This is a genomic window from Nocardia wallacei (assembly GCF_014466955.1).
GTDB classification, from domain to species: Bacteria; Actinomycetota; Actinomycetes; order Mycobacteriales; family Mycobacteriaceae; genus Nocardia; species Nocardia wallacei.
Window position 1 is genome coordinate 3052846 of record NZ_AP023396.1, and the last position, 115343, is coordinate 3168188.

Sequence of the window (115343 nt, forward strand, 5' to 3'; positions counted from 1 at the left end):
CGCGAAACATGTTGCGGGGCAAGGTGAGCCTGGCCGACCGCTACCTGTCCGGCGCACCCGACGCCCCGCCCATGCCGAACATCCTCGGCGTGCTCGGACATCACGCCGAACTGGCCGGAGCCTGGCTGGGCTACAACGGAACACTGCTGGAGCGGTCCGCGCTCGACGCCCGAGACCGCGAACTGATCATCCTGCGGGTGGCCTGGCGCACCGACTCGACCTACGAGTGGGCGCAGCACGTGCGCCTGGCGACGCGCGCCGGTGTCACCGAAGCGGAGATCGCCGCGGTGGCCCGCGGGCACGCCGCGCCGGTGTGGACCGCGTCGGACCAAGTGCTGCTGGCGGCCGCCGACCAGCTGCTCGACCGGCACGCCGTCGATGACGCCACGTGGGCGGAACTGGTGCGGCACTTCGACATTCGGCAGGTGCTCGAGGTGCTGTTCGTCGCCGGTTCCTATCTGTGCCTGGCGCTGGTGTGCAACAGCGTCGGCCTGCAACTCGACTCGGATATGGCACCGCCGCCGACTTTCGCACGACCGGAAACGGAGGAACGACCGTGAGCCAATGGCCCAAGCCCGCCGAGGGCAGCTGGACACAGCACTATCCCGACCTCGGCACGTCGATGATCTCGTTCGAGGATTCGGTGTCCCCGGAGTTCTTCGAACTCGAACGCGAGGCGATCTTCAAGCGCGCGTGGCTCAATGTCGGCCGGATCGAACAACTTTCACGCACCGGCAGTTACTTCACCAAGGAGATCGAGGCCGCGCGCACCTCGGTGATCGTGGTGCGCGACCGCGAGGGCGAGATCAATGCCTTCCACAATGTGTGCCGCCACCGCGGCAACAAGCTCATGTGGAACGACTTTCCGCGCGAGGAGGTGTCGGGCACCTGCCGCCAGTTCACCTGCAAGTACCACGGCTGGCGCTACGACCTCGACGGCTCGCTGAATTTCGTGCAGCAGGAGGGCGAGTTCTTCGACCTGGACAAGGGCGAATTGGGCCTGGTGCCCGTGCACTGCGACATCTGGGCGGGCTTCGTCTTCGTCAACCTGGACCCGAATCCGCGGCCGCGCCAGACGCTGCGGGAGTTCCTGGGCCCCATGGTCACCGCCCTCGACGGCTACCCGTTCGAGAAGATGACCGAATGGTATGTCTTCAGCGCCGACAACCAGAGCAACTGGAAGTTGTTCGCCGACGCCTTCCAGGAGTACTACCATGTCCCGGGCCTGCATCCGCAGCAGGTGCCCAATCCGGTCCGCACCGGAAAAGGCTTCGAGTGCGCGCACTTCCAGGTCGACGGCCCGCACCGGATGGTGTCCACGGGCGGCGCGCGGCGGTGGACGCTCCCCGCGGAGTACATGTATCCGATCGAACGCATCACCCGCAGCGGCCTGGTCGGGCCGTGGGAGTCGCCGGATATCGGTGAGCCGCCCGGCCTGAATCCCGGCCGCATCGAACCGTGGGGCATCGACAATTTCCAGATCTTCCCCAATATCGAGATCCTCATCTACCGCGGCTGGTACCTGCTCTACCGGTACTGGCCGACCTCCTACAACACCCACCGCTTCGAATGCGTGCTTGCCTACCAACCGGCGCGCACCGTGCGGGAACGGGTCGAGCACGAGGTGTCCTCGGTGGTGTTCAAGGAATTCGCGCTGCAGGACGCGGGCATGCTGACCGGCACCCAGACCGCGCTGGAATCGGCCTACCGCACCGCCGGGCTCACCCACTTCCCGGTCAACGATCAGGAAATCCTGGTCCGGCATTTCCACAAGGCCGTCGCCGACCGGGTCGACGAGTACCGGCGCGAACTGGCGGGGGTGTGACGCCCATGGCCGCAGACCTGCTACCCCCCGAATTCGCCGAGTTCGAGCCCTTCGCGCACACCTGGTGCCTGGCAACGGAATCCGAACGCTGGGCGCGCCGCATGGCCGCCACCATGCCGGAGCTGGTGGCCTTCCACGACGCCTTCCTGCCGCGGCTGGACGAGGCCATCGCCTACTGTGACAAATTCCCCCTCGACGATCTGCCCGACGACGCGCTGCACCTGCTGCACCTGGTGTATTCGCTGGTGATGGTCGCCATGGCGGTCGAGATCTTCCAGCAGACCAGACCCACCGACAGCGCCGACGCCGAGATCACCCGGATCGCCGAACCGGTGCCGTGAGAAGGACGGACATTATGACGATCACCATCGACAAGCTCGGCCACAACGTCGGCGCGGAGGTCAAGGGTGTCGACCGCGATCGGCTGCTGGCCGACGACACCGTGGCCGACGCGGTGCTGGCGGCCCTCGAGGACAACGGCGTGCTGGTCTTCCGCGATCTGCACCTGGATCCGGAGACGCAGGTGGCATTCTGCCGCAAACTCGGCGAGATCGACACCGAGGCCGGCCACCATCCGGTCGAGGGCATCTACCGGGTCAGCCTCGACACCACCAAGAACTCCTCGGCGAGCTACCTGCGCGCGACGTTCGACTGGCACATCGACGGCTGCACGCCGCAGGACGACGCCTACCCGCAGATGGCCACCATGCTGACCGCCAAGGCCGTGGCCGCCACCGGCGGGGAGACCGAATTCGCCTCCACCTACAAGGCTTACGACAACCTCGCCGACGCCGAGCGGACGCGGCTGGCGTCGCTGCGGGTCGTGCATTCGCTGGAGGCCTCGCAGCGGCTGGTGACCCCCGACCCGACGCCCGAGCAGCTGGCCGTGTGGCGTAGCCGCCCGGTGAAGGAACATCCGCTGGTCTGGACGCACAAGTCCGGGCGCCGCTCGTTGGTGCTGGGCGCCTCGACCGATCACGTCGTCGGCATGGACCCGGTGCGGGGCCGGGCGCTGCTGGACGACCTGCTGCGCCGGTGCACCGCCCCGGACCGGGTGTACCGGCACGAATGGTCGGTCGGCGACACCGTCATCTGGGACAACCGCGGCGTGATCCATCGCGCCGCGCCGTACGAGCCGGATTCGCCGCGAGAGATGTTGCGCACCACCGTGCTCGGTGACGAACCGATCCGATAGCCCCGCCCCACCACGCCAGGAGAACACCATGCCTCGTTGGCCCAAGCCCGCCGAAGGCAGCTGGACCCAGCACTATCCGGAACTCGGCACCGCGCCGATGTCCTACGACGACTCCATCACCCCGGAGTTCTTCGAACTCGAGCGGGAGGCGATCTTCAAACGCGCCTGGCTCAATGTGGGCCGGGTGGAGCAGCTTCCGCGCACGGGCAGTTATTTCACCAAGGAGATCGCGGCCGCGCACACGTCGGTGATCGTGGTGCGCGACCGGGAGGGGAACGTCAACGCCTTCCACAACATCTGTCGCCACCGCGGAAACAAGCTGGTGTGGAATGACTTTCCGCGCGAGGAGGTGTCGGGGACCTGCCGCCAGTTCACCTGCAAGTACCACGGCTGGCGCTACGACCTCGACGGCTCGCTGAATTTCGTGCAGCAGGAAGAGGAGTTCTTCGACCTGGACAAGGACGCGCTCGGCCTGGTGCGCGTGCACTGCGACGTGTGGGCGGGGTTCATCTTCGTCAACCTCGACCGGGAGCCGCGGCAGTCGTTGCGAGAGTTCCTGGGCCCCATGGTGACCGGGCTGGAGGGCTATCCGTTCGACAAGCTCACCCAGCGGTTCACCTACCGGTCCGAGGTCGGCGCCAATTGGAAGCTGTACATGGACGCGTTCCAGGAGTTCTATCACGCGCCCGTGCTGCACGGTAAGCAGACGCCGGACAACTACTCCATGGCCGCGCAGCAGGCCGGTTTCGAGGCGCCGCACTACCGCCTCGACGGACCGCACCGGCTGGTGAGCACCTCGGGCGTGGTCACCTGGGAACTCGACCCTTCGATGCGCAAGCCGATGGAGGACATCACCCGCAGCGGCCTGTTCGGGCCTTGGGACGTGCCGGATCTGGGGGAGATGCCCGCGGGCCTGAATCCGGCCGGTTGCGATCCGTGGGGGCTCGACTCGTTCCAGCTGTGGCCCAATTTCGTGATCCTGATCTGGTCCGGCGGGTGGTATCTGACCTATCACTACTGGCCGACCTCGCACAACACCCACACCTTCGAGGGCAATCTGTACTTCATGCCCGCCCGCACCGCCCGCGACCGGGTCGCGCACGAGATGGCGGCGGTGACGTTCAAGGAGTACGGGTTGCAGGACAGCAGCACGCTGGAGGCGACGCAGCTGATGCTGGAATCCCGTGCGGTGACGACTTTTCCGCTCAACGATCAGGAAATCCTGCTGCGGCACCTGCACAAGGTGGCCGGTGACTGGGTGGACGAGTACCGGCGCGAGCGCGCGGAGGCGGTGCGGTCATGAGCGATCTGTTGCCGGCCGAGTTCGCCGACCTCGAACCGTTCGCCGAAAAATGGTGCCTGGCAAGCGAAACCGAACGTTACGCGCAACGGCTCGCCAGCACCATGGACGAGATGCAGCGGTTCTACGACGCGATCACCCCGCGTGCGGAGGAGGTGATCGGCTACTGCGACAAGTTCGCGCTCGACGATCTGCCCGACGAGGTGCAGAACCTGCTGTACCTGCTGTATTCGATGATCCAGGTGTCGTTCCCGGTGGAGGTCTGGAGCCAGCCCCGCATTCCGGACACCGGCGTGGCCGCGCTGGAATGCGTCCTGGAGCCGCATCCATGAGCGCGAAACACACCGTCCTGCGCGCGGCCCGATGGGTCGACGTCGACACCGGCCGGGTGCACTCGCCCGCGTCGATCCTGGTGGAGGACAACGCCATCGCCGCCGTCGATCCGGCGCAGACGCCCGCCGACGCGCGAGTGGTCGAGCTGGGTGACCTGACGCTGCTGCCGGGGTTGATGGATATGGAGATCAACCTGCTCATCGGCGGCCCGGAGAATCCGTCGGGGCTGCCCCACCCGATGCACGGCGTGCAGGACGACCCGGTCTACCGGACGCTGCGGGCCACGGTCAACGCCCGCACCACCCTGCACGCCGGATTCACCACCGTGCGCAATCTCGGCCTGATGGTGAAGACCGGCGGCTACCTGCTGGACGTCGATCTGGGCCGGGCCATCGAGCAGGGCTGGGTGGAGGGGCCGCGCATCGTCGGGGCCGGGCACGCCATCACCCCGACCGGCGGGCACCTCGATCCCACGATGTTCCAGCGCCTCGCCCCGCACATCATGCCGCTGAGCGTGGAGGAAGGGCGCGCCAACGGGGTGCCGCAGGTGCGGGAATGTGTGCGGTATCAGATCAAATACGGCGCCGAGGTCATCAAGATCTCGGCCTCGGGCGGGGTGATGTCGCACGGCACCGTCGCAGGGGCGCAACAGTATTCCGACGAGGAGTTGGCCGCGATCGTCGACGAGGCGCATCGCGCCGGTGTCCGGGTCGCCGCGCACGCCCACGGCGACGCCGGGATCCGCGCGTGCATCCGGGCGGGCGTGGACTGCATCGAGCACGGGTCGCTGGCCTCCGACGACACCATCGCCATGATGGTCGACCACGGCACGTTCCTGGTGCCCACCAGCTACCTGTCCGAGGGGCTGGATGTCTCCAAAGCCGCTCCCGCACTACAGCAGAAGGCCGCCGAGGTGTTCCCGAGGGCGCGGGAGACGCTGCGCAAGGCCATCGCCGCCGGAGTCAAGATCGCCTGCGGCACCGACGCTCCCGCCGTCCCGCACGGCGACAACGCCAAGGAACTGTGGGCGCTGGTCGACCGGGGTATGACGCCCGCGCAGGCCTTACGCGCCGCCACCGTCACCAGCGCCGAACTCATCGGCGCGGACGACCGCGGACGCCTGGCGGCGGGACTGCTGGCCGATATCATCGCCGTCCCGGGCGATCCCACCGCCGACATCACGGTGCTGCAGGATGTGCGGTTCGTGATGAAGGACGGCCGAATCGCCAAGCAGCCCTGAGCGTCCGAGCACACCGACCAGGAGGTCACATCATGGCCGAGGCCGTGCTGTCACGGCAGCAGCTGTACATCGGCGGTGCGTGGGTCACGCCCGGCACCGCCGACACCATCGAGGTGATCTCGCCGCACACCGAGCAGCCCGTTGCCCGGGTGCCCGCGCCGGGACACGCGGACGTCGATCGTGCGGTCGCGGCGGCGCGTACGGCCTTCGACGCGGGGCCGTGGCCGCGGCTGGATCCGAGTGAACGCATCGCCGTGGTGCGCGAGCTGGCCGAGCGTTTCCGGCCGCGTCAGGAGGAACTCGCGCAGCTGATCACCACCGAGATGGGCGCCCCGATCACCTTCTCCCGCTCGGCGCATGCCCGGCTGCCCGGCGCGATGATCGGCGCCCTCGCCGATGTCGCCGCGAAACACCCGTGGCACGAGACGCGCCGCGGGGCGTTCGGCGGTGCGGTCGAGGTGTATCGAGAGCCGGTCGGGGTGGTCGCCGCGATCATCCCGTGGAACATGCCGATGTTCCTGACCGTGGCGAAGCTGGTGCCCGCCCTGCTCGCCGGGTGCACGATCGTGCTCAAGCCCTCGCCGGAGACGCCGCTGGATGCCTACTTCATGGCCGATCTACTGGACGGGCTGGACGTGCCGCCCGGTGTGGTCAGCATCCTGCCCGGGGATCGTGAGGTCGGCCGGTATCTGGTCGCGCATCCGGGCGTGGACAAGGTGTCGTTCACCGGGTCCACCGCGGCGGGCCGGGAGGTGGCCGCAGCGTGCGGTGCCGCGCTGCGCCGGGTCGGTCTCGAGCTGGGCGGCAAATCCGCCGCGGTCGTGCTCGATGACGCCGATCCGGAGGCCGTCGCCGCGGGCACAGCCGTGGCAGGGCTGATGAACGGCGGCCAGGCTTGCGTCGCGCAGACCCGAATTCTGCTGCCGCGCAGCCGTTATCACGACTATGTTGACGCGCTGGCGAGCATGGTGGAGAACCTTTCCGTCGGTGACCCGTTCGACCCTGCCACTCGGATCGGCCCCCTGGTGACCGAGCGCCAGCAGCTGCGGGTCTCCGGTTACATCGAGCAGGGGCGGCGCGAGGGCGCCCGGCTGCTGGTCGGCGGCCTCGGGTTCCCCGACGGCCTCGACCGCGGCTGGTATGTGCGGCCCACACTGTTCGTCGATGTCGACAACGGTATGCGGATCGCCCAGGAGGAGATCTTCGGGCCGGTGCTCGGGGCGATCGCCTACGACGACGAGGACGACGCCGTGCGGCTCGCCGACGCGACCGAGTACGGGCTGTCCGGCTCGATCTGGACCTCCGACATCGAGCGCGGCCGCGCCGTGGCGCGCCGAATTCGCAGCGGCACACTGGGAATCAACCAGGCATACAGCATGGACCCGGCCGCGCCGTTCGGCGGCGTCAAGGCCAGCGGCATCGGCCGCGAGTTCGGGCCCGAAGGTTTGGACGGGTTCCTCGACACCAAATCCGTCTCCGTCGCCGGGGCGGACGGCCGGAGCGGAGGATAGCCGTGCGACTGACCTTCGACGAGGATGTGGAGCGCTTCCGCGCCGAGTTCGTGGCCTTTCTGGACGAGCATTTGCCCGCAGAGGCCGAAGCGGTCGAGCGGGCGCGTTCCACCGCGCACATTCCCGAGTGGGCCCGCCGCTGGCAGCGCGTGCAGTTCGAGCACGGCTGGCTGATCCCGGGGTATCCGCCGCGCTTCGGTGGCCGGGACGCCGGGGTGCTGCAGCAGTATGTGCATCAGGAAGAACTGGCCGAGCGCCGGATCTATCAGACCTTCAATCCGCAGGGGCTGGGGATCGTCGCCGCCTCCCTGATCACCTTCGGCACGCCCGAACAGCAACAGCGCTGGGCGATCCCGATCCTGCGTGGTGAGCGCACCGCGTCGCTCGGGATGAGTGAACCCGGCGCGGGGTCGGATCTGGCGAGCCTGCGCACCCGGGCGGTGCTCGACGGCGATCACTTCGTGGTCGACGGCCACAAGATCTGGACGTCGGGCGCGCACGACGCGGATGTGCTGCTCGCCTTCGTCCGGACCGATCCCGGCGCGGCGAAGCATCGTGGCATCTCGGCGCTGCTGATCCCGACCGATCTCCCGGGCGTGGAGCGCCGGCCGTTCGCCTCGGTCACCGCCCGGCACGACGTGGACCTGAACGAGGTGTTCTTCCGCGATGTCGTGGTACCCGCCGAGAACCTGGTCGGCGAGTTGCACCGCGGCTGGGCCGTGGCCAACGGGTCGCTCGGCCACGAACGCACTCTGCTGTGGCTCAGCTACGCCGACCGGTTGGACCATCTGCTCGAGCAGTTTCATCCGGCGACCGAGTTGGATGCCGACCGCTACGCCGGCTTGGTTCTCGACAGCTACGCCCTGCGCCTGCTCGGCTCGGCCGCCTTGGCCCGCGCGGCCCGCGGCGAGGTCGACGTCGCCGCCCTCTCGGTGCTGAAGCTGCTCGGCTCCGAGGCCATCCAGCACGCCACCGAAAGTGCCCTCGCCGCAACGGGTTCCGATGGACTGGATCAGGATGCCGTCACCGGCCGGTTCAGCCCGCTCAACCCCGAGGCCACCGCGCCCGGCTGGTTCGAGCGCTACGCCCGCAGCTTCGCCCACACCATCGCGGGCGGCACCTCCGAAATCCAGCGCAATATCATCGCCCAACGCGTGCTCGGCCTGCCACGGTGACGGATTACTCCGCCGCGTAGCCCAGGATGGCCTTGGTCTCCAGGTACTCCTCGAAGCCGTCCTGGCCCCACTCCCGGCCGTTGCCGCTCTTGCGGTAGCCGCCGAAGGGGGCGCGGAAGTCGAAGGCGTCGTTGACGGTCACCCATCCGGCGCTGATGCGGCGGGCGACGGCGCGGGCCTGATCGAGGTCGGCGCCCGCGACATTGGCGGCGAGGCCGTACTCGGTGTCATTGGCGATCTCCACGGCCTGGTCGAGGTCGTCGTAGCCGAGGATGGTCAGCACCGGGCCGAAGATCTCCTCGCGGGCGATGGTCATGTCGTTGGTGACGTTCGCGAACACGGTCGGTTTGACGTAATAGCCCTTGGTCAGGCCCTCGGGACGGCCGGTGCCGCCGGTCACCAGCGTGGCGCCCTCGTCGATGCCCTTCTGGATCAGCGCCTGGATCTTGTCGAACTGGGCACCCGACACCACGGGCCCCAGCGCGACGTCTCCGGTCGGATCACCCACGGACAGTTGCGAAGCCGCGTCCCGGGCCGCCGCGACGGCGTCGTCCATGCGGGTGCGCGGCACCAGCATCCGCGACAGTGCGCTGCAGGTCTGGCCGGAGTTGTTCATCAGGGTCGCGACCGCGCTGCCGACATTGGCCGCCAACCGCGCGTCGTCGAGGACGATGTTCGGGCTCTTGCCGCCCAGCTCCTGGGTGACCCGCTTGACGGTGGGCGCGGCGCTCCTGGCGATCTCGATGCCCGCGCGGGTGGAACCGGTGAAAGAGATCAGGTCCACGCCGGGATGCGCGGACAGCGGCGCGCCCACGCTCGGCCCGTCGCCCTGCACCAGATTGAAGACCCCGGCGGGAACGCCTGCGGCATCGAGGATCTCGGCGAAGATCTGCCCGCTGAACGGCGACTGTTCCGACGGCTTGAGCACCACCGCGCACCCGGCGGCCAGGGCCGGGAAGACCTTCACCGCGATCTGGTTCAGCGGCCAGTTCCACGGCGTGATCAGTCCGCACACCCCGATGGGCTCCTTGACGATCAGGGTGGCCCCGCGCGGCTGCTCGAACGAGTAGTTCTCCAGTACCTCGAGCACCGTGGCCAGATGCCCGGCGCCGAGGTCGACCTGGAAGCCGCCCGCCAGCGCGGCCGGGGCGCCCATCTCCTCGGTCAGCGCGGCGGCGAGATCCCCGCGGCGCCGGTCGTATTCGGCGCCGATCGCGCGCAATACCGCCAGCCGATCCACGACGGGGGTGGCCGCCCAGGCCGGGAACGCCTGCCGGGCGGCCGCGACCGCCAGGTCGACATCGGCGGCCGACCCGCGCGCGACCCGTCCGGCGATCTCCTCGGTGGCCGGGTTCACCACGTCGAACGTCTGTGCCGCGGCCGGATCGGTCCACTTGCCGCCGATGTAGAACTTCGAATACTCGCGCATCACTGCTGTCCTTCCGCGTACCAGGTGCGGAACTCGTCGTAGCTCGGCATTTCCTCCGAGTTCGCCTTCGGGTCGACGGCGACGTGGACGACGCCGGGCTTCCCGCTGGCGTAGGCCCGTTTGATCGCGGGTGCGATGTCCTCGTCGCGTTCGACGTATTCGCCGTAGCAGCCGAAGCCTTCGGCCACCTTGTCCAGCCGCACGTCCTTGCTCCAGTGCACGCCGGTCTCCAGCGACCCGTGCCCGAAGGTGCGCTTGTAGACACCGACCTCCAGCCCCCACGCGTAGTCCACGCCGACCACGCACACGAGCGGAAGATTAAGTCGCGCAGCGGTTTCCAGCTCGGCGATCTGGAACTGGAACGACGAGTCGCCGGTGACCAGCATGACCGGCCGCTTGCCGCCGTCGGCCACCGAGGCGCCCACGGCGTAGGGCAGGCCCGTGCCCAGATGGCCGAAGTTCTGGTTCCAGATCACGTCGTGGGGCTTGGCCTGCGAGTAGGTCCAGCCGAAGATCGTGGTGGCGCCGCCGTCGCGGACCATGATGCCGTCCGGCGGGAACGCCTTGGTGGCCTCCACGATCATCCGCGCGGGATGCACCGGGCTCGCGCCGGCGGGCGCGGTCTCGGCCAGCTCCGCCAGCTGCGCGGCGTCCTGCTCGATCCAGCGCCGCAGCTCCGGCGTCGGCGTGCGCGGGGTGTCCCGCAACGCCTCCACCAGCTGCGGCACGATGGCCCGCAGGTCGCCGACGAGCGGCACGTCGATCGGGCGGTTCACGCCGATGGCCGCTGGATCCTGTTCGATCAGAATCCATTTCCGGTTCGCCTCGTTGGCCACCCAGTGCCGTCCGCGCCCGAAGTGCACCGGTTCGCCGAGTTCGGTGCCGATGGCCAGCACCAGATCCGACTGCACCACCGCCTCCAGCCCGGCCTTGGAGAAGCCGTACGCGAAGGTGCGATCCTCCAGCCCCTTGATGTAGGAGGTGCCGCCGGAGGTCTGCAGCACCGGGCCCGCGACCAGATCGGCCAGCGCTTTCACCGACTCCCCGGCCCGCGCGGTGTGCACGCCGTGCCCGACCAGCAGGATGGGCTGCTTCGCCGCCTGGATGTATGCCACCGCCTCGGCCACCTTGTCGGGACCGGCGGTCTGGCCGACGAGCCGATAAGCCCTGGGCGGCAACACCGGTGGCGCGTCGAGTTCGGCGGTGATCACGTGCGACGGATACTCGATGTACACCGGTCCCGGCGTGCCCGACAGCGCCTTGCGCAGGCCCTCGCGGATGATCTCGTCGGTCTGGTCCGCGTATTCGATACTGGCGCTGTATTTCACCGAGTTCTCGATCAGCGGCGCCTGCTGCACGAACTGGATCCGGCCGCGGCGTACCCGTTGCTCGGTGATCCGGGCGCGCTGCCCGCCGAGGAATACGATGGGGGAGTTCTCCACCTTGGCGCACATCACCGAACCGGCCAGGTTCGCGATGCCCGGGCCGAGCGTGGCGATGGCCAGCGCGGCCTTGCCGGTCATCCGCGACACCGCCTCCGCCATGAAACCGGCGGACTCCTCGTGGTGCGGCGCGACCACATTCCAGCCGCGCTCCTCGGCGAGATGGAACAGGTGCACGAAGTTCGGATCGGGGATACCGAAGATCGTGCTGATGCCCTCGGCCTCGAAGAGGTCGAGAATGCGTTCGTAGACCTTGACTGCCATGCCTGTCCTCACTTCCCTGCCCTGGCCATCGCGAAGCTTCTGCCGATGTGGTCGGCATGGGCCGACGCGGGCGGCAGGATCCAGGAGTTGTCGGTATTGCGAATCTCGTCGATGCGCGCGGCGACCTCGCCGACGGTCCACGAGGGCTGATACACGCCCGGCGTCTCGGCGATATAGGCCCGCGCCAGCCGGCCCGCGATCGACACCAGCAATTCGCCACTGAGCGTGCAGGTTTCGTGCGCCAGGTAGCCGACGGCGGGTGCCACGAGTTCCGGCCGCATGTCCGGATAGGCCGAGGTGTCGATGCCCGCGGCCATCCGGGTGAGCGCCGAGGGCACGATGACGTTGGATTTGACGCCCACGTCGGCGCCCTCCAGCGCGACCACGCTGGACAGTCCGATCACCCCGGCCTTGGCGACGGCGTAGTTGGCCACCGCCTTGTTGCCGTAGAGGCCGCCGATGGAGGAGGTCAGCACCACCCGCCCGTACCCGGCCTTGCTCATCACCGGGAAACCGGCGCGCACCACGTGGAAGGCGCCGCGCAGATGCACGTCCACGACGGCCTCGAAATCCTCGTAGCTCAGCTCGGTCAGCGATCCGTAGCGGACGTTGCCCGCGTTGTGGATCAGGATGTCGAGGCGGCCGAAATGGTCCAGGGCCGATTCGACGATCGCCCGCCCGCCCGCCGCCGTGGCCACCGAGTCGGTGTTGGCCACCGCCTCGCCCCCGGCGTCCTTGATCGCCCGGGCCGCCGCCGCGGCCACATCGGCCTCGAAGACGTCGCCGCGGGTGGTGCCGCCGACGTCGTTGACGACCACCTTCGCGCCCAGGGCGGCAAGGAGTTCGGCGTAGGCGCGGCCCAATCCCCGTCCGGCGCCGGTGATCACGGCGACGCGATCGTCGAATCTCAGTTCAGGCACGGTGTTCGGTCCTCTCCGGCTGGACGTATCACTTTTTCAAGGTCAAGCCCGCCAGGTCGCCCGCGTCTCGCCAGCCCTGCAACATTTCCTCGAGCACGTAGAAGCCGCCCCAGAACGGGTCGCCGAGGAACGAGCGCCCGTTCGGCTCGCCCTCGCTGTTGTAGTAGCCGGGCGTGCACTCCGAGACGAAGGTGCTGTTGTCGACGGTGTTCGCGCGGATGGTCTGTACCCAGCCGGCCTCGGCGTCGGCGGTGGGTTCCACCACGGTGGCGCCGCGCTGCTGGGCCTGCTCGACGATGTAGGCGATGTGGTCGGCCTGCTGCTCGAACATCAGGGTGGTGGCCGCGGTGACGCCGCCCTGGATGAACCCGGTGAAGTAGATGTTCGGGAACCCGTGCGTGGTGATGCCGTGCAGCGTCCGGAAACCCTTGCCCCAGTGTTCGTAGAGCGAGCGGCCGCCGCGGCCGGTGAACGGCTCGATGTCGTACTGGCGGTCCAGGGAGGTGGTGATCTCGAAGCCGCTGGCGAAGATGATGCAGTCGACCTCGTGCTCGACGCCGTGGGCGAGGATGCCCTGCGCGGTGATGCGCTCGACGCCCTTGGTGTCGGAGACGTCGACCAGCGTCACGTTGGGGCGGTTGAAGGTCGGCAGGTACTCGTCGTTGAAGACCGGCCGCTTGCACATGTTGCGGTAGTAGGGCTTGAGCTTCTCGGCCGTCTCCGGATCCTCGACGATCTCCTCGACCCGCCGCCGCAGCCGCTCCATCGCCCGGTAGTCCTCGATCTCCTTGAGCTCCAGGAACTTCGCCGGATCGGCGAGCGCGGCCCAGCCGCCCGTCGCGTTCAGCTTCGCGGCCAGGTTGCGCGCGACCTCGGTCCAGCCGTCGCAGATGAGGTCCGGCTCGCCGGGGCTGTAGAACGCGAAGGCGGCGTTGTGGAAGTTGCGCTGCCGCTCCGCCCGCCAGCCCGGCCGCAGCGACTTCACCCATTCCGGGTCGGTGGGGTAGTTGTCGCGTTCGAAGATGTAGGACGGGGTGCGCTGGAAGACGGTGAGATGCTTCGCATCCCGGGCCAGATGCGGAATCGCCTGCACGGCAGTCGATCCCGTGCCTATGATGGCGACCTTCTTGTCGGCGAGGCGGTCCAGGCCGCCGTGCAGGTTCCCGCCGGTGTACTCGTAGTCCCAGCGTGCGGTGTGGAAGGTGTGGCCCCGGAAGTCCTTGATGCCGGGGATACCGGGCAATTTCGGCCGGTTGTAGGGACCTTGGCACATCACCACGAAGCGGGCGCGGATATCGTCGCCCCGGTTGGTGCCGATCCGCCAGCGCTCGATCTCCTCGTCCCATTCCAGCGAACGGGTCAGGGTATGGAAGATCGCCTTGTCGTAGAGGCCGAAATGCTTCCCGATGCGCTGGGCGTGTTCGTAGTTCTCGTCGCCGTGGGTGAACTTCTCGGTCGGCATGTAGCCGGTTTCCTCGAGCAACGGCAGATAGGTGTACGCGTCCGAGTCGACCTGGATCCCCGGATAGCGATTCCAGTACCAGACCCCGCCGAAATCGCCGCCCAGCTCCACGATCCGGAAATCCGTGACACCCGCACGCAGCAGCCGGTGGGCGGTGATGAGCCCCGCGAAACCGCCGCCCAGAACGACGACCTCGATATCGGCCGAGATCGGGGCGCGCGGCACCACGGGCAGATGCGGATCGCGTTCGTAGAATTCCGCGAACTCGTCCTCGGCCTCGAGGTACTGCTGCTGGCCGTCGGGCCGGAGCCGCTTGTCCCGCTCCGCCAGGTATTTGCGGCGCAACGCCTCCCTGTCGACGTCGGGCGTTACCGTGGGCTCGCAGTGTCGCATTCGGATGTCCTAGATCTCTTGCTCGAAATTCGTGGGTGGGATGCCACGGTCAGGTCAGCTCGCGGGGCTCGCCGGCGCCCATGTACGAGGCGAGGTTGTGATGCAGGTTGACGATGCTGCGTTCGCGGTACGGGTTGGGCTTGGCGCCGCTGAAGCCGCGCGACTTCAAACCCTTCTGCACCGCGGCCATGTTCGAGAAGTCCTGCGGCAGCACGGTTCTCCAGTTCGGATCGCCCTCGGGCGTGTACTCCCACGCGGTCTCCGGTTCCTCGCCGGGCGGGAACAGCTCGAACACCGCCGCCTCGAAGATGCACTTGTCCGGGTCGTAGCCGTAGGGCCGGAACCGATAGCACAGCATGTTGTTGAGCGCGTGGCCGATCTGGAAGTTGGGGAAGATCTGCCAGGCGGTGCCGGCCCGGGCGACGATATCGGGATCGACCTTCGGCCAGACCACTCCGCGCGCCTCGTCCTCGGCGCGGGCGGTGTCGAGCCAGTAGCGCAGCACCTCGTTGGCGGGGGTGCCCTCGGGCAGCTCGTCGACCAGCCGGTTCGCGACGTCGACCAGGGTGCGGGTGGTGTTGGTGTTGGCGTTCTCCCAGGTGAAGTTCTGCAGCGTGGCCGTCGACACCCGGGCGTCGGGCCCGGCGCCGAGGCGCACCTTGGCCTGGTTCTCCTCCATGCCCTTCGGCGCGTCGTAACCGATGTTGCTGTGCTTGCCCTGCGCCCGCGCCCAGCCCAGGAACTGGCCGAAGTTCATGAACTCCGGGTGGGTGTATGGCACGTGGTAGGTCTCCATGAATGCCTCGAAGGCGACCTTCCAGTTGCAGTCGAAGGTCAGCCACCGGCGCCACCGGTAGCGCATCTTCTCCAGTTCGAAATGCTCGAGCAGGCTGGCGGCGGGTTCCAGATAGTCGCGCAGCGGTCCGGCGTCGGGATCCAGATTGATCCAGATCCAGCCGCCCCAGGTGTCCACCTGCACTCGATTCAGCCCGTCGTTGCCGGTCAGGCCGCACGGCCAGTCCTCGCGTTCGGCCACGAAGGTGTTGTTGCCCTCCAGGTCGTAGCGCCAGCCGTGGAAGCCGCAGACGAACTGCTTGCGGCTGCCGCGGGCGTCGTGCGCGCCCGGCGGGGTATCGATGAGGCGGCGGCCGCGGTGCGCGCACACGTTGTGGTAGGCGCGGATGGTGTCCGGGGCGGTGCGCACCACGATGATCGAATCGTCCTGGATCTCATAGGTCAGGAAGTCACCGACACGGGGAATCTCCTCCACCCGGTCGACCTGCTGCCACACCTTGGCCCAGAGTCTGTCGCGTTCGGCGCGCGCGTATTCCTCGGAGATGTACGCGTCCACGCCGATGACCAGCGGGGTCGACAGCGGTTCCGATCGCAGATCGGTTTCGGTCATCACATCCTCCTCATGGGCACCGCGGTGTCAGCGGGTGATGGCGGCGCGGAACGATTCGTCCTTCAGGAACAGCGAGGTGTTGTCGGCGCCGAGGTGGGTCCATTTGAGATTCAGCCCGCCGTCGACCAGCAGCGTCTGCCCGGTGATGTAGGTCGACAGGTCCGACAGCAGGAACAGGATCGGCCCGGCCTGCTCGTCCGGGGTGCCGCGGCGGCCCATGGCGATGGCGAGGCGGTCGCGCCCGGGGTCCTCGTCGACGTAGGCGCCCGAGGCCGGGGTCTGCGTGACGCCGGGGGCCACGGCGTTCACCCGGATGCCGTCGAGGGCCAGCTCGACGGCCATGGTGCGGGTCACCGACACCAGCGCGGCCTTGGCGGTGCCGTAGGCGATATGGAAAGGGGCGGTGTTCATTCCGCTGATGGAGGAGATCGACACGATCGACCCGCCGCGGCCTCGCGACTGCAGTTCGGCGGCGACCGCCTGGCTCATGAAGAACATCGTTTCGAGGTTCTGGGTGAACAGCGCGCGCCAGTCCGCCCGGGTCACCCGGGTGGACGGCATCCAGGTCGACGGTGCGGCGCCGCCCGCGACATTGACCAGCCCGTGCAACTCGCCGTCGGCCCGGCGGGCGTGCTCGAGGACCGTCGCGATGCCCTCGTCGGTGGCCGCGTCGGCGGCGACCGGCAGCACCGAAAGCCCTTCGGCCGCCAGCGGTTCGACGTGTTTCGCCAGATTCTCCGCCGATCGGCTGACCGCGATCACGGTGGCGCCCGCGCTCGCGACCTTGCGGGTCACCGTGGTGCCGATGCCGCCACCGCCCGCGCCGGATACGATGACGACGCGGCCCCGCAGTCCGAATCCGTTGTCGGTCATGGCTGCTCACGCCTTCTCGCGCAGCGCCAGCACGCTGCCCTCGGCATCGGCCGAGACGTAGAGGGTGCCGTCCGGTGCGGCGGCGATGCCCGCGAAGGGGCCCATCGGACCGGAGAACGGCGGGGTGCCGAGCAGCGGTTTGGGCACCACGCCGGGCGGTGCGCCGATGGGGAGGCCGGACGCGAGCGTGGTGCGCGCCTCGGTCTCGAGATCGACCCGCACCACGCTCTTCGCGCCGGGGTCGACGATGTGTAATTGCCCGTCGCGCACCAGGATTCCGTGTGGCGTCGCCAATCCGTCGACCACCGTGTCGACACCGGCGGGGCCGATCGAGACCACACGCCCGGCGCCCGATTCGGACACCAGGACGGTGCCGTCCGGGCCGAATGCGACCCCCAGTGGCGCGTTCAGCCCGGCGGCCAGCACCTCGACCTCGCCCGCCCGGACCGACAGCACCCGGCCCGCGCCCAGCTCGGCGGCGACGATCGCGCCGCCGGGGGCTTGCCCGATGCCGTAGAGCTGGTCGAAGCCGTCGGCGACGACCTGCGGCTCCTCGGCCGAACCCGGGCGGTAGCGCGAGATCTGGCCGGTGGAGGTGGCGCACACGAACTCGCCCGCGCCCACGGCGGCGACGCCGCGCACGTATCCGGGGTTGCCGGGGCTGAAAAGTGAGGCGACAGTGTGTAATTCGCCGTCACGCAGCACGTAGAAGAAGGTGCCGTCGGCGATGTAGAGGCTGCCGTCGGGGGCGACGGTGAGATCCAGCGGCCACAGCAGGCCGCCATCCAGTACCGGGCGGGTCTCGCCGCCGGCGCGGATCTCGGTGATCGCGCCGGAGAAGTGCGACACGAGCAACCGGTCGCCGACGAAGGTGCAGTTGTCCAGGCCGGGCTCCAGCCGCGCCAGCACCACCCGATCGCCGGTGCGCGGGTCGATGCGCAGCACCTCGCCGGACGCCGCCTGGGTCGAGACGAGGCAGCCCTCGGCATCGAACTTGACCGAGTCGGGCGCGCCGAGATCACCGGCGACCCGTTGCGGCGCACCGCCGTCGGGGTCGATGCGCCAGATGTCGTTGGTGCCCATGACCGGGTAGTACAGGAGCCCGTCGGGGCCGACCTCCATGGCGTTGGGCATCGGCAGGTTGTCCTGCAGCACCCGCGGAGCGCCGCCGTCGAGGGGAAGTTCCATGAGCCGCCCGCCGATGCGGCATTCGTTGACGAACAGGCGACCGTGGTACACGGTGATGCCGTTGGCGCCGGGCAGATCGGCGCGGAGCACCCGGGTGCGGCCGTCGGCGCCGCGGACGCTGACTCGCGCGTCCATGTATTCGGTGGCGATCAGATTGCCCTCGGCGTCGAAGGCCAGGTCGTCGGGGGCGACGATGTCACCGCCCTTGGCGCTGACGGTCTCCAGCTCGCCGGTGCCGACGTCGAGTGCGCTGATCTGACTGCCGGCGACCTGGGCCACGTAGACGCGGCCGTCGGGACCGGTGCGCAGGCCGTTCGCGCCGAACAGCCGGCTCGGCGGGGTGAGCCGTCGCAGGCTCCAACCCTCGGCGAGGGATATCGATGCGGTGCCGCGGTAACGCGCCCCTGTAGTCAAGGCGGGGCCTCCGAGTGGTGAGAAGTTCGTTGGTCTTGTCATGTCTCTGACCCGCTGCATCGCGGAAATGACATTCCGCTGATACGCAGCGCAGGCCGTGTAACGCGCATCACGCTACTTCAATCCTCATAAGGATAGCAATACTCGAGTTGTTACTTACCGTCGAGTAGTCGAAGGTCCGGCTGCTGCGAGCTTGTGAGTGCGTGCTCGGAAGATGCACGGCTACATGGTGTTTCCCCGCTCGAGGCGACGAGGGGAACTCGGTGCGCGTACCGGTGAGCGGAGATGTCGATCCGGGTTGTTCGCGGATGTCTGACTGATAATCTCTTCTCATACGAGGAGAATACGATTACCGACTGATCATCGGGCGGCTTTGCTCAACCGCGTTGTGGCACGAGCGGAGCGCTCAGATCCCCGTGCGCGGACCGGGCCGCATGGCCAGCCGGGCGCCGCTGGGAGAGGCGTTGACCACGCCGTCGTCGAAGCGCTCGAGGACCAGCGCCTGGGTGGCGGCCAGGTGGGCGCGATACAGCCGCTCGGCCTCGTCGGCCCGGCCCGCCGCGATGTCCTTGACGAGGCGGCGATGAGTGCGCACCGCCTCTGCGGCCTCGGCGGGGGACGGGTACTCGCCGCGGCGGGTCAGCGTCTCCGCCCACGTCTGCTCCTGTACCGACCACAGCGCGACCAGCGTGCTGACCACGTAGCGGACGGTGAGGTTCGGCGTGAAGGAGACGATCAGGTCGTGGAATTCGCGGGCGGTATGGGTGAACGCCACGCCGTCGTCGACGAGTTCGGCCGACTTGTCGACATTCTCGGTGAGCGCGGGGATGACGGTTTCCGCGCGGTCGGGCCGACGGGCGCACTCTGCCGCGCAGGTCGGCTCCAGTATGCGCAGACCCGCGGCGAGGTCGCCGAGAGTGACGTGCGCGGCCTGCAGGGCGAGGCCGAGGTGGTAGGCCGCGGACCGCTCGTCGGGCCGGTGCACCTCCGCGCCGCCGACATTGCCGCGGCGCACCGTGACCAGGCCCTCGGTCTCCAGGATGCGCAGCGCCTCCCGGATCGAGGGGTAGCTGACGCCGAAGTCCTGTACCAGCTGGTCCTGGGTGGGCAGCCGGTAGTGCTCGTCGCCGGCCAGGATGCGCGAGCGCAGCTCGGCGGCAACGGTTTCGGCGATCCGGCGCTGCGGCACGCGGCCGCGCTTGGCTGCGGTCATGCGGGCCGCCGCCCAGGGGTGGTGCACGCGCGCGTCGCCTCGGTCATGGCGGCAGTCTAGTCAACGGCGAATTGACCGTACAAATATTGCTATCCTTATGAGGATTGAAGTACTGTGCGGCAATGGACTTCACGATGGGTGAGTCCGCCGCGGAACTCCGGGCCGAGTTGCGGCGGCTGATAACCGAGGAGGTCCCCGCCGACTATCTCGGCGCGTTCACCGACGATCCCGCCGATCTGGCTGTCGCCCAACGGTTCTGCCGGGTGCTCGCCGATCGGGGCCTGCTCTGCGCGGCTTGGCCGGAGGAGTTCGGCGGCCGCGGCGCCTCGGTGTGGGAGCAGACCGTGGTGCGCGAGGAGATGTGGGCGCACCACGAACCCCGCGGGGCTCAATATATGGGTGTCAACTGGGTGGGGCCGACCATCATGCGGCACGGGACGCCCGAACAGCAGCGCAAGCATCTGCCGCCGATCGCGCGCGGCGAGGTGATCTGGTGCCAGGGCTTCAGCGAGCCCGATTCCGGATCCGATCTGGCGTCGCTGCGTACCGCCGCCCGCCGCGACGGCGACGGCTGGCGCATCTCCGGGCAGAAGATCTGGACCTCCTACGCCACCATGGCGCAGTGGATCTTCCTGCTCGCGCGGACCTCCTCGGTGGGCCGGAAACAACAGGGGCTCACCGTCTTTCTGCTGCCGATGTCGGATCCGGGGATCGAGGTACGGCCGATCCGATCGATGCTCGGGCCGCATCATCTCAACGAGGTTTTCCTCGACGGTGTGCGCGCGACCGAGGCCGATGTGCTGGGTGAGGTCGATCGGGGGTGGCCGGTGGTAGGGGAGGTGCTGGCCTTCGAACGGGTCGGGATCGCCCGCTATGCCCGCTGCGACCGGCTGCTGCGCGCGGCTCCGGAGGTACTCGGGGCGCGGTGGGAACAGGTTCCGGCCGAGTTGCGCGCGCGCTGGGTGCGGGCGCTCACTCGCGCTCGGCGCGCCCGGCTGCTGGCCTACCAGGTGGTCGCCACGCAGAGCGCCGGGCAGGTGTCGCCCGCCGACACCGCCGCCTATCGCATCGCGGTGACCAGGCTGGACCAGGAGAGTGCGGGCGTCCTCGCCGAACTGGCCGGGTATGTCACGGGAGACGGTGACGCGCAACGCCGCTTCCGTCGCGCCGTGGACGACCACTGGCGCTACGCCAATGCCGCGACCGTCGCCTCGGGCAGCATCGAGATGCAGCAGATCCTGCTGGCCCGGTCACTACTGGGTCGATCCCGCCGACCGGGTGCGGCCGCATGAGCGGGTGGCCTGGTCGCTGCTGGGCCAGGGCTGTGGTGTCAGGAGGCGGTACGAGCCGGCGCGGTGATGGCCTTGGGGCGGAAACGAATTCGGTAGGCGTCCGTGCGCTGGGGTGTGGTGGGCGGGGCAGGTTTGTCGGAGGGAGTTGGACATGACCGCCGCGGAGTTTCGGCAGCAGGAACATGGCATGAGTATCGAACTCTCGGATGAGGCAACGGAATTCGGCAAGCAGGCGGTGCGGGCACTGGCGGTGGCCGGGGGTGACGACCTGGTGCGGGCGGCGGAGCGGGAGCCGGGGCGGCGGGCGGCTCTGGTCGAGCCGGTGCTCGGCGCCCTGGGTGCCTGGGAGCTGGCGCCGCGGCGCGATGGTGCGGAGCTGGAAGCGGCGGCGGTGCTGTGCCGTAGTGCGGGATACTGGGCTACGCCGTATCCGGTGGCGGAACGCCTGGCCCGGCCGGAAGGCGGCAGCGCCGACGGACTGCTGGTGGTAGCCGGGGACGAGCCTGCCGCCGCGATCGCGGGAATCGAACAACCCTGGGCGACAGTGAACTTCGATGGTGTGCGCGGCGTAGCGACGGCACGTGCGCCGCTTTCGCCCGCACGCGAGACGGCGTTCGTGACGCGACTGGACATTCGGCCCCTCGAGGGCGACGGGGGCGGCGATCTCGCGCTGGCGGTGCTGCTGCCGTGCTGGACGTTGCTCGGAATGCTGGATCGCGCAATGGAACTGACCCGTGATCATGTCCTGGTGCGGGAGCAGTTCGGGCGGCCGCTGGCCGAATTCCAGTCGGTGCAGTTCCAGTTGACCGATGCCGAGGTGGAGCGGCGCGGCGCGGACATGCTCGCGCGTCATGCGCTGTGGAGCAGCCAGGCGGGCCGGGACGCCGCGCTGGTCGACGCGCTCACGCTGCGTTCGGCGATGCTGGCGGCGGCGGACACGGTCTTCCGGATCGCCCATCAACTGCACGGCGCCTCGGGTTTCTGCGACGAGTCGCCGCTGTCGTGGCTGTCTCGGTACAGCCTGCCGCTGCGCCGCCTGCCACTCGGCGCGGCCGCCACCGAGGACCTGCTGACCCGATTGGTCGGGCGGGACGGCCCCGCGGGATTGTTCGAAGCGAACGGGGAATACGGCCGATGAGTGACGACCTTCCTCCGGTGCTGACCGTGACGGCCGAGGGACCGGTTCGTCACGTCGTGATCAACCGTCCGGACGAACTCAACGCGGTGAACGCCGACCTGCATCGGGCGCTGGCGGAGGTGTGGCGGCGCCTGGCCGCCGACCGCGAGGCGCGGGTGGTCATCCTCACGGGTGCCGGGCGGGCATTCAGCGCGGGTGGTGATCTGGATTGGATCATGTCGTTTCTGGACGATCCGGTGGCCCGGGACGAGAGTATCCGGGAAGGCGCTCGGATCATCGAGGAGCTGTTGCGCTTTCCGCTGCCGGTGATCGCCGCGGTCAACGGTCCGGCGATGGGGCTGGGCGCGAGCGTCGCCATGCTGTGCGATGTGGTGCTGATGTCCGAGCGCGCCTACCTGGCCGATCCGCACGTGGCGGTCGGGCTGGTGGCGGGCGACGGGGGCGCGGCGTTCTGGCCGCTGCTCACCCCGCTCCTGCGAACCCGCGAATACCTGTACACCGGCGACCGGATCGACGCCGCCACCGCGGTGGAGGTCGGTCTGGCCAGCCGGGTCGTAGCGGCGGGCGAGCTGCTCGCCGAGGCGCGCGAGCTGGCCGAGCGCCTGGCCGCGCAGCCGCCGGAGGCGTTGCGCGGCACCAAGAGAGTGGTGAACATGTACCTCTCGCAGGCCCTCGCCGGGCCCATGCAGGCCGGGTTCGCCGCCGAGGTGGTCAGCATGCAGACCCCGGAACACCGGGAACGGCTGCTCGCGCTGCGGGACCGGGCGCGGTGACCGGGCGCGATCCGGCCGAGTTCCGCGCCGAGGTGCGGCAGTGGTGCCGCGCGCACGTGCCGACCGACTGGCGGCGGAGCCAGACCGGCGCCTCCGACGCGGAATTCGTCCGCTTCCAACGGGACTGGTTCCAGCGGTTGCGCGCGGCCGGATATGCCGTGCCGCACTGGCCGCGCGAGTACGGCGGCGGCATGCCGGTCGCGGAACAGATCGTGCTCTATCAGGAACTCGCCGCGCACGACGCGCCGCGGCTGGTCCTGGCCTTCGTGGCCGTGCACCACGCGGCGGCGACACTGCTGGCCGCCGGGACCGAGGCGCAGCGGCGTCGGCACCTGCCCGCGATCCTCGACGGCGAGATCTGGGCGCAGGGCTTCTCCGAGCCGGGCGCGGGATCGGATCTGGCGGCATTGCGCACCGCCGCGCGCCGTGAAGGGGACGAGTACGTGGTCACCGGGCAGAAGGTGTGGGCGAGCGGCGCGCAATACGCCGACTGGTGCCTGCTGCTGGCCCGCACCGACCCGAATGCGCCCAAGCGCCAGGGGATCTCGTACTTCCTGCTGGACATGCGCACCCCCGGCGTCGAGGTGCGGCCGATCCGCCAGGCCACCGGGGAATCGCATTTCTGCGAGATCTTCCTCGACCAGGCCCGGATCCCCGCAGACCGGCTGGTGGGCGCGGAGAACGCGGGCTGGCGGGTGGCCCGCGCGACCTTGGGCGCCGAACGTGGTCTGACCATGCTGGAATTGGCCGAACGACTCGGCAACGCCGGGTTCCGGTGGCTGGTCGAGGCTTGCGAACGCCCGGACGACAGCGGGCGGCGGCCGATCGATGACCCGGTGGTGTGCGACCGCCTCGCCACCCTGGAAATCGAACTCACCGGGCTGCGCGCACTGTGCCGGGAGCTGGTGGAGCGCCACGAGACGGCCACCGCCGGTCCGGCCGACGCCTCCGTCGTGAAGCTGTACTACAGCGAACTACTGCAGCGCATCACGGATTTCGGGGCGGAGGTGGGCGGCATGGCCGCTCAGACCGTCGTGCGCAAACCGATGTCCGGCGGCTGGGAATCGGGCGCGTGGGTCCTCGACTTCGTCGGCTCCTGGGAATGGACCATCCCGGGCGGTACCAGCGAAATCCAGCGCACCATCATCGCCGAGCGCGGCCTCGGCCTCCCCAGGTCGCCGACGGGGGCATGATGAACGACTTCGCCGAGATCCACGACGAGTTGCGCACGGTGGCGCGCGGCCTGCTCGCCAAATCCGGGCACGAGGCCACGGCGGACTGGTCGGCGATCGCCGGTGCGGGCTGGCCGGGTCTGGAGGCGCCGGACGAATTCGACGGCGCGGGAGCCACTTTCGCCGAGCTGGCGGTAGTGCTCGAGGAGATCGGCCGGGCGGCGGCGCGCACGGCCTTCCCCTCGGTGGCCGTGCTGGGGGTCGGGGCGCTCGGCCTGCTGGCCGCAAGCCCGCAGCGGGACAGGCTTCTTCGCGAGTGCGTGGCGGGTGATGCGCTACCCGTCGCGGTGCTGCCGGGAACGTGGGGGCCGGGGACGGATACCTGCGCTGCGGTGGCCGGGGTGGGCGCCGGCGGTAGGGCTGGTCCGGTGGCGAGCGCGGGGTTCACGCTCGGGGCGGCGGCGGACGGCTTGCTGTGTGGCACCGCTGAATTCGTGTGTGATGCCACCGTGGGGGATCGACTCCTGATCCCGGTCCGCGCGGCGGATGGCGCGGTCGTGATCGCGGTGGTCGAGGCGAGAGCGAAAGGGCTGGCAGTCGAGGCGGAGCCGGTGGTTGATGCGACGCGGGTGTTCGGTCGCGTGGTCGCCGATCGGGTTGCGGTCGCGCCGGAGGCGGTGCTGAGATTCGCGGGGGACGGCGCGGCGGGACTGCGACGGCTGTACGACCGGGCCGGGACCGCCATCGCCTGCGACAGTCTCGGGCTCAGTGCGGCCGTGCTGGACGCGACCGTCGAATATGTGCGTGTCCGAGAGCAATTCGGGCGGCCGGTGGGCTCGTTCCAAGCGGTTCAGCACGCCTGTGCGGACATGCTGGTGCAGGTGTCGGTGGCGCGGCAGCTGGTGACGGCGGCCGTCCGTGCCGAGGTCGCGCGGGCGCCGGACGCCTCGGTGGCGGCCTCGATGGCGAAGGCGTACGCCACCGAGGTGGCGGTGCGGGTCGCGGGCAAGGCCATGCAACTGCACGGCGGCATCGGTTACACCTGGGAGAGCGGCATGCACGTCTACCTCAAGCGCGCCACGCTCAACAGGTCGCTGTTCGGCACACCGTCCGCGCACCGTGCCGAGCTGGCCCGCCGATTCCGCCGAGGGTGACCGCCGCGGTGGTGCGGGCGGGGACGGTACGTCCACCAATGGTGTGGGTTCGGGGATGGCGAGACGCTCGGCCCCGCTAGGGTGCTCGCGTCGGCCGTTGACGATCGCCAGCGGTTCGCCGATACCGTGTGTAGTCCGTTCTGCCCAGGGAGGAGCAAGAATCGTGCGAAGTATCGTCCGTGCCGGGCTGTCCGCCATCGCGGTGACCGCGGCCGGAATCGTGGCGCTCGCGCCGTCGGCCGCCGCCGCGCCGTCCTACTACGACCCCGAGATCTGGTCGTGCGGCCATCTTTTCCGCACGCCGCTGGAAGCGCCGCGACCGGGCACCGCGGCGTACTGGAGTCCGTTCGGTACCTCGAACATCGTCTGCTACGACGACGGCAGCGGGTTGGCGCGCTACTATCAGCGCGACCCGGGTGGCGCGTGGCACGACATGAACGAACTGGTGCCCGGCAACTTCTTCCCGGTCATCTTCTCGACCACCATTCCCGACCGCGCGCACTGGCGCGGGTGAGGGGGCCGAATCCGGCACCCCTGACGTAGCGGAACGCCTACGCGCCCAGGCGTTCTGCTGCCAGTTTTCGCAGGTCGGTGGATTTGATCTTGGCGCTGCCGGTCAGGGCGATGTCCGTCTCGTCGAAGAACAGGATGTGGCGGGGGACCTTGTAGCTGGCCAGGCGTTCGCGGAGGTAGGTGCGGATCTCCTCGGCGTCGAGCCGGGTGCCCGCGTGCGGGACCACGCAGGCCACCACGATCTCGCCGAGGGTGTCGTGCGGGACGCCGACGGTGCGGACGACTCGCACGCCGGGGAACGGGAACAGGGTCTCGTCCACCTCGCGCGGGGAGACGTTCGCGCCGCCGGTCTTGATGATGTCGGTGAGGCGGCCCTCCCAGTACAGGCGGCCGGTATCGTCGAGGTAGCCGCCGTCGCCGGTGTGGAAAAAGCCGTCGGCGTCGAGGGTTTCGTCCAGCGGGGTGCCGAGGTAGCCGAGCATCAGCGTCGGGCCCTTGACGCAGATCTCGCCGCGGTCACCGCGGCCCAGCACGGCGCCGCTCAGCGGGTCGACGATCTTGATCGTATTGCCCGGCAGCGGCACGCCGCTGCTGCCCGCGATCTGATCCTCCGGCGTATTGGCCGGGAAACATGTTGTGATGGTGAAGGTTTCGGTATTGCCGTAGGCGTGACCGGGCTCGGTGTAGGTGGTCGACACGGTCGGGTGCCGGGCGGCAGCGGTCGCCACGTCCACGAAGCGCAGGGCCGAGAGATCGGTTTCGGCCCAGTTCGGCGCGCCCTCCAGCTGCGCCCACTGATGCGGCCAGGCGACCGGGAAATCGACCCGCTCGGCCTGCATGAGTCGCAGTGCCGCCGCCGCGTCGAAGGTCGATTGCAGCACCAGCGCGCCGCCCGCGGCCAGGGTCGCACCCAGCGCCATCCCGAAGTTGCCGGACCAGAACAAGCCGTTGGCCGTCCAGCAGCGCACATGATCGTCCGGCCCGAAGTCGTACATGCGACGGAACCGCCACAGCTGGATGGCGACGCCGCGATGCGCGCTGCGGATGCCCTTCGGTTTGCTGGTGGTCCCGGAGGAGAAGAAGATCACCGCGGCATCGCTCGGCCGCACCGACGCCGCGGCGGCGTCGATCAGTTCCTGCGGTTCGGTGTCGCCGCGCGCCAGGAACTCGTCCCAGGTCTCGATCGCGCCGTCCGGCACCGGCTCGCCGACGACCGAAAGATGACGCAGGAAGGGGTACTTCGCCGACCGCACCGTGCCGGGTTCCGAATTCGACACCGCGGGTACGAGTTCGGCCAGCACGGCCGCGAAATCCTTTCCCGCCACGGCGCGTTCGAACAGCAGCACGGATACCCCGGACACCGCGAGCAGATGATCCAGCTCCGCCGGAGTCGAGAAGGTGCTCAGCGTGACCGCGACGCCGCCGGCCAGTGTCGCGCCGAACACCGCGGCGATCCACTCCGGCCGGTTGGTCATCAGCACGCCGACCCGGCCGTCCTTGCCGATTCCCGCGGCCCGCAGGGCGCGGGCGACGGCGTTCGCGCGCTCCCACAGTTCGGTGTAGGTCCAGCGAATGTCGCCGGCGGCGAGGGCCTCGCGGTCGGCGTAGCGTTCGGTCACCTCGCGCAGGAAACCGGGCAGGGTCAGCGGCCCCAGGCCCGGTTCCTCGGCCAGCGGCGGTCCCGAGACGATCGCATCGGTCACGGCGGTCTCCCTGTCTTCGTCAGTACGGCAGCTCGACTTCGGCGGTGCAGTCCACGAGCACGCCGGAATCCTGGTTGGTGAGCTTCAGCCGCACCTGGACCAGCGGCACGCCCCACACCGATTCGGCCTCCTTGCCGATGATCTCGGCGTCGAAGTAGGTGACATCGCCCTCGAACGCGGGCAGGCGGAAGTTCGCCTTGGTGTGGCGCACCATGCCGTCCAGGCCCGCCCAGTAGGACAGGTAGTCGGTGCACCACGCGCCCATCGTGGCGCCGTAGCCGTAGGCGCGCGCCATACCGACTTCGTCGGCCTTCTCACCGTCGATGTGCCCGCGCGAGGGGCCGACGTACAGGCCGTCGCGTTTGCGCGGATCGATGCGCGCGCCCTCCTCGTCGAAGGCGAAACCCTCGGTCCAGCCCGGATCCTGGTAGATCCACGGGTCCTCGATGCCCGGCGGCGCGGTCCAATGGAACGTGCCCCAGATATTGAACAGAAAGGCGCGGTACTCGGTGGTGAAGGAGGCGATGCTGTGCGGCCCGATCACCCTGCGCGGCAACCGGTCCCCGACCTTCACCTCGTCGAGGTGCGGAGACACCCCGGCGCGGTTGGACAGAATCCACTCGTGCCGCAGCGCCTCGATCTCGGTGAGTTCGGCCGCGGTCCAGGACCTCACGGTGCCGTTCTGATCGCTGTACATGCCCCGCTTGTGCGCCTCCGCGGCGAGATAGCGGATGGCGGTGGACCGTTCCTTCGCCACCAGGGCCCCGTGCTGGTTGGTGTGGGTGGTGTCGCCGCGCGACAGCATGGTGGGCCCGGCGAATTTCGTGTCCACGATCTTGTAGTCGTGGAAGCGGCGGGTCTGGAACAGCTTGTCACCGGGGCGCACCGGACAGCCGTAGAACCACCACTCCTCGCCGCCGAAGATGAGGTGGCTGCCCGGGATGTGGCCGACGCAGGCCGGTTGCGCGCCGTGGCCGTAATCCAACGCCACGGCGATGGATTGGGGCGCGACCAGGCCGCCGTAGCGGGACTGCCGGGCGAACTCCTCGTCCCAGTGCAACGGGTTCGGATAGTCCATCGCCATCACCCAGCGCCGGATGTCGGAGGTGCTGCACGGATCCCACAGCTGGCCCCCGCCGACCGGTTTGCCGACCCGGTGGTCGACGTCGCTGAGATCGAGTGCGACGGTGGGCTCGCTCGTCTTCTTGCTCACGGGGTACTCCTCATCACCGATTCACATCGACGACGAAGCGCCCGCGCACGGTGCCGTCGATGAGTTGGCCGGCCGCCGTGATCGCCTCGCCCAGCGGGATTTCGCGGGCGATCGAATCCAGCGCGGCCGGGTCGAGGTCGCGGGCGAGCCGGGCCCAGGCCTGCAGGCGGCGCGGCTTGGGAGCTCGCACGCTGTCGATGCCGAGCAGCGTGACGCCGCGCAGGATGAACGGCGCGACCGTGGCGGGGAAATCCATGCCCTGGGCCAGTCCGCAGGCGGCGACCGCGCCGCCGTATCGGGTCTGCGCGCAGACATTGGCGAGGGTGTGGCTGCCGACGGTGTCGATCGCGCCCGCCCAGTACTCCCGCTGCAGCGGTTTACCGCGCTCGCTCAACTCCGCGCGATCCACCACCGTGCTCGCGCCGAGTTCGTGCAGATACCCGGTCTCCGAGACCTTTCCGGTCGCGGCGGCCACGGTGAAACCGGCCTTGGCGAGCAATGCGACGGCGATGCTGCCGACCCCGCCGGTCGCGCCGGTCACCAGGATCTCGCCCTGCCCCGGCTCGACGCCGTGCCGCAGCAGCGCCTCGACGCACAAACTCGCGGTGTAGCCCGCGGTGCCGATCGACATGGCCTGGCGGGCGGTGAACGCGGCGGGCAGCGGCACCAGCCAGTCGCCGTCGAGGCGGGCGCGCTGGGCCAGGCCGCCCCAGTGGCCCTCGCCGACGCCCCAGCCGTTGAGGATCGCCGAGTCGCCCGCGGACCAGTCCGGGTGTGTGCTCTCGGTGACCACACCGGCGAGGTCGATGCCGGGCACCATCGGGAACGAGCGGACGATCGGCGACTTGCCCGTGATCGCCAGGGCGTCTTTGTAATTGAGCGTGGAGTACGCGACGTCGATGCGGACATTTCCCTCCGGCAGGTCCGCGTCGTCCACCTCGGTCGGCGCGACCTTCGGTCCCGTATCGCCCTTTTCGATGAGCAAGGCCGTGAACATTCGCAGCGAGTTCCTTTCTCCGCCCGGATGGCACTCGCGCACATGATGTTCACTGCGCGAGAATCTAATTCTCCATTATGGCGAATAATGCTTCCATTACTGTTTCGGCGTGTCAACCGGAATGCCACGGCCGGTCAGCGCGCGGTCCAGCCCCCGTCCACGACGATGGTCTGGCCGGTCACGTAGCGGGCGGCGTCACCGGCGAGCCAGACGATGGCGCCGACGATGTCATCCGCCGTCGCCTCGGTGGGCAGCGGTGTGTTGCGGCGCAGGTAGCGCGCGCCGCGTTCGTCGTCGTAGAGACTGTCGGTGATCTCGCTGCGGAAGAAGCCGGGCGCGACCGTGTTCACTCGGATCGAGTGCCGTGCCCACTGCACGGCCAGCTCGGTCGTGAGCCCCGAGAGCCCGGCCTTACCGGCGGCGTAGGACGCCTGCGGGATGCCGGGAATGCCGACGCGGCCGCTGATCGAGGAGACGTTGACGATCGCGCCGCGACCGAGGTCGCGCATGTGCGGGAAGACCGCTTGGGCCAGGCGGAACGGCGCGACCAGGTTCAGTGTCAGGGTGCGGTCGATCGCCTCGGCCGTCTCCGATTCCGCCCGGTCCTCGCCGAATCTGTTACCGGCCGCGTTGATCAGGATCTCGGGCGGTCCCAGCGCGGCCACTACGGCCGGGACCACGGTGTCGACATCCCCGGTGAGATCGCACTCCACGGCGTGCCCGTCGAGCCGCGTGGCGAGTTCGCCCAGCCGGTCCGCGCGCCGGGCCACGACCGCGACCCGGGCGCCGAGCGCGGACAGGGTTTCCGCGACGGCCGCACCGAGGCCCGACGACGCGCCGGTGACGATGGCGACCCGGCCGTCGAGGCCGAACAGCCTGGTGATGCGGTCCGCGGGCGTGCTCACGGCTGTCGCCTCGCGGCGGGCGGGACGAGTTCGGTGAGGCGGGTGCGCTCGATCTTGCCCATCGCGTTGAGGGGGAGGGCGTCCACCCGCGACCAGATCTCCGGCACCTTGTAACCGGCCAGTTCGCGGCGGCACAGGGCGGCGAGTTCGTCGAAATCGACTGCGGGAGAAGCGCTCTCGACGAGCGCGGCCACCTTCTGGCCGAGGCGTGCATCGGGCACCGCGCAGACCGCGACCTTCGCGACGGCCGGATGCGCGCCGATGACGCGCTCCACCTCCAGCGGGTAGACGTTCGCGCCACCGCGGATGATCACCATCTTCTTGCGGTCCAGCACCGACAGCTGCCCCGCGGCATCGACGGTGCCGATGTCGCCGGTGCGGAACGGGCCCGGCGGTGCGGGCCGCACGCGGCCGTCTTCCCAGTAGCCGAGCAGCGGCGTCCACAGTCCCGCCCACGGGCCGGTGGTGGCTCCGGCCAGGCACAGTTCGCCGGGTTCGCCGGGCGGCAGCCGGTGGCCGTCGTCGGCGTAGGCCGCGACGTCGTACTGTGGCAGCACGCGGCCGCTACTGCCCGAAACCCACTGTGTCCCCGGGGGATCGATCGCCACCACGGTCGGCGCCTCGCTCAGGCCGTAGGTGGCGCGGGGGACCGGGCCGTGGGTCGCGGCGAAGGCGGTGCGCACGGAGTCCGGGGTGTCGCTGGCGCCGCTCCATACCTCCCGCAGCGAGCCGAGATCGAGATTCGGGCGGCGGGCCAGATCGTAGAGCTGAGCGGGCGCGCCGTTCCAGACCGTGACGCGGTGCTCGGAGATCCAGTCGGCGACGCCGTCCGCGTCGCGCCGATCCATGATCACCGCGCAGCCACCGGCCCGCGCCGTCAGCAGTGTCGACAGCACCAGCATGTTGAGCACGGTGAACGGGAAGCTGTCGCCCTTGCGCAGTTCCGGTCCCCAGCCGCGGGTCGCGACCAGGACCGCGCCGGGCAGCAGCAGGTTGCGCTGACTGTGCACCACGGCCTTGGGCGTGCCGGAAGTGCCGCTGGTGAAACCGATTCCGGCCGGAGCGTCGAGGTCCTGGTCGACCCGTGGCGCGGGGGAGGCGCTGTCCAGCAGGGACTTCCAGCGGTCGGGGTCGACGGTGACGGGCGAGGCCACCCGGCAGCGCGGCCCGGCGAGGACGGCGGCGGGCTCACACAGCTCGGCGAGCTGCTGCTGCTCGCCGGCCGACAGCGCCTCGCCGATGCCCGCCCATATCGCGCCGATGCGCTGCGCGCCGTGGAAGGCGGCCACGATGTCGAGATCGTTGGGCAGGCAGGCCGCGACCCGCTCGCCCGGACGCACGCCCAGTGCCCACAGCGCGCCGGCGGCGCGGTCGGCGCGCTCGTCCAGCTCGGCGTAAGTCCAAGCGCCGGAGGCGGCTTCGAGGGCAGTGGCCTCCGGACGGGCGGCGAGGGCCGTGTCGAGCACCCGGGCGATCGGCCGGAGAGGTTCCGGTGGGCGTTCGCCATTGACAGTGTCCACGCTGTCCTTGATATCACTATCCTTACAAAGATTCATCAGATAGACCGGAATGCGCCGAGATCCAGGAGCGCGCGGCCCCGGGCCGGTTCGGTCGTGAACAAGGACGTGGCGATGGAACATGCAGGTCCGCTGTCCGGAATCCGTGTCATCGATCTGACGGCGATGGTCATGGGCCCCTACTGCACGCAGATCATGGCCGACATGGGCGCGGAGGTCATCAAGATCGAACCGCCCGCCGGCGACAACACGCGCTACATCTCGGTGGGCCCGGAACGGGGCATGGCGGGGGTGTTCGTCAATGTCAACCGGGGCAAACGCAGTGTGGTGCTGGATCTGCGCACCGCCGACGGGAAGGCGGTGCTGCGCGAGCTGCTCGCCGAAGCCGACGTCTTCATCCACTCGATGCGCGCCGCGGCCGTCGCCCGGCTGGGTTTCGCGTACGCGGAGGTGGCGGCGGTGAATCCGGCGATCGTCTACACCAACTGCTACGGCTACGGCCGCCGCGGCCGCGACGCCGACCGCACCGCCTACGACGACACCATCCAGGCCGAATGCGGATTGCCTTCGGTACAGCGGCAACTCACCGGCACCGCGAGTTACGTCGGCACCATCATGGCCGACAAGATCGCCGGATTGACCGCGCTGTACGCGACCACGATGGCCCTGTTCCACCGCGAGCGCACCGGTGCGGGGCAGGAGGTGGAGGTCGCGATGTTCGAGACCATGGCCGCGTTCATGCTCGTGGAACACGCGAACGGGGCCATGTTCGACCCGCCGCTCGGCGCCGCCGCGTATCCCCGGGCGGTCACCCCGAATCGCAAGCCCTACCGCACCGCCGACGGATATCTCGCCGCGCTGGTCTACAACGACAAGCAGTGGACGGCGTTCGTGGAGTCCGTGCGCCCACCCTGGGCCGGGCCGGAGTGGGCGACCCTGGAGCAGCGCGCCGCCCGCATCGACACCGTCTACGCGCTGCTCGCCGAGACCTTCGCCGAGCGCAGCACCGGCGAATGGCTGGAACTGCTTCGCGCCCTGGATATTCCGGCCGCGCCGGTGCGCTCGCTGGACGAGCTGTTCGACAATCCGCACCTGCTCGACTCCGGCTTCTTCGAGACCGTCGACAGCCCGCACGGCCCGGTGCGCTTCCCCGGCCCGCCCGCCTGGTTCTCCCGCACGCCCGGCCGGGTCGCGGGACCGGCTCCGCGGCTCGGCGCCGACACCGAGGACGTGTTGAGCCGGGTCCGCGCCCCGGGGACGAACGGCCGGGTGCGGGGATGACGGTGGTGCTCGCGGCGGGCGAACTGGATCTGCGCGAGATCCTGCGTCCCGGCGACCGCATCGTGGTCGGTCAGGCCTGCGGCGAGCCGCCGACGCTGATCGAGGCGCTGATCGCGCAGGGCGGCGAGATCGGCGGGCTGTCGGTGTTCATCGCGACCAGCTTCTCCGGACTGTTCACCCCCGCCGCCACCGACTCGTTCGCGCTGTCGAGCATGGGTGCGGTCGGGGCGCTGCGGGCGGTGAGCAAGGCGCACCGGCTGGGGATCGTGCCCTGTCATGTGAGCCGGGTGGGGCCGCTGATCGAGGCCGGAATCCTCGGCTGCGACGTGGCTTTCGTGCAGGTGAGTCCGGCCGACGCGGACGGCAGGCACAGCCTGGGACTGATCAGCGACTACGTGCGCGCGGCGGTCGGCGCTGCCCGGGTGGTGGTCGCGGAGGTGAACGACCAGGTGCCGTACACCTTCGGCGAGTGGCTGGTGGCCGACGAAATCGACTGCGCGGTAACGGTTTCCCGGCCGCCGGTGCAGGTGGCGGCCCCGGCCGCCGGCCCGGTGGACCAGGCCATCGCCGCGCACGCCGCCGCCTACATCGAGGACGGTGCGGTGCTGCAGACGGGTGTCGGCGCGGTGCCCGATGCCATCCTGCGGCTGCTGCACGACCGCACCGATCTCGGGGTGCACTCCGGCATGATCGGCGACGGCCTGGTGGATCTGGTGGCGGCGGGCGTGATCACCAACGCGCGCAAGGAGATCGACCGCGGGGTGTCGATCACCGGCGCGCTCATCGGCACCGAGCGGCTGTTCCGGTTCGCCGACCGCAATCGCGCTGTCCGCATGTGCCCCACCGGATACACCCATGACGCGGCTGTGCTGGCGCGGCTGGAGCGGCTGGTCACGGTCAACTCCGCGCTGGAGGTCGATCTGACCGGGCAGGTCAATGCCGAGCAGAGCGGCGCGGCCTATCTCGGCGGCACCGGCGGCCAGGTGGATTTCGTGCGGGCGGGCGCACGCTCACCGGGCGGGCACGCCATCATCGCACTGCCCGCCACCGCCAAGGGCGGCACGGTCAGCCGGATCACCGCGGCGCTGTCCGGGCCGGTCACCACGGCCCGCAGCGATGTGGACGTGGTCGTCACCGAATTCGGCGCGGCCGAACTCACCGGGCAGACCCTGGCCGAGCGGACCCGGCGCCTGATCGCGGTGGCGCACCCCGATTTTCGTGACGAGCTGGACCGGGCGGCCGACGTCGTCCGGCGGAGAGGTTTCTGATGTCCGACGCCGTACTGTTCGATGCCCGCCCCGACGGCATCGCCGTGATCACCGTGAACCGGCCGGAGCGCCGCAACTGCCTGGACTCGGCGGTGCGGGCCGGGCTGTTCGAGGCGTGGGACCGGTTCGAGCACGATCCGGCGCTGCGGGTCGCGATCCTCACCGGCGCGGGTACGAAGGCGTTCTGTGCCGGAGGCGATCTGGCGGAGATGGTGGCGACCGGGATGGGGGTGCCGCCGCGCGAGATGTTCCCGGTGCCCTACGACACCGTGGAGTTGTCCAAGCCGACCATCGCGGCGGTGAACGGCGCGGCGTTCGCCGGGGGCTGGATGATCGCGCAGGCCTGTGATCTGTGCGTGGCGAGCACCACCGCCACCTTCGCGGTCACCGAGGTGAGGGTGGGCCGCAGTTCGCCCTGGGCCGCACCGCTGATCCACATGATCCCGCAGCGGATCATGATGGAGTTGCTGCTGACCGGAAAACCGATCGACGCCCGCCGGGCCTATGAGATCGGCCTGGTGAACCGGCTCGCCGAACCCGGCGAATTGCTGGACACCGCGGTGGAATTGGCGACGGAGATCCTCGCGGGCGCCCCGCTGTCGGTGCGGGCCGCCCGCGATACCGTCATGCTCGCCACCGAGATGGGCCGCGCCGCGGCCTTGCGGGCCGCCCGGCACGCCTCGGTCGAGTGCTATACGAGCGAGGACGCGCAAGAGGGTCCGCGCGCCTTCGCGCAGAAGCGCAAGCCGCAGTGGCGGGGCCGTTGACGTCGCGCCCCGACATCAGGATGGCGCCCGGCGTCAGGATGGGGTGTGTCGGGCATTACGACGGGCGCCGGACGGGCGTTGGGCTCTGTCTACTCCGCCAGGGGACGGCGCAACGGGCAAGTGTTGTGGCTCAATCTTCTTCGCGTAGCAAGCGGAGAGGGGCGTGGTTGGCCCAGCCTTCTTGTGGCCAGTTGAACCAGCCGGAGGAGGCGTAGGTGCCGCCGTCGGGGTGCAGGGTGGTGCCGGTGAGGTAGGTGGACAGGGCCGAGGCCAGGAACACCACGCAGTGGGAGATGTCGGTGGCCGTGCCCACCCGGCCCATCGGGATGGCGATGCGCACCCCGGCTGGATCGTGCAACGCGTTGTCCGAGTGCGGCATCCGGGCCAGGCTCGGCGTCGGTACGTAGTCCGGGGCCACATTGTTGACCCGGATGCCGTCCGGGGCGACCTCCACCGCGAGGGTGCGGGCGAACTGCTCCACCCCCGCCTTGGCGGCCGCGTAGACCGCGAAACCCGGTGCGGCGCGGTGCGCTTCGATCGTGGTGATGTTGACGATGCTGCCGCCGCGCCCACCCGCCCGCATCCGGGGCACGGCCAGCGCGCAGGCGTGCAGCACGGTGCCCAGATTGGCGCGGATGAGCGCGTCCCAGCCCTTCGGCGCCGTCTCGGTGAACGGGGCGCGAAACGTGCCGCCGACCACATTGACCAGGGTGTCCACCCGGCCCCAGCGCGCGTCCACCGCGTCGAAGAACGACTCGAGTGTCGCCGGGTCGCGAGCGTCGCCGAGCTGGACCAGCGCGTCGCGGCGGTCTGCGGCCAGCTCGCGCCGCAGCGTTTCGGTGGCCTCGGAGTCCTTGTCCAGCACCGCGATTCGCACTCCGTTGGCGGCCAGGTCGGTCACGATCGCCCGCCCGAGGCCACCGGCGCCCCCGGTCACCACGGCGACCGTGCCGTCCAGACCCGCGCGCTGCTCGAACCAGTTCACCACGCCACCTTGCCGAGATAGGTGTCGCCGAAGGCGGCGACGAAGTCGAGCGTGGCTCGGTAGTCGCGGGTCCGGTGCGACACCACCACCCAGTCCACGCCCACCTCGGCGGCCTCCGCCAGCGCGGCGCGGTGCCGGTCGGCATCGAGGTCCGGATTCGCCAGTCCCGCACCCTGATACGAGTAGACCAGGGCGATGTGCTCGGTGCGCCCGGCTGCCGCCGCGTCCGCGCGGATCTTCGCGATGGCGCGGCCGACATCCGCGAGGGTGCCCAGGGCCGGGGTGCGAGCCGTCGTACTCAGTTCCGCGCCACCGGTCATCGGGATCCATCCCTGCGCGTGCGTGGTGACGCGGCGGCGGCTGAGTGCGGAGTTGCCGCCGATCCACATCGGGATGGGCTGCTGCACCGGCCGTGGCCGCGCCACCACGTCGCGGGCGTCGAAGTGGCGGCCCGCATAGCTGAACGGCTCGCCGCTCCAATGCCGGGGCAGCACCTCGAGCGCCTCGTCGAACAGGGCGTTGCGCTCGTCGAAATCGACTCCGAGCGCGTGGAATTCGCTCTTCTGGTAACCCGCGCCGAGCCCGAGCACCATCCGGCCGCCGGAGAGCTTGTCCAGGGTGGCCGCCGCCTTGGCCAGCAGCATCGGATTGCGGTACGGCGCGACCGACAGGTAGGTGAGCAGCCGCAGCCGCTCGGTCGCCGCCGCCGCGAAGGCCAGGGCGACGAACGGGTCCAGCGTCTGATGCCCGCCCGCGCCCAGCCAGCGCGCGCCCGGCGCCGGATGCTCGCTGAGCGAGATCGCGTCGAATCCGTACTGCTCGACCGCGGCCGCGACCTCCGGCAGCGGGCCCGCGTCGAGCAGGTCGCCCGCGTAGCCCGCGGATTCGGGGTAGTGGAAGATGAATCGCATCGCAGGTGCCCGTCCTTCGTCAGCGTCGGCCGTGTTCGACCTGGTTGAACGGCACATCGCGATCGGCGGCGTATTCGCGCGGCATGCCGAGCACACGCTCGCTGATCACATTGCGCGCCATCTCGGTGCTGCCCCCGGCCAGGCTCCACGCCGCCCGGAACAGGTAGTCCAGACCGACCTGGGTGGTGTCGGCCGGATCGCCGGGCGCGTGCGTGGCGGCCGTCGGCCCGGCGATGCGCACCGCCGTATCCGTTTGCAGCCAGGCGTTCTCGGCGCTGAACAGCCGGGTGATGGCGCCCGCCGCGGGCGGGAGCGCGCCACTGGTGATCGCGGCCGTGACATGCTCGATGAGCTGGTCGCGCACGACATTCATGGCGCGCGCCGCGCCGATGTCCTCCCGCGTGCGCGGATCGCCGAATTGCCCGGTGGCACGGGCGAGTTCGACGAGCTGGTTCGCCTCACCGCCCAGATGCGGGCGGGCGCCGCTGGTGTAGGGCGAGGTGCCGCCCAGCGCGGCCCGCTCGTGGCCCAGCAGCTGCGAGGCCGCCTCCCAGCCCGCGTCGACCTGGCCGAGCACCGCCTCGGGCGGCAGCGCCACGTCGTCGAAGAACTCCTGGCAGAACTCGGTCGAACCGGTCACCTGCTTGATCCGCTGCACCGTGACGCCCTCGGCGTGCACCGGCACCAGAAACAGGGTGAGCCCGCGGTGTTTGGGCACGTCCCAGTTGGTGCGGGCCAGGCACAGTCCGTAGTCGGCGGCGTACGCGCCGGAGCTCCAGATCTTGGAGCCGTTGAGGATCCAGCGCTCGCCGTCGCGTTCGGCGCGGGTGGTGAGCCCGGCGAGATCCGATCCGCCGCGCGGTTCGGACAGGAACTGCACCAGGATCTCCTCGCCGCGCAGCACGGCCGGCAGATGAGCGCGCTTCTGCTCCTCGGTGCCGAGATCGAGCAGCGTTGCCGCGCAGATGGACAGCGTCGGCACGTTCAGCAGCAGCGGCATCTCGTAGGGGATCGACTCCTCGGTGAAGGCGAGCTGATGCGCCGGGGACAGGCCCTGCCCGCCGTACTCGGCGGGGAAACAGATGCCGGCGAACCCGCCGTCGTAGAGGATTCGCTGCAACTGCCGGGCCCGGTCCCAGGCCCCCTCGGAGTAGGACTCGGCGGGTCCCGGGGGAGCGGGTGGCAGATGGTCACGCAACCAGTCGCGCGCACGGGCGCGGAACTCGGCGACGGGCTCGATTCCGGTGGCGGGCTCCAGGTCGATCGCCATGGGCGGCACTGCCTTTCGTGAGAGCGGGCGCGGCTCAGGCGGCCGCGGTGTCGAGTAGGTCGGTGATGTGGCGGCGGTGTTCCTCCGGCGTGCCGTACAGGGCCCGGCCCAAGGTGATCCGGCGCAGGTACAGGTGCAGGTCGTGCTCCCAGGTGACGCCGATGCCCCCGTGCAGCTGCACGCAGTCCTGCGCGATCGCCGGACTCTGGGCTCCCACATAGGATTTCGCGATGCTGACGGCCTCTTCGGCGGCCGCCGCCCCGTCGTCCCAGGCCGCCGCGGCGGCGGCCGAGGTGGCCCGGCACGCCTCGAGCCAGGTCTTGTTGTCGGCCATGCGGTGCTTGAGCGCCTGATAGGAGGCCAGCGGGCGGCCGAAGGTATAGCGGTCCGACAGCCAGCCCAGGGTCGCCTCCAGCGCGCGTTCGGTGGCGCCGACCATCTCGGCCGCGGTGAGCGTGGCGGCGGTGAGCGCCTGTGCGCGCACGGCGGCCGCGGCGTCGTCGCCGGTGTGGACCACCGCGTCCGCATCGACCGCGACATCGTCGAACGACACGCGCGCGGTGCGCCGGACCAGATCCAGGGTCCAGCCGGGAGTCACCGTCACCCCCGGCGCATCGGCGTGTACCAGCACCTGCACCGGGCCCTCCGGGCCGCGCGCGGTGACCAGGAACAGGTCCGCCTGATCGGCGGACTCGACGCGATCCTTCACGCCGGCGAGCCGGTAGCCGCTGCCGTCGGGTACCGCCCGGGTGCCCGGCGCGTCGATGGTCAGGGGCGGGAAGCCGCGACCCGGCTCGTAGATCGCCCAGGTCGCCACCTCCGCACCGGCGAGCACGGCGGTCACGACCCGCGAGTGCGTGCCCGCGGCCGAGGCCAGGCCCGCGAGCACCGCGTTGGTGGTGACGAACGGTCCCGGCGCGCACGCCCGGCCCAGTTCGGTCGCGATCAGGGCCAGCTCGGTCATCGGGCGGCCGGAGATCGTTCCGCCGCCGAGGTTCTCGGGCGCCAGCATGGCCGTCCAGCCCAGTTCCGCGCCGCGCCGCCACCACTGGCGGTCGAAGCCGGTCCCCGCCTCGCCGAGCGCGCGGACGGTGCTCACCGGCATCGTGTCGGCGAGGAAGTCACGTGTGGTCGATTGGAAGAACCGCTGGTCCGCGGTGGGGTCCTGGGGCATGGGGCCGGTCCTCTGGTTGACGCCGAGCTGGACATGTGGAAATCTCATACTCACAGATGAGAGCCATATTCTCAATCATGGAAGTCAACTGGCAACGTGGGTCGGGCGGTATTCCGGCCGGAGTGTCGAAGGGAACCGTCGAGTCGTGAAAAACTTCGAAGAGCTGGACTTCTTCCTCGGGCGGGAACTGGTCGACGATCCGTATCCGTATTTCGACGCCCTCCGTGCGCAGTGCCCGGTCACCCGCGAGAAGCACCACGACGTGATGATGGTGACCGGTTACGACGAGGCGCTCGAGGTCTACAACGACGTCGAGCGGTTCTCCTCCTGCATTTCGGTGACCGGTCCGTTCCCCGGTTTCCCGGTGCCGCTGGACGAGACCTCGGATGTGAACGCGCTGATCGCCGAACATCGCGACTCGCTGCCGATGAGCGATCAGCTGCCGACCCTCGATCCGCCGGTGCACACCGACCACCGCGCCCTGCTGATGCGGCTGATCACCCCGAAGCGCCTCAAGGAGAACGAGGCGGCGATGTGGGAGATCGCCGACCGGCTGCTGGACGGATATCTGGCCGGCGGCGGGGGCGACGTCATCCGCGAGTTCGCCGGTCCGTTCACGCTGTACGTGATCGCCGATCTGCTGGGGGTGCCGCAGGCCGACCAGGAGGAGTTCCTGCAAGCGCTGCAACGGGATCCGCATCGGGAAGGGTCCAGTGTCGGCAGCACCGACGGGGAAGGCATGTCGCACAACCCGATCGAGTTCCTGTACGCCCGGTTCTCGTCGTATGTCGAGGACCGGCGGGCCAACCCGACCGGCGACGTGCTGACCAGTATGGCGACCGCGACGTTCCCGGACGGCCGCCGGCCGGAGGTGATCGATGTGGTGCGGGTGGCGGCCAATCTGTTCTCCGCCGGGCAGGAGACCACCGTGCGGCTGCTCAGCTCGGCGCTGAAGCTGCTGGCCGAGCGTCCCGACATCCAGCGGTATCTGCGCGAGGACCGCAGCCGGATCCAGAACTTCATCGAGGAGTCGCTGCGGATGGAGAGCCCGGTGAAGGGCGACTTCCGTCTGGCGAAGGTGCCGACCACGGTCGGCGGGACCGAGGTGCCGGTGGGCACGGTGCTGATGGTGGTCAACGGCGCCGCCAACCGCGACCCGCGCCGCTTCGAGGACCCGACCACGTTCGAGGCCGGCCGTCCGAACGCGCGCTCGCACTTGGCTTTCGGGCGCGGCGTGCACACCTGTCCGGGCGCGCCGCTGGCGCGCGCGGAAGCGCGGGTGGCGATCGAGCGGCTGCTGGAGCGCACCACCGACATCCGGATCGACGAGAGCGTGCACGGACCGGTGGAGGCTCGAAAGTTCCACTACCTGCCGACGTTCATCCTGCGCGGGCTCACCTCGCTGCATCTGAAGTTCGACCGTGAGGAGACGGCGCGATGAAGGTCACCGTCGACGACGACCGGTGCCGCGGCCACGGCGTCTGCCTGGGTCTGTGTCCCGAGGTGTTCGAGCTGACCGACTACGGCTACGCCGAGGTCACCGTCACCGATGTGCCCGAGCAGCACGAGCAGGCGGTGCGGGACGCCGAACAGGCCTGCCCGGAACGCGCCATCACGATCGAGTAGGGCCCGGGTTCGGTTCCGGCGCGGGTAGTCCGATGGTGATGGCGGCGTTCAGGATTCCCAGATCCGCGCCGAGTTCGGCGGCGAGGGCGCGTGCCACCGCGATGTCCTTGCCGAGGAATTCGCCGACCGAGGCGCGGAAGGCGTCGACGGCGCCCTTGGCCGCGATGCTCGCCAGGGCACGGCCGCTGCTGCTGGCGTGCGGCAGCGCGGCGAGCAGGGTCGATTCCTCGAGTCCCAGCTGGCCGCCGAGGCGTACGGCGTCGGCGACGAGACCGATCTGGGCGGCGAACAGCGTGTTGTTGACCAGCTTGACGCGCTGCCCGGCGCCCGTGCCGCCGACATGCAGTACCGGATCGGCATAGGCGGAGAAGACATCTCGCGCGCGGGCGATCGCGGCGCTCGTGCCGCCCGCGAACACGGTGAGGTGTCCGGCCGCGATATCGTGCGGGCCGCCGCTCACCGGCGCGTCGACCACCTCGATGCCGCGCGGCCGCGGCGCGTCGGCGATGGCGGCCACCGTCCGCGGGCTGCCGGTGGTGTGCACGACGACCACGGCGCCGCGTGGCAGGACGGACAGCACCGGGCCGTCCAGGCACACCTCACGCACCTGCTCGTCGCTGAACACGCACACGACGAAGACCGCTGCGCCATGGGCAGCCGCGGCAGCGGATTCGACCGGCTCGGCACCGAAACCGGCCAGCGCCGAACAGCTTTCGGTCGTCCGCCCCACCACCCGTACCGTATGCCCGGCGCCCACCAGCCGGTCGACCATCGGCCGCCCCATGCGCCCGGCCCCCGCGAACCCGATCAGCACCGCGACCTCCGCGCCGAGTATCGCCCGCCGCAGCCGGGGCGGTGGCGGCCCGGCGTCGCGGCCCCGGCGGTGCGCGGGCAGCCCCGTGCGGGGGAGCGCGTAGGGGTCGGCATCGCGGTTCGGGTCGCGGGTGAGCAGTCGTTCGCGGGGTAGCGTGCGGGCCTCAGCATCGCGGTTCCGGTGACGGGTGTGCTGTTCTGCGATCGGGCGGGTTCGGCATGGCGAAATCCCTTCAGCGAGTGCGGTTCATGAACGCGAGGGTGGTGTCGGCGGCGTCGAGCACGATGCCCGGGCGCACGCCCGAGGCGTCGGCGAGGTCGGCGATCAGGCCGACGTCCTTGCGGAGGAGGTCACCGGCGTGGGCGGCGAGGCGGTCGAGGGTACCGCCGGCGGCGACGACGCGGCCCAGGGCGAAGCTGTCGGCGGTGCCGTGCGTGATCACCTCGCCGAGCCGGGCGGGGTCGATGCCCAGCGCCCCGGCCAGGGTCAGGGTACTGGTGGCCGTGGCCAGGTTCGCGGTGAACAGCAGGTTGTTGAGCAGCTTGGCGGTCTGCCCGGCACCGACGTCACCGAGGTGCACGATCGGGTTCGCGTAGGTCTCGAATACCGGGCGGCCGCGCTGCACCGCCTCGGCGTCTCCGCCGACCATCACCAGCAGCGTGCCCGCCTCCGCTGCCATTCCGCCGCCGCTGACCGGCGCGTCGAGGAGCGTCACCCGTTGCGCCGCGGCCACTTTCGCCAGTTCCCGGCAGGTTTCGGGATGTACCGTGGAGTGCACGGCGACGATCGATCCCGGTGCGATCCCGGCCAGCACGCCGTCGTCGCGGGTGAGCACCTCCCGCACGTCGTCGTCGCCGACCACGCACAGGCACACCAGGTCGCTCCGCGCGGCCAGCGCGGCGGGGGAGCCGGCGGTGGTGGCCGGGGTGTCGGCGAAGGGTTCCAGCGACGCCGCGCGCCGCGCCCACAGCGTGGTGGGGTACCCGCTCTCGGCGATGCGCCGCGCCATCGGGCCACCCTGACTGCCCAATCCGATGAATCCGACCCGCATCAGCGCACCTGGTCCTTCGTCGTCGATACGGTGGTGGAATCCTGCGCGGGGCGGTAGAAGACGGCGAGCAGCCCGGCCGTGGCCAGCACGCCCAGGATCAGCGCGATGCCGCCACCGGCCCACCCGGTGATCTCGATGCCCGCCGCGTGATCCACCGACAGCCACCCCGGCCCGAGCAGGCCCAGCGCCAGCGCGGCGACCGCCAGCACGAGCACGTACTCGTAGCCCTCCTTGAACACGAAGAACCCGTTGCGCCGGTGCGCCAGCAGCCCGGCGACCAGCATCACCGACACGATCGCCGCCGCGGCGAACGGGGTGAGCAGCCCGAGCGCCAGCAACGCTCCCGCTCCCACCTCGGTGAGCACACTCAGCCACGCCTGGAGTACGCCGTTGCGCAGCCCGAGCGAGGCGAACCAGCGGCCCGTGCCCGCGATCCTGCCGCCGCCGATCCAGTGGTTGACGCCGTGCGCGATCATCGTGCCGCCCACGACCAGTCGCAGCAGCAACAGCGCTACATCGCCGGCCTCCATATGCCTCACCTCCCTGGCGGCGTCTGCGCGCCGCCGTCGAATTGCCGTGCGGGACCGGAGAACTCACCGGTCGCGGCGGCCACCACGCACTCCTCGACGAAGCCGAGCAGCTTCAGGTGGTACGCCGCAGCCGTGTACCCCAGGCTGATGTTGTGCCCGGTGTTCGGCTGCAGATTGACTACCACCCGCGGCGCCGCTGTGAACAGTGCCGCGATCCCGGCGAGTTCCTCGGGATCGTTGCGCCACACCGTCTCGTGGTCGCCGGCGCTCCAGCGCACCGGAATTCGCACCATTCCGGCCAGCCGGGGGAGTTCGCGGTCGGGCCAGTCGGTGATCGCCGCCGCCTCCAGCTTGGGGCCGGGTACGCCGATCGCCGCGCCGCCCACCAGATCCGGTGGATACAGCCGGTCGGGGTGCCACAGCAGCGCGCCGAGCCCCGGCGGCCGGGTGCCGTGCGGCCGCGGGCTCCACAGCACGCGCTCGGCCTCGGGATGATGCCGTCGCCCGCTGCCCGCGAGTTCCACGCCCAGCAGCGCGCGGCCGCGGCGGTCCTCGGCCGACATGCGCAGGGCGAGTTCGCATCCGGCCGAGTGGGCCACGAGGAATACGCCCGCACCGCGGGGCCGGTCGCCGAGGTGGGCGTCGATGCCGCCGTACATCAGCCCGACGCGGCGTTCCGGCCGGGTCAGCCGGTCCGCGAACGGGCCCGAATTCCCGTAGCCGGGCCGGTCGAGCGCCAGCACCGTGTACCCGAGTCGGCGGGCGGTGCGCAGCAGCGAGAGCCCGGGATGGCCCGGGCAGTCGAAGTACGCCGACGTCGTACCGCCGCCGTGCAAGGCCACCAGTACCGCGCGCGGCGACGGCGCCTCGGCCAGTAGTCCCGATACCGGGATGCCGTCCACGTCGGCGAGCACCGCGGCGGGCGCGCCGTCGTCGGCCGGCAGCAGCTCGGTCTGCGTGAGAGTCATTGCGCGACATTCGTGTTCACGGCGATCACGACTGCGTCCGCAGCAGTATCGCGCCGCCGGGCGTGAGCCCGCCGCTGGACACGACCGCGACCCGGGCGCCGTCGACCTGCCGCGCGCCCGCCGTCCCGCGCAGCTGCACCACCGCCTCGTGCAGCAGGCCCATGCCGTGCGTGCGGCCGTGCGAGAGCTGGCCGCCGTGCGTGTTGACCGGAATCGTGCCGTCGCGGGCGATGGCCTTGCCGCCGTGGAGGAAGTCCTTGGCCTCGCCGATACCGCAGAACCCGAGCGCCTCGATCCAGGACAGGCAGTTGAAGGTGAAGCCGTCGTAGAGTTCGGCGACGTCGACGTCGGCGGGCCGCAGCTCGGTGCGGCTCCACAGGTGCGCGGCGGGCCCGAGCACCTGCGGCTCGTGGGTCAGCGTGCTCTGGTCCCACTCGATGCGCTCGATGATCTGGGTGCCCACGGCCTCCACCAGTATCGGCGGCACCGCGAGATCGCGCGCGGCGTCCTTCGCCGACACGATCACCGCGATGGCGCCGTCGCAGGGCACGTCGCAGTCATAGAGGCCGAACGGGGTGGTGATGGTCCGGGCGGTGAGATAGTCGTCCATGGTGAGCGGATCCCGGTACACCGCGGTGGGTTCCAGTTCGGCGTTGGCGCGCTGGTTCAGCGCGATCCAGCCGAGCGTCTCACGGGTGGTGCCGTAGCGGTGGAAGTGCCGCTGCGCGTTCTGGGCCAGGGTGTGCGCGGCGGAGGTGGCGCCGAAGGGCATCATCCAGCTGGTGGTGCGCCCGCCCGACGGCTTGATCCGGCCGGTCCTCATCAGCTCGTTGAACGTCGCCTCCCACAGCGTGCGGAAGCACAGCACGTGCCGAGCCAGCCCGGCCGCGACGGCCGTCATCGCGGCAATCACCGAGCCGCCCGGACCGAAGGTCTCGATGCCGCCGTTGTGCCAGGTGGGCCGCAGGCCGAGGGCGGCCTCCACGGCGGTGATGCCGCCCTCGCCGAATCCGCCCAGATTGCCGCCGCCCGGATAGGAGGCGAGGCCGTCGATGTCGTCTAGGGTCAGCCCGGCATCGGCGACGGCGCGCTCACACGCCTCCACGGTCAACTCCAGCGGCGGCACCATCAGCCGCCGGCCCAGCCGGGACATGCCGATCCCGGTGAGCGCCACCTTGTCCTCGAACTTGTCCTGCCGGATCATCGGCCGCACGTGTTCGGCGAACCGGCTGGGGTCGATCTCGTCCACCGGCAGCGGGGCGGGCGAGGGCTGCTCGGCGGCGGGCCGGAACAGCGGCAGCCAGACATCGTCGTCGCGCCGGAACACGACCTCCAGCCGCATGCCCAGGGCCAGCTCGTCGGGGTCGGTGTCGATGATGTTGGTGGTCAAGCGGACTCGCGGATCCTCCACCAGCGCCACCTGTGCCACCACGTAGGGGGCCGGGAGCCCGGGCATCGAGAACCGGTGATTCACCGTGAAACTCGACAGCACGGCCGCGCCGGACACCTCCCGCACGCCCAGATCGTGCCCGCGGCAGTACCGGCACAGCGGCTGCGGCGGATGGATCAGCGCGGCGCAGGACCGGCACTCCTGGATCCGCAGCGTGCCGTCGGCGCCCGCGGTCCAGAAGAATTCGGTGTCCGGGGTGAGCAGGGGCAGTGGCCGCCCGGACGGCTCGGCCCGCGATGCAGGGGTCTGCTCGGCCACAGCGCCTCCTCGTGATGTCGCAAGCCGCCGCCGCGGCCGGGGCGCAGCGCCGCCGCGGCCGGGGTCGCCGGATGCTGTGTGGTGTCCGGCTATTCGGCGATGGAGATCGCGCGTTCGGGGCACGAGTGCACGGCCTCGCGTACCTGTTCGCGCTGGTCGTCGGGGACCGATTCGTCGACCGGGGACGAATGGCCGTCGATCTCGCTCAGTTCGAACGACTTCGGGGCGATCATCGCGCACAGCGTGTGCCCTTGGCAGCGTTCCTGATCGACATGGACCTTCACGACGTACTTCCTCTCGGATGGGACAGCGGTGGTGGGCGGGCTCAGGTGTTGCGCCCGCCGTTGACGCCGATGATCTGGCCGGTGATGTAGCCGGCCTCCTCGGAGATGAGGAACGCGCAGGTCGCCGCGATGTCGGCGGGCGTGCCGACGCGCCGGACCGGCGTGCGCTGGATGTGGTCCTCGACCGAGCCGCCGAGCCGGCGCGCCTCCTCGGAACGGCGCAGCATCGGGGTGTCGATGAATCCGGGCGGCACGGCGTTCACCGTGATGCCCGACGGCCCGAGTTCCAGCGCCAGCGCCTTGGTGAGGCCGTTGACCGCCGACTTCGCCGACACGTAGTGCGACATGAACGGCTGGCCGGAGTGGGTGCTGGAGGAGGAGATGTTGACGATGCGCCCCCAGCCCGCCGCCAGCATGTCCGGCAGCACCGCCTGCACGCAGTGGAAGACGCCGTTGAGGTTGACGTCGATCACCCGCTGCCATTCGGGGAAGGAGATGTTCTGGAACCGCTTGAAGCCGTCCACGCCGGCCGCGTTCACCAGCACGGTCACCGGGCCGAGTTTCGCGCGCACGTCGGTCAGCGCCGCGGCGATCTCCTCGGGGTCGGTGACGTCGGCCCGGAAGGCGAGGTCGTCGTCGGTGGGCGGGTTCAGATCCAGTGCGGCGACGTGGAATCCGTCGCTGCGCAACCGCTGGGCGATGCCGAGGCCGATACCCGAGGCGCCGCCGGTGACCACTGCCGTCTTCACGCCGGGCGCCCCTTCCCGGTGATCCGCGGGCGCGCCGGGCCGCTCGGCGCCCTCGTCGCGGGAGTGCGTGTAGTCTCGAGCACAAGAATCTCCCTTCCAAGTATGAGAACCGTACTCTCGTCGCGTTTGGGTCCGCAAGGGTCGCGCGCCGGGCCGCCCGGACGCAACGGCCTGCGCGCCGATGCCGAGATTTCGCGCAGGCCACCGGTTTGTGGCGAGTTGTTACGCCCCCGGCCTATGAATGTTACATTCTCAGATATCGAGAATGAAGTTTCCATAGATCGGCGAGGAGACGGGATGTCAACGCAGGAACAGGCGGTAGCGGTAGCGCGGCGGCTGCTGATCGATGGGCAGCTGGTCGAGACCGGCCGCACACTCGCCTCGCTCGATCCCGCGACGGGCGCGGTGTACGGGCACGCGCCCGAGGCGGGCGTGGCCGAGGTGGACGCGGCGGTCGCGGCGGCGCGGCGGGCCTTCGACACCACCGACTGGCCGACGAACCCGCAGTTCCGGGCGCACTGCCTGCACCAGCTGTACCAGGCCCTGCGCGACAACGTCGAGGAACTGCGGGAACTGACCATCGCCGAGGTCGGCGCGACGCGCATGCTCACGCACGGCAACCAGCTCGAGACGCCGTTCGAGATCGTGCGCTACTACGCCGGATTGCTGGCGGACTACCCGTGGACCGAGGATCTCGGCGACGTGGAGATCCGCGGCCAGCGGCACCACCGCTGGGTGGAGAAGGAGGCGGCGGGCGTCGTGGCCGCCATCGCCGCCTACAACTACCCGCATCAGCTGGCGCTGGCCAAGCTCGCGCCGTCGCTGGCGGCCGGCTGCACCGTGGTGCTCAAGGGCGCGCCGGACACCCCGCTGGCCACCCTGGCGCTGGGCGAGATCATCGCGAACCACACCGACATTCCCGCCGGCGTGGTGAACGTGCTGTCGGGCTCGGACATCGAGGTCGGCAAGCGGATGACCACGCACCCGGACGTCGATGTCGTCACCTTCACCGGTTCCACACCGGTGGGCAGGCAGATCATGGCCGCCGCCAGCGCGACGCTGAAGAAGGTGTTCCTGGAACTGGGCGGCAAGTCGGCGATGATCCTGCTCGATGACGCCGACTACACCAAGGCCGCCCAGTTCGCGGCGTTCAGCATCGCCAGCCACGCGGGCCAGGGCTGCGCGCTGACGACCCGCGTCCTGGTGCCGCGGCAGGATCACGACAAGGTGGCCGAGATGATCGCCGCCACCCTCGGATACGTGACCTACGGCGATCCCAGCGATCCGAAGACCTATATGGGCCCGCTGATCAGCGAGCGCCAGCGCGACAAGGTCGACGGCCTGGTGCAGCGCGCGGTCGCCGCGGGCGCCACCCTCGTCACCGGCGGCGAGAAGGTGGACCCGGGCTACTTCTACAAGCCCACCCTGCTGTCGAATGTCGACCCGGACAGCGAGATCGCGCAGGAGGAGGTGTTCGGCCCGGTGCTGGCGCTGATCTCCTACACCGACGACGACGACGCCGTGCGGATCGCCAACAACTCCATCTACGGCCTGTCCGGCGCGGTGTTCGGCGCCGACGCCGAACGCGCCAAGGCGGTGGCCCGGCGCATCCGCACCGGCACGATGAGTGTCAACGGCGGCAACTACTTCCACCCGGACGCCCCCTTCGGCGGCTACAAGCAGTCGGGCATCGGCCGCGAGATGGGGCGGCTCGGGCTGGAGGAATTCCTGGAGCACAAGACGCTGGCGGAGGTGGTGTCGTGAGCAAACCGCTGGAGGGCATCCGGGTGCTCGAGGTCGCGATGTACGGTTTCGTCCCGTCCGCGGGCGCCGTGCTGTCGGACTGGGGCGCGGATGTGGTCAAGGTCGAGCACGCCGTCACCGGTGACCCGCAGCGCGGGCTGCGCCAAGTGGGCGCGTTCAAGATCGAGGGCGACCCGAATCCCAATGTGGAGCATGCCAATCGGGGCAAACGCAGCATCGGCGTGGACATGTCGGTGGCCGAGGGGCGCGAGGTCGTCTACGACCTGGCGCGGCGGGCCGATGTGTTCCTCACCAGTTTCCTGCCGCGGGCGCGCGCCAAGTTCGGCATCGACGTGGACGACATCCGCGCGGTGAACCCGGGCATCATCTACGCTCGCGGCAGCGCGCTGGGTCCGCGCGGCCTCGAATCCGATCGCGGCGGCTACGACATGACCGCGTTCTGGTGCCGTGGCGGTGTCGCGGCCACCGTCACCCCGCCCGGCACCGAGGGCATGATCTCGCCGCCCGGACCGGCGTTCGGCGACACCATCTCCGGCACCAATCTCGCCGGCGGCATCGCGGCCGCGCTGGTGAAGCGGGAGCGGACCGGGGAGCCCTCGATCGTCGACGTGTCACTGCTCGGCAGCGGTCTGTGGTCCATCGGGCATACGGTCGCGTTGTCGGCGTATCAGGACAAGCCGATGGTGGCGCCGGTGCCCGGCACGCACGGCGCGCCCACCAACCCGCTGTCGGGGCTGTACGCCACCGCCGACGAGCGCTACCTGTCGTTCGTGATGCTGCAACCGGCCAAGTTCTGGGCCGACGTGTGCCGCCACATCGACCGGCCGGAACTCGCCGACGACCCGCGCTTCGCCGACGCCGCGAAGATCGCCGAGCACACCGCCGAGGCGGTGCGGATCCTGCGCGAGGTGATCGCGAAGCGCACGCTGGCCGAGTGGACCGAGCGCTTCGCCACCCTCGCCGGACCGTGGGCGCCGGTGCAGGATTCGCGGCAGGTGACCGCCGACGCGCAGATTCGCGCCAACGAATATCTGCTCGACGCGGGCGAATTGGAGCTGGTGTCCAGCCCGGTGCAGTTCGATGTGACCGCGCCGGACCTGCGGCCAGGTCCGGAATTCGCGGCCCAGACCGAGGAGGTGCTGCTCGAACTCGGGCTGGACTGGGACCGCATCATCGCCCTGAAGGCCGCCGGCGCGGTCGCCTAGGACGGGTGGAGGAGGCACCGATGCCCTACATCGGGTCGATCGGGACGTACCTGCCCTGCTGGGGCAGCCGGCACAGCCGCGCGACCGGTGACGACGAGGACGCCGTGACGCTGGCGGTCGAGGCCGGGCGGGCGGCGCTGGCGGGCGGCGTCCCGGTGGAGCGCGTGGTGCTGGTCAGCCGGGACATGCCGCTGGTGGACAGCAGCAATGCCGCGGTGCTGCTGGCCGGTCTCGGGCTGGATCCGGAGCTGGAGGTGATCGAGCGATTGGGCGGCGCACCGGCGACGCTGGACGCGCTGAGTTCGGCGCGCCCGCGCACGGTGGTCATCGGTGTCGACGTCGAACCCGCGGGCGCGGCGGCGGTCTGGGTGTCCGAGCGGGAGGGCCTGCAGGTCCGGATCGCCTCCCGTGTCGCGCGCAGCCTGCCCGCCCGCACCCGCAACGCGGTCGGCGCGGTCCACGACTACGGCGATCCGCGGCTGTTGCACGAGCGCGGGCTGGTGGCGTCGCTGTCGGCGGCATGGCTCGACACGCCCGTGGCGGTCGCGGGGGTCGACCACAAACAGGCTGCGGCGCAATGTCTCACACCGCCGCGACTGCCCACGCTGGGCGCCAGTTCCGGGCTGTTCGCGCTGGCCTGGATGGGCGAGCGCGGCGAGGCGGGGTTGCTGGTCGGGGTGGAGCAGGCCAATCTGTCCGGGGTCACGGTGGTCGCCGGGCCGACCGCGGTGCGGCGCAGCGAACCGGCCGCGCGGGCGCTGCCCGCGGGCGAATACGTCCCCGGCGGCGATCTGCCGATCTCGCTGGCCGCCTACGAGCGGGCCTTCGAGGCCAAGGTGCGCTGGGAGGCCGGACGCCACGGCGACAGCGCGGAATTGGATTTCCCGCCGCGCTATCGGATCGGTCCCGACGGCGCGCTGAGCACCGACTACACGCTGGTGCCGTTGCCGCGCACCGGGGTGGTCTACGCGGAGACGACCGTGCGCATCCCCGTGCCCGGCTCGCGCAGTCCCTATTCGCTGGTGCTGGTGGAGCTCGACGACGTGGGTGTGCGGGCGCTGGCGAAGGTGACCGGCGCCGACCCCGGCAGTGTCGGCATCGGCGCCCGGGGTCGCATGGTGCTGCGCCGGGTGGCGGTGCGCTCCGGCGTGCCGGACTACGGCTACGCCTTCGAGCCCGCTGCGGAGGCGAAATGAACGCTGCCGGAAACGGATTCGCGGTGTCCGGAGGTACCGCGCGCCGCGCGGTGCCGCGGGCGGTACGGCTCGATGGCTGGAGGGAATCGCCATGCGGAAGGTAGCCGTCGTCGGTGCGGGGATGACGCCGTTCGCCGAGCATTTCGCGCTCGGGATGAAGGATCTGCTGCCGATGGCGTTCGCCGAATGCGCGGCCACGGTGGACAAGGGTCTGCGCCCGGCGGATCTGCAGGCGGCCTGGTTCGGGGCGATGGGAACCACCGACGGCCCGCCCTCGGGCGTGCTGGCCGACGCGCTGGGACTGCCCGAGATTCCCGTCACCCACATCGAGAACTCGTGCGCCACAGGCAATGACGCGGTGCGCAACGCGCTGTTCGGCATCGCGTCCGGCGCGGTCGACGTGGCCCTGGTGATCGGAGCGGACAAGCTGCGCGAGACCGCGCAGAAGAACCTGCTCGGCGAGTGGGGCATGCTGATGCGGGACACGGCCTGGGACTACCAGCTGGGGCTGTTCGGGCCCGCCGGTTTCGCGCTGCACGTCAACCGCTACCTCTACGAATCCCCGGCCACCCGTGCGCATCTGGCGATGGTGGCGGTGAAGAACCATCGGCACGGCGCGCGAAACCCCAAGGCGCGTCTGCGTTTCGAGATCACCCTGGAACAGGCTCTGCAGGCCCCGATCGTGGCGGACCCGCTCGGCGTCTACGACTGTGTCCCGCAGAGTGACGGCGCGGCCGCCCTGGTGCTGGCCGCCGAGGATGTGGTGGACCGCTACACCGACCGCCCGGTGTGGGTGCGCGGCGTGGGACTGGGCCTGGATTCGGTGATGCACCAGCACAAGCGGGATCTGACCACCTTCCCGGCGACGGTCCGGGCGGCGCGGGCGGCCTTCGCCATGGCCGGCCTGCGCCCCTCCGATGTCGACGTCGCCGAGGTGCACGACTTCTTCACCGGCATCGAGCTGATCAGTTACGAGGATCTGGGTTTCGCCGACCGTTTCGAAGCGCACAAACTCCTCGAGGCGGGCGTCACCTCGATCGGCGGCAGCCTGCCGGTCAATCCGAGCGGCGGCCTGAAATCCAAGGGCCACCCACCGGGCGCCACCGGCGTCGCACAATGCGTCGAGCTGTTCGAACAGTTACGCGGCACCGCGGTCAACCAGGTCGACGGCGCGCGAATCGGCCTGGCGCACAACCTCGGAGGGCCGACCGCGGTGTCGGCGGTGACGATCCTGGAAGGCCCGCACTGAAGGCCGCGAATCCCCCGAACGCATCGGTGGCGCGCCGCGCCCCATCGCATCGTGCGGCGCTGCTATAACTGTACTGGTGAAGGCTTCCGAGCCGGTCGACGCAGAGTCTTCCCTCTCGGCCCGGGAATGTCGCCGTCATTACGACACCGGCGGATACCGGGTGCTCGGGGCGGCATCGGTCTGCCTGCTCGCTCTGATCCCGCTCGTCGTCGTGATGATCCTGCGGTCCACGGCGCCACCCCCGGGACCGACTCCGGGCACACCGCAGGGTTGCCTGTCGGTGGTCTTGCCTCGCGGGAAGGCCGACCTCGACCGTCCCTTCGAGTTCACCGCGCACCTCGATCGTGATTCCTGCGACCTCATCTCGGCGCGCTCCGATCAGGCGCTGCGGCTGAAGAAGGTACCTGTCGGAAGTCTCGTGGAGATCAAATTGACCTCGCGGCAAGAACTTTCGATCCGAGACCGCGGATCGGTCAGCAAGCCGTTCTCGGACGACGGCACGGCCGACTGGACGTGGGAACTCCGGGCCGGTGTGAAAGGTGCTTACCTGCTCTCGCTGGTGGTGACAGTTCGCGACAAGGAGTCCAAGGAGGTCGTCGACGAGAGCGAGCCGCTGTACGTCTGGATCGACGTTACGCCGACGGGCCGGCAGATCGTGGCGTCGGCGTGGTCATCGGCCACCTCGTTCCTCGATTCCGTGCCCGGGGCGATCGCCGGGCTGACGGCGCTGCTGGCCGTCGCCAGCGGCATCTGGTTCCGGTTGTCCGGGCGGAAGAAGGCGGCGAGTCGCGACGTCGACACTGCCGAACCCGTCGCCGAAGACGACACGGTACGCGAGCGCGCTGAACGGTCCGCCGCCGTACCCGCCGCACCCGCCGCACCCGCGGCGGTCATGGCTCCCGAGGAGGCGTCTGTTCCGTTCGAGGCGGCCGTGACCGCCGCGGTGGTTCACGCCACGGCCACGGGCGATCTGGTGTGGAGATCGTCTACGACCCCGGGCGACCACGCGGTCGACATCGTCGGAAGGATCGTCGAATACAACTGGCGAGATCCCGGCGACACCGGGAACGCGTATGTGACATTCGTTGCCCGCTGCGGCGACGATATCGTCGACGAGCAGGTACGAAGAGTCGGAAAAGGCAACGATCACTCGTCGTTCCGATTCGACCTGGGTAGTGGGGTGGGCGCCGGTATCGAGATCACGGATGTGACCGTCCAGGTCGGACTGAGCCTGGACCGCCAGGTAGTGGGCAGTGCCCAGACGTATCGTCCGCGATGAGTGCGCGATATCAGCGGAGCCGGTCCTTCATCACCTTGCCGGTGGCGTTGAGGGGGAGTTCGTCGAGGAAGCGGATGGAGCGGGGGACCTTGAAGCCGGCCATGCGGTCGCGGCTCCAGGCGATCAGTTCGGCCTCGCTGAGGGTGCCGCGTCTCACCACGAAGGCGCGCCCGACCTGGCCGAGGCGGTCGTCCGGGACGCCGATGACCGCGGCCTGGACCACCGCGGGGTGTTCCAGCAGGAAGCCCTCGATCTCGGCCGGGTAGGCGTTGAAGCCGCCGACGATGAACATGTCCTTCTTGCGGCCGGTGATGATCAATCGGCCTTCCGGGTCGAGCCGGCCCAGATCGCCGGTGTGCAGCCAGCCTCGGGCGTCGATCGCCTCGGCGGTGGCCTGCGGATCGTCCAGGTAGCCCTGCATCACGCTGTAGCCGCGGACGAGTACCTCGCCGTCGGCGGCGATGTCCACTTCGACTCCCGCGCAGGGCTTTCCGGCGGTGGTGGCGATCTGCTCGAAGGTGTCGCCGGGCCGTGAGGCGGTGGCGGTGCCGGCCTCGGTGAGCCCGTAGCCGGTCATGATCGACCGGAACGGCAGTTCCTCGCGGACGCGGCGGATCAGCTCGACCGGGATGTCGGCCGCACCGGTGACCGCCGCTCGCAGCGAGGACAGGTCGTGCTCGCCCCGCGCCGCCAGCAGCGAGTGGTAGAGCGTGGGCGGGCCGGGGAGCATCGTGATGCGCTCGCGCGCGATCAATTCCAGCACCCGGTCCACCTCGAACACCGGGACCGGCAGCATCGTCGCACCGCGGATCAGCGACGAGATCAGGCCCGCCTTGTAGCCGAAGGTGTGGAAGAACGGGTTGACCAGGAGGTACCGGTCGCCCTCGCGCAGATCGGCGAGATCGCACCATTCGGCGTAGAGGCGCAGGGTCTGCAGGTGATTCATCATCACGCCCTTGGGCCGCCCGGTGGTGCCCGAGGTGTAGACGATGTCGGCGATGTCGGTGCCGGCGATGTCCGCCTCGAAAGGTGTTCCACTGCTGAGGAAGCCGGACTCGAGATCCACCACGGGCACCCCGGCGGTGAACTGCGTGCCGAGGAACCCCTGTTGCACCAGAACCAGTTTCGCGCCGCTGCGCGCGATGATGTCGCCCGCCTCCTCGGTCTTGAGCCGCGTGTTCACCGGCACCAGCACGCCGCCCGCGGTGAGCACGCCGAAGGCCGCGACGATCCACTTCGCCGAGTTGGGCGCCCACACCGCGACCCGATCACCCTTGCCGACGCCCGCCGCGGCCAACGCTCCGGCGGCCCCGCGCACCCGATCGGCGAGTTCGCGGAAACTCCAGCGGATCTCACCGTCGACGACCGCTTCGGCGGCACCGAAGCGGTCGGCGGTGCTCAGGACCAGCTCCGGGATGGTCTGCCAGCTCATACCTTCAGCAGCCGCGCCAGATTGCCACCCATGATCTTGGCCTGATTCTCCAGCGGCATGTCCTTGATCTCGTGGATGTAGCGCGCGGGCTCGGCCAGACCCTCCGGATGCGGCCAGTCGGAACCGAACAGCACGTGGTCGGCGCCCATGACCTGCGACAGCCGCTCGAGGTCCTCTTCCCAGAACGGGCTGACGTAGAGGCTCTGCTTGATGGCCTCGATCGGGTCGCGGAAGCCGAAGCCCTCGGGCGCCTTCTTGTACACGTCCGACAGCTGCTGCAGCAGCGGCTCCAGCCAGGCCGAGCCGTTCTCGATGACCGCGATCTTCAGATCCGGGAACCGGTTCAGCGCGCCGTGGCACACCCATGACGCCACCGCGTCGGTCACCGGCCGCCACTGGTTGGTCATGGCGAAGGTGTTGGTCTGGAACGGCAGCATCTCCAGGCTGTTGCCGTCCCACTCCGCGTCGTAGCGGGAATAGCCGCTGTCCGAGGAGTGCATGGTGACCAGCACGTCCAGCTCCACGACCCGCTTCCAGAACGGGTCGAACTCCGGCAGCGCGAACGAGCGCATGCCCTTGAAGCCGGGCACCGGGGCCGGGCGCACCAGGATCGCCTTGGCACCGTGCTCGACCACCGCCCAGTTCAGCTCGTCGATCGCCCGCTCGACGATCGGCAGGGTGATCACCGGGACGGTGAAGATGCGGCCGGAGTGCACGAAGCTACCGTCCTGACCCCAGTCGTCGAGCATCCAGCGGTTCAGCGATTCGATCACCGCGTGGATCAGCTCGGGGTGGTTGCGCATGCGCTCCTCGACCAGGCTGGCCAGGGTCGGGAACATGAGCGCGCGCTGCAGCTGCAGCTCGTCCATGACCTTCAGCCGCGCCTCCGGATTGCGGAAGGCGTCGATCGCCTTCATCGACTTGCCGAAGATCTCCCGCCGGCTCTTGCCCTCGGGGTTGCCGTGCTTGAAGTACTCCTCCATCGCGCCGGGACGGGCCACGACCTCGAAGGTGGGGTTGGGGATGTACTCGCTGATCTGGCCGAGCACCGCGATCTTGGTGCGGCCGTTGATCTCGACGTACTGGATCGCCCCCTCGTACTCCTTGGGCAGATGCCGGGTGAGGGCTTCCTTGGTCTCGTAGAGATGGTTGTCCGCGTCGAAGAGCTGGTAGGGCAGCTCGACCTTCGTCATGGAATCCTCCTTGTCGTTCTATGAGAATGTTATTCTCTTCATTGGTGAGCCGCAATGCCCTCGCGGCGCGCGGCCGCCAGGTCGCGGCGGACCATGAACTTCTGGATCTTGCCGCTGGCGGTGCGCGGAAAATCCGCGACGACGTGCACTTCCTCCGGCCACTTCTGCTTGGCCGGACCGGCCGCGGCGAAGTGGGCGCGCAGCTCGTCCAGGGTGGGCGGGGTGCGCCCGGGGAGCAGGCGCAGCACCGCGGCCGTGCGCTCGCCCAGCCGGTCGTCCGGCACGGCCACCGCGATCGCCTCGGCGACGCCGGGCAGCGTCAGCAGCACCTCCTCGACCTCGAGCGCGCTGATGTTCTCGCCGCCGCGAATGATCATGTCGGATTTGCGATCGGTGATGGTCAGGTAGCCGTCCGCGTCGAGGACGCCGATATCGCCGGTGTGGTACCAGCCGTCGGCGTCGAAGGCGGCGGCGGTGAGGTCGGGATCGGTGTAGCCCAGGCAGAGATCCGGTCCGCGACTGAGGATTTCGCCGTCCGCGGCCAGCCGCACCTCGACCCCCGGCAGCGCCCGGCCGTCGGTGAACAGCCGCTTGTCCTCCGGTGCGGTGTGGTGCGAACCGGTGATCGAGGGATGCTCGGTGCTGCCGTAGGAGCGATAGACCACGATGCCCAGCCGCGACAGCCGGGTGGTCACCGCCGCCGGGACCGGCGCGCCGCCGAGCCCGGCGTAGCGCAGGTACGGCAGGTGCTCGGGGGTGTAGTCGGGATGGTCGAGCAGACTGGTCAGGTAGTACGGCACGCCGCCGCCGACGGTCAGCCGATGTGCGGTCATCAGTGCGAGGACCGCGGCCGGATCCCAGACGTCGACGAGGTTGATCGGTACCCGGTCCAGCACCGGGATCAGCAGCGCGTTGATCATGCCGATGAAGTGGCCGACCGGCGCCGCGGTGAGCTGGTCGCCGCGGTCGGCCGGGTACATCCCCGCCAGCTGCCGGGTCTCGTAGACCAGCGTGCGGTGAGTGTGCACCACGCCCTTCGGCGCGCGGGTGGTGCCGGAGGTGTAGGCGATCAGCGCGGGATCGGCTGGGGCGCAGCGCGTTACGCCCGGCATCGGCTCGGGGTCGAGCAGTTGCTCGAAGTCCCGCCCGACCACCGCGACCACCGGAACGCGGTCGCGCAGCTCGGCGCTGTCGGGCCGGTCGGTGGTCACGAAGACCTGCGGCCGTGCGGCGTCGAGGATGTAGGTGAGTTCCTTGTGCCCGTAGAAGTGCACGATCGGGACCACCACGGCGCCCAGGAACGCCGACGCCCAGAAGACCGCCGCGGCCTCCATCGAATTGGGCAGCTGGAAGGCGATGGTGTCGCCGGGCGCTACGCCGCGCCGGCGCAGTCCGGCGGCCAGCCGCCGGGCTACCCGCTCCACCTCGCCGAACGTGCCCGACCACGGCCGCGTCGCCGAGTGGATGCGGAATGCGGTGCCGGGCGCGGCGGCCAGGCCGGCCGCCAGCAGATCGCCGATCGTCTCGTCGGTCCACCAGCCCTCCGCCCGGTAGCGCCGGACGAGATCGAGGGGGATCGTGCGCATCGTCGAACTCCCGTCGGGCCAGGGACGTAACAGCCTTACGCTATTCTCTCAGTAAGAGAATCACATTTCCACAGGGGAGAACAAGACATGGTAGAGCTCGAGCTGGACGACGGTCTGGCGGTGGTGACCATCAATCGCCCGCACGCCCGCAATGCCATCGCCCCCGAGACGATGGATCAGTTGGAGCAGGCGATCGATGCCGCCGCCGGGGCTCGGGCACTGGCGCTGACCGGGGCGGGTGAGCGTGCCTTCGTCTCCGGCGGCGATCTCAAGGAACTCGCCGCGCTGCGGACCGAGGCGCAGGCGGCCGAGATGGCCTGGCGGATGCGCGGCGTCTGCGATCGGCTCGCGGCGTTCCCGGGGCCGGTGGTGGCGGCGTTGAACGGGCACGCGCTGGGCGGCGGGGCGGAGGTCGCGGTGGCCGCCGACATCCGGATCGCGGCCGACGACATCAAGATCGGCTTCAATCAGGTGTCGCTGGCGATCATGCCCGCCTGGGGCGGTGCCGAGCGGCTGGCCGCGCTGGTCGGCCGCGGCCGCGCGTTGCTGCTCGCGGGTTCCGGGGTGATTCTCGACGCCGCGGCCGCCGAGCGGGCCGGGCTCGTCGACCGGGTGCTGCCGCGCGCGGAGTTCGACCGGGGCTGGCGCGCGGCCGCGCGCTCGCTGGCGACGGCGCCCGCGGCCGACATCAAGCGCGTGCTGGCGGGAGCGCCGCCGGCCGAGGCCGTCGCGGCGTTCGCGCGGCTGTGGGTCGCCGAGGAGCACTGGGCGGCGGCGGACCGAGTGATGAACCGCGCCAAGTGATTTCGTCCCATGAATGCGCGCGCGACAGCATTGTACCGGCTCCCCGGCGCAGTGGTAGATATGTTGCATAATGCCGTTTCAGAGTGATGTAGATCACATGATCGCTCGAGTGAGGTTCCCGTCGCCGTCTGGGTAACCGGGTTACCGTGTTGATCGGTAGATCCCCCCGTGGGGCGTCGCGGCACTACGGTCACCGGCCCTGACCGCCGTGCGCCCACCGGAGCGACCGTCGGCTCATTCCCGGTAGCCGCCGCCTGGAAAACGGCGGCTCACCGAGCCGGCCGACTGCCGGACGGCGGGGTGCCCGTACTGTGGCCCGGCCGTTGGACCTGCCGCGATCTTCACATTCGAGAGGCGGGATGAGAACCATGGCTACACGATCCGTCGATCCCATCGAACAAGGCGTCCGGGCACTGGATTCGGCTGCGCGCCGGCGAGCGCACGCGCGACGGCGGCCCCTGCGCCACAGACTGGCGGTCGTCGCACCGAGTGCCGAGGATGTCATCCGCCATGTCGGCGGCTGGTTGTTCGACCGGACCTACGCGGGCTGGGAGGTGACCGTGCTGGTCTCCGAGTGCTCGAATGTCCGCCCGCTGGGCATCCTCGGTGCGGAGGTACTCGAACTCGAACAGTCGCTGGCCGCGCCGTTGCACGACACCTGGCCCAACGCCGTCGCGGTCGCGGCGCAGACTTACCGGGCCGACGGCCGCGTCCGGGCCGGTGTGCTGGAATGCCTGGATCGCGGCCTGGTCGAGGTGGCGGTGTGGGGTGACGGGCTGCCCGCGGAACTGGACAACCGGATCGCGCCGGTCGAGCATCGGGTGAGTGTGGCGGCCCGCGCGTTCAAAGCTTGTGCGCTGGCCGCGGCGGGTTTCCCGGCGGAACAGGTCGCGGTGACCGAGGCGTTTCGCACCGGCGAACTGCGGTCGGACCGCAGGCGGGCGGGCGATCTCGTATCGGCGCGGCCCGCCGCCGGGGTCTGATCTCGTCATAGCCGCGCGGTGACGGCGGCGATACCGGATTCCTCCGGTCATCGCCGCCGTCGCCGTGTCCGGATGCGGTTCGGACGCCGCCGAAACCTGCCCGCACCTGCTTCCGATGGCGCCACATAGATGATTGAGCAACTGTGAGAACGGTATTCCCGCTGATCGGTAACTGTGTTACCGTCCGTAGTGGTCGCCTCGATCAATGGCAGGAGTTCTCCGCATGACTGACTTCGATTCGGTGGACTACTTCACCGATCCCTCGCTCGTCCCCGATCCGCACCCGTACTTCGACCATCTGCGGTCGAAATGCCCGGTGACGCGGGAATCGCAGCACGGTGTGTACGCGGTGACCGGGTACGAGGAGTCGGTGGAGGTGCTCAAGGACGCCGAGCTGTTCTCGTCGGTGATCGCGGTGGGCGGCCCATTCCCGCCCCTGCCGTTCGAGGTGGAGGGCGAGGACATCGGCGCCTTGATCGAGCAGCACCGCACCCGGATGCCGATGTTCGAGCACATGGTCACGATGGACCCGCCGCAGCACACTTATGCGCGCTCGCTGCTGGCCCGGCTGCTGACCCCCGCCCGGCTGAAGGAGAACGAGGATTTCATGTGGCGGCTGGCGGACCGCCAGCTCGACGAGTTCCTCGAGCAGGGCCGGTGCGAGTTCCTCGCCGAATACGCCAAGCCGTTCTCGCTGCTGGTCGTCGCCGACGTGCTGGGCGTGCCCGAGGAGGACCATCAGCAGTTCCGCACGGTGCTCGGCGCCGACCGGCCCGGCGCCCGCGTCGGATCCCTCGACGACGAGGTGCTGGTGTCCAATCCGCTGGAGTGGCTGGACGACAAGTTCTCCGCGTATATCGGTGAGCGCCGGGAGAATCCGCGCGACGACGTGCTGACCTCGCTGGCGCTGGCGAAATATCCGGACGGTTCCACCCCCGAGATCATCGACGTGGTGCGGTCGGCGACGTTCCTGTTCGCCGCCGGGCAGGAGACCACCGCCAAGCTGCTGAGCGCGGCGCTGCGCGTGCTGGGCGACCACCCCGAGGTGCAGCGGCAGCTGCGCGAGGACCGCAGCCGGATCCCGGCCTTCATCGAGGAGACCCTGCGCATGGACTCGCCCGTGAAGAGCGGGTTCCGGTTGGCGAAGCGGGCGACGACCATCGGCGACGTCGAGATCCCGGTGGGATCGACGGTGATGTTCTGCCCCGGCGCCGCCAACCGCGACCCGCGCCGCTTCGAGCAGCCGCACGAATTCCGCTTGGACCGCAAGAACTTCCGCGAGCACATGGCGTTCGGGCGCGGCGTGCACACCTGCCCCGGCAGCCCGCTCGCCCGCGCCGAGGGCCGGGTGTCGATCGAGCGGATCCTGGACCGGATGCTCGACATCCGGATCGACGAGCAGCGCCACGGCCCCGCCGACGCGCGGCGCTACGACTACGAGCCCACCTACATCCTGCGCGGGCTGTCGAACCTGCACATCACCTTCACGCCCAACCCCTGAGCGGGTCGCCCGCGCGGCGGCGCACCAACGAAACGAGGTAACCATGACCGGACGGGTCGACGGAAAGGTCGCATTCATCACCGGCGCGGCACGCGGCCAGGGCCGCAGCCACGCCGTGCGGTTGGCGCAGGAGGGCGCCGACATCATCGCGGTCGACGTCTGTAAACCGGTCAGCGGCACCGACCTGATCCCGGCGTCCACGCCGGAGGATCTGGCCGAGACCGCCGATCTGGTGAAGGGTCTCGGCCGCCGCATCGTGACGGCCGAGGTGGACGTGCGCGACTACGACGCGCTGAAGTCCGCCGTGGACAGCGGCGTGGAGCAGCTGGGGCGGCTGGACATCGTCGTGGCCAACGCCGGCATCGGCAACGGCGGCGAGACGCTGGACAAGACCAGTGAACAAGACTGGCAGACGATGATCGACATCAACCTGGGCGGTGTCTGGAAGGCGGCGAAAGCCGGTGTGCCACATCTGATCTCGGCCGGGGGCGGCTCGATCATCCTCACCAGTTCGGTGGGCGGGCTCAAGGCGTACCCGAACACCGGGCACTATGTCGCGGCCAAGCACGGCGTGGTCGGCCTGATGCGCGCGTTCGCGGTCGAGCTGGGCCAGCATTCCATCCGGGTCAACTCGGTGCATCCGACGAACGTGAACACGCCGATGTTCATGAACGAGGGCACGATGAAGCTGTTCCGGCCGGATCTGGAGAACCCGACCCAGGAGGACTTCGCCCCGGTGGCGCAGTTCATGCACACGCTCCCGGTCGGCTGGGTGGAGCCGGTCGACATCAGCAACGCGGTGCTGTACCTGGCCTCCGACGAGGCGCGCTACGTCACCGGCGTCACGCTGCCGGTCGACGCGGGCAGCATGCTCAAATAGCTCGGTCCAGCCGTCAGGCCCGCCGGAACTCCGGCGGGCCTGACGGCTGTCGCGTGATCGACGATGTCGGCCCGGCGGGCACCGCGCGGCACCCGCAACCGGTGTCAATCGACCGTGCAGCCCGAGCGGATCCTGCGGGCGACCACACGGTAACACGGTTACCGGGCGTCACGACCTGTGAGTGGTCACAGCGGTCCGGTGTCCCCGGTGTTGCTCGGACCCGGATCGTAGGGCGAGATGAACGACGGCCGCAGGACCAGCGTGGGCGCCTCGCCGGGCTGCGGGCGCTGGGCGCTCGCGGGCGCCGCGAGTGGTTCGTTGTTGGTGGTCAGACGGTAGACGATGCGCTCGAGCGCCGGCAGGATCTCGGTGATCTCGAGCGACCCGGCGGCGAAGCGGCCGATCAGGGCGTAGGTCATGTTGGTCAGCACCATGCCGATGTCGGCCACGTAGTCGGGGTCGATATCGTCGAACAGGGCGCTGGCGGCCGGCAGGATGGCGTCGAAGCCCTGCTCGTCGAGCCGATGGCCGCGCGGACCCGACCGCGCCTGGAAGTACGCCTCGAGCATGCGCGGATGATGCTCCCACGGTTCGAATACGCTGCGCAGCAGGCGCACGATGCCGTCGCGCAGGGACTCGCCCTCGGGCGCCTCGGTCAACATGCCGTAGGTGTTGGTGGCCAGCCACTGTTCCACGGCGGCCAGCATCAGATCGTCGCGAGTCGGGTACAGCTTGTAGACCGTCGTCAGCGAAACCCGTGCCCGGCGGGCCACTTCGCGTAACTGGACCGCGTCGTATCCCTCGGTCTCGAGTAGCTCCAGCACGGTCTCGATGATCTTGGCGGCCGCGTCCTGGTTGCCCGTCCTCTCCACGCGTCAACAGTAACGCAGTTATTTCAGTAACTTGATTACTCGGGTTGCCCCGAACCTATTGACAGTCTTGATCTACGGTGTCTAAATTTCGAATACCGCCCCGGGACCAGGGTTTTCAGCGCGCAGTCGCCGAGTAGGTCCCCCCGCTGGCCGGTGCCGTCCGGCCGTGAGCGCGATGTCCCGGCGTCATCCGCGTGGGGCGTATCCGTCTGCGTTCTGGAGGTCGTTCGTGTCTGTATTCACCCGCCGTTCGTTGTTGACCGGCGCCCTCGCGGCGGGAGCGGTGCTGGCGACGCCCGGCCTCGCGCAAGCCGGTATCGGGGCGGTCGTGGGGCGTGTGCGGACCGTGCGCGAGGAGCATCGGGTGATCGTGATCGGCTCGGGTTTCGGCGGCGGGGTCACCGCGCTGCGCCTGGCCGAGGCCGGTGTCCCGGTGCTGGTACTCGAGCGCGGGCGACGCTGGCCGACGGGACCGAACGCGGAGACGTTCCCGCACGCGACGGCGCCGGACAAGCGCATTCTCTGGTATCGGTCCGCGCCGCAGCTGTTCGGCGTCCCGGTGGCGTTCGAGCCTTACGCGGGTCTGGTCGAGGCGGTGCCGGGGGAGAACATGACCGCGCTGTGCGCGGCCGGGGTCGGCGGCGGATCGCTGGTGTACCAAGGCATGTCGCTGCAACCGGCCGAGGACGTGTTCAACACGCACTTCCCCCAGGAGCTCGATTGGGCGACGATGAACCGGGTCCACTACCCCCGCGTCGCGCGCATGTTGCGACTCGCGACCGCCCCGGACGAGCTGATCGACGCGCCGAACTATCTGGCCGCGCGGGTCTTCGCCGAGCATGTGCAGCGGGCCGGGCTGCCGCTGTCGAAGATCCCGATGCCGATCGACTGGAACTACGCGCTCGACGAACTGCGCGGCCGGATGAAACCGTCCTACACCAACGGCGACGGCGCGATGGGAGTCAACAACGGCGGCAAGCATTCGGTCGATGTCACCTATCTCGCCGCCGCCGAGGCGACCGGCAAGGTCACGGTGGCGCCGCTGCACCACGTCACCGACATCGAGCGCGGCAAGGACGGCCGGTGGACGGTGTACGTGGACCGCATCGACACCTCGGGCACGGTGCTGGAGAACAAGATCCTGACCACCGACACGCTGGTGCTGTCGGCCGGCAGCCTCAACACCACCCGCTTGCTCGTCCGCGCGGCGGCCAAGGGCCGGATCCCCGATCTGCCCGACGAACTGGGCGGAGGCTGGGGCACCAACGCCGACCGTATCTACGCGTGGACCTGCCTCGATGCCAATGTCGGTGCGGCGCAGGGCGGTCCGGTCGTCTACGGCAGCCTGAACTGGAGCGACCCCGCGAGGGCCAGTACCGTGATCCAGGCGTCGATCCCGCCGCTGCAGCTCGACGCGCACAGCACGATGCTCGTGGGTTACGGCGTCAGCGCCGCGCGCGGACGGTTCGTCTACGACGCGGCCACCGACGATGCCCGGCTGCACTGGCCCGCGGCGGGCGATGAGATCGCGCAGAACGGCACCATCGGGCCGATGGTCGAGCGCATCGCGGGCTCGGCGAGCGTGCTCACCGACACCAACGCCCTGTTCCCCTCCACCTGGCATCCGCTCGGCGGCGCGGGCATGGGCGCGGTCTGCGATCTGAACGGCCGCGTGCTCGGCCAGCGCGGGCTCTACGTGCTCGACGGTGCGCTGCTGCCGGGCAACGCCGCCGCCTGCAATCCCTCGATGACCATCGCGGCGGTCGCCGAACGGGCGCTGGAACACCTGGTCCGCGAGGACGTCGGCACCGTGATCTGAGCGTTGTCCGGCGCGCCGCGCCCATGCTAGTGTTCGGACAGGTGTCCGGCCATGTGTTTCAGTGAGAGGGCAAGCCATGCCACGTTTCGAGCCGAATCCCGCTCGCCGTCCCGTGCTGATCGCGGGCGCGTCCTCGGGGATCGGTGCGGCCAGCGCCGTCGCGCTGGCCGCGCTCGGCCATCCCGTCGCGCTGGGAGCCCGGCGCGTCGACCAGTGCGAAGAGCTGGCGGAGAAGATTCGCGCCGACGGGGGCGAGGCGATCGCCCACCGCCTCGACGTCACCGATCAGGCGTCCGTCGACGAGTTCGTGACGGCGGCCGAACAGGCGCACGGGCCCACCGAGATCCTCGTCTCCGGTGCCGGAGACCTGGAGTTCTCGCTGATTCACGAGATGGACCCGGAGCGGTTCGCCGCGCAGGTGCAGGTGCATCTGATCGGCCCGCAGCGGCTCGCGCACCGGGTGCTGCCGGGGATGATCGAGCGGCGGCGCGGCGACTTCGTCATCATCGGCTCGGACTGCGCGCCGGATCCACGACCGCGCACGGGCGCCTACAGCGCGTCCAAGGCCGGGCTGGAGGCGCTGACCGATCAGCTGCGAATGGAATTGGAGGGCACCGGGGTTCGCGCCTCGCTGGTCCGGCCGGGCCCCACCAAGACCGGCATGGGCGGCGACGCGTCATCGGAGGTCATCGGCCCGCTGATCGACGACTGGGTGAAGTGGGGCTTCGCCCGCCATCCCTATCTGTTGCGCGCATCGGATATGGCCGCCGCGGTCGTGGCGGTGGTCGGGACGCCGCGCGGGGCGCACCTCGTGCTGGTCGAGGTGCAGCCCGAGGCGCCGTTGCGGGAGCTCGGGGAGCCCGCCCGGCAGGAGTGAGGTCGGCGGTAGACCTGCGAAAGACGTTCGGCCGGTGGTGAATTCACCACCGGCCGAACGTCTTTTCGCGGTCGTGCCTAGGCGTGTTCCTGCGCGATGGGACCGCTGCCCACACCGAGCCCGTTCCCGAGGCCACGCAGCGCCGACTGCGCCAGGGGAAGGTCGAGGTCCAGGCGCCGCCCGAGATCCAGGGCGAGGGCGAGGTCCTTCTCGCCGAGGTCGCGGACGTGGCTGAGGATCGGGTGCCAGAAGTCGTCCGGGGCGATCTCGGCCGTGGTGTCGCGCAACATGATCGCGCCCGCACCGCCGGTGATGGCGTCGGAGTGGCGGACCACCTTGCCCAGCGCGGTGATGTCGAGGCCCGCGGTCTCGGCGAGGCGCTGCGCCTCGGCGGCCGCGGTGAACGCGACGAAGTGCAACAGGTTGCGCGCCAGCTTCATCCGGGTGCCCGCGCCCACCGCACCGGCGTGCACGACCAGTCCGCCGAAGGTCTCGAACGGCGCGCGCACCTTCTCGAACGCCGCCGCGCTGCCGCCCACCATGACCGCGAGGCTGCCCTGCTTCGCGCCCGCCGCGCCCCCGCTGATCGGCGCGTCCACGAATTCCACGCCGTGCTCGGCACATTCGGCCGCCAGCTCGACGGCCGTCAGGTCACTGATGGTGGAGTGCACGGCGACGACGGTGCCCGGCTCGGCAGAGCTCAGAATGCCCTGCGGACCCGCCACCACGGACCGTACCTGCGCGTCGTCGACCACGACGATGGAGATCACCGTGGCGTGCGCGGCCAGCTCCGCCGCCGACGCGGCCGTCTCGGCCCCGCCGGTGACGAACGGCTCGAGCGCCTCCGCGCGCATGTCGCAGACGGTGAGCCCACCGGGCCAGGACAGCAGGCGCTCGGCCATCGGCGCGCCCATATTGCCCAGGCCGATGAACCCGACCCGATCCCCGGCGCCGGTCATCGGATGATCTGTCCGCCGTCGACGTTGAGGATGTGCCCGGTGACCCAGCTCGCCTCGTCGGACAGCAGGTACAGGCAGGCGCCCACGAGATCGCCGGGAGTTCCCATGCGCTTCAAGGGAAGTCGCTGCACCATGTCCTGCACGATGGTGCCCGGGGTGACGGTCTTGGTGGCCTCGGTGTCGATCGGGCCGGGCGCGATGGCGTTGACCCGGATCTTCGAGCCGCCGAGTTCGGTGGCCAGCTGCTGGGTGAGACCGTTGACGCCGACCTTGGCCAGCCCGTAGAAGCCGGAGTAGAGCCAGGCGGCGGTGGAGGACTGGTTGACGATGGAGCCGCCGCCGTTGTTCGACATCGGCTGCCACACCGCGCGGGTCATGTTCAGCGCGCCGTCGAGGTTCACGCTCATGAACTTCTTGTAGTAGTCCCACGGCACCGTCAGCAGCAGGTCGAGTTTCATATCGCCGTAGATGGCGGCGTTGTTGACCAGATGGTCGATGCCGCCGAACTTCTCGACGGTGAATTCCGCCAGGGCCGTGGCAGATTCGGGATCGGCGACGTCCACGGTGTGGAAGACGGCGGTGCCGCCGTCGGCGGTGATCTGCTTGGCGACCGCCTCGCCCTTCTCGGCGTTGAGGTCGGCGACGACGACGCGAGCGCCCTCGGCGGCCAGCGCCTGGGCGTAGGCGGCGCCGATGCCCTGCGCGGCGCCGGTGACGATCGCGGATCGTCCGGTGAAGCGTGCCATGATGAAAGCCTTTCTGCGGCAGTGTGTTCGGGAGCCGATTCGGCGGTGCCCGAGTGCCTGTTCGGCGGTGTTGAAGTGCCTGTTCGGCAGTGTTGAAGTGCCTGTTCGGCGGTGTTGAAGTGCCTATTCGGCAGTGTCCAAGTGCCTATTCGGCGGTGGCGACGAGCTTGGTCTCGGTGTACTCCTCGAATCCGGCGACGCCCAGTTCGCGGCCGATGCCGGACTGCTTGTAGCCGCCGAACGGGGCGTCGGCGGCGTACCAGATGCCGCCGTTGACGCCGAGCGTGCCGGTGCGCACACCGCGCACGACATGGTCGATGCGCTCGGGGTCGGTGCCCCACACCGCGCCGGAGAGGCCGTAGGGAGATTCGTTGGCGAGGCGGACGGCGTCGTCGTCGCCGTCGTGCGGGATCACCACCAGCACCGGCCCGAAGATCTCCTCCTGCGCGGCGGTGGCGGTGTTGGACAGGCCGCTGATCAGGGTGGGTTCGACGAACCACCCCGGCCGGTCCGGGCGGCCGCCGCCGGTGACGATGGTGCCACCCTCGGCCTGGGCGATCTCGAGGTAGCGCTCCACGCGGTCGCGCTGCCGCTCGGAGATCAGCGGTCCGCACACGGTGCCGCCCTCGGCCGGATCGCCGGGCTTGATCCCGGCCATGGCCTTGGCGGCCGCGGCGACCGCGTCGTCGTAGGACGCGCGCGGGACCAGCAGACGGGTGGTGAGCGCGCAGCCCTGTCCGGCGTGCACGCAGACCGAGAACCCGGCGTAGCTCGACGCGGCCGCGATGTCGGCGTCGTCGAGCACGATGAACGCCGACTTGCCGCCGAGCTCGAGGAACACCTTCTTCAATGTCGTTGCCGCGGTGGCCATCACGGCCTTGCCCGTGGCGGTGGAACCGGTGAACGACACCATGTCCACGCGCGGATCGCCCGCGAGCTGCGCGCCGAGGGCGTGGTCGGCGGAGGTCACGATGTTCACCACGCCCGCGGGGATATCGGTCTGCTCGGCGATGACCTTGCCGATCAGCGCCGCGCACCACGGGGTGTCGGGCGCGGGCTTGAGGACCACCGTCGCGCCCGCGGCCAGCGCCGGGCCGAGTTTGGCGAAATTGATCTGATGCGGGAAGTTCCACGGCGTGATGGCACCGACCACGCCCACCGCCTCCCGCCGCAGCGTGCGGCCGGACTTGATGCCCATCGGCGACGCGACGCCGAGATCGGTTTCCCACGTGTAGTTCTCGGCCAGGTCGGCGAAGTACCCGAGATCGCCGATCGGGCCCTCGAGCTGCGGGCCGCTGGTCAGCATGCGCGGCGCGCCCACCTCGGCGATGGTCAGCTCGCGCAGCTCTTCGATGTTGTCGCGCAAGGCATCTCGCAGCTGCCGCAGGCAGGCCGCGCGGAACGCGTGGTCGCGGGACCAGCCGGTGTCGTCGAACGCCGACCGCGCCGCCGCGATGGCGGCGTCCATATCGCCGGCGTCGCCGTTGGCGGCCTGGCCCAACACCTCCCCGGACGCCGGATTCATCGTGGCGAACACCCCGGCGCCGCCCGGCACCAGTTTGCCCCCGACCAACAGCAGCGAGCCTTCCGCGCTGGGCAACAGTTTGCTCATGCAATTCTCCGAGATCTGTCTGGACACCTGTACGGACTATAGTTCGATACCTGGTTTCGGTACAAGAACGCGTTGCAGGAGGAATGGATATGGCCGAAGAGCAGCTGCTGGCCGGGACGGGCGCGGTGGTCGTGGGCGGGGGGAGCGGCATCGGCCTGGCGGTGGCCGAGACGCTGGCCGCGCACGGGGCGGGTGTCGTGGTCAACTCGCGGTCCGCGGCGGCCGTGGACCGGGCCGCCGACGAGATCCGGCGGGCGGGTGGCCGGGCGCTGCCGCTGGCGGGCTCGGCCGCCGACGAGATCGTCGCCGAACGCCTGGTGGAGACGTGCGCCGACGCGTACGGCGCGATCGACATCCTGGTCAACTGTGCCGCCGTCCCGGAACCGCTGCGGTCGTCGATTCTCGATGTGCGCCACGAGGATTGGCGCGCCCTGCTGGATTCGCACCTGACGACGGTCTTCAACACCTGCCGCGCCGCGGCGCCCCGCATGGCCGCCCGGGGCTCGGGCTCGATCGTCAACACGGGCTCGTTCGCCTACCTCGGCGACTACGGCGGCAGCGGATATCCGGCGGGCAAGGGCGCGGTGACCAGCCTGACCCTGGCCATCGCCGCGGATCTGAAGGAGCACGGCGTGCGGGCCAATGTCGTGTGCCCGGGTGCGAAGACGCGGCTGTCGACCGGGGTCGACTACGAGGCGCACATCCGCGACCTGCATCGGCGGGGTCTGCTGGACGAGGCCACCATGCGCGCGTCGCTGGACGCGCCGCCGCCGGAGTATGCCGCCGCGCTGTACCTCTATCTGGCCTCGGCCGCCGCGCGGGCGGTCAGCGGCGAGATCTTCATCGCCGCAGGCGGTTTCGTGGGCCGCTTCGAACGACCGGTGGCGACGCCGCTGGGTTACCGCGACCACGACGGGCAGCCGCCGTGGACCATCGCCGACCTGGCCCGGATGGCCGGGCGATGAGTTCGGGGCGGCCGGATCGCGAATGACCGTTGTCGAGACATCGGTCCGATGGTAGTTTCCAGACAGGTGTCCGGCCTTGTGTCTCGCGGAGAGGTGCCGATGAGTTTCGATATGAACCTGTTCCAGTCGCCGGGGTGGTTCCGATGACGGCGTCGTCGGTGGAACCGCTCCTGTTCGATCCGTACGACTATGGTTTCCACGACGATCCGTACCCGCTCTACCGGCGGCTGCGGATTGAGGCGCCGCTGTACCACAACCCGGAGCTGGGCTTCTGGGCCTTGTCCCGGCACGCCGACGTGACCGCCGCGTTCCGCGACAGCACGCGGCTGTCGAGCGCGAACGGCGTATCGCTGGATCCGGCGGCGTGGGGTCCGCACGCGCACAAGACGATGTCGTTCCTGGCGATGGACGATCCGCGGCATCTGCGCATGCGGCAGTTGGTGTTCAAGGGCTTCACGCCGCGCCGGGTCACCGAAATGACCGACCGCATAGCGGAATTGACCCGCCGGTATCTCGAACCCGCGCTGGAACGCGGCAGCTTCGACTGGATCGAGGAGGTCGCGGGCAAGCTCCCGATGGATGTCATCTCGGAGTTGATGGGCGTGCCTGAGACCGACCGCGCCGAGATCCGGCGGCTCGCCGATCTGGTGGTGCATCGCGAGGACGGCGTGCTCGACGTGCCCGCCGCCGCCATCGACGCCTCATTGCAGCTGGTCGGCTACTACGCCGACATGGTCGCGCAGCGCCGTGCCACCCGCACCGAGGATCTGACCTCGGCGCTGGTCGACGCGGAGATCGACGGGGACAAGCTCTCCGACGACGAGATCATCGGCTTCATGTTCCTCATGGTCGTGGCGGGCAACGAGACCACGACCAAGCTGCTCGGCAACGCGCTGTACTGGGCGGGCCGCTTCCCCGACCAGTTCGCGAAGGTGCGCGCGGACCGCGACCTGGTCGGGGCCTGGGTGGAGGAGACGCTGCGCTACGACACCTCGAGCCAGATGGTGGCCCGGTCCGCGGCGGCCGACATCGAGTTCGAGCACGGGCTGGTGCCCGCGGGCGCCAAGGTGCTGCTGCTGATCGGCTCGGCCAATCGCGACGCGGCCGTGTTCGACGACGGTGACGTCTACGACATCGAGCGACCGGACAAGGGCAAGCTGGTCAGCTTCGGCAGCGGCGTGCACTTCTGCCTGGGCGCGCACCTGGCGCGGCTGGAGGCCGGAATCGCTCTGCGCGCCTTCGTCGATCGCGTCCGCGACTATCGCGTGGACGAGAGCGGCATCGAGCGCGTGCACTCCACCAACGTGCGGGGCTTCGCCGAACTCCCCATCACCGTGGAGGTTTCGTCATGACGATACGGATCGAGGTGGATCTCGACCTGTGCCAGGGCCACGCCGTCTGCCAGGCCGAGTCCCCGCAGATCTTCACCGTGCCCAAGCACGGCAAGGCGCAGCTGCTGCGTGCGCCGGACGACCGTGACCGCGCCGACGTGGAGAACGCCGTGCGGTACTGCCCGACCCAAGCGCTGTCGGTCGTCGAGGACGACCGGACCCCGGAAACCGAAGGATCGTGACCCATGACCGGATTCGCACGCGACGAGCTCGAAGAGATGGTTCGCCGCTGGGAGGACGAGAACAAGCGCTGTGAGGAGCTGGGCGACTGGCGTCCGCTCGCGGAGCTGTACACCGAGGACGCCACCTACGGCTGGAACTACGGGCCCACCCAGGAGTTCATGGCGGTCGGGCGCGCGGAGATCCGGGACCTGGCCCTCGGCCAGGAGATGGACGGCCTCGAAGGGTGGACGTACCCGTACCAGGAATTCGTGATCGACGACCGCAGCGGGACGGTGATCGGCTTCTGGAAGCAGATCAACGAGAAGACCCGTGACGACGGCCGCCCCTACATGCCGGAGGGCATCGGCGGCAGCTGGTTCCGCTACGGCGGCGACTTCCAGTGGTCGTGGCAGCGCGACTTCTTCGACTTCGGCAACGTGTCGGCGCTGTTCATGGAGATGATCACCGCCAACGCGCTCTCGCCCGGGATGCAGAAGCGCATCGAGCGGTCGGCGTCCGGCCCGCTGCCGGGGTGGTACCGCATCGGCACCGCGCCGGTGCAGCTGTGGGATCGATGATGCCGAGCCGGTTCGCGGACCTGACGCGCGAGCAGCTCGCGGTGCTGGTGCCCGAGCTGCTGCTGTGCGGGCACCTGATCGACCGGTCGGGGATGGCGCATTCCATCGCGGCGTTCGGCCGGGACGGCATGGCGGAGATCGCGATCGAGGAATGGCAGCTCGCCAGCCCGGTGTACACCCGGCGCATGCGCGCGGCGCTGCGTATCCCCGGCGACGGCGTCGAGACGATCTTCAAGGGTCTGCAGCTGGATATCGGGGCGCCGCCGCAGTTCATGGATTTCCGCTTCCGCATCGACGACCACGATCACGGCGAGTTCTGGCTCGACCACTGCGGGGCGCTCGCCGACGTCGAGCCGATGGGAGAGGACTTCGTGGTGGCCATGTGCCACACCATCGAGGATCCGACCTTCGACGCGACGGCGCTGGCGACCAACCCGCACGCGCAGGTGCGTCCGATCCACCGCCCGCCGCGGCGCCCGGCGGACCGGCGGCCGGTGTGCGCGTGGACGGTGACCATCGACGCGGCGCACGAACCGCCCGCGGTGCCGGCGCACGCCCCGCTGGTGGAGAACTCCGCCGCCGCTCTGGTGGAACTCGACCCGATCGATCGGGACGAGCCGGGGAACTCCGACTACGCGGGGCCCCTGTTGAGCGATATCCGCTTCGCCGACTTCTCGCGGTCGGCCCTGGTGCGCATGGCCGACGAGGTCTGCCTGCAACAGCATCTGCTGACGCTCGGATTCCTGATCGCGGTGCGGGAACGCGGCGGCGAGGAGCGGGCCCGGGAGATCGGGCGCAAGCAGTTCACCGGCATCGCCGGGCTCACCGCCGAGCGGATCCGCAAGGCGCTGGGGCTCGGCGACGATCTCGCGGCGCTGGTACAGGTGCTGCGCCTGCATCCGGCGTGGAATCCCGCGAAGTACGCCGGGGTGGAGATCGCTCCGGACGGTGACGGCGTGGTGCTGCGCCTGGACCGCACCTGCGGTGGCGTCACCGACGGCGCGTGGCCCGCGCTCGTCGAGCCCGAGCACCTCGAGCCCGTCGACGCGATGATCCGCGGGGTGAACCCGCGGTTCCGGTCGCGGGTCCGCGCCGCCGACGACACCACCCTGACCATCGAGATCACCACCGCCGCAGCGCCTTTCAAGGAGGCCCCGGAGGTCGCCGTCACGCGTTTCAGCACCGGCGCGGACTTCGCCTTCGCCGACCGCGGCATCCCGCTGCCGCTGTCCGTCGTGTAATCACCACCGAGAGAGCCGAACACCATGCCGAACAATTTCGCCGACCTGTTCGAGCACGCCGTCGACGCGATGCCCGACCGGGTCGCGCTCATCCAGGGTCCGCGCCGGCTCACCTTCGCGGAACTGGACGCTCGCGCCGGTCGGCTGGCGCGCTACCTCACCTCGATCGGGGCGGGCGCCGGAACGCACATCGGGTTCCAGATGCACAACTCCCTCGAGACGATGGAGACGCTGATCGCCTGCTTCAAGGTGCGGGCGGTGCCGATCAACATCAACTACCGCTACGGCGCGGAGGAGTTGCGCTACGTCTACGACAACGCCGACCTGGAGGTGCTGGTCCACCACCGCTGCTATGCCCCGGTGATCGAACAGGTGCGGCCGCTGGTGCCCGGGTTGCGGCACGCGCTGGTCGCCGAGGACGATCAGGACTCCGGCGCCGAGAGCAGCTCCGTGCCGTACGAACAAGCGCTGCAAGGCTTCTCGCCGGATCGCGAGCCGATCGAGCGCAGCGCCGACGACCTGTTCATGATGTACACCGGCGGCACCACCGGCCTGCCCAAGGGCGTGATGTGGCGGCAGGAGGACATGTGGCGGGTGCTCGGCGGCGGCATCGACTTCTACACCGGTGAGCCGGTCGCCGACGAGTACCAGCAGTCCCGGGTGGGCGCGCAGAACCCGGCGATGACGTGGCTGATCCTGCCGCCGCTGATCCACGCCTCCGCCATGATGCCCACCTTCAACGCGCTGTGGTCGGGCAACGCGACGATCTTCCTGTCCGCCTTCGACCCGGCAGAGGTGTGGCGGACGGTGGCCCGCGAACGCCCGCAGGTGCTGGTGCTCACCGGCGACGCCATGGCCCGCCCGCTGCTCGACGCGCTGCGCGCCGAGCCGGTGGACACCTCGTCGCTCATGGTCGTCGCCTCGGGCGCGGCGCTGCTGTCGCAGCCGGTGAAGAACGAACTGCTGGAGCTGTTTCCGCAGGCGCTGGTGTCGGACTCCATCGGCTCCTCCGAAACCGGTTTCGGCGGTATGGGTTTCGCGCAGAAGGACGACGATCCCGCGCGCGGTCCGCGCGTGCAGATCGGCCGGGGCGCGGTGGTCGTCGACGACGAGGCGCGTCCCGTGGCGCCGGGCGGCGAGGGCTGGCTGGCCAAGACCGGCTCGGTCCCGATCGGCTACTACAAGGATCCGGCCAAGACCGACAAGTTGTTCCGCACCGTCGACGGCAACCGTGTGGTGGTCACCGACGACCGCGCCCGGGTCGAGGAGGACGGCTCGATCACCCTGATCGGCCGCGGCAACATGGTGATCAACACCGGCGGCGAGAAGGTCTTCGTCGAAGAGGTGGAGGCCGTGGTCAAGGCGCACGAGTCGATCTACGACGCCGTGGTGATCGGTGTGCCGCACGATCGCTGGGGCCATCAGGTCGCCGCCGTGGTCTCCGCGCACGCCGCGGGCGCTGTCGACTTCGCCGCGCTGGAACGGCACGTGCGGGCCCATCTGGCCGGATACAAACTGCCCCGGCGCATCTGGGTGACCGACGCGGTCACCCGCACCCCCAGCGGAAAGCCCGACTACCGAGCGGCCAAGGCCTATGCGGAAGCCCGGGAACCGGACCATGTCGTCAGTGCTTCGCAGCGACGCGGACGCGAGGAGGAAAAGTGACAGCCCCGTCGATACCGAGCGGATTCGATTTCACCGACCCGGGACTGTGGGAAACCCGCAGTCCCGTCGCGGAATTCGCGGAACTGCGGCGCACGGCGCCGGTATGGTGGAACGCCCAGACCCCCGAGCAGGCCGCGCCGTTCGAGGACGGCGGGTACTGGGTGGTGAGCCGGCACGAGGACATCAAGGAGATCTCGCGCCGGGTGGACGTGTACTCCTCCGAGCAGAAGGGGTCGATCATCCGGCTGCCCGGCTTCGCGACCCCCGAGCAGCTGGCGGGCACGAGCGCGCTGCTGGTCAACATGGATCCGCCGAAGCACAGCAAGATCCGCCGGATCGTCTCCAAGGGCTTCACACCCCGGGCGGTGGAGAGTCTGCGGGCGGCGCTGACCGAGCGTGCCGAGCGAATCGTGCACGCGGCCAAGGCGTCCGGAAGTGGCGACTTCGTCGAGCAGGTGGCGTGCGAGCTGCCGCTGCAGGCGATCGCGGAGCTGCTGGGCGTGCCGCAGGATGACCGGCACAAGCTGTTCGACTGGTCGAACCAGATGCTCAACTACGACGACCCGGAATACGGCGACCCGGTGACCGCCTCCGCCGAGATCCTCGGCTACGCCTGGAACATGGCCGAACGGCGGCGCGCGCAGCCCACCGACGACATCGTCAGCCAGCTGGTGAGCGCCGACATCGACGGCGAGGCACTGGGTTCCGACGAATTCGGGTTCTTCGTGATCCTGCTGTCGGTGGCGGGCAACGAGACCACCCGCAACGCCATCACGCACGGCATGAAGGCGTTCGTGGACCACCCGGAGCAGTGGGAGCTGTACCGGGAGCAGCGGCCGCGCACCGCGCCGGACGAGATCGTGCGCTGGGCGACACCGGTGACGGCGTTCCAGCGCACCGCGACCGAGGACACCGAACTGGGCGGGCAGCACATCCGCGCGGGGGAGCGGCTCGGATTGTTCTACAGCTCCGCCAATTTCGACGAGGCGGCGTTCGACGCGCCCTTCACCTTCGACGTGCTGCGCGACCCGAACCCGCATCTGGGCTTCGGCGGCACCGGCGCGCACTTCTGCGTGGGCGCCAACCTGGCCCGGCTGGAGATCGACCTGATGTTCAACGCCATCGCCGATGCCATGCCGAACCTGCGGCAGGTGTCGGATCCGGTGCGGCTGCGCTCGGGCTGGATCAACGGGGTCAAGCACTGGCAGGTCGCCTACCACTGATCCATCGCACGCGACGGGGCGGGGATCCGGAATCCGGATCACCGCCCCGTCGCCTTCCCGCCGCTACTTGCGTTGCAGCCGTTCGTCGTACGCGCGGCGCGCGTCCCGGTCGACCTCGTCGGTGAAGATGCGATCGACGCCGAGCCGCCGCGCGAAGAACTCGCCGATCGGACGCGGGGTGAGGTCGTTGAACACCGCGAGCACCCCCGCCAGCCGGGTGACGGTGACCCGGCGGCGGGGACGGACGATCAGATCGGCGACGGCCCGCGCCACGTCGCCGGGTTCGGCGAGCAGCCCCATCGGCGCACGGGTGCCCGCGATCAGCTCGGTGCGGGTGAACGTCGGCAGCACCGCCGAGAACCGCACGCCGCTGCCGCGGTGCTCCAGCCGCAGCACATCGGTGAACCCGAGGACGGCCTGCTTGCTGGCGCAGTAGGTCGCCATGCCCGGCGTCGGATTGGTCCCGGCCAGCGAGGCGACATTGATGATGTGGCCGCGCCCGCGGTCCAGCATGCCGGGCAGCGCCAGCTTGGTGCCGAGCAGCACGCCGTACACATTGATGTCGAGGATGCGCCGGGTGATCGCGTCCTGCTCGGCGGTGAATCGGCCCACCGGCATGATGCCCGCGTTGTTGACCAGGACGTCGAGCGGTCCGGCGGCCGCCCGCGCGGCGTCGAGGAAGGCGCGGAACGACTCCGGATCGGTGACATCCAGGGGCAGCGCGGCGGTGAGCGCGAGTTCGGCGCCCGTCGCGGCCGCCGCCTCCGCGTCGATATCGCCGATGACCACGCGCGCACCGGCCTCCGCGAGGACACCGGCGATGGCGCGGCCGATGCCGCGCGCCCCGCCGGTGACCGCCACGACCCGGCCCGCGAGACCGGCTCGCCCGCTCATCGCACCCGCCGCCGGAAGCGCACGGCGCACGGCTGCCGCAACTGCACGACCATCTTGGAGTGGTCGTTGCGGTAGCTGTCGGAGGGTTGTGCCATCTCGAACTCCCAGTCCCGCAACAGAATCGAGAAGATCGCCTTGAGTTGCATGAGCGCGAAGGCCGCGCCGACGCAGCGGTGCCGCCCCGCGCCGAACGGGATCCAGGTCCAGCGGTTGATCAGGTCGGCCTGGTTCGGATCGATGTAGCGGCCCGGGTCGAAGCGGTCGGGCTCCGGGAAGTCCTCGGGGCTGCGGTTGGACACCGCGGGCGTGGCCGCCACGAGATCGCCCGGCGTGATGCGGTTTCCGCACACCTCGAATTCGCCGCGGGCCACCCGCATGAGGATGATCAGCGGCGGATGCAGCCGCAGCACCTCCTTGAGCACCGCCTCCAGATGCGGAATCTGGCGCAGCGCATGGAAACTGACGTCCTTGCCGTCGGCGTAGAGCTCGTCGAGTTCGGTCACCACCCGCGCCAGCTGGTCGGGATGGCGGAGCAGTTCGATGACCGTCCACGCCGCGGTGCCCGAGGTGGTGTGGTGCCCGGCGAACATCATCGAGATGAAGATGCCGGTGATCTCGCTGGCCGAGAAACGCGGGTTGCCCTGCTCGTCGCGGATCGACACCAGCACGTCGAGCATGTCCCGATCGTCCTTGCCCTGCGGAGGGTTGGCGATGCGGCCGTTCATGATCCCCTGCACCAGGTCGACCAGTTCGGCGCGGGCCTCGTCGCGGCGGCGGAAACTGTCGATGGGAGCGTACGGGTCGACATAGCACAGCGCGTCGGTGCCCTGCTCCAGCTCGTGGTACAGGTGGGCGAACCGCTCGTCGAGTTCGTCGCGGAACTTCGTGCCGATCAGGCATGCCGAGGAGGTGTAGATGGTCAGCTCGGCGAAGAACTCCAGCAGGTCGATCTCGCCGCTGTCACCCCACCGCGCCAGCATCCGATCCACTTCGCGCGCAATGGTTTCCGCGTGCCCACGCATGTGCTCACCGCGCAGCGCCTGATTGTGCAGCATCTCCTTGCGGCGTTCGGGACTGGCGTCGAACACCACGCCCTCGCCGAAGATCGGCTTCATGAAGGGGTAGGCGGCGCCCTGGTCGAGATCCTCGTCGGCGGCGCGGAAGAAGAACTCGTTGGCCTCCGAGCCCGACAGCAGGATCACGTCCTTGTCGGCCAGGCGGAACGAACCGACGTCGCCGCACTCCGCCCGCACCCGGCGCATCAGCGCGATCGGATCGGTGCGGAATTCCTCGAGATGCCCGTGTTCGTGTTCGTCCCCGGAGACCTGCCGCGGCTTCACCAACGTCATCGCCAATCCTCCCGATGATTCGATCCAGACAGTGACCTGGACATATGTCTGGACGGTACTACGCCGAGGCGCGGCGGGCAAGGTCGAGGCGGTCGGTCGAACCAGCCGCCACCGCCGGAGCGGCGTTGTGCCAAAGGTGTTCCGGCGGGTTTCGATCGGGGTGACCCTAATCCTGGCCCCAGGACGGCTCGGGTGGTTTCGTCGGGTCGATTGTCAGGTGCGAGTGAAAGGTCCCCGGTATGCCCGTCGACAACGCAGCCGACGCCCGGACCACCGTGCGGGTGGTCAAGCTCGGTACTCACCTCGGCGCGCGGATCGAGGGCGTCCGGCTCGGCGGTGACCTGGACGCGGACACCGTCGCCACCCTCCGCGCGGCGCTCGACGAGCACAAGGTGATCTTCTTCCGCGACCAGCACCACCTGACCGAGGACGGCCAGTACGAATTCGCGGAACTGCTCGGCACACCGACCATCCCGCACCCGACCGTCCGGTCGGCCGGGGTGAAGAGCCTGGCCATCGACTCGCACCAGGGGCGGTCGAACAGCTGGCACACCGACGTCACCTTCGTCGACCGGGTGCCGAAGGCGTCGATCCTGCGCGCGGTCACGCTGCCCAGCTACGGCGGCTCGACCACCTGGGCCTCCACCGTCGCCGCCTACAACTCGCTGCCCGAACCGCTCCAGCGGCTGGCCGAGAGCTTGCGCGCCAGGCATACCAACCGGTACGACTACGCCGCGACCGCCGAGGACAATCACCGCGGCGAGACCGTCGCGGCCTACCGCGGCGAGTTCGAGTCCACCTATTACGAGACCGAACATCCCGTGGTCGAGGTGCATCCGGAGACCGGCGAACGCGCGCTGCTGCTGGGCAATTTCGTGCAGCGGATCGTCGGCCTGCCCGCCGACGAGTCGCAGGCGTTGTTCCGGCTCTTCCAGGATCGGGTGACCCGGCTCGAGCACACCACCCGCTGGGACTGGTCGCTCGGCGACGTCGCCATCTGGGACAACCGCGCCACCCAGCACTACGCCATCGACGACTACGACGGCACCGAACACCGCAGGCTCACCCGTATCACCCTCGCCGGGGAGATCCCTGTCGGTGTCGACGGCCGGCGCAGCACGGTGATCGCCGGGAACGCCGAGCACTACTCCGCCCCCGTCCCGCCCGCACGAGCCGCCTAGGGCCGCCCGGATATCCGGCCTCGCCGCGCGTAATCCGAAGCGGACCGCGCGGCGTCGATTACCCTGTGACGACTTCCGTCCAGGACCACGCACCAGGCAGGAACCGGCAGATGTTCGGCTGACGAGGGGAATCCCGTGGATTTATGGAGCTATGTCCGAGGGCGGGGCGGCACTTTGGCCTTCCTCACCTATCAGCATGCCTCCCTGGCCTTTCAGACGGTACTCGTCGGCACCGTCGTCGCGGTGCTCATCGCGGTGGCGGTGTACCGGACGCCGCTGCTGGCCCAGCTCTCGCTGACCTCGAGCCGGGTCGCGCTGACCATCCCGTCGCTGGCGCTGCTGGCGCTGCTGCTGGTCCCGTTCGGGCTCGGGGTGGTGCCCTCGTTCGTGATGCTGGCGTTCTTCGCGGCGCTGCCGGTGATCGGCAACGCCATCGTAGGGCTGCGGTCGGTCCCGGCCTCGGTGGTGGAATCCGCCCGCGGCATCGGCTTTTCGCGCTGGCGGATCCTGCTGACCGTCGAGCTGCCGATCGCCTGGCCGGTGATCCTGACCGGCATCCGGGTCTCCACCCAGATGATCGTGGGCGTCGCCGCCATCGTCGCCTACGTCCTCGGACCCGGCCTGGGCTCGCTGATCTTCAACGGCCTGTCCCGCCTCGGCGGCGCGAACGCCCTCGAAATGGCGCTCACCGGCACCATTCTCATCGTCGTCATCGCGCTGGTGTTCGACGCGCTGCTCGTCCTGCTCGGACGCCTGACGATCGCGAAGGGACTGTCATGACCGTTGAAGTGACCGGCGGGCCCGCTCCGGCGACGCCGGAGCGCAACGTGACCGGGGCGTCCATCACGCTGGACGGGGTGGTGAAACGCTATCGGGGACAATCGAAACCGGCGGTGCGGCGGCTCGACCTGGAGATCGAGGCGGGGGAGATCGTGGCGTTCGTCGGACCGTCGGGGTGCGGCAAGACGACCACGCTCAAGATGATCAACCGGCTGATCGAGCCGACCGAGGGCCGCATCTTCATCGGCGGGCGCGACGTCACCCGCGAGGACCCCGACAAACTGCGGCAGTCGATCGGGTACGTCATCCAGTCCGGAGGACTGTTTCCGCACTGGTCGGTCGCCAAGAACATCGCCGCCATTCCGCGCGTGCTCGGCTGGGACAAGCGGCGCATCGCCGAGCGCACCGAGTACCTGCTCGATCTGGTCGGCCTGGACTCCGCCACCTTCGCCGACCGGCTGCCCAAGGACATGTCCGGCGGCCAGCAGCAGCGCGTCGGGGTCGCCCGCGCGCTGGCGGCCGACCCGCCGGTGCTGCTCATGGACGAGCCCTTCGGCGCGGTCGATCCCATCACCCGGGTTCGCCTGCAGGACAGCCTGATCGGAATCCAGCACGAGCTCGGCAAGACCATCGTCGTGGTCACCCACGATTTCGAGGAGGCCACCAAGCTCGGCGACAAGGTGCTGATCCTGTCCGAGGGCGGGCACATCGAGCAGTACGCGCGCCCGGAGGAGATCCTCACCAATCCGGCCACGCCGTTCGTGGAGGAGTTCGTCGGATCCGGCGCCAAGCTGGCCTATCTGACCGTGTCGCGGGTGCGCGACGTGGCGACCGACGACGTGGTCACCGCGCGGGTGGGCGAGTCGTCGCGGGGCGTCATCGAGCGGGCGCGGGCCGCCGGGCAGACCTGGGTGGTCGTCGTAGACGGCGCCGGACGGCCGCGGTCCTGGCCCACACTGGACGAACTGGCCACCAAGCCGGAGGTCTCCGACTACCTCGACCGGCGGCTGCCCGTCGTCGCCCGGTCCTCCACCCTCAACGACGCCCTCGACGCGATGCTCGCCGCCAGCCAGGGCGCGACCCTGGTGACCGACGGCCGCGGCGCGGTGGTCGGCTCGCTGGGCATCGCCGCGGTGACCGAGATGATCCAGGCCAAGCTCGCCGACGGCCGTGCCGACGAGGCGGAACGGTCCTATGAGACCTACGTCGACGGCAGCGAGAACGCCCCCACGCCGGTGGTCGCCGCCGACGAGGAACCCGGATCGGGCGATCGGTCGTGAAGCGCTTGCGGCGCATACCGATGGACGTGTGGTTCGAGCCGCTGCTGATTCTCGTCATCGGCATCGGATACGTCCTGTGGTATCGGTCGACGACATTCACCGCGACCGAGAAGGCGTCGCTCGGCTGGGACAATCTGCAGACCACCATCCTGTCCCACATCAAGCTGACCGTGGTCGCCACGCTGATCGTGGTGATCGTCGCGATCCCCTTGGGCATCGCGCTCACCCGGCCCGCGCTGCGGCGGCTCGAACCGCTCGCGGTCAATATCGCCAATATCGGCCAGGCCGCGCCCGCCGTCGGCCTGCTGGTGCTGTTCACCTTCTGGCTGGGCACCGGATTCCGCACGGCGATAGTCGGTTTGGTGGTGTACGCGATCCTGCCGATCCTGCAGAACACCATCGTCGGGCTGCGGCAGGTCGATCAGCGCACCATCGAGGCGTCGCGGGGCATCGGTTTCTCCGGGACCCGCACGCTGTTCCAGGTGGAGCTGCCGCTCGCGGTGCCGGTGATCCTCAACGGGGTGCGGACCGCACTGGTGATCCTCGTCGGCACCGCGACGCTGAGCACGTTCATCGGGGCCACCAGCCTCGGCACGCTGATCACCACCGGCGTCACGCTGTTCCTGCCCAAACTGCTGGTCTCCGGCGCGATCCTGGTCGGACTGCTGGCGCTGACCATCGACTGGCTCGGCAGGCTGGTCGAACTGGCCGCGACCCCGCGAGGTATCTCATGAGAGCACCACGAGCGCGACTGGTCACCGCGAGCTGCGCACTGGCCGTGGCGATCTCGCTGCTCGCCGGGTGCGGCCTGGTGAGTTCGTCGGGCACCTTCCACGAGGCGAGCCTGCCCGGCGGCGACCGCCCGCTGGACGGTGCGGAACTGGTCGTCACGTCGAAGAGCTTCACCGAGGGCGTGCTGCTGGGCAAGATCACCGCGACCTACCTGGCCGCCGCGGGCGCCGACGTGCGGGACATGACCGGGGCGCCGGGTTCCGCGTCGTCGCGGCAGGCGCAGCTCAACGGTGACGCCGACGTGCTCTGGGAGTACACCGGAACCGGCTGGGTCAACTACCACAACCAGACCGAGACCATCACGGACCCGCACGAGCTGTGGCAGCGCGTGCACGACATCGAGAAGCGCGACTACGACCTGGAGTGGCTGGCGCCGGCGAACTTCAACGACACCTACGCCTTCGGCGCCGCCACGCCGACCGCCGAGCGGCTGCGCGTGCGGTCGCTGTCCGACGTGGCCGCGCTCCCGGTGCCCGACCGCACCTTCTGTGTCGACGACGAATTCTTCAGCCGCTCCGACGGTTTCGTGCCGATGCTGCAGAAGTACGGCATGCCCTACAACGACCCGAACGGGGTGCCCGCCGGTAACGTCACGCGGATGGACGCCGGTGTCGTCTACACCGCGACGGCCAAGGGCGCGCCCTGCAACTTCGGCATGATCTACACCACCGACGGCCGGGTGAAGAACCTGAACCTGGTCGTCCTCGACGACGACAAGAAGTTCTTCCTGCCCTACAGCGGTACCGCGGTCGTGCGGGGCGCGGTGCTGGCGAGTCACCCCCGACTGCGCGAGCTGATCGGCACGATCTCCCAGCACCTCACCGACGACCTGATGCAGGAGCTCAACGGCCGCGTGGACATCGACGGCGAGGATCCCGCCGACGTCGCCTACGACTGGCTGAAGAGCGAGCAGCTGGTGCGGTAACCGCGCGGGTGGCCGTGTTCAGCGCGGCGGCGAGTACAGTCCGCGGCCGGTGATCAGCGGTAGGTCGAGGGTGGTCCGGATGCCCGGTGCGGCCGCGACCACGGCCGGAATCGAATTCACGATGCGGCCCGCCGCCGCGGCGATCGCGGCATGGTTGTGGTCGCCGTGGCGGCTGGTCGGGCGGATGTCGACGGTGTAAGAGGGCTCGCCGATGATCTCGACGCGGTAGGAGCCGCCCGGCTGCACCGGCTGCGGCCAGTCCGGCCGGAGCTCCTCGCGCAACCGGGTGACGTGTTCGATGACGATCGCCGGATGCCCCTGTACCAGTCCGCGGATCTCGAAACGCACTGCGGCCGTTCCGCCTTCGGGAATGTGCCCGGCGGCGACGTCGAACGCCGCCGGTGCGGGCTCGCGCGCCGCGGTGTCGGTGATCTCGTCGACGACGATACCCAGCCCGGCGGCGAGCTGGCGGATCGCGGTACCCCAGGCGAGACTCAGCACCCCCGGCTGCAGCAGCATCGGGACGTCCTCGGGCGGATTGCCGAAGCCCATCACGTCGAACATGACCGTCGCGCCGTCGTAGGTGGCGTAGTCGGCGATCTCCGTGCAGCGGATCTGCTCGATGGCGCGGCAGGTGCCGGCGAACGCGAACGGGATCAGATCGTTGATGAAACCCGGGTCCACGCCGGTGATGAACAGGCTCGTATTCCCTTCACGCGCAGCCTCTTCCACCCGGTCGATGTACTTGCCGGGCACCACCTGCCACGGGTACTGGAGTACGCCGGGCGCGGAGCCGACGACGTTGATGCCGTGCGCCAGCAGCCGCCGGCAATCGGCCATCGCCTCCGGCAGCCGGGTGTCGCCCATCGCGCAGTACACCGCGCAGTCGGGCCGGGCGGCGAGGATCTCGTCCAGGTCGCCGGTGGCGGTGATGCCGGTGACCACGTCCAGCCCGGCGAGTTCGCCCGCGTCCTTCCCGATCTTGGCATCCGTGGCGACCCAGACACCGGTCAGCTCGAACTGCGGATTGGTGATCAGCTCGATCAGGGCGAGGCGGCCGACGTTCCCGGTGCCGATGTGCGCGACGCGGATGGGCATGAATTACTCCTGGAGGACAACAGCTTCGGTGTTCCGAGCACCATTCTGGAACAGTGTCTAGAACATGTTCTAGTTCGTATGGTAGCGTCGCGCCATGGGACGTGTAGACGGAAAAGTGGCACTGATCAGCGGTGGCGCCCGGGGGATGGGCGCCGCCCACGCCCGGCTGCTGGTCGCCGAGGGCGCCCGGGTGGTGGTCGGCGACATCCTCGACGACGAGGGCAAGGCACTCGCCGCCGAGATCGGCGAATCAGCCCGCTTCGTACATCTGGACGTGACCGACCCGGACCACTGGGAGGTCGCGGTCGCCACGGCCGTCGAGGATTTCGGCAAGCTCGATGTGCTGGTCAACAACGCCGGTGTGGTGAACGGCAGCCCGCTGCAGAAGTTCGACCTGGCGCAGTGGCGGCGCATCCTGGATGTGAACCTGACCGGCACCTTCCTCGGCATGCGGGCGGTGGTCGAGCCGATGATCGCCGCGGGCGGCGGGTCCATCGTCAACGTCTCATCGATCGAGGGCCTGCGCGGCGCGCCGTGGGCGCACGGCTACGTGGCGTCCAAGTGGGGCGTGCGCGGGCTGGCCAAGTCGGCGGCACTCGAGTTGGCGCCGCACCGGATTCGGGTCAACTCGCTGCACCCCGGGCTCATCCGCACCCCGATGACCGCGAACATTCCCGACGACCTGGTGACGATCCCGCTGGGCCGCCCGGCCGAACCGGCGGAGGTCGCCACCTTCGTGCTGTTCCTGGCCAGTGACGAGTCGGCCTACGCGACCGGGTCGGAGTTCGTGGTGGACGGCGGCCTGGTCACGGGCGTTCCGCACAAGACCTCCTGAACACGGTCAGCGCAGCGGCGCCGACCAGCGCAGGCAGGTGCCGTGCGGTTGCGAGCCGTCGGCGGGGGCGACGGCTCGGACCGAGAACTCGCCGCCGCCGGTCTCGGCGCGATGTGCCAGATCGGCGATCCCGCCCGGGGTGAAGCTGTCCGGGATGCCACAGCCGTCGTCGGTGACGGTCACGGTGAGGTTGTCGGCGACGTCGATCTCCACGTCGACGGTCGCGGGGTCGGCGTGGCGCACGGCATTGCCGACCGCTTCGCGGACAACGGCTTCCGCGTGCTCGGCCAGTTCGGGACCGACCACCGACAGCGGTCCGGTCACCCGCAGCGAGGTGCGGACGGCCGTGGTCGCGGTCTGCTGCCCGACCGCCCGCTCGAGGCGCCGGCGTATGCGGGTGGCCTGCACACCGCCGCCGTGTAGTTCGAAGATCGACGTGCGGATCTCCTGGACCACTTCCTGCAGGTCGTTGATCGCGTCGGCGAGCCGCTGCTGTACCTCGGGCACCCGGGTGCGCGGCACCGTGCCCTGCAACGACAGGCCGACGGCGAACAGCCGCTGGATGACGTGGTCGTGGAGATCGCGAGCGATCCGATCGCGGTCGGTGAGGATATCGATCTCGCGCATCCGCCGGTGCGTCTCGGCCAGATGCATCGCCAGCGCGGCCTGATCGGTGAAAGCCGAAGCGAGCTCCAGGATTTCGTCGTCGTACGGCGCGGCCTCGGCCGTGCGCACCGTCACCAGCACGCCCAACGACGCGTCCGGGGTGTGCAGCGGCAGCACCAGCGCGGGCCCGGCGCCGGGGAACAGCCCGGCTAGGTCGGTCTGACGGGCGTCGTCGAGCCGCCGGGCCGACCGCTCGGTGAAGACCGTGCCCAGGGTGGTGCCGTCGAGGCGCAGGCGGCGGCCGGTATGGTCGTCGGCCGTGCCCGAGCTGTGGGCGATCACGAGCCGGTCGACGTCCTCGGGCCGCCGGTCGGGCTCCTCGACGACGGCCAGGTACACCCGCGCCGAGCGGGTGAGCTGCCGGGCGTGATCGGCCAGGTGCGCCAGAACCACGGATTCGTTCGTGCCCGCGAGGAATTCGGTGGTGAGGTCGCGGGTGGCCTCGATCCAGGCCTGCTGGGCGCGGGCGGATTCGTAGAGCCGGGCATTCTCGATGGCGATCCCGGCCGCGGCGGCGAGCGCCTGCACGATCAGCTCGTCGTCCTCGGTGAACAGCTGACGCCCGGATTTCTCGGTGAGATAGAGGTTTCCGAAGATCTCGTCGCGGATGCGGACCGGGACGCCGAGGAACGACCGCATCGGCGGATGGTTCGGCGGGAACCCGACCGAGGCGGAGTGGGCGGCCAGGTCCTCGAGCCGGATCGGCTTGGGCTGACTGAACAGCAGGCCGAGCACGCCGTGCCCCTCGGGCAGGTCACCGATCAGCGATCGGGTGTGTCCGTCGATGCCCTCGTAGATGAACTGGGACAGCTGGTCCCCGTGGCTGCGGATGCCCAGCGCGCCGTACCGGGCGTCGACCAGGCTGATGGCGGTGCGCACGATGGTGCGCAGCGTCTCGTCCAGGTCGAGGCCGGAGGTGACCGCGAGCATCGCATCGACCAGCCCGTCCATTCGGTCACGGGCGTCGATGATCTGCTCGACCCGGTCCTTGACCTCGGTGAGCAGCTCGCGCAGCCGAAGCTGCGACAGCGTCTCCCGCACGGAGTAGGAACCGGTTCGCGAATCGTCGGTCACTTCGGCAGTTCCTGTTGTCCAGCGGGTCCGAACTCGGCTGGCGAAAATTCTACGCGCACCGCGGGTCTCACACCGCGAGGGATCAACCCAGGGGCGGCGGGGTGCGGTGGTGGGTGGCCTGCTCGTAGGCGTAGGCCATGGCGAGCAGTTTCCCGTCGTCGAGCGGTCGGCCGAGCAACTCGACGCCGATCGGCAGGCCCGCGTCGGTGAAACCGGCGGGCACGGTGATGGCGGGCAGTCCGGTCACCGGACTGCGGCCCTCGGCCAGCATGTCCGCCGTGCGCATCGCGCCGGGGGCGTCGAGCGGCGGGGCGGGGGTCTGGGTGGTCGGGTAGAGCAGCGCGTCGAGCCGGTTGTCGCCGAGTACGCGCAGGGTGTACTGGATCATCGCCGTGCGAGCGGCGAAGGCGGCGTGGTACATCGGGGATTCGGTGGTGAACGGCAGATAGGCGATGAGCAGTGGCTGCACGTCGGGCACCGTGGTGTTGGAGGTGATGATCTCCCACAGGTTCCGGGCGGGCGGCGGCGTCGCCGACCCGGCCAGATACGCGTCGATGGCCTGGCGGAACTCGTACTCGGTGAGTTCGGCGGCCAGCGAGGTCAGCGGGCCCAGATCGCCGATGTGCACGAAACGCGCACCGAGCGCCGCCATGTCGCCGATGGCCCGTTCCACGACGGCGTTGGTGGCCGCGCAGCCCGGGTCGGCCGGGTCGCCGAAGAAGTCGTCGACGATGCCGATCCGCTTGCCCGCCAACGCGTTCGGATCGAGGAACGACAGGTAGGTGCGGCCCGGGCGGCCGGAGCCCAGCGTGCTCGGGTCGGCCGGGTCGGGCCCGGCGATGACATCGAGGAGCAGGGCGGCGTCGGTGACCGTGCGGGTGATCGGGCCGACGGCGTCCTGCGTGGTCGACAGCGGAATGATCCCGGCCCGGCTGACCAGCCCGGCGGTGGGCCGCAGGCCGACGCAGTTGTTGCGCGCGGCCGGAATGCGGATGGAGCCCAGCGTGTCGGTGCCCAGCCCGGCGGTGGCGAACCCGGCTGCCACGGCCGCGGCGGTGCCGCCGCTGGAGCCGCCGGGACTGCGATGGGGATCGTAGGGGTTGCGGGTCTGCCCGCCCAGCGAGCTGACGGTGCTCGCGCCCATCGCCCACTCGTGCATGTTCGCCTTGCCGACGACGATCCCGCCCGCCCGCCGCAGCAGATCGGTGACCGTGGCGTCGTTGCCGGGAACGTAGTCGCGGAACAGCGCGTTGCCCGCGGTCGTCGGGAGGTCGGCGGTATTGACATTGTCCTTCAGCACGATCGGAATGCCGTGCAGCGGACCGCGTTTGCCCGTCCGGGCGCGCTCCCGGTCCAGCTCGGCGGCCGTGTCCACGGCGGTGTGGTCGACGGTGATGAACGCGTTGACGGCGGGACCGGCCTTGTCGAGGACGGCGATGCGGTCGAGATGTTGTGCCACCAGCTCGCGCGACGTCAGCGCGCCCCGATCGAACGCCCGTGTCAGCTCCTGGATCGACATCTGCGTGGGGGACTGCGCGGGATCGGTGCGGGCGGGGCCGGTGGACCAGGCGGGCAGGGCGAGTCCCAGACCGGCGGCGCCCGCGCGGGCGAGGAACATGCGTCGCGACGGTCCGGCGTCGCGGCACCGCGCGGACGGGATCGTGCCGGCGCCTGCCATCGTGCCTCCTGTGTCCGTGTCACCGCCCGGCCGGACGGCTGCAGGCGGGTGAAGATTCTCGAGAATGTCGGCCGGGATCTGCTCGGGCGTTACCGCGGTGTGCCGAGCGGGCGAAGCGGATCCAGCATAGGCGGTGCGGGTCGCGGCGCCCGGCAGCTGGGCAGGCGTTCAGCTATCGCCGACATATTGGTCATCTGTCCGAGTATGCGCTGATGGCACCGAGTCTGTGGAAAACCTATGAGCGAGATCACGATTCGATAGCGGCGGCAGCTTTCTTACTGCAAACAGTTTTCATGCCCTTTGCGGATTCTTTACTATTGATCGGTCTCCGCGTTCGGGAGACATCTGCTAGAGGATCCACCGCCGCGCAAGCGTTCTCGCTGCCCGCGGCTCTCGCCCGCCAGCTGCTCGATGCCAGAACATGTTTGACCCGATGAACCGAACCGTGGCCCGGTTCGGCGAAGGAGAAATATGTCAACCGACATTGACCCTGCCCGACGGACGTCGCTCCCCGGTCTCGCCGTGGTGCTTCGCCATGACCTCCCCGCCTCCGTGGTGGTCTTTCTCGTCGCATTACCCCTGTCCATCGGCGTCGCGGTGGCCACCGGCGCGCCCGTGGCCGCCGGACTCCTGGCCGCCGTCGTGGGTGGCCTGGTGGCCGGCCTGTTAGGCGGCTCGTCACTGCAGGTCAGCGGGCCGACCGCCAGCCTCACCGTGGTGGTGGCCGAAAGCATTCACCAGTTCGGCTGGGCCACAACGTGTTTCATCACGATGGGAGCCGGGCTGTTACAGATCCTGTTCGGCCTCGGCCGCATCGCGCGCGCGGCGCTGGCCATCGCGCCGGTGGTGGTGCACGGCATGCTCGCCGGGATCGGCATCGTCATCGCGCTCCAGCAGCTCCACGTCCTGCTGGGCGGGCAGTCGCTGAGTTCGTCCTGGGACAGCATCACGCAGCTGCCGCACCAGCTGGCGGCGGCCAAGGGCGGCGATGCTCTGGTCGGCGGCGTCGTCATCGCCATCCTGCTGGGCTGGCGGTATCTGCCGCCGCGAATTCGCGCGGTGCCCGCGCCGCTGGCCGCGGTGGTCGCCGCGACGGCCCTCGCCATGGTCGTGCCGACCAGCATCGAGCGAATCGTGTTGACGGGCACGCTGTTCGACGACATCTCGCTGCCGGCCATCCCGCACGGCGGCTGGTCCGCGGTGGCGCTGACCATGGTGACCATCGCGCTGATCGCCAGTGTGGAGACGCTGCTGTCGGCCGTGGCCGTGGATCGGCTGCGCCCCGAGCAGCGGACCGACCTGGACCGCGAACTGATCGGCCAGGGCGTGGCGAACATGACCTCCGGGCTGATCGGCGGCCTGCCCATCGCCGCGGTCATCGTCCGCAGCATCACCAACGTCAAGGCCGGGGCTCGCAGCAAGGCTTCGACGATGCTGGCCGGTCTCTGGGTGCTGATCTTCGCGGTCGTGCTGGTCGAGGTGGTGCGGCAGATCCCGAAGGCCGCGCTGGCGGGCGTGCTGATCGTGATCGGCATCGGGCTGGTGAAACTGGCCCACATCCGGCTGGCCCGCCGCACCGGCGACCTGTTCGTCTACGCGACGACGGTGCTGGTCGTGGTGTTCGTCAACCTGCTCGTCGGCATGCTGGTCGGGCTGGCGCTGGCGTTCGCGCTGCTGCTGTGGCGGGTGGCCAAGGTGACGATCACGGTGGAGCCGCTGGGCGTGCGCCGGGTGGTGACCATCGACGGCACCCTGACGTTCATGGCGGTGCCGCGGCTCACCGGCGAGCTGGCCGGAATCCCGGTCGGCGCCCCGGTGACCATCGAGTTGGCGGTGGACTTCGTCGACCACGCGGCGCACGAGGCCCTGCACCAATGGGCGCAGCAGCACGAGAGTTGCGGCGGCACGGTCGAATTCGTGGAGATGGGCGCGGCGCGCATCGCGGATCTGGAGGTCGGTCCGCCCACCCGCGGGCACGCCCGCCGTGTTCTGAACGAGACGCTCGGCCCGTGGCGGCGCACCGCCCGCACCGATCCGATCGCCGCCGGCGTCGCGGCCTACCACCGCGGCCACGCCCACGTGGTGCGACCGCACCTCGGCGAACTGCGGGACAGCCAGAATCCCGACTCGCTGTTCCTCACCTGTGCCGATTCCCGGATCGTGCCGAACGTGATCACCAGCAGCGGTCCGGGTGACCTGTTCACCGTTCGCAATATCGGCAATCTCATTCCCGCCGACGGGCGCGACACCTCCGTGGAGGCCGCGCTGGTCTACGCCCTGGACAAGCTGGATGTCCGGTCGGTGGTGGTGTGCGGGCACTCCGGCTGCGGCGCGATGGACGCGCTGTACTACGAGCGGGTGACCGGTTCGCCGCTGGACGCCTGGCTCGAGCACGGCCGACCCGCGCTCGAGCGATTCCGCGGCGGGCATCCGGTGGCGGTCGCGGCCGCCGCCGCGGGCTTCGACGCGGTCGACCAGCTGGGCATGGTGAATGTCGCGGTCCAGCTGGATGTGCTCTCGCGGCACCCGGTGGTGCGCCGCGGCATCGAGGAGCGCGGCGTGGTCCTGGCGGGGTTGTTCTTCGACATCTCCACCGCGCGCGTCGTCGAGATCACCGCCGACGGCATCGGCGAGATCGATGACGCCGGAAGGCAAGTCACGGCACTACCGGTGTAGCCGAACCCGGCCGCGGGCGACGGCCGGGACGGTAGGTCGGGCAACGCCCCGGGGTGAGCACCCGGGGCGTTGCCGCTTTCCGGGCGAGATGTGAGGGCGGTCACCTCGAGATGCGGAAGTGTCCCCAGCTAAATATCCTTTTCTCAGGCTTTGCTTAGTCTTTACTATTAATCTCGCCTTACTTCCGGGCGACTGCCGGACAACGTGGTCCCGCAGCTGCTTTCGATGCCTGGAGAACATGTTCGACCGACCGGACCGGCGACGCCGGCCTGGTGAAGGAGCAATATGTCCACCGACACCGACACGTCCCCCAGATCGGAGATCTCGCCGGAGAGATCGTGGTCTGATCGTTTGTCTTCTGTTTCTCGCCATGATCTGCCTGCGTCGATTGTGGTGTTCTTGGTGGCCCTGCCGTTGTCGCTGGGTATCGCTATCGCGTCGGATGCGCCGATCGCGGCGGGGTTGATCGCGGCCGCGGTGGGCGGGATCGTGGTGGGGGTGCTGGGTGGGGCGCCGTTGCAGGTGTCCGGTCCGGCTGCGGGGTTGACGGTGGTGGTCGCGGAGACCATTCACCAGTTCGGGTGGAAGACAACGTGTTTCATCACGGTGGCGGCGGGGTTGCTGCAGGTGGTGTTCGGGTTGTCGCGGATCGCGCGGGCGGCGTTGGCGATCGCGCCGGTGGTGGTGCACGCGATGCTGGCCGGTATCGGGGTGACGATCGCGTTGCAGCAGGTGCATGTGCTGCTGGGTGGGTCCTCGCGTAGTTCGGCGTGGGAGAACGTGACGGAGTTGCCGTGGCAGTTGCTGCATCTGCACGGCGCGGATGTGGTGGCCGGGGTGATCGTGATCGCGATCATCGTGGCGTGGCGGTGGGTGCCGGCGCGGGTGAAGATCGTTCCCGGGCCGTTGGTCGCGGTGCTGGCCGGGACGGTGTTGTCGCTGGTGTTGCCGGGTGAGCCGGTGCGGATCGTGATCGAGGGGTCGTTGTTCGACGCGATCGGGTTGCCGGGGATGCCCGAGGGGGACTGGGGTGCGGTGGTGCTGGCGGTGCTGACCATCGCGTTGATCGCCAGTGTGGAGTCGTTGCTGTCGGCGGTGGCGGTGGACAAGCTGCACACCGGTAAGCGCACCAATTTCGATCGGGAGTTGATGGCGCAGGGGGCGGCGAACATGACCTCGGGGTTGCTGGGCGGGTTGCCGGTGACCGGGGTGATCGTGCGGAGTTCGACCAATGTCGCCGCGGGTGCGCGGTCCAAGGCGTCGGCGTTTCTGCACGGGGTGTGGATCCTGGTGTTCTCCGTCGCGCTGGTCGGGGTGGTGCAGCAGATCCCGAAGTCGGCGCTGGCGGGATTGCTGATCGTGGTCGGTGTCCAGTTGGTGAAACTGGCTCATATCCGGCTCGCGCGCCGCACCGGGGACCTGGCGGTGTATGCGGTCACCATCGCCGCGGTGGTGTTGCTGAACCTGCTCGAGGGCGTGCTGATCGGGTTGGCGCTGGCGTTCGTGCTGCTGCTGTGGCGGGTGGTGAAAGTATCGGTACACGCCGCCCCGGTCACCGGCACCGAGCGGTGGATCGTCAGTATCGACGGCACCTGCACCTTCCTCGCACTGCCGAAACTGACCAAGGAACTCGCCAAGGTCCCCACCGGCACCGACGTCCTGGTCGAACTCACCGTCGACTTCCTCGACCACGCCGCCTACGAAGCCATCCACGACTGGGCCCGCCAACACGAAAACACCGGCGGCAACGTCGAATTCGTGGAAATCGGCACGGCACGGATGGCGCACGCGACGGCCGGGCCGCCCAAGCGCGGCCAGGCTCGCGGCCTGCTCGACGAGGTGCTGGGCCCGTGGCAGGAGCGGTCCGACAATCCGGTGGCGGCCGGTGTGGCCGCCTACCACCGCAGCCATGCCCACGTGGTGCGGCCGCACCTGGACGAGTTACGGGATCGGCAGGACCCGCACTCGCTGTTCCTCACCTGCGCCGACTCCCGGATCGTGCCCAACGTGATCACCAACAGCGGCCCCGGCGACCTGTTCACCGTCCGCAACGTCGGCAACCTCATCCCCGCCGACAGTTCGGACACCTCGCTGGAGGCGGCCATCGCGTTCGCGGTGGACAATTTGCAGGTTCGCAATGTGGTCGTGTGCGGACACTCGTCATGCGGCGCCATGAAGGCGCTGCTGTCCGGCGCCTCGGCCGGACCGGGGCTGGACAACTGGCTGGCCCACGGCCTGCCCAGCCTGGAGACCTACCGGGGCGGTCATCCGGTGCGGGCCGCCGCCGCGGCGGCCGGTTACGACGAGCCCGCCCAGCTGAGCATGGTGAACGTCGCGGTACAGCTGCAGACCCTGCAGGCCCACCCGGTGATCCGCCGGGCGATCGCCGAGCGCGGCCTCACGGTGTCGGGATTGTTCTTCGACATCTCCACGGCCAACGTCCTGGAGGTCACCGCGGAGGGCATCAGCGACATCGTGGACCAGCCCACCGCACCGGTCACGGTCTGACCGTCCACCACAACCGCCCCGCCCACGGGCTCGCCGACGATGCCGAGCCCGTGGGCGGGGCCTTGTGCGTCCCCGCTGACGCCGCCGCTGCGGCGGAGCGTGTGCGCCCACCACCCGCCGCCGCTGGTGGGGCGGAGCGTGTGCGTCTACCACCCGCTTCCGCCGCCGGTGGGGCGGAGCGTATGCGTCACACCCGCTACGGCCGCCGGTGGGGCGGAGCGTGTGCGTCTTACACCCGCTAACGCCGCCGGTGCGGCAGAGCGTGTGCGTCTCACGGCCGCTAACGCCGCCGGTGGCGCGGAGCGTGTGCGTCTCATACCCGCTACGGCCGCCGGTGGGGCGGAGCGGGTGCCCAGGTTCGCGCGGCGCGCGGGTGGTGATCATGGGCGTGGTGGGGAGAGGTCCGTAGGGTGGTGATCGTGGTTTCCGAGTTCAATCGCTGGCGTGCGTCGGTCGCCGAACGGCCGACGCTCAACCTCGTGTATCGGATCGTGGTCGGGGTGCTTGGGGTCGCGGTGCTGGCGGCCGGGATCGTCGCCATTCCGTACCCGGGGCCGGGCTGGCTGATCGTGTTCGCGGGGCTGGGCATTCTGGCGACCGAATTCGTCTGGGCGCACCGGCTGCTGGAATGGACGCGGGAGCGCTACCGCCGGGTCATGGACTGGTACGCCGGGCAGGGCCTCGTGGTGAAGGCGCTCGGAGCGCTGCTGACCCTGGCGGTGGTACTGGTGACGCTGTGGGTGCTGGGCACGTTCGGCTGGGTCGGCGGCTGGTTCGGGCTCGACTGGGACTGGTTGCACAGCCCACTGTTCTGAGAGTTCGGTCGAATCGGCGGGAACGGAGTCGGATGGACATGGTCGCGGAATCGGTGGCGGCGGCGCGCGGTGCGGTGGTACCGGGCCCGACGCTGACCAGACCGCAGTGGTTGAGCGAGCGCATCGCCGACATGGGAATCTCCTGGGGCACGGGCAATTCCCGCGTCGCGGGCACCCTGTGGTGGTGCATGGCCGCCTCCTCCCTGGTGGACCCGATCGCCACCGCCTACGCCGAGGGCCGCGCGGTCACCCCGCCCGAACTCGAGCACCTCCTGTGCGAGATCCGTCCCGACGGCGGCGTGGAACGCGTATTCGTCGCGGACGGCGCCGAGCGCGCGAGCGACCCGGCGGCCGTCGGTCCCGCCCTGCGAAACACGTTGGGGCACATCATCCCCGCCGTCGCCGAGGTCTCGGGTGCGGGTGTCGCCGCGCTGTGGGCGATCGTCGCCGATGCCATCGGCAACCGGGCCCTCGACGCCGGGGACGCCGAGGCCGGGGCACGGCTGGCCCGCGAGGTGGCCGGACGCCTGCCCGTGCCGCGATTCACCGACGTCGGGCCGCGCACCTTCGTCCGCCGCATCTCCTGCTGCCTGGTATTCGAGGTGCCGGGCTGCCAGATGTGCACCTCCTGCCCCAAACGCCCCGCCGCCGAGCGTGAGACGCTGCTACGGCAGGTGGCGGCCGGGACCTGACCGAGAATGCGGTCGCGCCGAGCACCCGCCACAGGACACACTGGTCGGGCGGGGGCGCCCGGTAGCCGCAGCGGTGGTCCCGGCGCCGCGCGACAGGCCGGTCCATCGGCACGGGCGCGGGATACTCCCGATAGCATGGTCGCGCCGGACACTGTGCGTGTCCCGCACCCCACCACCGCGGGCAGCCCGCCCGCCCGAACCTCTAGGAGAGCGCAGCCGTGACCACCTCAGCCCGCACCACCCCGACCGCCCTCGTTCGGGTGCCGGCCGGGACGACGGCGGGCGCCGCGGTGCGCGAGGCGGGCCTGCCCACCAAGGGCCCCGAAACCGTTGTCGTCGTGCGCGACAGCGAGGGCAACCTCAAGGACCTGTCCTGGACCCCCGACGCGGACGTCGAGGTCGAGGCGGTCGCCGCCGACACCGAGGACGGCCGCAGCGTGATCCGGCACTCGGCCGCGCACGTGCTGGCGCAGGCGGTGCAGCAGGAGTTCCCGGAGGCCAAGCTGGGCATCGGCCCGCCCATCAAGGACGGCTTCTACTACGACTTCCAGGTGGACCGCCCCTTCACCCCCGAGGATCTGGCCAAGCTGGAATCGCGGATGAAGAAGATCGTCAAAGGCGCGCAGCGGTTTTCGCGCCGGGTGGTCGAGGTCGAGGAGGCGCGGGTCGAACTGGCCAAGGAGCCTTTCAAGCTGGAGCTGATCGGCGACAAGTCCGGTATCGACGACCCGGAAATCATGGAAGTCGGCGGTAGTGACGTCGCACCGAACGAGCTGACCATCTACGACAACCTCGACCCCCGCACCGGCGAGAGGGTGTGGGGCGACCTGTGCCGCGGCCCGCACATCCCGACCACCAAGTTCATCCCGGCGTTCAAACTGACCCGCAGCTCGGCCGCCTACTGGCGCGGCGACCAGAACCGGGAGGACCTGCAGCGCATCTACGGCACCGCATGGGAGTCGCAGGAGGCCCTCGACGCCCACCTGCATCTGCTGGCGGAGGCCGAGAAGCGCGACCACCGCAAGCTCGGCCTGGAACTGGACCTGTTCTCCTTCCCCGACGAGCTGGGCTCGGGCCTGCCGGTGTTCCACCCCAAGGGCGGCATCATCCGCAAGGAGCTGGAGGACTACTCGCGGCGGCGGCACGTCGAGGCGGGCTACGAATTCGTCAACACCCCGCACCTGACCAAGGCCCACCTGTTCGAGGTGTCCAAGCACCTGGACTGGTACGCCGACGGCATGTTCCCGCCCATGCACCTGGACGCGGAGTACAACGAGGACGGCACCGTCCGCAAACCCGGCCAGGACTACTACGTCAAGCCGATGAACTGCCCGATGCACAACCTGATCTTCCGGTCGCGCGGCCGGTCGTATCGGGAGCTGCCGCTGCGGATGTTCGAATTCGGCTCGGTGTACCGGTACGAGAAGTCCGGCGTGATCCACGGCCTGACCCGGGTGCGCGGCATGACCCAGGACGACTCGCACATCTACTGCACCCAGGAGCAGGTGGTCGAGGAGCTCACCAGCATCCTCCGGTTCGTGCTCGACCTGCTGAAGGACTACGGCCTCGACGACTTCTACCTCGAGCTGTCGACCAAGGACCCGAAGAAGTACGTCGGCTCCGACGAGCTGTGGGACGAGGCCACCGCCACCCTGGCCCAGGTCGCGGAAGCCTCGGGGCTGCAACTGGTTCCGGACCCGGGCGGGGCCGCGTTCTACGGCCCGAAGATCTCGGTGCAGACCAAGGACGCGCTGGGCCGCAACTGGCAGATGTCGACGATCCAGCTGGATTTCTTCGAGCCGGAGCTGTTCGAGCTGGAATACACCGCCTCCGACGGCACCAAGAAGCGGCCCGTCATGATCCACCGCGCCCTGTTCGGCTCGATCGAGCGGTTCTTCGGCGTGCTCACCGAGCACTACGCCGGGGCGTTCCCGGCGTGGCTGTCGCCGGTGCAGGCGGTCGGCATCCCGGTGGCGGACGCGTTCGTGCCGCACCTCGAGGACGTCGTGGCGCGGCTGCGCGCCGCGGGCGTGCGCGCCGAGGTGGACGGCAGCGATGACCGGATGCAGAAGAAGATCTTCAACCACACCGCCCAGAAGGTCCCGTTCATGCTGGTGGCGGGCGAGCGTGACGTGAACGCGGGGGCGGTGAGCTTCCGGTTCCGCGACGGCACCACCGTGAACGGGGTGCCGGTCGCCGATGCCGTGGCCACCGTGGTGGATTGGGTCCGCCGCCGCGAGAACGCGTCGCCGACGGCGGCGGGATTCGAGATCCGGACCGGTGGGAATGAGTGAGCGAACCGTGGACGAGGCTGCATCGCACCAGGATTCGGCCCGCCCGGAGCCGATCGTGGATACCGGCGCGGGTGAGCCGGACCGCCTGCAGCGGCTGTGGACGCCCTACCGGATGTCCTACATCACCGGGGCCGTGGCCGACCGGGACGCGCGCAAGTCCGACGCGGGCGCCGCGCCCGCGAGTTCGGGCCACCCGTTCACCGAGATCCCGAAGATGTCCGACGAGGACGGCCTGGTCATCGCGCGCGGCGAATGGGTGTACGCGGTGCTCAACCTGTACCCGTACAACCCCGGCCACATGATGGTGGTGCCCTACCGCCGGGTCGCCAACCTCGAGGACCTCACGGCCGAGGAGAGCGCCGAGTTGATGGCGTTCACGCAGCGGGCGATCCGGGTGATGAAGCAGGTGTCGCGGCCGGAGGGATTCAACGTCGGCCTGAATCTCGGTGGCGTGGCGGGCGGTTCGCTCGCCGACCACCTGCACCAGCACATCGTCCCGCGCTGGGGCGGGGACGCGAACTTCATCACCGTCGTCGGCGGAGTGAAGGTGATGCCGCAACTGTTACGGGAGACCAGGGCTCTGCTGGCCGGTATGTGGAAGGACGTCGAGTAGCGTGCTCAGCTTCTTCGGTCGTGAGACATTCGCCAAAGCGACTGCGCCGCTGGGCAAGGCGCTGGTGAGTACCGGCCTCACGCCCGACGCGGTCACGCTGATCGGCACCACGGCCTCGATCGTGGCGTCGCTGACGTTGTTCCCCACCGGACATCTGTTCTGGGGCACGATGGTGATCTGGTTCTTCGTCATGTTCGACATGCTCGACGGGGCGATGGCGCGGGCGCGCGGCGGCGGCACGAAATACGGTGCGGTGCTGGATGCCACCTGCGACCGGATCGCCGACGGCGCGGTCTTCGGCGCGCTGGCCTGGTGGTCGGTCTACCACGCGCACAGCAAGCACCTGTTCGTCGCCACCCTGGTGGTGCTGGTGACCTCGCAGGTGATCTCGTACGCCAAGGCGCGCGCGGAGGCCAGCGGGCTCTCGGCCGACGGCGGGCTGATCGAGCGGCCGGACCGCCTCGTCATCGTGCTCGTCGGTGCGGGCTTCAGCGGCATCGGCGGGTATTGGAACATCGAATGGCTGTCCTACGCGGTCTATCTCGCGATGTACGTGCTGGCCGTGCTGAGCGTCGTCACGGTGTTCCAGCGGGTGCTGGCCGTGCGCAATTCCGCCGGCGCCCGCGACGTGATCGCCATGCCGGGGCGGGCGCAGGGGGAGGGCCGGTGAACGCGCGCATCGCGTGGGCGGCGGCCCCGACGGTATAGAGGCATCAGGATGAGCGATATCAAGTCCGCGCTGACCGATCGGGCGTACGCGGCCGGGTGGGGGCTGGTCCGCGGCCTGCCCGAGCGCACCGCGCGCCGCCTGTTCGACGCCGGGGGCGACTGGGCCGGGCGGCGCGCGAACCGCGCCTCGCATCGCAGCGGTACGCCGAACCAGTTGCGGCGCAATCTTTCCCGCGTACTCGGCGTCGACCCGATGGCCGTGCCCGACGACCTGGTCCGCGACAGCATGCGATCCTACGCCCGCTACTGGCGCGAGGCGTTCCGGCTGCCGACCCTGGATCACGCGACACTGGCGGAATCGCCGCTGATGCCGACCCCGAGCGGGATCGAGCATGTGGACGCGGCCCTGGCGCGCGGCCGCGGCGTGGTGCTGGTGCTGCCGCACTCGGGGAACTGGGACATGGCGGGGGTGTGGCTGGTCCAGCACTACGGCACCTTCTCCACGGTGACCGAACGGCTGCGACCGGAGTCGCTGTTCGAACGGTTCGTCGCCTATCGGGAAAGTCTGGGCTTCGAGGTGTTCCCGCACACCGGCGGAACCCAGCCGCCGTTCCCGCAGCTGGCCGAACGGCTGCGGCAGAACGGGATCGTCTGCCTGATGGGCGAGCGTGACCTCACCGGCAAGGGCGTGCCGGTCACCTTCTTCGGCGAACGCACCTGGATGCCCGCCGGCGCGGCGAAACTGGCGATCGAGACCGGCGCCGCGATGCTGCCCGTGCACGCCTGGTACACCGTCGACGCCGCCGGAAACGAGGGGTGGGGCCTGAAGACCGATGCCCCGCTGGATGTTTCGCGCGGCGTGGGCCCGGCTACCCAGGCCATGGCGGACTGGTTCGCGGCGCATATCGCCCAGCATCCCGCCGACTGGCACATGCTGCAGCCGATGTGGGAGGCGGACCTGTCCGAGGCCCGTCGTGCCCGGATCGCCGCGGTTCAGGCGGAACGCGGCGCGGGCGGTCCGGCGGGCGCGGCCGTCACCACGCGCGACGGTACGGCCGCGGGAGACGAGGCGGTATGAGAATCGGCATGGTCTGCCCGTACTCGTTCGACGTACCGGGTGGAGTGCAGTCCCATGTCGTGGAGCTGGCGGAGGTGCTGATCGAGCGCGGGCACCGGGTCAGCGTGCTGGCCCCGGCGGCCGACGACACACCGCTGCCCGACTTCGTCGTCTCGGCGGGCAAGGCGGTAGCCATTCCCTACAACGGCTCGGTGGCACGGCTGTCCTTCGGTCCCACCGCCTACAACCGCATCCGCCGCTGGATCGCCGACAACGACTTCGACGTCCTGCACATCCACGAGCCGAACGCGCCGAGCCTGTCGATGCTGGCGTTGAAGATCGCCGAGGGCCCGATCGTGGCGACGTTCCACACCTCGACCACGAAATCCTTGGTGCTCAGCACCTTTCAGGGCGTGCTGCGCCCCTATCACGAGAAGATCAGCGGCCGGATCGCGGTCTCGGAGCTGGCGCGGCGCTGGCAGGTGGAGGCGCTCGGCGGCGACGCGGTGGAGATACCCAACGGCGTCGACGTCCCCGCCTTCGCGCACGCCCCCCTGCTGGACGGTTATCCGCGCCCGGGCGGGACGGTGCTGTTCCTGGGCCGCTACGACGAACCGCGCAAGGGTATGGCGGTGCTGCTCGGGGCGCTGCCCGACCTGGTGCGCCGCCACCCGGACGTCGAGATCCTGATCGTCGGGCGCGGTGACGAGGAGCGGCTGCGGCGCGAGGCCGGTGAGCTGGCCGGGCACCTGCGATTCCTCGGGCAGGTGTCGGACGCGGAGAAAGCCTCGGCGATGCGCAGCGCCGAGGTGTACTGCGCGCCCAACCTCGGCGGCGAGAGCTTCGGCATCGTGCTGGTGGAGGCGATGGCGGCCGGGACCGCGGTGGTGGCGAGCGAACTGGACGCCTTCCGCCGGGTGCTGCGCGACGGCGCGGCGGGGCGGCTCGTCCCGATCGGCGACTCGGCGCGGCTGGCGGCGGCGCTCAACGAGCTGCTGGGGGCGCCCGATCGCCGGGAGAGCCTGGTCCGCGCCGCGAATCAGGTTGTGGGCGAATACGACTGGCCGGTGGTCGCCGAACAGATCCTGCGGGTGTACGAGACGGTGACCGTCGGCGACATCCGGGTGCGGACCGCCGGATGATCACCTTCTCCGCGACGACGATCCTGGTCCTGGCGCTGATCGCCGCGCTGATCGTGGCGGCCGGCGTGTGGGCGTACTCGACGGCGAACCGGCTGGACCGCCTGCACGTGCGCGGGGATCAGGCCCGGCACGCGCTGGAGGCGGCGCTGGCCCGGCGCGCGGTGGTGGCCCGCTCGGTCGCGCTGGCGCTGGCCACCGCCGGATCCGACGCGGTCGGCGAGCAGGCCCGGCGCCTGCACGCCCTGGCCGACCGCGCCGAGCGCGCCGACTGGACCGACCGCGAGACCGCGGAGAACCAATTGGCCGCGGCGCTGACCGGAATCGACATCACCCTGCTGCCCCCGCAACTGGTGGCCGAACTGGCCGACGCCGAGGCGCGCGTGCTGATCGCGCGCCGCTTTCACAACGACGCCGTGCGCGACACCCTGGCGCTGCGCACCCGCCGTCCGGTCCGGCTGCTGCACCTGGGCGGTACCGCGCCGCTGCCCACGTATTTCGAGATCGCCGAACGGGTTACGGCGGCGGCCACCACCGGGCTCGAGGTGGACACGGTGCGCACCTCGGCGCGCGTGGTGCTGCTCGACGAGCAGGACCGGGTGCTGCTCATGCGCGGCCACGACCCCAAGACTCCCGACCTGCCGTTCTGGTTCACCGTCGGCGGCGGTATCGAGCCGGGGGAGACGCTGCGCACGGCCGCCGTGCGGGAGCTGTGGGAGGAGACGGGCCGGGCGCTGGACTCCACGGCATTGCGCGGGCCGATCTGGCGGCGGGTCGCGGTCTTCCCGTTCGACGGGGAACTGGTCCGCTCGGAGGAACTGTTCTTCGTCGCGCGCACCACGGCGTTCGAGCCGCGCGCGGCGAATCCGACGGTGTGGGAACGACGTTGCGTCACCGACAACAAATGGTGCACCGCCGAGGACATCGTGAGATTGGATGCCATGGGGGAGACGGTGTACCCGTACCACCTCGATCAGCTGCTGCCGGAGGCGGCCGCGGTGGCGGGCAGCGACGCCGAGCCGGAGGTACGGTCGATTCGCTGAGTGCGCCGGTCATCCCCGGGCCGCCGCCGCGAGATCACACCGCGTCGAACCATTCCGTCGCCAGCCGGGCCACCGCGTCCGGCCGCTCCAGGTGCAGGAAATGTCCGGCGCCGGAAAGGATTTCGACCCGGGAGCCGGGGTGCAGACCGGCGTGCGCGGTGTCGAAGTGCTCGGCGGTGATGCAGCCGTCGTCGGCGCCTGCCAGGACGAGCAGCGGCACGCCGGCCGGCGCCTCGGTGGTGGCGGCGAGCACGGCCAGTTGCGGGTCGTGCAGGGAGGTATCGAAGTTGGCGCGGTAGATCCGCAGCACGTTCGCGATGGTCGCGGGGTCGCCGTACAGCGCATGGACGCGTTCGCGGTGGTCGCCGGGATCGAGGCCCGGTGACCATGTCGACCACAGGTAGTCGATGAGGTCGCGATTCGCGGCGAGCACCGCTTCGGCGACGCCGGACAGCTGGAACAGCCACATGTAGAACAACCGCCGCAGCTGCGCGGGATCGGTGAACAGGCCGCGCATGGTGGCCGGTGGCGGCACGGCCAGGGTGACTCCGCGCCGGAGCCGCTGCGGCCACGCGGCGGCGACCCGCGCGACCATGCCCGCGCCGATGTCATGGCCGATCATGTCGACGCCGTCGGAGTCGAGAGCCGCGGCGACGGCCGCGGCGTCGGCGGCGAGCGTGATGCCGTCGGCATAGGTCAGCGCGTTCGCCGTCGCGGGGTGATGCCCGCGCAGGAACGGCGCCACCACCCTTCGGCCCGCCGCGACGAGATGTTCGGCCAGCGGCGCGAATGTCGCCGGATGATCGGGAAATCCGTGCCAGCACACCACGGTCGGACCGGCACCGGCAGCGAGCGCCGGGAAGTCGAGCCGATCGGTCTCCACGACGATCTCCGTGAATTCCACCCTGCCCACGATAGTTCCCGCCGCCGTGCCTGAGAATATCCGCGGCCGGTACGCCGGGCGCCGCTCCGAAGCTCTGTGGTGAAGGTCATGTTCGGTTATGGTCGGAGTCGGTTTGCCGTGCGCGCAATCTGGCGAACCAGGTACCTGGAGGTGAACTACCGCATGCCGATGTCCTATCTGCTCTACGACTTCCTGCTGCCCTACCTGGGCAACGAGGCCGCCACCTACTGGGCTCAGTTACTGGTGATCAACCCGATCTGATCGCGCTCGTCCCGTAGCGGCGAGGTAGCGGGAACTCCTGGTCGTCGGGTGTGCGGGTGTGGTCAGCAGTCCAGTGCTCTCGGACTGGCTATCTAGTGGCCTGATCTGCCCGCCTAGAATCGTGTCGTTCGATTCCGTATGACCCGATTACCCCGATGAGCAGGAGTTTGCCGTGACTACGCCCGAAACCACCCCGACGACCGGCACGGCCCGCGTGAAGCGCGGCATGGCCGAGATGCTCAAGGGCGGTGTGATCATGGACGTCGTCACCGCGGAGCAGGCGAAGATCGCCGAGGACGCCGGGGCGGTGGCCGTCATGGCGCTGGAGCGGGTGCCCGCCGACATCCGCGCGCAGGGCGGCGTCGCGCGCATGAGCGACCCGGATCTGATCGACGGCATCATCGGCGCGGTGTCCATTCCCGTGATGGCCAAGGCGCGGATCGGCCACTTCGTGGAGGCACAGGTGCTGCAGAGCCTCGGCGTCGACTACATCGACGAGTCCGAGGTGCTCACCCCCGCGGACTACGCCCACCACATCGACAAGTGGCAGTTCACCGTGCCGTTCGTGTGCGGGGCCACCAACCTGGGCGAGGCGCTGCGCCGAATCACCGAGGGCGCGGCCATGATTCGCTCCAAGGGCGAGGCCGGCACCGGTGACGTGTCCAACGCCACCACCCACATGCGCCGGATCCGCCAGGAGCTGCGCCGCCTGCAGTCGCTGCCGGAGGACGAGCTGTTCGTGGCCGCCAAGGAGCTGCAGGCGCCCTACGAGCTGGTCCGCGAGGTCGCCGAGACCGGCAAGCTGCCGGTCGTGCTGTTCACCGCCGGCGGCATCGCCACCCCGGCCGACGCCGCCATGATGATGCAGCTCGGCGCGGAGGGCGTGTTCGTCGGCTCCGGCATCTTCAAGTCCGGCAACCCGGCCCAGCGCGCCGCCGCGATCGTGAAGGCCACCACCTTCTACGACGACCCGGACGTGCTGGCCAAGGTGTCGCGCGGGCTGGGCGAGGCCATGGTCGGCATCAATGTCGAGGAGATCGCGGAGCCGCACCGGCTCGCCGAGCGCGGCTGGTGACAGTCCGCTACTGGAGGCAGGCCGGGCCGAAGAGAGCCTTCAGTTCGCCCATCAGCGCGGGGGAGGGCTGTACGCGGTAGCGCGGGTCGATCGCGAGCAACTGCGGGCCCTTCCTGCCCACCAACCGAATTCGCACCTCGGTCGGTCCGGGATGCTGCTGCAGCGTCTCGCGCAGGCCGCGGACGGCCGCGGGCGTGCAGGCCGGAACCGGGATGGTCACGGTGATCGCTCCGGCCGTCGCGAGCCCGCCCAGGTCGGGCACGGTGACCTGGTCGCCGAGCAGCGACATCCGGCCGTCTCGGATGCTGACGTGCGCGGTGACGAGCAGCACGGCGTCCTCGGTGAGGGCGGTGGCCGCGCTCGCGTAGGCCGCGGGGAAGAACAGGATCTCCACGGCCGCCTCCAGGTCTTCCAGCCGCACGATCGCCCACGGCTCGCCCTTCTTGGTGACGCGGCGGTCGACGGCGGCGACGAGCCCGCCGACCACGACCTTCCGGCCGTGCCCCACCCGGCCCTCGACCACCGCGGCGATCGGGGTGTCGCGCCGCGCCGCGAGCGCCTGCGCCACGTCGTCGAGCGGATGCCCGGACACGTAGAGCCCCAGCATCTCCCGCTCGAATGCCAGCAGCTGCCGGGTATCCCACTCCCGATCGGGTACCGGCACCTCGAAAACCCCCGCGGTGTCGCCCGTGTCGTCCACGGCGCCGGAGAACAGGTCGAATTGCCCACGCGCGGCGGCCTTCTTGGTGCCCATCGCGGCGTCCACGGCCTCGCCGTGCACCAGATACAGGCCCCGCCGCGGATGGCGCAGCGAATCGAAACCGCCTGCCTTGATGAGCGATTCGACCACCTTCTTGGCGCACGCGGTGGCGTCGGTCCTGGCCAGGTAGTCGGAGAAACTGGTGAACGCGCCGGATTCGCGCGCCCGCACGATGGATTCGACCACCGGCTCGCCCACATTGCGCACCGCGCCCAGCCCGAACCGGATGTCGGAGCCGACGCAGGTGAAGGTCGCGGCGGACTCGTTGACGTCCGGCGGCAGTACCCGGATGCCGCGTTTGCGGCAGTCGGACAGGTAGATCGCGGACTTGTCCTTGTCGTCGCCGACCGAGGTCAGCAGCGCCGCCATGAACTCGGCGGGATAGTTCGCCTTGAGATAGGCCGTCCAGTACATGACCAGGCTGTACCCGGCGGCGTGCGACTTGTTGTAGGCGTACCCGGCGAAGGGCAGCACCGCGTCCCACAGCGCCGTCACCGCCTCGTCGCGATAGCCGTTGGCGCGCATGCCGTTACGGAAGTTCTCGAACTCCTGGGCCAGCACCTCCGGCTTCTTCTTGCCCATCGCGCGGCGCAGCAGATCCGCCTGGCCCAGCGAGTACCCGGCCACCCGCTGGGCGAGTTGCATGATCTGCTCCTGATAGACGATCAGCGCGTAGGTTTCGGCCAGGATCTCCCGCAACGGCTCGTCCAGGTCGGGATGGATGGGGGTGACCGGCTCGCGGCCGTTCTTGCGGTCGGCGTAGGCCCAGTGCGCGCCGACCCCCATCGGACCCGGCCGGTACAGCGCGTTGGACGCCACCAGGTCGTTGAATTCGGTGGGCGCCATTCGTAGCAGGAGCTCCCGCATGCCCGCCGAATCCATCTGGAACACACCGAGATTGTCGCCGCGGGCCAGCATGGCGTAGGTCTTGCCGTCGTCGAGCCCGAGGGTGTCGAGGTCGATCTCGATGCCGCGGTTGGCGCGGATATTCGCCAGGCAGTCGCCGATCACCGTGAGGGTGCGCAGGCCGAGGAAATCCATCTTGAGCAGGCCGATGGCCTCGCAGGAGGGATAGTCCCACCCGGTGATGATCGCCCCGTCCTGCGGCCGTTTCCACAGCGGGACGACGTTCATCAGCGGTTCGCTGGACAGGATCACCGCGCAGGCGTGCACGCCCGCGCCGCGCACCATGCCCTCCAAACCCACCGCGGTGTCGTAGATCCGGCGCACGTCCGGGTCCGCGTCGAGCAGGGCGCGGACCGCCGCGGCCTCGCCGTAGCGCTCGTGTGCGGGATCGGTGATCCCGGCGACCGGAATGTCCTTGGCGGCCACCGCGGGCGGCAGCGCCTTGGTGATGCGGTCGGCGAGGGCGAATCCGGGCTGGCCGAAATGCACTCGCGCGGAATCCTTCAGCGCCGCCTTGGTCTTGATGGTGCCGAACGTGATGACCTGAGCGACCTTGTCCGCGCCCCAGCGTTCGGTGGCGTAGCGGATCATCTCGCCGCGGCGGCGGTCGTCGAAGTCGATGTCGATATCGGGCGCCGAGGGCCGCTCGGGGTTGAGGAACCGTTCGAACAGCAGGCCGTGCTCGATCGGGTCGATATTGGTGATGGCGAGCGCGTAGGCGACCAGCGACCCGGCGGCCGAGCCGCGCCCCGGCCCGACCCGGATGCCCACCTCGCGCGCGTGCGCCACCAGGTCACCCACCACCAGGAAGTAGGCCGGAAAACCCTTGTCGCGGATGATGTCCAGCTCGTACTCGGCCCGCCGCAGGTACCGCGCGGGCACGCCGCCCGGGAAGCGCCAGCGCAGGCCCGCGTCGACCTCGTGGCGCAGCCAGCTGTCCTGGGTGTGCCCGTCCGGGACCGGGAACACGGGCATGCGATCCCGGAATTCCCAGATGTCGTCGTAGGGTTCGACGCGTTCGGCCACCGCGAGCGTGGCGTCACAGGCGCCGGGCACCTCGCCGTCCCACAGCGCCCGCATCTCGGCGGCCGACTTGAGGTAGTAGCCGTCCCCGCCGAACCGGAAGCGGGTGGGATCGGACAGGGTCTTGCCGGTCTGCACGCACAGCATCGCCTCGTGTGCGGCGGCCTGCTGCCGCAGCACGTAGTGACAGTCGTTGGTGGCCAACGGCGGTAGGCCGACCTTGTCGCCGATCGCGAGCAGATCCGCGCGCACCCGCCGCTCGATCGACAATCCGTGGTCCATCACCTCGAGGAAGAAGTTCTCCGCACCGAAGATCTCCCGCCACCGCCCGGCCGCGTCGTAGGCCTCGTCGAACTGCCCCAGGCGCAATCGGGTCTGGACCTCGCCGGACGGACAGCCGGTGGTCGCCATGATGCCCTCGGCGTGCTCGGCGATCAGCTCGGCGTCCATGCGCGGCCACTTGCCGAACTGCCCCTCGAACGAGGCCAGCGACGACAGCGTGAACAGATTGCGCAGGCCCACCGCGTTTCTCGCGAACATGGTCAGGTGCAGGTAGGCGCCGGAACCGGAGACGTCGTCGGACTTCTGCGACGGGTCGCCCCAGAACACGCGCTTACCGGAGAACCGGGATTCCGGCGCGACGTACGCCTCGATCCCGATGATCGGCTTGATTCCCGAGGTGCGCGACTGGCGGAAGAACTCGGCGGCCCCGTACATGTTGCCGTGGTCGGTCATGCCGACGGCGGGCATCCCGAGCCGCTCGGCCTCGGCGAACAGCGGCGCCACCTTCGCCATGCCGTCGAGCATCGAGTACTCGGTGTGGTTGTGCAGATGGACGAAGGACGCGTCGCTCATCGAATCACCCTGTGGTCGATCGGGGGTCGGAATCGGTTGTGCGGTAGCACGGTTCCGGTCATGGTTTCCGGACTAGATACGACCAGTTGAGAGGGTGGTGAGTCGAACAAGAGACACGCTAGGATGCACAACCGGCAGTTGTATCGAGAGAGGTGTGATGACGGATCTGGATCTCGCCGCCGTCCGCGCGTTCGTCACGGCGCTGGACGAGGGGCAGTTCAGCCACGCCGCGGCGGTGCTCGGCCTCAGCCAGCAGGCGGTGTCCAAGCGCGTCGCCAAGCTCGAACAGCAACTCGGGGCGCCGCTGTTCGACCGGGTGCCCACGGGGATCGTGGCGACCGCGGCGGGCGCCCGACTGCTGCCGCACGCCCGCGCGCTGCTGAGCGCGGCCGACGACGCGGTGACGGCGGTGCGGGAACGGGTGCGCCCGCTGCGCGTGGCCGTGCTCGGCGAGCGGCAGGCCGAGATGGAGTCGCTGCGGTTCTACCTGTACCGCCATCCCGAGCGCGATACCGAGATCGTCATCTCCAATGTGATCACCTCGACCCGTGACGCCCTGCTGCTCGGCCCGCCGGGCACCCTGCGCGCGCACGGCACCTCCCGTGACACCCTCGTCGGGGGACGCGTCGACGCCGCCTTCGCGCGGGCATTCGGCGGGCCGCGGCCGCTGCCGGCCGAAATCGCCGCGGTCCCTTCGTATCTGGAGCCGCTGCAGCTCGTCGTGGGCAAGGATCATCCGCTGGCCGGGCACACGGCGACCACGCTCGCCGAGGTCCGGCCGTTCACGGCGTGGGTGCCCGGCGCGGCGGTGCCGTCGGAGTGGGCCGACTACTACCGGCACCTGTCCGAATTCAGCGGGATCACGGTGGAATCCGGCGGGCGGCCGGAGCCGATCGAGGACATCCTGGATCGCGTGGCCGCCTCCGATACGCTGGTCAGCTTCACCGGGGTGGGGTTCCGGACGCCCTGGCATCCGCATATTCGCCGGGTTCCGGTGGTCGACCCCATCCCGGCGTATCCGCACGCGCTGCTGTGGTCGACCGCCAATCCGCATCCCGGCCTGCCGGATCTGGTCGCGTACTTCCGCGACAACTACAACGGCGATATCGCCGCCGAATGCTGGATCCCGGAGCCGGACCGGGCGCTGTTCCGGCCGTGAGCTGACGAGCGCTCGATTCCCCGGTTCGGTGCGTCGCGGCGGAAAAGCCTTCGACGCCGCTGCGCGATCTTGTTACCCTCGACCTCGTGCATTTGTACTTCCTCTAGAAACTCCGGGCCGCGTCCGCGTCGGCGGATCGCCGCAGGCCCCGTTCCGATGTCCCGTCGCGCCCTCGGCGCGCATTCATCGATCACGGCACACTTCCCTTTCCGCAGTGCGGTGGCGTGTGCCCGGAGGAAGACAATGACCATCCGGATTCGACCTGCCCGGGCGCGGGCGCAATTGACCTGTTCCGACCTCCGTGTACAGCGCGGTGAACGCACCGTGCTCGACGGTGTCGACCTGACCGTCGGGCCCGGCTCGCGGTGGGGTGTCGTCGGCGAGAACGGGCGCGGCAAGTCCACATTGCTGCACGTGCTCGCCGGACTGCTGACACCCGACGCGGGCCGCGTGCAGCGGATCGGCACACTGGCACTGGCCACCCAGGAGATGCCCGACCACGACGAACGCACGATCGGCGACGTCGTCGACGAACACCTGGCGGCCGCCCGCGACGCCGTGCGGCGGCTCGACGCGGCCGCCGCGGCGCTGACCGAGGGCCGTCCCGGCGCCGACGAAGAGTACAGCGCGGCATTGGATCTCGCGCAACTGCTGGACGCCTGGGACGCCGATCGCCGCGTCGATGTGGCCCTGGCGGGACTCGGGGCGGTGACCGATCGCGAGCGCCCACTGCGGACGCTGTCGGTGGGGCAGCGGTACCGGGTGCGGCTGGCGGTGCTGCTGGCCGCGGGCGACGACTTCCTGCTGCTGGACGAGCCGACCAATCACCTCGACCGGGCCGCGCTGGAGTTCCTGACCGCCCGGTTGCGTGCCTTCGCCGGTGGCATCGTGGTGGTGAGCCACGATCGGGCCCTGCTGTCGGATGTCGCGGAGACGATCCTGGATCTGGATCCGACCCGCGACGGCAGGCCGCGCGTCTACGGCGGCGGCTACTCCGGCTACCGGGCCGGGCGGCACGCCGAACTCGAGCGCTGGGCGGAGGAATATCAACAGCAGCAGACCGACCGCGCGCGGCTGGCGCAGGATCTGTCGGCGGCGCAGAACCGACTGGTGACGGGATGGCGGCCCGACAAGGGCACCGGCAAACACCAGCGCGCCACCCGGGCCGGGTCGCTGGCCCGCGCCGTGCACCGGCGGCAGGACGAGCTGGAACGGCATCGGATCACCGCGCCGACGCCGCCGCAACGGTTCGCGATGCCGGAACTACCTGCCCGCCAAGGGGTTACGCTCGTGCGCGTCGAAGAGGTGACCGTGGCGGGCCGTGTGGTGCGGCCGGTCGATCTGGCGCTGGACTCCGGTGACCGCCTGGTGATCGCGGGCCCCAACGGTGCGGGCAAATCGACGCTGCTGGCGGTGCTCGCCGGAACGCTCGAACCCGATGCGGGGCAGGTGCATCGGGCTCGTCGCGCGCGAATCCATCTGCTACGCCAGGAATCTCGTCATCCGCTGCGGCGCCGCGCGCGTGAGCTGTACCGCGCGCACGTCGAGGCGGCGGTGAGCGCGGGGGTGCTGGCCGAGTCCGAGGTGGTCGGCCTGTCATCGCTGGGGCTGCTGAGCTCCCACGAGGCGAACAAGCCGATCGGCGAACTCTCCATGGGCCAGCAGCGCCGCCTGGACCTCGCCTGCGCCCTGGCCTCCCGGCCGCACCTGCTGCTCCTCGACGAGCCGACCAACCATCTCTCGATCACCCTGGTCGACGAGCTCACCGAGGCCCTGCGTGCCACCCCGGCCGCGGTCGTGGTGGCCACCCACGACCGCCAACTTCAGCGCGACCTGCGGGATTGGCCGCGGCTGTCCCTGCACCCGCCGGTCCCCGCCCGCCCCTGATCCGTGGCAGGCGGGCCAGCGTAGCGGCGGTGGGGGCTGTCATGGTGGTCGGTGGTGTCCGTGGCAGGCGGGCCAGCGTAGCGGCGGTGGGGGCTGTCATGGTGGTCGGTGGTGTCCGTGGCAGGCGGGCCAGCGTAGCGGCGGTGGGGGCTGGCATGGCGTTCGGTGGCATCTATGGCGGGGCGGCGTTCGGTGCGGCGGGGTCAGGGCGGCGGGGTGAGGTGGCGGTCCACCAGGGCGGCCGCCAGGTGGACCGGGTCGGTGCCCGGGGCGACCAGCTCGAGGCTGCGGTTGGCCACCAGCACCGCGGTGCCGTGCACGCTCGCCCACAGCTGGAGTGCGCGCTGTCCACTGTCGTCGGCGGTGCACTCGGCGACGAGGTCGGCGAAGCGGCGATACATCGGGAGGGTCCGGCGGCGGAGTTGTTCGCCGGATCCTTCCAGCAGGTCGTGGCGGAACATGAGGGCGAACATCTCCGGCCGGTCGGCGGCGAAGCGCACATAGTCGGCGGTCATCCGCTCGATCCGGGTCCGTGCGGGCTGTTGCGCGTGCGCCTCGAAACGTGTTTGCAGATCGGTGAATCCGCGCGCGGCGATCGCCGACAGCAGCGCCGCGTGGGTCGGGAAGTACCGCCGGGGCGCCCCGTGCGAGACCCCCGACTGCCGTGCGATCGTCCGCAGCCCGAGCCGTGCCACCCCCTGCTCCTCCAGCAGCTCGACCCCGACCGCCACCAGGCGATCGCGCAGCGACTCCTCTGTCATGGACGCCATTGTGCCCGCACCCGCCGCACGCCCAGTGCGTAGACACTGTCTGCCGACTCTGGTAGACAGTGTCTACGCATTCTCGGGAAAGGTGATCGATGGCGTATCGGTTGTTGAAGTACGTGCTGATCGGACCGCTGCTGTGGCTGCTCGGGCGGCCGGAGGTGGAAGGGCTGCACCATGTTCCGCGATCGGGCCCGGTGATCGTGGCGGCCAATCATCTGGCGGCCATCGATTCGCTGTATCTCGCTCTGGTGCTGCCGCGGCGGATCACGTTCCTCGCCAAGCGGGAGTACTTCACCGAGCGTGGGCTGCGCGGCCGGATCAACCGATGGGTGATGACGGCGACCGGCCAGGTGGCGGTGGACCGCTCCGGCGGTTCCGCCTCGACCGCCGCCCTGGACGCGGCCGCGCGCATTCTCGAATCCGGCGGCGTGTGGGGCATCCACCCCGAAGGCACCCGCTCACCCGACGGCCGGGTCTACCGCGGCCGCACCGGCGCCATCCGAGTCGCCATGCGCACCGGCGCACCTCTGGTCCCGGTAGCCCTGTCCGGCACCGACCTGGTGAACCGCCGCGGCCGCCGTCTACTCCGCCCCGCCCGCGTCCACATCGTCTTCGGCCGCCCCCGCACCTTCCCGCCCCTCGACCGCCCCACCGTCCGCACCGAAACCGACGCCCTGATGACCGAACTGGCCCACCGCTGCGGCCGCCACTACGTGGACCACTACGCCACCCACTTCACCCCCACCCCGGCGAACCACTAGTCCCATCCCACCCGCCGCCGCAACCACTCCCGTGTCACCGCGCCCGAACGAGCCTGGTGGGCACGGAGTCTCGGCGAGCGCGGTGGCACGGGCAGGCGGCTGTTGTACGTCCAGAATCCGGTCAGCGCGCACACGAGCGCATCGATGGCCGCCGGGTCGACCGCGCGGGTGAGAGGGTGTGCGGTGAGGATCGGATCGGGGTCGACGCCGTCGAGGGCGATCGACGGCGCCAAGATGACCAGGTCGGCCCAGGCCGCGCCGCGGCAGGGCGCGGCCCAGTCGACCACGCAGACGATGCCGTCGGAGCCGAGGAGCATATTGTCCGGCCGAAGATCGCTGTGCAGCAACGTCTCTCCGGCACAGTGTGTCGGCCAGGTGGACTCCAGGTCGGCCAGTAGGTCCAGATTGCGCCGTGACCAGTCGTCGAGATCCGGCGGCGGGCCGTGCTCGGCGAACTGCTGCCAGCGGCTCAGCGCGCGCCCGTAGGCATCGGTGACGGCGCGCATCCCCGGCAGCGGGCTGGGCGTCAGCGCATCGGCCAGGCGCTCGACCGTGGCCAGTACGGCGGCCAGATCCGCGGGTTCGCGCAGCCGCGGATGGCGGCCCGCGACATCGTCGAACACCATCGCGAACCAGCCATCGATCTCGGCGGTGAACCGCAGCGGCGGCGCGGGTACCGACCGCGGCAACCCCGCCGCGACCCCGGCCTCGGCCCGGTACATCCCGGCCAGGGCGTCGTCGACGGGAATCGCCTTCGCGAACGCCCTGCGTCCGTCGGCCAGGACCAGCCGGGCGGCCAGGCCGTGGGTGAACCCGCCCGCCTGCCCGGCCGCCGCCCGGACCTCGCCGCCGAGTCCGCGCTCGAGTTCGGCCCGGACCGAGCGCGGCAACTCGGCCCATTCGGTCCGGAACGAGGTACTGTCCTCAACCACCATCGCACCATGGTGAGCCACACCGGGTGCGCGCTCCACCTATTTGCCGCGGCTGCTACAGCCCGAAACTTCCGCCGCCGGAGGGCCTCTTGAAGTCGACGGTCGTGCCGTAGGCGGTGGCCGTGGTGCCCGGTGCGATGGCGGCCTCGGCGGGGCCGGAACAATTGTCGGAGCGGTAGATGTACGCCGTGCGGTCGCTGGTGTGGTTCTCCACGGTGATGTCCATGGGGCCGATATCGATGCAGCCCGCCAAATCGTTGTAGCGGTCCTGATACACGATCCCGTTGATGATCGCGATCTCATCCCCGGCGGCCGGTGCGGCGGGCGCGGCGAACAATGTCGCGACAACTCCGGCCGCCATGGCGAATACCTTCACGACAACCGAGCATCCCAACGGTCATGGATAGGGACAAGCCCCCGAAACCTCCGGCGGGACGAAATCGGGCGCGGCTGTCGCCGGCGCGGACTCGCTGCGATGAATTCGCCGGGCAGGCGCCGTCATAACGGGTATCAGGGTCGGTCGGTGTGCTGACCGGCGCGGAATACGAAACCGAGGAAGACGCATGGCGCGACTGACAGGCAAGGTGCGAGAGTTGTTCGACGGCAAGAATTTTGCCGTATTGTCCACGCTCGAACCGGACGGCGGACCACAGGCGACAGTGGTATGGGTCGAGCGTGACGGGGACGACCTCGTCTTCGCGTTGCCCGGTCGCCGCCGCAAGGTCGCCAACCTCCGAAGGGATCCCAGGGCGGCTGTCACGGTTTTCGACGCGGCCAGTCCGTACGACAGTGTCCAGGTGCAGGGCACGGCGACGATCCTGGACGATCCGGACGGCGTCCTGATCCAGCAGGTTTCGCACAAGTACACCGGTGGGCCCTACCCCGGCTTCGCCGGGCCGGACCCGCAATGGGTGACCGTGCGAGTCACCGTCGACAAGGTCACCACCACGTGGTCGGAGGGATCGGCGTAGCCGGATGCTTCCACGATCGCGACGGCTTATGCGTTCCGGACGGCGGGGCGGTCCCGGTGGTCCCAATTGACCAGGACGTCGGGCTCTTCGGGGGTGCTGCGGCGGTGGTGGAGCAGGGCGTCGACGGTGAAGGCGTCGGCGGGGGCGGTGGTGCGGCGCAGGGCGGGCTCCGACAGGCGCAGTTCGATGGTGAGGTCGAAGTCGAGGCCGCGGCCCAGCAGCATCGGGCCCGCGACGAACAGGACGGTGGCGGGGGTGGCGGGAAGGACTGTGGCGCGGGCGGACCGGTCGCTGGACTCGTCCCAGAGGGCGGGGAGCCAGCGGTGCCGGCGGCGTAGTGCCTGCAGCACTTCACGATCCAGGCCGGGATAGTCGAACCAGGCTGTGCGATAGGTTGTTTCGTCGCGGCCGTACTCCAGGCGCAGCGACGCGGGACGGACGTAGTCGTGCAGGGCGACGACCCCGGACGGGCGGCCCAGAGCGGGCAGGCGGGCGGC

102 protein-coding genes (2 of these 102 only partly in view) are annotated in these 115343 nt (G+C 69.9%); 60 read left to right on the plus strand and 42 right to left on the minus strand.

Going from position 1 to position 115343, the window contains the following annotated elements; translation table 11 throughout:
* The 9 genes in view from NWFMUON74_RS13960 to NWFMUON74_RS14000 are tightly spaced (at most 32 nt apart) and all read left to right on the plus strand, a layout consistent with a single transcriptional unit that may run on beyond the window.
* A protein-coding gene (locus NWFMUON74_RS13960) for a carboxymuconolactone decarboxylase family protein (RefSeq protein WP_187688219.1) crosses the window boundary here: on the plus strand, positions 1–560 show its 3' portion. It extends 52 nt beyond the left edge of the window; 560 of the gene's 612 nt are visible here — the last part of the coding sequence; the start codon falls outside the window, past its left edge; its stop codon occupies positions 558–560.
* Positions 557–1825 (plus strand): aromatic ring-hydroxylating oxygenase subunit alpha, encoded by a 1269-nt coding sequence (locus tag NWFMUON74_RS13965; protein ID WP_187688220.1) that lies wholly within the window; start codon positions 557–559, stop codon positions 1823–1825. The genes NWFMUON74_RS13960 and NWFMUON74_RS13965 overlap by 4 nt, the downstream gene beginning before the upstream one ends.
* A gap of 5 nt (positions 1826–1830) precedes the next feature.
* On the plus strand, positions 1831–2166 hold the full coding sequence (locus NWFMUON74_RS13970) for a hypothetical protein (RefSeq protein WP_187688221.1): 336 nt from the start codon (positions 1831–1833) through the stop codon (positions 2164–2166).
* A gap of 14 nt (positions 2167–2180) precedes the next feature.
* Entirely contained in the window at positions 2181–3020 is an 840-nt protein-coding gene (locus tag NWFMUON74_RS13975; RefSeq protein WP_187688222.1) for a TauD/TfdA dioxygenase family protein, read from the plus strand.
* Between the two features lie 28 nt (positions 3021–3048).
* A complete protein-coding gene (locus NWFMUON74_RS13980; protein ID WP_187688223.1) occupies positions 3049–4323 on the plus strand; it encodes an aromatic ring-hydroxylating oxygenase subunit alpha in 1275 nt (424 codons plus the stop codon).
* Entirely contained in the window at positions 4320–4652 is a 333-nt protein-coding gene (locus tag NWFMUON74_RS13985; protein ID WP_187688224.1) for a hypothetical protein, read from the plus strand. Before NWFMUON74_RS13980 ends, NWFMUON74_RS13985 begins: the two co-directional genes overlap by 4 nt.
* On the plus strand, positions 4649–5893 hold the full coding sequence (locus NWFMUON74_RS13990; protein WP_187688225.1) for a metal-dependent hydrolase family protein: 1245 nt from the start codon (positions 4649–4651) through the stop codon (positions 5891–5893). The genes NWFMUON74_RS13985 and NWFMUON74_RS13990 overlap by 4 nt, the downstream gene beginning before the upstream one ends.
* Positions 5894–5925: 32 nt before the next feature.
* Positions 5926–7404 (plus strand): aldehyde dehydrogenase, encoded by a 1479-nt coding sequence (locus NWFMUON74_RS13995; protein WP_197987015.1) that lies wholly within the window; start codon positions 5926–5928, stop codon positions 7402–7404.
* Between the two features lie 2 nt (positions 7405–7406).
* Positions 7407–8579 (plus strand): acyl-CoA dehydrogenase family protein, encoded by a 1173-nt coding sequence (locus NWFMUON74_RS14000; RefSeq protein ID WP_187688226.1) that lies wholly within the window; start codon positions 7407–7409, stop codon positions 8577–8579.
* A 4-nt stretch (positions 8580–8583) separates the two neighbouring features.
* Here NWFMUON74_RS14000 and NWFMUON74_RS14005 read toward each other — a convergent pair whose 3' ends face one another.
* From NWFMUON74_RS14005 to NWFMUON74_RS14040, 8 genes are all read right to left on the minus strand, one after another.
* Positions 8584–10008, minus strand: coding sequence for an aldehyde dehydrogenase family protein (locus NWFMUON74_RS14005; protein WP_187688227.1), 1425 nt, complete (start codon positions 10006–10008; stop codon positions 8584–8586).
* On the minus strand, positions 10008–11714 hold the full coding sequence (locus tag NWFMUON74_RS14010; protein WP_187688228.1) for a thiamine pyrophosphate-binding protein: 1707 nt from the start codon (positions 11712–11714) through the stop codon (positions 10008–10010). The genes NWFMUON74_RS14005 and NWFMUON74_RS14010 overlap by 1 nt, the downstream gene beginning before the upstream one ends.
* 8 nt (positions 11715–11722) lie before the next feature.
* Complete coding sequence (locus NWFMUON74_RS14015) at positions 11723–12634, minus strand: SDR family NAD(P)-dependent oxidoreductase (RefSeq protein WP_187688229.1); 912 nt, start codon at positions 12632–12634, stop codon at positions 11723–11725.
* A gap of 28 nt (positions 12635–12662) precedes the next feature.
* On the minus strand, positions 12663–14489 hold the full coding sequence (locus tag NWFMUON74_RS14020; RefSeq protein WP_187688230.1) for a flavin-containing monooxygenase: 1827 nt from the start codon (positions 14487–14489) through the stop codon (positions 12663–12665).
* Positions 14490–14538: 49 nt separating this feature from the next.
* Entirely contained in the window at positions 14539–15894 is a 1356-nt protein-coding gene (locus tag NWFMUON74_RS14025) for an aromatic ring-hydroxylating oxygenase subunit alpha (RefSeq protein WP_187688231.1), read from the minus strand.
* A 27-nt stretch (positions 15895–15921) separates the two neighbouring features.
* Complete coding sequence (locus NWFMUON74_RS14030; RefSeq protein WP_187688232.1) at positions 15922–16767, minus strand: SDR family NAD(P)-dependent oxidoreductase; 846 nt, start codon at positions 16765–16767, stop codon at positions 15922–15924.
* 6 nt (positions 16768–16773) lie between these two features.
* Positions 16774–18411, minus strand: a complete 1638-nt coding sequence (locus tag NWFMUON74_RS14035) for an SMP-30/gluconolactonase/LRE family protein (protein ID WP_187688233.1) — start codon at positions 18409–18411, stop codon at positions 16774–16776.
* A 364-nt stretch (positions 18412–18775) separates the two neighbouring features.
* Positions 18776–19582 carry a FadR/GntR family transcriptional regulator gene (locus tag NWFMUON74_RS14040; protein ID WP_187688234.1) on the minus strand — a complete coding sequence of 269 codons (807 nt, stop codon included), beginning with the start codon at positions 19580–19582 and terminating at the stop codon, positions 18776–18778.
* A 122-nt stretch (positions 19583–19704) separates the two neighbouring features.
* Between NWFMUON74_RS14040 and NWFMUON74_RS14045 the strand changes: the two genes are divergently transcribed.
* The 6 genes from NWFMUON74_RS14045 to NWFMUON74_RS14070 all read left to right on the plus strand — a co-directional run bounded on the left by NWFMUON74_RS14045 (position 19705) and on the right by NWFMUON74_RS14070 (position 25625).
* Positions 19705–20874, plus strand: coding sequence for an acyl-CoA dehydrogenase family protein (locus NWFMUON74_RS14045; RefSeq protein ID WP_187688235.1), 1170 nt, complete (start codon positions 19705–19707; stop codon positions 20872–20874).
* A 187-nt stretch (positions 20875–21061) separates the two neighbouring features.
* On the plus strand, positions 21062–22012 hold the full coding sequence (locus NWFMUON74_RS14050) for an acyl-CoA dehydrogenase family protein (RefSeq protein WP_187688236.1): 951 nt from the start codon (positions 21062–21064) through the stop codon (positions 22010–22012).
* Positions 22009–22785, plus strand: a complete 777-nt coding sequence (locus tag NWFMUON74_RS14055) for an enoyl-CoA hydratase/isomerase family protein (RefSeq protein ID WP_187688237.1) — start codon at positions 22009–22011, stop codon at positions 22783–22785. The genes NWFMUON74_RS14050 and NWFMUON74_RS14055 overlap by 4 nt, the downstream gene beginning before the upstream one ends.
* A complete protein-coding gene (locus NWFMUON74_RS14060) occupies positions 22782–23978 on the plus strand; it encodes an acyl-CoA dehydrogenase family protein (protein WP_187688238.1) in 1197 nt (398 codons plus the stop codon). Before NWFMUON74_RS14055 ends, NWFMUON74_RS14060 begins: the two co-directional genes overlap by 4 nt.
* Complete coding sequence (locus tag NWFMUON74_RS14065) at positions 23975–25111, plus strand: acyl-CoA dehydrogenase family protein (RefSeq protein WP_197987016.1); 1137 nt, start codon at positions 23975–23977, stop codon at positions 25109–25111. The genes NWFMUON74_RS14060 and NWFMUON74_RS14065 overlap by 4 nt, the downstream gene beginning before the upstream one ends.
* Before the next feature lie 163 nt (positions 25112–25274).
* Positions 25275–25625 carry a hypothetical protein gene (locus NWFMUON74_RS14070; RefSeq protein ID WP_187688239.1) on the plus strand — a complete coding sequence of 117 codons (351 nt, stop codon included), beginning with the start codon at positions 25275–25277 and terminating at the stop codon, positions 25623–25625.
* 37 nt (positions 25626–25662) lie between these two features.
* On the opposite strand, the gene NWFMUON74_RS14075 is transcribed toward NWFMUON74_RS14070, so the two are convergent.
* The 5 genes from NWFMUON74_RS14075 to NWFMUON74_RS14095 form a co-directional block, all read right to left on the minus strand.
* The gene (locus NWFMUON74_RS14075) at positions 25663–27327 is read right to left on the minus strand and encodes a class I adenylate-forming enzyme family protein (protein ID WP_187688240.1); all 1665 of its coding nucleotides are present in this window, start codon (positions 27325–27327) and stop codon (positions 25663–25665) included.
* A 19-nt stretch (positions 27328–27346) separates the two neighbouring features.
* Positions 27347–28540 carry a MaoC family dehydratase gene (locus NWFMUON74_RS14080; RefSeq protein WP_187688241.1) on the minus strand — a complete coding sequence of 398 codons (1194 nt, stop codon included), beginning with the start codon at positions 28538–28540 and terminating at the stop codon, positions 27347–27349.
* A gap of 13 nt (positions 28541–28553) precedes the next feature.
* Positions 28554–29537: an acrylyl-CoA reductase (NADPH) gene (gene acuI / locus NWFMUON74_RS14085; protein ID WP_187688242.1), complete on the minus strand. Its 984-nt coding sequence runs from the start codon at positions 29535–29537 to the stop codon at positions 28554–28556.
* Positions 29538–29671: 134 nt separating this feature from the next.
* The gene (locus NWFMUON74_RS14090; RefSeq protein WP_187688243.1) at positions 29672–30442 is read right to left on the minus strand and encodes an SDR family NAD(P)-dependent oxidoreductase; all 771 of its coding nucleotides are present in this window, start codon (positions 30440–30442) and stop codon (positions 29672–29674) included.
* Positions 30439–31962, minus strand: a complete 1524-nt coding sequence (locus NWFMUON74_RS14095; RefSeq protein WP_232111014.1) for a class I adenylate-forming enzyme family protein — start codon at positions 31960–31962, stop codon at positions 30439–30441. The genes NWFMUON74_RS14090 and NWFMUON74_RS14095 overlap by 4 nt, the downstream gene beginning before the upstream one ends.
* Positions 31963–32073: 111 nt before the next feature.
* Here NWFMUON74_RS14095 and NWFMUON74_RS14100 point away from each other — a divergent pair, with 111 nt between their 5' ends.
* From NWFMUON74_RS14100 to NWFMUON74_RS14110, 3 genes are read left to right on the plus strand one after another with little or no spacing between them, the layout of a single operon-like run.
* Positions 32074–33240: a CaiB/BaiF CoA transferase family protein gene (locus NWFMUON74_RS14100; protein ID WP_187688245.1), complete on the plus strand. Its 1167-nt coding sequence runs from the start codon at positions 32074–32076 to the stop codon at positions 33238–33240.
* Positions 33237–34508, plus strand: coding sequence for an acetyl-CoA hydrolase/transferase family protein (locus NWFMUON74_RS14105; protein WP_187688246.1), 1272 nt, complete (start codon positions 33237–33239; stop codon positions 34506–34508). Before NWFMUON74_RS14100 ends, NWFMUON74_RS14105 begins: the two co-directional genes overlap by 4 nt.
* Positions 34508–35275: an enoyl-CoA hydratase/isomerase family protein gene (locus NWFMUON74_RS14110; RefSeq protein WP_187688247.1), complete on the plus strand. Its 768-nt coding sequence runs from the start codon at positions 34508–34510 to the stop codon at positions 35273–35275. The genes NWFMUON74_RS14105 and NWFMUON74_RS14110 overlap by 1 nt, the downstream gene beginning before the upstream one ends.
* 130 nt (positions 35276–35405) lie before the next feature.
* Here the strand turns inward: NWFMUON74_RS14110 and NWFMUON74_RS14115 are convergent, their stop codons facing one another.
* From NWFMUON74_RS14115 to NWFMUON74_RS14130, 4 genes are read right to left on the minus strand one after another with little or no spacing between them, the layout of a single operon-like run.
* On the minus strand, positions 35406–36260 hold the full coding sequence (locus NWFMUON74_RS14115) for an SDR family NAD(P)-dependent oxidoreductase (RefSeq protein WP_187688248.1): 855 nt from the start codon (positions 36258–36260) through the stop codon (positions 35406–35408).
* Entirely contained in the window at positions 36257–37171 is a 915-nt protein-coding gene (locus NWFMUON74_RS14120) for an LLM class F420-dependent oxidoreductase (RefSeq protein WP_187688249.1), read from the minus strand. The genes NWFMUON74_RS14115 and NWFMUON74_RS14120 overlap by 4 nt, the downstream gene beginning before the upstream one ends.
* A 19-nt stretch (positions 37172–37190) precedes the next feature.
* A complete protein-coding gene (locus NWFMUON74_RS14125) occupies positions 37191–38441 on the minus strand; it encodes an acyl-CoA dehydrogenase family protein (protein ID WP_187688250.1) in 1251 nt (416 codons plus the stop codon).
* A gap of 34 nt (positions 38442–38475) precedes the next feature.
* Positions 38476–39615: an acyl-CoA dehydrogenase family protein gene (locus tag NWFMUON74_RS14130; protein ID WP_187688251.1), complete on the minus strand. Its 1140-nt coding sequence runs from the start codon at positions 39613–39615 to the stop codon at positions 38476–38478.
* A gap of 145 nt (positions 39616–39760) precedes the next feature.
* On the opposite strand from NWFMUON74_RS14130, the gene NWFMUON74_RS14135 reads away from it, so the two are divergent.
* Both NWFMUON74_RS14135 and NWFMUON74_RS14140 read left to right on the plus strand, forming a co-directional pair.
* Positions 39761–41056, plus strand: a complete 1296-nt coding sequence (locus NWFMUON74_RS14135) for a cytochrome P450 (protein WP_232111015.1) — start codon at positions 39761–39763, stop codon at positions 41054–41056.
* Positions 41053–41241 carry a ferredoxin gene (locus NWFMUON74_RS14140; protein WP_187688252.1) on the plus strand — a complete coding sequence of 63 codons (189 nt, stop codon included), beginning with the start codon at positions 41053–41055 and terminating at the stop codon, positions 41239–41241. Before NWFMUON74_RS14135 ends, NWFMUON74_RS14140 begins: the two co-directional genes overlap by 4 nt.
* Here the strand turns inward: NWFMUON74_RS14140 and NWFMUON74_RS14145 are convergent.
* The 7 genes from NWFMUON74_RS14145 to NWFMUON74_RS14175 form a co-directional block, all read right to left on the minus strand.
* Positions 41228–42055 (minus strand): NAD(P)-dependent oxidoreductase, encoded by an 828-nt coding sequence (locus NWFMUON74_RS14145; protein ID WP_187688253.1) that lies wholly within the window; start codon positions 42053–42055, stop codon positions 41228–41230. The two genes, NWFMUON74_RS14140 and NWFMUON74_RS14145, sit on opposite strands and share 14 nt — an antisense overlap.
* 232 nt (positions 42056–42287) lie before the next feature.
* Positions 42288–43106, minus strand: coding sequence for an NAD(P)-dependent oxidoreductase (locus NWFMUON74_RS14150; protein WP_187688254.1), 819 nt, complete (start codon positions 43104–43106; stop codon positions 42288–42290).
* Positions 43106–43636: a DoxX family protein gene (locus tag NWFMUON74_RS14155; RefSeq protein ID WP_187688255.1), complete on the minus strand. Its 531-nt coding sequence runs from the start codon at positions 43634–43636 to the stop codon at positions 43106–43108. The genes NWFMUON74_RS14150 and NWFMUON74_RS14155 overlap by 1 nt, the downstream gene beginning before the upstream one ends.
* A gap of 5 nt (positions 43637–43641) precedes the next feature.
* A complete protein-coding gene (locus tag NWFMUON74_RS14160; RefSeq protein WP_187688256.1) occupies positions 43642–44604 on the minus strand; it encodes an alpha/beta hydrolase in 963 nt (320 codons plus the stop codon).
* Between the two features lie 25 nt (positions 44605–44629).
* On the minus strand, positions 44630–46312 hold the full coding sequence (locus tag NWFMUON74_RS14165; RefSeq protein ID WP_187688257.1) for a thiolase C-terminal domain-containing protein: 1683 nt from the start codon (positions 46310–46312) through the stop codon (positions 44630–44632).
* Positions 46313–46401: 89 nt separating this feature from the next.
* Positions 46402–46596 (minus strand): ferredoxin, encoded by a 195-nt coding sequence (locus NWFMUON74_RS14170; protein ID WP_187688258.1) that lies wholly within the window; start codon positions 46594–46596, stop codon positions 46402–46404.
* A 41-nt stretch (positions 46597–46637) separates the two neighbouring features.
* The gene (locus NWFMUON74_RS14175) at positions 46638–47345 is read right to left on the minus strand and encodes an SDR family NAD(P)-dependent oxidoreductase (RefSeq protein WP_187688259.1); all 708 of its coding nucleotides are present in this window, start codon (positions 47343–47345) and stop codon (positions 46638–46640) included.
* A gap of 297 nt (positions 47346–47642) precedes the next feature.
* Here NWFMUON74_RS14175 and NWFMUON74_RS14180 point away from each other — a divergent pair, with 297 nt between their 5' ends.
* From NWFMUON74_RS14180 to NWFMUON74_RS14200, 5 genes are all read left to right on the plus strand, one after another.
* Entirely contained in the window at positions 47643–49109 is a 1467-nt protein-coding gene (locus tag NWFMUON74_RS14180) for an aldehyde dehydrogenase family protein (protein ID WP_187688260.1), read from the plus strand.
* Positions 49106–50314 (plus strand): CaiB/BaiF CoA transferase family protein, encoded by a 1209-nt coding sequence (locus NWFMUON74_RS14185; RefSeq protein WP_187688261.1) that lies wholly within the window; start codon positions 49106–49108, stop codon positions 50312–50314. Before NWFMUON74_RS14180 ends, NWFMUON74_RS14185 begins: the two co-directional genes overlap by 4 nt.
* Before the next feature lie 20 nt (positions 50315–50334).
* Positions 50335–51510, plus strand: coding sequence for an OB-fold domain-containing protein (locus NWFMUON74_RS14190; protein ID WP_187688262.1), 1176 nt, complete (start codon positions 50335–50337; stop codon positions 51508–51510).
* 91 nt (positions 51511–51601) lie between these two features.
* Positions 51602–52759: a thiolase C-terminal domain-containing protein gene (locus NWFMUON74_RS14195; protein ID WP_187688263.1), complete on the plus strand. Its 1158-nt coding sequence runs from the start codon at positions 51602–51604 to the stop codon at positions 52757–52759.
* Positions 52760–52835: 76 nt separating this feature from the next.
* A complete protein-coding gene (locus NWFMUON74_RS14200; RefSeq protein WP_187688264.1) occupies positions 52836–54038 on the plus strand; it encodes a hypothetical protein in 1203 nt (400 codons plus the stop codon).
* Between the two features lie 10 nt (positions 54039–54048).
* On the opposite strand, the gene NWFMUON74_RS14205 is transcribed toward NWFMUON74_RS14200, so the two are convergent.
* The 3 genes from NWFMUON74_RS14205 to NWFMUON74_RS14215 are packed head-to-tail and all read right to left on the minus strand — an operon-like array spanning position 54049 to position 58249.
* A complete protein-coding gene (locus NWFMUON74_RS14205) occupies positions 54049–55470 on the minus strand; it encodes a FadD3 family acyl-CoA ligase (RefSeq protein WP_187688265.1) in 1422 nt (473 codons plus the stop codon).
* Positions 55467–56663: an amidohydrolase family protein gene (locus NWFMUON74_RS14210; protein WP_187688266.1), complete on the minus strand. Its 1197-nt coding sequence runs from the start codon at positions 56661–56663 to the stop codon at positions 55467–55469. Before NWFMUON74_RS14210 ends, NWFMUON74_RS14205 begins: the two co-directional genes overlap by 4 nt.
* A 38-nt stretch (positions 56664–56701) precedes the next feature.
* Entirely contained in the window at positions 56702–58249 is a 1548-nt protein-coding gene (locus NWFMUON74_RS14215) for an AMP-binding protein (RefSeq protein ID WP_187688267.1), read from the minus strand.
* Positions 58250–58336: 87 nt separating this feature from the next.
* Here NWFMUON74_RS14215 and NWFMUON74_RS14220 point away from each other — a divergent pair, with 87 nt between their 5' ends.
* From NWFMUON74_RS14220 to NWFMUON74_RS14235, 4 genes are all read left to right on the plus strand, one after another.
* Positions 58337–59053, plus strand: a complete 717-nt coding sequence (locus tag NWFMUON74_RS14220; protein WP_187688268.1) for an enoyl-CoA hydratase/isomerase family protein — start codon at positions 58337–58339, stop codon at positions 59051–59053.
* A gap of 368 nt (positions 59054–59421) precedes the next feature.
* Entirely contained in the window at positions 59422–60036 is a 615-nt protein-coding gene (locus NWFMUON74_RS14225; RefSeq protein ID WP_342452780.1) for a hypothetical protein, read from the plus strand.
* Positions 60037–60259: 223 nt separating this feature from the next.
* Positions 60260–61537 (plus strand): cytochrome P450, encoded by a 1278-nt coding sequence (locus tag NWFMUON74_RS14230; RefSeq protein ID WP_187688269.1) that lies wholly within the window; start codon positions 60260–60262, stop codon positions 61535–61537.
* A 43-nt stretch (positions 61538–61580) separates the two neighbouring features.
* The gene (locus NWFMUON74_RS14235) at positions 61581–62417 is read left to right on the plus strand and encodes a mycofactocin-coupled SDR family oxidoreductase (RefSeq protein ID WP_187688270.1); all 837 of its coding nucleotides are present in this window, start codon (positions 61581–61583) and stop codon (positions 62415–62417) included.
* Between the two features lie 185 nt (positions 62418–62602).
* Here NWFMUON74_RS14235 and NWFMUON74_RS14240 read toward each other — a convergent pair whose 3' ends face one another.
* Positions 62603–63289 (minus strand): TetR/AcrR family transcriptional regulator, encoded by a 687-nt coding sequence (locus tag NWFMUON74_RS14240; protein ID WP_232111016.1) that lies wholly within the window; start codon positions 63287–63289, stop codon positions 62603–62605.
* 229 nt (positions 63290–63518) lie between these two features.
* On the opposite strand from NWFMUON74_RS14240, the gene NWFMUON74_RS14245 reads away from it, so the two are divergent.
* Together NWFMUON74_RS14245 and NWFMUON74_RS14250 are read left to right on the plus strand one after the other, a co-directional pair.
* The gene (locus tag NWFMUON74_RS14245) at positions 63519–65108 is read left to right on the plus strand and encodes a GMC oxidoreductase (RefSeq protein ID WP_187688271.1); all 1590 of its coding nucleotides are present in this window, start codon (positions 63519–63521) and stop codon (positions 65106–65108) included.
* A 76-nt stretch (positions 65109–65184) separates the two neighbouring features.
* Positions 65185–65985 (plus strand): SDR family oxidoreductase, encoded by an 801-nt coding sequence (locus NWFMUON74_RS14250; protein ID WP_187688272.1) that lies wholly within the window; start codon positions 65185–65187, stop codon positions 65983–65985.
* Between the two features lie 77 nt (positions 65986–66062).
* On the opposite strand, the gene NWFMUON74_RS14255 is transcribed toward NWFMUON74_RS14250, so the two are convergent.
* From NWFMUON74_RS14255 to NWFMUON74_RS14265, 3 genes are all read right to left on the minus strand, one after another.
* The gene (locus NWFMUON74_RS14255; protein ID WP_187688273.1) at positions 66063–66944 is read right to left on the minus strand and encodes an NAD(P)-dependent oxidoreductase; all 882 of its coding nucleotides are present in this window, start codon (positions 66942–66944) and stop codon (positions 66063–66065) included.
* Positions 66941–67690: an SDR family oxidoreductase gene (locus NWFMUON74_RS14260; protein WP_187688274.1), complete on the minus strand. Its 750-nt coding sequence runs from the start codon at positions 67688–67690 to the stop codon at positions 66941–66943. Before NWFMUON74_RS14260 ends, NWFMUON74_RS14255 begins: the two co-directional genes overlap by 4 nt.
* Positions 67691–67835: 145 nt before the next feature.
* Entirely contained in the window at positions 67836–69302 is a 1467-nt protein-coding gene (locus tag NWFMUON74_RS14265) for an aldehyde dehydrogenase (RefSeq protein WP_187688275.1), read from the minus strand.
* 83 nt (positions 69303–69385) lie between these two features.
* On the opposite strand from NWFMUON74_RS14265, the gene NWFMUON74_RS14270 reads away from it, so the two are divergent.
* The 7 genes from NWFMUON74_RS14270 to NWFMUON74_RS14300 all read left to right on the plus strand — a co-directional run bounded on the left by NWFMUON74_RS14270 (position 69386) and on the right by NWFMUON74_RS14300 (position 76527).
* Positions 69386–70267, plus strand: a complete 882-nt coding sequence (locus NWFMUON74_RS14270) for an SDR family NAD(P)-dependent oxidoreductase (RefSeq protein WP_187688276.1) — start codon at positions 69386–69388, stop codon at positions 70265–70267.
* Between the two features lie 143 nt (positions 70268–70410).
* Positions 70411–71619: a cytochrome P450 gene (locus NWFMUON74_RS14275; protein ID WP_187688277.1), complete on the plus strand. Its 1209-nt coding sequence runs from the start codon at positions 70411–70413 to the stop codon at positions 71617–71619.
* A gap of 2 nt (positions 71620–71621) precedes the next feature.
* A complete protein-coding gene (locus NWFMUON74_RS14280; RefSeq protein WP_187689152.1) occupies positions 71622–71840 on the plus strand; it encodes a ferredoxin in 219 nt (72 codons plus the stop codon).
* A 3-nt stretch (positions 71841–71843) separates the two neighbouring features.
* Positions 71844–72398 (plus strand): nuclear transport factor 2-like protein, encoded by a 555-nt coding sequence (locus NWFMUON74_RS14285; protein ID WP_187688278.1) that lies wholly within the window; start codon positions 71844–71846, stop codon positions 72396–72398.
* A complete protein-coding gene (locus NWFMUON74_RS14290; RefSeq protein WP_187689153.1) occupies positions 72395–73639 on the plus strand; it encodes a hypothetical protein in 1245 nt (414 codons plus the stop codon). The genes NWFMUON74_RS14285 and NWFMUON74_RS14290 overlap by 4 nt, the downstream gene beginning before the upstream one ends.
* Before the next feature lie 24 nt (positions 73640–73663).
* On the plus strand, positions 73664–75304 hold the full coding sequence (locus tag NWFMUON74_RS14295) for an acyl-CoA synthetase (RefSeq protein ID WP_187688279.1): 1641 nt from the start codon (positions 73664–73666) through the stop codon (positions 75302–75304).
* Complete coding sequence (locus NWFMUON74_RS14300; protein ID WP_187688280.1) at positions 75301–76527, plus strand: cytochrome P450; 1227 nt, start codon at positions 75301–75303, stop codon at positions 76525–76527. Before NWFMUON74_RS14295 ends, NWFMUON74_RS14300 begins: the two co-directional genes overlap by 4 nt.
* A 63-nt stretch (positions 76528–76590) precedes the next feature.
* Here the strand turns inward: NWFMUON74_RS14300 and NWFMUON74_RS14305 are convergent, their stop codons facing one another.
* Both NWFMUON74_RS14305 and NWFMUON74_RS14310 read right to left on the minus strand, forming a co-directional pair.
* Positions 76591–77421, minus strand: a complete 831-nt coding sequence (locus NWFMUON74_RS14305) for an SDR family oxidoreductase (RefSeq protein ID WP_187688281.1) — start codon at positions 77419–77421, stop codon at positions 76591–76593.
* Positions 77418–78770 carry a cytochrome P450 gene (locus NWFMUON74_RS14310; RefSeq protein ID WP_187688282.1) on the minus strand — a complete coding sequence of 451 codons (1353 nt, stop codon included), beginning with the start codon at positions 78768–78770 and terminating at the stop codon, positions 77418–77420. Before NWFMUON74_RS14310 ends, NWFMUON74_RS14305 begins: the two co-directional genes overlap by 4 nt.
* A 239-nt stretch (positions 78771–79009) precedes the next feature.
* Here NWFMUON74_RS14310 and NWFMUON74_RS14315 point away from each other — a divergent pair, with 239 nt between their 5' ends.
* The 5 genes from NWFMUON74_RS14315 (at position 79010) to NWFMUON74_RS14335 (ending at position 83728) form a co-directional block, all read left to right on the plus strand.
* Positions 79010–79951, plus strand: a complete 942-nt coding sequence (locus NWFMUON74_RS14315; RefSeq protein ID WP_187688283.1) for a TauD/TfdA dioxygenase family protein — start codon at positions 79010–79012, stop codon at positions 79949–79951.
* A gap of 135 nt (positions 79952–80086) precedes the next feature.
* Positions 80087–80731, plus strand: a complete 645-nt coding sequence (locus tag NWFMUON74_RS14320; protein ID WP_187688284.1) for an ABC transporter permease — start codon at positions 80087–80089, stop codon at positions 80729–80731.
* Complete coding sequence (locus NWFMUON74_RS14325; protein WP_187688285.1) at positions 80728–82011, plus strand: ABC transporter ATP-binding protein; 1284 nt, start codon at positions 80728–80730, stop codon at positions 82009–82011. The genes NWFMUON74_RS14320 and NWFMUON74_RS14325 overlap by 4 nt, the downstream gene beginning before the upstream one ends.
* Positions 82008–82745, plus strand: a complete 738-nt coding sequence (locus NWFMUON74_RS14330; RefSeq protein WP_187688286.1) for an ABC transporter permease — start codon at positions 82008–82010, stop codon at positions 82743–82745. Before NWFMUON74_RS14325 ends, NWFMUON74_RS14330 begins: the two co-directional genes overlap by 4 nt.
* A complete protein-coding gene (locus tag NWFMUON74_RS14335) occupies positions 82742–83728 on the plus strand; it encodes a glycine betaine ABC transporter substrate-binding protein (RefSeq protein ID WP_187688287.1) in 987 nt (328 codons plus the stop codon). Before NWFMUON74_RS14330 ends, NWFMUON74_RS14335 begins: the two co-directional genes overlap by 4 nt.
* An 18-nt stretch (positions 83729–83746) precedes the next feature.
* Here the strand turns inward: NWFMUON74_RS14335 and NWFMUON74_RS14340 are convergent, their stop codons facing one another.
* A complete protein-coding gene (locus tag NWFMUON74_RS14340) occupies positions 83747–84826 on the minus strand; it encodes an NAD(P)H-dependent amine dehydrogenase family protein (RefSeq protein ID WP_187688288.1) in 1080 nt (359 codons plus the stop codon).
* Positions 84827–84920: 94 nt separating this feature from the next.
* Here NWFMUON74_RS14340 and NWFMUON74_RS14345 point away from each other — a divergent pair, with 94 nt between their 5' ends.
* The gene (locus tag NWFMUON74_RS14345; protein WP_187688289.1) at positions 84921–85661 is read left to right on the plus strand and encodes a glucose 1-dehydrogenase; all 741 of its coding nucleotides are present in this window, start codon (positions 84921–84923) and stop codon (positions 85659–85661) included.
* 6 nt (positions 85662–85667) lie between these two features.
* Here NWFMUON74_RS14345 and NWFMUON74_RS14350 read toward each other — a convergent pair whose 3' ends face one another.
* Together NWFMUON74_RS14350 and NWFMUON74_RS14355 are read right to left on the minus strand one after the other, a co-directional pair.
* On the minus strand, positions 85668–87401 hold the full coding sequence (locus NWFMUON74_RS14350; RefSeq protein ID WP_232111017.1) for a GAF domain-containing sensor histidine kinase: 1734 nt from the start codon (positions 87399–87401) through the stop codon (positions 85668–85670).
* An 82-nt stretch (positions 87402–87483) separates the two neighbouring features.
* Complete coding sequence (locus NWFMUON74_RS14355; RefSeq protein WP_187688290.1) at positions 87484–89079, minus strand: amidase; 1596 nt, start codon at positions 89077–89079, stop codon at positions 87484–87486.
* A gap of 471 nt (positions 89080–89550) precedes the next feature.
* Between NWFMUON74_RS14355 and NWFMUON74_RS14360 the strand changes: the two genes are divergently transcribed.
* The 10 genes from NWFMUON74_RS14360 (at position 89551) to NWFMUON74_RS14405 (ending at position 102585) form a co-directional block, all read left to right on the plus strand.
* Positions 89551–91755, plus strand: coding sequence for a SulP family inorganic anion transporter (locus tag NWFMUON74_RS14360; RefSeq protein ID WP_187688291.1), 2205 nt, complete (start codon positions 89551–89553; stop codon positions 91753–91755).
* A 285-nt stretch (positions 91756–92040) separates the two neighbouring features.
* Entirely contained in the window at positions 92041–94263 is a 2223-nt protein-coding gene (locus NWFMUON74_RS14365) for a SulP family inorganic anion transporter (protein WP_187688292.1), read from the plus strand.
* 419 nt (positions 94264–94682) lie between these two features.
* Positions 94683–95078: a TIGR02611 family protein gene (locus NWFMUON74_RS14370; protein ID WP_342212947.1), complete on the plus strand. Its 396-nt coding sequence runs from the start codon at positions 94683–94685 to the stop codon at positions 95076–95078.
* A 32-nt stretch (positions 95079–95110) separates the two neighbouring features.
* A complete protein-coding gene (locus NWFMUON74_RS14375) occupies positions 95111–95770 on the plus strand; it encodes a (2Fe-2S)-binding protein (protein WP_232111018.1) in 660 nt (219 codons plus the stop codon).
* Between the two features lie 218 nt (positions 95771–95988).
* The gene (gene thrS / locus NWFMUON74_RS14380; RefSeq protein WP_187688294.1) at positions 95989–98064 is read left to right on the plus strand and encodes a threonine--tRNA ligase; all 2076 of its coding nucleotides are present in this window, start codon (positions 95989–95991) and stop codon (positions 98062–98064) included.
* Complete coding sequence (locus NWFMUON74_RS14385) at positions 98057–98677, plus strand: ATP adenylyltransferase (protein WP_187688295.1); 621 nt, start codon at positions 98057–98059, stop codon at positions 98675–98677. Before thrS ends, NWFMUON74_RS14385 begins: the two co-directional genes overlap by 8 nt.
* Position 98678: 1 nt before the next feature.
* On the plus strand, positions 98679–99347 hold the full coding sequence (pgsA, locus tag NWFMUON74_RS14390) for a phosphatidylinositol phosphate synthase (protein ID WP_187688296.1): 669 nt from the start codon (positions 98679–98681) through the stop codon (positions 99345–99347).
* A 48-nt stretch (positions 99348–99395) separates the two neighbouring features.
* Positions 99396–100424: a phosphatidylinositol mannoside acyltransferase gene (locus NWFMUON74_RS14395; RefSeq protein ID WP_187688297.1), complete on the plus strand. Its 1029-nt coding sequence runs from the start codon at positions 99396–99398 to the stop codon at positions 100422–100424.
* A complete protein-coding gene (locus NWFMUON74_RS14400) occupies positions 100421–101545 on the plus strand; it encodes a glycosyltransferase family 4 protein (protein ID WP_187688298.1) in 1125 nt (374 codons plus the stop codon). The genes NWFMUON74_RS14395 and NWFMUON74_RS14400 overlap by 4 nt, the downstream gene beginning before the upstream one ends.
* The gene (locus NWFMUON74_RS14405; protein ID WP_187689156.1) at positions 101545–102585 is read left to right on the plus strand and encodes an NUDIX hydrolase; all 1041 of its coding nucleotides are present in this window, start codon (positions 101545–101547) and stop codon (positions 102583–102585) included. Before NWFMUON74_RS14400 ends, NWFMUON74_RS14405 begins: the two co-directional genes overlap by 1 nt.
* Positions 102586–102619: 34 nt before the next feature.
* On the opposite strand, the gene NWFMUON74_RS14410 is transcribed toward NWFMUON74_RS14405, so the two are convergent.
* On the minus strand, positions 102620–103489 hold the full coding sequence (locus NWFMUON74_RS14410) for an alpha/beta fold hydrolase (protein WP_187688299.1): 870 nt from the start codon (positions 103487–103489) through the stop codon (positions 102620–102622).
* A 117-nt stretch (positions 103490–103606) separates the two neighbouring features.
* On the opposite strand from NWFMUON74_RS14410, the gene NWFMUON74_RS14415 reads away from it, so the two are divergent.
* Positions 103607–103750 carry a hypothetical protein gene (locus tag NWFMUON74_RS14415; protein ID WP_187689631.1) on the plus strand — a complete coding sequence of 48 codons (144 nt, stop codon included), beginning with the start codon at positions 103607–103609 and terminating at the stop codon, positions 103748–103750.
* A gap of 172 nt (positions 103751–103922) precedes the next feature.
* Entirely contained in the window at positions 103923–104825 is a 903-nt protein-coding gene (pdxS, locus tag NWFMUON74_RS14420; protein WP_187688300.1) for a pyridoxal 5'-phosphate synthase lyase subunit PdxS, read from the plus strand.
* A 7-nt stretch (positions 104826–104832) separates the two neighbouring features.
* Here pdxS and dnaE read toward each other — a convergent pair whose 3' ends face one another.
* Complete coding sequence (dnaE, locus tag NWFMUON74_RS14425; RefSeq protein WP_187688301.1) at positions 104833–108369, minus strand: DNA polymerase III subunit alpha; 3537 nt, start codon at positions 108367–108369, stop codon at positions 104833–104835.
* 157 nt (positions 108370–108526) lie between these two features.
* On the opposite strand from dnaE, the gene NWFMUON74_RS14430 reads away from it, so the two are divergent.
* Entirely contained in the window at positions 108527–109528 is a 1002-nt protein-coding gene (locus tag NWFMUON74_RS14430) for a LysR family transcriptional regulator (protein WP_187688302.1), read from the plus strand.
* A 243-nt stretch (positions 109529–109771) separates the two neighbouring features.
* A complete protein-coding gene (locus NWFMUON74_RS14435; protein ID WP_187688303.1) occupies positions 109772–111415 on the plus strand; it encodes an ABC-F family ATP-binding cassette domain-containing protein in 1644 nt (547 codons plus the stop codon).
* A gap of 203 nt (positions 111416–111618) precedes the next feature.
* Here the strand turns inward: NWFMUON74_RS14435 and NWFMUON74_RS14440 are convergent, their stop codons facing one another.
* Positions 111619–112176, minus strand: coding sequence for a TetR/AcrR family transcriptional regulator (locus NWFMUON74_RS14440; protein ID WP_187688304.1), 558 nt, complete (start codon positions 112174–112176; stop codon positions 111619–111621).
* A gap of 98 nt (positions 112177–112274) precedes the next feature.
* Here NWFMUON74_RS14440 and NWFMUON74_RS14445 point away from each other — a divergent pair, with 98 nt between their 5' ends.
* Entirely contained in the window at positions 112275–112943 is a 669-nt protein-coding gene (locus NWFMUON74_RS14445) for a lysophospholipid acyltransferase family protein (protein WP_187688305.1), read from the plus strand.
* Here the strand turns inward: NWFMUON74_RS14445 and NWFMUON74_RS14450 are convergent.
* Both NWFMUON74_RS14450 and NWFMUON74_RS14455 read right to left on the minus strand, forming a co-directional pair.
* On the minus strand, positions 112940–113878 hold the full coding sequence (locus NWFMUON74_RS14450; protein ID WP_187688306.1) for a phosphotransferase: 939 nt from the start codon (positions 113876–113878) through the stop codon (positions 112940–112942). The genes NWFMUON74_RS14445 and NWFMUON74_RS14450 overlap by 4 nt on opposite strands.
* A gap of 52 nt (positions 113879–113930) precedes the next feature.
* Positions 113931–114236 carry a hypothetical protein gene (locus NWFMUON74_RS14455; protein WP_187688307.1) on the minus strand — a complete coding sequence of 102 codons (306 nt, stop codon included), beginning with the start codon at positions 114234–114236 and terminating at the stop codon, positions 113931–113933.
* A 202-nt stretch (positions 114237–114438) separates the two neighbouring features.
* Here NWFMUON74_RS14455 and NWFMUON74_RS14460 point away from each other — a divergent pair, with 202 nt between their 5' ends.
* The gene (locus NWFMUON74_RS14460; RefSeq protein WP_187688308.1) at positions 114439–114846 is read left to right on the plus strand and encodes a PPOX class F420-dependent oxidoreductase; all 408 of its coding nucleotides are present in this window, start codon (positions 114439–114441) and stop codon (positions 114844–114846) included.
* A gap of 26 nt (positions 114847–114872) precedes the next feature.
* Here NWFMUON74_RS14460 and NWFMUON74_RS14465 read toward each other — a convergent pair whose 3' ends face one another.
* Positions 114873–115343: the 3' portion of a nucleoside/nucleotide kinase family protein gene (locus NWFMUON74_RS14465; protein ID WP_187688309.1), read on the minus strand. The gene runs 138 nt beyond the window's last position; 471 of the gene's 609 nt are visible here — the last part of the coding sequence; its start codon lies off the right edge, out of view; the stop codon is at positions 114873–114875.

Coding starts and splice junctions, on each gene's coding strand:
- NWFMUON74_RS13970 (WP_187688221.1), top strand. CDS start 1,831: ATGGCCGCAGACCTGCTACCCCCCGAATTCGCCGAGTTCGAGCCCTTC.
- NWFMUON74_RS13975 (WP_187688222.1), top strand. CDS start 2,181: ATGACGATCACCATCGACAAGCTCGGCCACAACGTCGGCGCGGAGGTC.
- NWFMUON74_RS13980 (WP_187688223.1), top strand. CDS start 3,049: ATGCCTCGTTGGCCCAAGCCCGCCGAAGGCAGCTGGACCCAGCACTAT.
- NWFMUON74_RS13985 (WP_187688224.1), top strand. CDS start 4,320: ATGAGCGATCTGTTGCCGGCCGAGTTCGCCGACCTCGAACCGTTCGCC.
- NWFMUON74_RS13990 (WP_187688225.1), top strand. CDS start 4,649: ATGAGCGCGAAACACACCGTCCTGCGCGCGGCCCGATGGGTCGACGTC.
- NWFMUON74_RS13995 (WP_197987015.1), top strand. CDS start 5,926: ATGGCCGAGGCCGTGCTGTCACGGCAGCAGCTGTACATCGGCGGTGCG.
- NWFMUON74_RS14005 (WP_187688227.1), bottom strand. CDS start 10,008: ATGCGCGAGTATTCGAAGTTCTACATCGGCGGCAAGTGGACCGATCCG.
- NWFMUON74_RS14010 (WP_187688228.1), bottom strand. CDS start 11,714: ATGGCAGTCAAGGTCTACGAACGCATTCTCGACCTCTTCGAGGCCGAG.
- NWFMUON74_RS14020 (WP_187688230.1), bottom strand. CDS start 14,489: ATGCGACACTGCGAGCCCACGGTAACGCCCGACGTCGACAGGGAGGCG.
- NWFMUON74_RS14025 (WP_187688231.1), bottom strand. CDS start 15,894: ATGACCGAAACCGATCTGCGATCGGAACCGCTGTCGACCCCGCTGGTC.
- NWFMUON74_RS14030 (WP_187688232.1), bottom strand. CDS start 16,767: ATGACCGACAACGGATTCGGACTGCGGGGCCGCGTCGTCATCGTATCC.
- NWFMUON74_RS14035 (WP_187688233.1), bottom strand. CDS start 18,411: ATGACAAGACCAACGAACTTCTCACCACTCGGAGGCCCCGCCTTGACT.
- NWFMUON74_RS14040 (WP_187688234.1), bottom strand. CDS start 19,582: ATGACCGCAGCCAAGCGCGGCCGCGTGCCGCAGCGCCGGATCGCCGAA.
- NWFMUON74_RS14045 (WP_187688235.1), top strand. CDS start 19,705: ATGGACTTCACGATGGGTGAGTCCGCCGCGGAACTCCGGGCCGAGTTG.
- NWFMUON74_RS14050 (WP_187688236.1), top strand. CDS start 21,062: ATGAGTATCGAACTCTCGGATGAGGCAACGGAATTCGGCAAGCAGGCG.
- NWFMUON74_RS14055 (WP_187688237.1), top strand. CDS start 22,009: ATGAGTGACGACCTTCCTCCGGTGCTGACCGTGACGGCCGAGGGACCG.
- NWFMUON74_RS14065 (WP_197987016.1), top strand. CDS start 23,975: ATGATGAACGACTTCGCCGAGATCCACGACGAGTTGCGCACGGTGGCG.
- acuI (WP_187688242.1), bottom strand. CDS start 29,537: ATGTTCACGGCCTTGCTCATCGAAAAGGGCGATACGGGACCGAAGGTC.
- NWFMUON74_RS14100 (WP_187688245.1), top strand. CDS start 32,074: ATGGAACATGCAGGTCCGCTGTCCGGAATCCGTGTCATCGATCTGACG.
- NWFMUON74_RS14105 (WP_187688246.1), top strand. CDS start 33,237: ATGACGGTGGTGCTCGCGGCGGGCGAACTGGATCTGCGCGAGATCCTG.
- NWFMUON74_RS14110 (WP_187688247.1), top strand. CDS start 34,508: ATGTCCGACGCCGTACTGTTCGATGCCCGCCCCGACGGCATCGCCGTG.
- NWFMUON74_RS14120 (WP_187688249.1), bottom strand. CDS start 37,171: ATGCGATTCATCTTCCACTACCCCGAATCCGCGGGCTACGCGGGCGAC.
- NWFMUON74_RS14125 (WP_187688250.1), bottom strand. CDS start 38,441: ATGGCGATCGACCTGGAGCCCGCCACCGGAATCGAGCCCGTCGCCGAG.
- NWFMUON74_RS14130 (WP_187688251.1), bottom strand. CDS start 39,615: ATGCCCCAGGACCCCACCGCGGACCAGCGGTTCTTCCAATCGACCACA.
- NWFMUON74_RS14140 (WP_187688252.1), top strand. CDS start 41,053: ATGAAGGTCACCGTCGACGACGACCGGTGCCGCGGCCACGGCGTCTGC.
- NWFMUON74_RS14150 (WP_187688254.1), bottom strand. CDS start 43,106: ATGCGGGTCGGATTCATCGGATTGGGCAGTCAGGGTGGCCCGATGGCG.
- NWFMUON74_RS14155 (WP_187688255.1), bottom strand. CDS start 43,636: ATGGAGGCCGGCGATGTAGCGCTGTTGCTGCTGCGACTGGTCGTGGGC.
- NWFMUON74_RS14160 (WP_187688256.1), bottom strand. CDS start 44,604: ATGACTCTCACGCAGACCGAGCTGCTGCCGGCCGACGACGGCGCGCCC.
- NWFMUON74_RS14180 (WP_187688260.1), top strand. CDS start 47,643: ATGTCAACGCAGGAACAGGCGGTAGCGGTAGCGCGGCGGCTGCTGATC.
- NWFMUON74_RS14190 (WP_187688262.1), top strand. CDS start 50,335: ATGCCCTACATCGGGTCGATCGGGACGTACCTGCCCTGCTGGGGCAGC.
- NWFMUON74_RS14195 (WP_187688263.1), top strand. CDS start 51,602: ATGCGGAAGGTAGCCGTCGTCGGTGCGGGGATGACGCCGTTCGCCGAG.
- NWFMUON74_RS14205 (WP_187688265.1), bottom strand. CDS start 55,470: ATGAGCTGGCAGACCATCCCGGAGCTGGTCCTGAGCACCGCCGACCGC.
- NWFMUON74_RS14210 (WP_187688266.1), bottom strand. CDS start 56,663: ATGACGAAGGTCGAGCTGCCCTACCAGCTCTTCGACGCGGACAACCAT.
- NWFMUON74_RS14215 (WP_187688267.1), bottom strand. CDS start 58,249: ATGCGCACGATCCCCCTCGATCTCGTCCGGCGCTACCGGGCGGAGGGC.
- NWFMUON74_RS14220 (WP_187688268.1), top strand. CDS start 58,337: ATGGTAGAGCTCGAGCTGGACGACGGTCTGGCGGTGGTGACCATCAAT.
- NWFMUON74_RS14225 (WP_342452780.1), top strand. CDS start 59,422: ATGGCTACACGATCCGTCGATCCCATCGAACAAGGCGTCCGGGCACTG.
- NWFMUON74_RS14230 (WP_187688269.1), top strand. CDS start 60,260: ATGACTGACTTCGATTCGGTGGACTACTTCACCGATCCCTCGCTCGTC.
- NWFMUON74_RS14235 (WP_187688270.1), top strand. CDS start 61,581: ATGACCGGACGGGTCGACGGAAAGGTCGCATTCATCACCGGCGCGGCA.
- NWFMUON74_RS14250 (WP_187688272.1), top strand. CDS start 65,185: ATGCCACGTTTCGAGCCGAATCCCGCTCGCCGTCCCGTGCTGATCGCG.
- NWFMUON74_RS14255 (WP_187688273.1), bottom strand. CDS start 66,944: ATGACCGGCGCCGGGGATCGGGTCGGGTTCATCGGCCTGGGCAATATG.
- NWFMUON74_RS14260 (WP_187688274.1), bottom strand. CDS start 67,690: ATGGCACGCTTCACCGGACGATCCGCGATCGTCACCGGCGCCGCGCAG.
- NWFMUON74_RS14265 (WP_187688275.1), bottom strand. CDS start 69,302: ATGAGCAAACTGTTGCCCAGCGCGGAAGGCTCGCTGCTGTTGGTCGGG.
- NWFMUON74_RS14270 (WP_187688276.1), top strand. CDS start 69,386: ATGGATATGGCCGAAGAGCAGCTGCTGGCCGGGACGGGCGCGGTGGTC.
- NWFMUON74_RS14275 (WP_187688277.1), top strand. CDS start 70,411: ATGACGGCGTCGTCGGTGGAACCGCTCCTGTTCGATCCGTACGACTAT.
- NWFMUON74_RS14285 (WP_187688278.1), top strand. CDS start 71,844: ATGACCGGATTCGCACGCGACGAGCTCGAAGAGATGGTTCGCCGCTGG.
- NWFMUON74_RS14290 (WP_187689153.1), top strand. CDS start 72,395: ATGATGCCGAGCCGGTTCGCGGACCTGACGCGCGAGCAGCTCGCGGTG.
- NWFMUON74_RS14295 (WP_187688279.1), top strand. CDS start 73,664: ATGCCGAACAATTTCGCCGACCTGTTCGAGCACGCCGTCGACGCGATG.
- NWFMUON74_RS14305 (WP_187688281.1), bottom strand. CDS start 77,421: ATGAGCGGGCGAGCCGGTCTCGCGGGCCGGGTCGTGGCGGTCACCGGC.
- NWFMUON74_RS14310 (WP_187688282.1), bottom strand. CDS start 78,770: ATGACGTTGGTGAAGCCGCGGCAGGTCTCCGGGGACGAACACGAACAC.
- NWFMUON74_RS14315 (WP_187688283.1), top strand. CDS start 79,010: ATGCCCGTCGACAACGCAGCCGACGCCCGGACCACCGTGCGGGTGGTC.
- NWFMUON74_RS14325 (WP_187688285.1), top strand. CDS start 80,728: ATGACCGTTGAAGTGACCGGCGGGCCCGCTCCGGCGACGCCGGAGCGC.
- NWFMUON74_RS14335 (WP_187688287.1), top strand. CDS start 82,742: ATGAGAGCACCACGAGCGCGACTGGTCACCGCGAGCTGCGCACTGGCC.
- NWFMUON74_RS14340 (WP_187688288.1), bottom strand. CDS start 84,826: ATGCCCATCCGCGTCGCGCACATCGGCACCGGGAACGTCGGCCGCCTC.
- NWFMUON74_RS14345 (WP_187688289.1), top strand. CDS start 84,921: ATGGGACGTGTAGACGGAAAAGTGGCACTGATCAGCGGTGGCGCCCGG.
- NWFMUON74_RS14355 (WP_187688290.1), bottom strand. CDS start 89,079: ATGGCAGGCGCCGGCACGATCCCGTCCGCGCGGTGCCGCGACGCCGGA.
- NWFMUON74_RS14360 (WP_187688291.1), top strand. CDS start 89,551: ATGTCAACCGACATTGACCCTGCCCGACGGACGTCGCTCCCCGGTCTC.
- NWFMUON74_RS14365 (WP_187688292.1), top strand. CDS start 92,041: ATGTCCACCGACACCGACACGTCCCCCAGATCGGAGATCTCGCCGGAG.
- NWFMUON74_RS14375 (WP_232111018.1), top strand. CDS start 95,111: ATGGACATGGTCGCGGAATCGGTGGCGGCGGCGCGCGGTGCGGTGGTA.
- NWFMUON74_RS14385 (WP_187688295.1), top strand. CDS start 98,057: ATGAGTGAGCGAACCGTGGACGAGGCTGCATCGCACCAGGATTCGGCC.
- NWFMUON74_RS14395 (WP_187688297.1), top strand. CDS start 99,396: ATGAGCGATATCAAGTCCGCGCTGACCGATCGGGCGTACGCGGCCGGG.
- NWFMUON74_RS14400 (WP_187688298.1), top strand. CDS start 100,421: ATGAGAATCGGCATGGTCTGCCCGTACTCGTTCGACGTACCGGGTGGA.
- dnaE (WP_187688301.1), bottom strand. CDS start 108,369: ATGAGCGACGCGTCCTTCGTCCATCTGCACAACCACACCGAGTACTCG.
- NWFMUON74_RS14430 (WP_187688302.1), top strand. CDS start 108,527: ATGACGGATCTGGATCTCGCCGCCGTCCGCGCGTTCGTCACGGCGCTG.
- NWFMUON74_RS14435 (WP_187688303.1), top strand. CDS start 109,772: ATGACCATCCGGATTCGACCTGCCCGGGCGCGGGCGCAATTGACCTGT.
- NWFMUON74_RS14440 (WP_187688304.1), bottom strand. CDS start 112,176: ATGACAGAGGAGTCGCTGCGCGATCGCCTGGTGGCGGTCGGGGTCGAG.
- NWFMUON74_RS14445 (WP_187688305.1), top strand. CDS start 112,275: ATGGCGTATCGGTTGTTGAAGTACGTGCTGATCGGACCGCTGCTGTGG.
- NWFMUON74_RS14450 (WP_187688306.1), bottom strand. CDS start 113,878: ATGGTGGTTGAGGACAGTACCTCGTTCCGGACCGAATGGGCCGAGTTG.
- NWFMUON74_RS14455 (WP_187688307.1), bottom strand. CDS start 114,236: ATGGCGGCCGGAGTTGTCGCGACATTGTTCGCCGCGCCCGCCGCACCG.
- NWFMUON74_RS14460 (WP_187688308.1), top strand. CDS start 114,439: ATGGCGCGACTGACAGGCAAGGTGCGAGAGTTGTTCGACGGCAAGAAT.